Below are 114,339 nucleotides of genomic sequence, written 5' to 3' on the forward strand. Positions count from 1 at the left end.
GGTGGCGACCGACAAGCCGGCCGCCAGCTCAGAACGGGCCTTGACCATCCGGGCGCAGATCTCGTTGACCGCCTCGGGCAGGGGCGAGATCATCGCGAACCGTTCTGGATCGACGCCGGGCCGGTCGCCACCATAGGCGATCGCCCGCACCTCGGCGGCCATTTTGCAGATGCTCCGCATCACCAGAAAATCGATGATTTTCCAAGATACCATGAACAGAATCGCCGCACCGGCCAGCGATACCAACACCAGGGCATTGAAGGATTCGGGTGCAAGCGGCCCGTGCGAAAGCATCGCGCCTGCGGTAACAATCACCGCAACATTGGCGACGAACGCCGCAGCAAGCCAAGGAAATGGACCCCGCCATTTGACCGGCACGGACAGCGTCTCCTCGTAAGGATGGCGGTCGAAACGATCGACTCTATCTATCACGCCGATTGCGGGCGACGACGTCAACCCCGCTGATCAAACATCGCCGTACAGCAAAAACCCTTGATCGCTCCATATGCGCGGGAGCAATTGACGAAACGACCATGCCGCCTGCTGGTCGGGAGGGGAAACAATCACTCCCCCTCCCGACCGAACGGAGCGTTCGGTCTTACAAAGCCTGCCAAATCTGGCGGGCATATTCCGCGACGGTTCGATCCGAGGAGAATTTCCCCATTCGGGCGACGTTCAAAATCGCCTTGCGGGTCCATGTCTCGGGATCGGCGAAGGTGCGGTCGGCCCGCTCCTGTGCCGCGACATACTGGGCAAAATCGGCGGTCAGCAGATAGTGGTCGCCTCCCACCGTCAGGGTATCGATCAGAGCGCGATAGCGGTCGGGCTCATCGGGAGAGAAGAACCCGGTTCCGATCATGTCGAGCGCAGCCGACAATTCCTTATCGGCCCGCACCGCGGCGCAGGCGTCATAGCCATCAACACGATGACGGGCGACTTCCTGTGCGGTCAGGCCGAACAGGAACATGTTCTCCTCACCAACTTCCTCGCAGATCTCGACGTTGGCGCCATCCCAGGTGCCAATCGTCAAAGCCCCGTTCATCGCCATCTTCATATTGCCGGTACCCGATGCCTCGGTCCCGGCTGTTGAAATCTGCTCGGACAAATCGGCAGCAGGCATCACCAGTTCGGCAGTCGAAACATTGTAATTGGGCAGGAACACCAAACGGAGCCGCCGACCGACCAGAGGATCGTTGTTGACGACCTCGGAGATGTCGTTGACCAGCTTGATGATCAGCTTGGCGAGGTGATAGCCGGGGGCCGCCTTGCCCCCGATAATCACGGTGCGCGGCTGAGACTCCAGCAGCGGATTGGCGCGAATCCGGGCATAGCGCACCACGACATGCAGCAGGTTGAGAAGCTGACGCTTGTATTCGTGGATGCGCTTGACCTGAACGTCGAACAGCGAGGTCGGATCGACCTCGATCCCCAGGCGCTGGGCAATCATCACCGCGACATCGCGCTTGTTGGCGTTCTTGATCTCGACAAAAGCGGCGCAGAAAGCGGGATCGTCGACAAAAGCCTCAAGCTTGCGCAGTTGGTCGAGATCAGTGTACCAGCCGTCGCCGATACTTTGGGTAATCAGCGCCGACAGGCGTGGATTGGATGCCAGCATCCAGCGCCGGGGCGTGACGCCGTTGGTAAGGTTGATGATCTTTCCGGGCGATAAATGTTCGAAATCGGAAAAGATCGTGCTTTTCATCAGGCCGGTATGGATCGCCGCAACGCCGTTGACTTTATGGCTACCGATCACGGCGAGGTGAGCCATCCGCACCCGACGGTCCGCACCCTCAGCAATCAACGACACCCGATTCAACAATTCGGTATCGCCGGGATGGCGATAGCGGACGCCTTGCAGGAATTCGTGATTGAGCTGATAGACGATTTCGAGATGGCGTGGCAGAACCCGTGAGAACAGATCGACCGACCAAGTTTCCAGCGCCTCGGGCAACAAGGTGTGATTGGTATAGGCGCAGCAGCCTCGGGTAATCTCCCAGGCCCGATCCCATGCCAGTTCGTGCTCATCGACCAGAACCCGCATCAGCTCGGCCACCACCATCGCCGGATGGGTGTCGTTGAGCTGAATCGCGACCTTATCGGGCAGCTTTTCCCAATCGGAATGGCTCTTGCGGAAACGAGAGAGGATGTCCTGGATCGAAGCCGCGACGAAGAAATATTCCTGCTTGAAACGCAGTTCCTTACCGCGTTCGGTCATGTCAGAAGGATAGAGCACCTTAGACAGGGTCTCTGACTCGTTCTTATCGCGCACGGCCTCTATATAATTTCCGGCATTGAAGTATTTCAGGTCGAACTCTCGGGTTGACTTCGCCGACCACAGCCTGAGATTGTTGACCTTCTTTCCACCAAAGCCGGGAACCGGAACGTCATAGGCCATCGCCATGACTTCTTCGGCATCGACCCATTGGGAGCAGTTGAACCCCCGGCTGTCGCGGAAATGGATCACGCGGCCGCCAAAACGAACCGGGAAGATCACACCCGGACGGGGGAATTCCCATGGATTGCCATAGCGGAGCCAGTTTTCGGGGCTTTCGACCTGCCACCCATGCTCGATATGCTGGGTGAACATGCCGTAATCGTAGCGGATGCCATAGCCGAAACCAGCCACGCCGATCGTCGCCATCGAATCAAGCAGGCAGGCCGCCAGACGGCCCAGGCCGCCATTGCCGAGCGCCGCCTCGACCTCCCAGGCCGCGACTTCCTCGAAATCCTGCCCCAGTTCAGCCAGCGCTTCCCGCACCGCATCGTACAGACCGAGATTGATCAGGCTATTGACCAGAGTCCGGCCGATCAGGAACTCCATCGAAAGGTAATAAACCCGTTTGGAATCCTCACGGTAATAGCCATTCAGGGTTGGCATCCATCCCTGGGTAACGCGATCACGCACGGCATGGGCCGCCGCCAGAAACCAGTCGCGCGCGGTGGCGCTGACCGCCTCCTTGCCAACGGTATAGATAAGATGGCTGCGAATTGCCGTCTTCAGCTCTTCGACATCCTCGTGTGACGAATGCGCCGCCGCAGGCCCTGCTTTATTCATCGTTTTCTTCCCGCCCGCCATAAGATCCTCTTCTCTCGCCATTCCTTCACGAAACGGCGGCTTTGAGCAAGTATCGTTATACACTGCCGCCCCCCGGAAGGGACAGGTCGCGCCGTCCGTCACGCGCGGAGAAGCCCTCGGCCAGCGAACGGATGCGTTCGTCGGCGAGAATCTCGGCTATATCGCGCGGATAACGGCACCGCCAATTCGGATGTTCCGTTGTAGTTCCCGGCAGATTCATCTGGAGATCGAGCCCCAGGACGTCCTCGATCTGAACCATTGTCAACCGCGACCGCGACCGCCCGAGAAAGGCGTGAGCCGCGGCTGCAAGCTGAACCGCCCGATCGTCCGACACGTCATCCTCAGTCGAAAAATCGGCGGAAAGAAGCCCCTCGCCCGACAGGGTAGCAATCAGGGCAACACGGTCGCGGACACGCTGTCCGCGCTCCTCGTCGGCCTGCCCTGGACGAGGGTAAAGGTCAAGCTCCTCGCGCCGGTCAATATCATGTCCCAGCCACCACGACCGCGCCGACGGAAGATCATGGGTCGCGAAGATCGCCAAAGCCTGCGCGTCGAACTGATCCGAGGGACGGAACCGATCCGCGCTCTCTTTCTCGAACACCATCACCCGATAGGCGAAGATACCGGTTTTTTCCATCCGCTCGCGGAAGCCATCGGGAACCGTGCCTAGATCCTCGCCAATCACCAGGCAGCGGTTGCGGCGACTTTCCAGCGCCACCAGCCGGAACAGATCCTCGACCGGATAACGGACATAAGCGCCCTGATCGGCTGAAAAACCGGGCGGCACCCAATACAGGCGCTGCAACGCCATGGCATGGTCCAGCCGCAAGGCTCCGGCATGGCGCATGTTGGCCCGCATCACCGCGATAAACGGAGCGAACGCCCGTTCATACAGCGCCAGCGGGTTGAACGGCAGCAATCCCCAATCCTGGCCCTTGAGCGCCAACGGATCGGGCGGCGCGCCGACCGAGACCCCCAACGCCAGACTATCCTGCTCCAACCAGGAATCGCCTCCGTCCCCGGCGATGCCGACAGCCAGATCGCGATAAAGCCCGATCGGCGCACCGGCGTCGAGACCAGCGCGATGCGCCCGCGCCAATTGACTGTCCGCAACGAATTGCAGCCAGTGGAAAAAGTCGATCCGCTCGCTATTCTCGGCTGCGAACCGCGCCACTCCAGCCGCGTCAGGATGGCGCAAATCCTCGGGCCATGTCCGCCAATAAGGCGTCCCGGCCTCGATCATCCGCTCGTGCAGCGCCTCGAACAGAGCGAACTGGCGAGCGCGTTCGCCTCCCGCCTGCCGAAATGCCTCGAATGCGGCGAAATCACCCGATTGCCGGAATGCACGGAACAGCGCTTCCAGGATCGGCCGGGACAGCCGCGCCACGGTCTCGTAATCGACCAAAGCGGGTTCGCGCGCCCGCCCCAGCAACGCCTGGAACGCTGGGGCGGCAAACAGCCGCCGGGCCTCGCGGCAATCGGCGAACTCGGGAACCGCCTCGATATCGATATAGGCTGTGTTGAGGAACATCCGGCTCGACGGCGCATAGGGACTGAAGCGCTCGGGCTGAGTTGGGAACAGCGCGTGCAGCGGGTTGACCCCAATGCAGGACGCTCCCAGCTTCGCCGCGCCCTCGGCCAATTCAGCCAGCGCGTCATAACCGCCCAGTCCCCAGTCGCGCGACGAGCGCAGAGCATAGATCTGGGTCGCGATACCCCAGGCTCCCGGCTCCTGTGCCACGACCGGAGGCGTATAGGCCCGCGACGGCGCGACAATCAGAGATTGTTCAGCACTTACCCCATCCGGGCCAGTCAGAGTCAGACGGTGATACCCAATCGGCGGCAAGGCGGGCAGCAGCAACGAACGGCGGCGCAGGTCAACGCCATCGACGGAGCGGCCGTCCCCCTCCCCCAGATCAGCGGGGTAAAAGCTGCCTCGGTGAGCGATGCCGAGTTCCTCTTCGAGCGTCCAAGAGAAGAGGTTCCGGTCGGCGGCCACCGGCAGAGTCACCGTAATCGAAGGCGAACCAGACCCCTCCTCCAGCACCAGAACCGGCTCGATCCAACGGCGCCACGGCCGGGTTTCGAGCTCAGTCAGGCTGGCTGCCACCTCGGCCTCATCGGCGGCGGGAAACCCCATCGCCGCCAGGAACACCCGCTTCGTGTCGGGCGGAACCACCCGCCACTGACCGAAAAAGTCCCACCACCCGTCCTCAATGCCGGCAAGAGTCGCCAGCCGGTCGAGGGCTGAAATCCCGGTCATGGCCTAAATCCTTCCTGTATGTCGCGGACGAATCCCCGCCCTCCGCTGACGCTACGCAATACGGCAAGCGACCGCGACCTTAGCGCATAAGTAATTCCGGCGGCCCATGTCCCGGTCGGCAATCCAGGCTGAACCTCGGTCGTGTCGAACACAACTTCCCACGCATGCCCCAGCGTCGCGGGCGGCAAGACATAAGGAACCGCTTCGTGATAGGCGTTCATCAGGACCAGGAAGGTATCGCCCGCTTCTTCCAGCCCCTTAGGCTCGTCGATCCCTGCCACCCCTCCGCCCAGCACGAAACCCAGCGAGCGGGCATAGGGTAAGGTCCAATCGGCCTGGGTCATTTCGCGCCCTTCCGGCGTGACCCAGATGATGTCCTTCAGCACGAGATTGGGCAGACGCTTTCCTTCAAGGAAGCGGGCCCGACGGAACACCGGATTATCCCGCCGCAGCTTGATCAGAATGCGGAAGAAAGCCAGCATCTCTTCATCGACATTGCTCCAATCGACCCAGCCGATTGGATTATCCTGGCAATAGGCGTTGTTGTTGCCGCCCTGGGTGCGGCCCAGTTCGTCCCCGGCCAAAATCATCGGCACCCCCTGCGACAACAGCAGCGTGGCGATCAGATTGCGGGCCTGACGCTGGCGCAGGGCTGTGACCTCTGGATAGGGGGTCTCGCCGTCATGGCCGCAATTCCAGGAATAATTGGCGTCGGTACCATCGGCGTTGCCCTCGCCATTAGCTTCGTTGCGCTTGCGCTGATAAGTGACCAAATCGCGCAGGGTAAAACCATCATGGCAAGTGACGAAGTTCAGGCTGGCCGAGGGACGACGGCCACCCCACGAGAACAGATCGGCCGAGCCGGTCAGACGGCTGGCCAGATCGCCGATCATCCCGCCTTCGCCCGACCAGAAGCGACGCACGGTATCGCGATATCGCCCGTTCCATTCCGACCAACCGGGAGGGAAACGCCCCAGACGATAGCCGTCACCTCCCAGATCCCACGGTTCGGAAATCAGCTTCACCCGCGACAGCACTGGGTCCTGGCGCACAGCGTCGAGAAAGCTGGAACCGCCGGAATCGAACCCATTGCGTCCGCGAGCCAGGGCCGAGGCAAGATCGAAGCGAAACCCGTCAACCCGCATCTCCTCGGCCCAATAGCGCAAGGAATCCATCACCATCTGCAAAACGCGGGGGTGAGTAAGATTGAGTGTGTTGCCGCAACCGGAATAATTCTCGTACCAGCGCGGATTGCCCGGTCGCAGGACGTAATAGCTGGCATTGTCGATGCCACGGAATGACAGGGTCGGCCCCAGATGATTGCCTTCGGCGGTGTGGTTGTAAACCACGTCCAGGATCACCTCGATCCCCGCCTCGTGCAGGCGCTGCACCATGCTCTTGAAGTCACGATGAGCGCTGGTGACGTAAAAGCGCGGGTCGGTGGCAAAAAAGCCGATCGTGTTGTAGCCCCAGAAATTGCGCAGCCCTTTTTCGACGAGGTGGCGTTCGTCCACGATCGCCTGAACCGGCAACAATTCGATGCTGGTCACCCCCAGCGACTTCAGGTGATCGATCACGCCGGGCTGGGCCAACCCGAGGAAACTACCGCGATAGGCCGGGGGAACGCCGGGATGAGTCATCGTCAGGCCGCGCACGTGGGCCTCATAGATGACAGTCCGCGACCACGGCACCGAAGGACGACGATCGTCACCCCAGGTGAAGGCGGTATCCAGCACCCGGCATTTCGGCATGAAACGAGCGTTGTCGCGACGATCCGCCACCAGATCCTGCCGCGGGCCGCCGACGCGGAAACCGAAATGGGCGTCGGTCCATACCATTTCGCCACTCAATGCCTTGGCATAGGGATCGAGCAGCAGTTTGTGCGGGTTAAAGCGATGGCCGGCATTGGGATCATACGGCCCCCAGACACGATAGCCGTACAATTGCCCCGGCCGCACGTCCTGCAAATAGCCGTGCCAGATCTGATCGGTATATTCGGGCAGAACGATCCGTTCGGTCTCGCGCAGGCCGCGACTATCGAACAGGCACAGCTCGACCCGCTGGGCATTCGCGGAAAACAGCGCAAAATTAACGCCGTTGCCGTCCCAGGTAGCACCCAGCGGGTTAGGAGAGCCGGGTAAAAGGCGGCGGGCGTTCATTCAATCCTCGACAGGCGACTGGGTGGACAGACGGAAACCTCGATGCGGCACACATCGACTCAGGCGGCGATTGTCCTCTCAAACACGTCGAGCAGGGCTATCCTACCCTTATCCGTCGCGCTTGAACACCGAGACCGACAGCGGAGGCAGCCGAAGCAGAATCGACCAGCTATGGCCGTGCCACGGAATGTCCTCGGCTTCGACCCCACCATTGTTGTGGACATTCGAGCCGCCATACCATTCGGAATCGGTATTGAGAATCTCACGATAGAACCCGGACTCAGGCACACCAATCCGATACCCTTCGCGCACAACGGGGGTAAAGCTGCCGACCACCACGATGCAATCATGCGGATCGACGCCGAGGCGCAACCAACTCAGTACCGAATTGTCGCGATCGTTGCAATCAATCCAGGCAAATCCGCGCTGATCGTTGTCGAGTTGATACAGGGCCGCTTCGGTACGATACAGACGATTGAGGTCGGCAACAAGGCGACTCACCCCCCGATGGCGCGGCGAGTCAAGCAGGTGCCAGTCGAGGCTGCTATCGACATTCCACTCCCGTTCTTGGGCAAACTCGCCTCCCATGAACAGAAGCTTCTTACCCGGCTGCATCCACATGAAGCCGAAATAGGCGCGCAGATTAGCAAAACGCTGCCAGTCGTCGCCCGGCATCCGCCCGATTAGAGACCCCTTGCCGTGAACCACCTCGTCATGAGACAGCGGCAACACGAAATTCTCGTGATAGGCATAGAGCTGGGCAAAGGTCAGGTCGTCGTGGTGATAGCGGCGGTGAATCGGGTCTTTCGAGAAATAATCGAGGGTGTCATGCATCCACCCCATGTTCCATTTGAAGCCGAATCCCAGCCCACCCAGATGGACCGGCCGCGACACCATCGGCCACGCGGTTGATTCTTCGGCGATGGTGACGGCACCGGGATGCTCGGCATAGACCAGCTGATTCATCCGGCGCAGGAAGTCGATTGCTTCGAGATTCTCGTTGCCGCCAAAGCGGTTCGGCAGCCAGTCGCCAGGATCGCGCGAATAATCGAGATACAGCATCGACGCCACCGCATCGACCCGCAGCCCGTCAACGTGGAATTCCTCCAGCCAATACAGGGCGTTGGCGCACAGATAATTCATTACCTCGGTGCGGCCAAAATTATAGATCAGGGTGTTCCAGTCACGATGGACACCCAGGCGCGGGTCTTGATGTTCGTAAAGATGCGTCCCATCGAACCAGTGCAGACCATGCGGATCACTGGGGAAATGGGCCGAAACCCAATCGATGATGACACCGATACCACGCTGGTGCAGCCGCTCGATCAGAACGCGGAAATCATCGGGAGAGCCGTAACGCGAGGTCGGCGCGAACAACCCCACCGGCTGATAGCCCCACGATCCGCCAAACGGATGTTCGTGCACCGGCAGGAACTCGACATGGGTAAAGCCCATCTCGACAACGTAATCGACCAGTTCGTCAGCCATCTCCAGATAGGTCAACGGACGATTTCCGTCACCGGGATTGCGCCGCCACGAGCCCAGATGGACTTCGTAGATGCTAACCGGGGAATAACGGTCGTTGTGGCGCTGACGATTTTGCATCCAGTCGGCGTCCGACCATTGCCATTTCGGCTGGCTCCAGACCTTCGATGCGGTCTTCGGCGAGCGTTCGGCCCAGGTGCCGCAAGGATCCGCCTTCAACGGCAGCATCACGCCGCCGCGCGCAACGATCTCGTACTTATAGATCGTGCTGTGCCCCAGACCGGGCAGGAACAGTTCCCAGACCCCGGCATCGTGACGTAGCCGCATCGGGTGGCGGCGCCCGTCCCAGGAATTGAAGTCGCCCACCACCGAGACTCGCTCGGCATTAGGCGCCCACACCGAGAACAAAACGCCCTCGATGTCGTCGATGGTCCGAGGGTGCGCGCCCAGGATCTGATAGAGGCGCATATGTGTCCCCTCGACCAGCAAATGGATGTCGAGCGGGCCAAGTTGGGGCGGGAAACGGTAAGGATCGTCGATTTCCTCGATCATCCCATCGGGACAGATCACGCGCAGACGGTATCCGTCCGTTCCGCCCTCGGGCAGACGGGCGGCGAACACACCGTCGGGATGAACCCTGGTCATCGCGATCGGGGTGTCCCCGGTCAGAACAAAAACCTCGACAGCTTGAGGCTGGAAGCTGCGCAAGACCACTCCTCCATTCGCGGGATGAGGGCCAAGGACGGCGAACGGATCGCTATGCCGCCCTGCGGCAAGGGCATCGGCATCGCCGGGCTTGATCAGAATGGGGATCTCGCGCATGCGGACTCCTTTTAGGTCGGGCAAGGGAGGCGAAGGGAATACCGGACAGTGCCCTTGCGGCTCCACCGTCGAAGTGTCATCGCTTTTATCAGGATTGGCAAAAGCGGATTTCGCAGCCCGGCCTTTCCAATTAACAGCGAAGTCGCAAATGACAAAGGACTTCGAACGCCCCGCTGACGGATTGGTGAATCTGCCTGCGAATGCAGGCGAAAAATGCTCCGATAACGGTGCGAAACCGTTACCGCTCCGATTTTACGCCGTCGAGAGAAGAAAAAACCTGCTATCTTTTTTTCTGAGTCATCATCTGCCACTTATAAGGGCGACGGAAAGATGAGCGTACTTGCAAAAGTTTCCGGCCTGATCACCATCGGCCTTCTGCTGGTTTTCCTCTATCTGTCGGTCGCGACTTCCGGAGCGATCTTTGGAGCCGTGGCCGACCCCTCACCCGGCACCAGTCCGTTGGGGTTTGCCGTCTATATCGGCCTCCTCCTCACCGCGATCTGTGGTGCCCTGGTCATGCTCTTGGCCACATCGGGTGGATCGGGCAAGGACTGACGGAGTGACTTCGCGCCCGGTCAGGGCGTTGTCTTTGCTCCCCCCTCCCCCTTGCGGGCATCGGTTCCACTGCCATCGTCGAATATGTTGAATAATTTACGCAGGAACCCCGGAGTCAGGGCGGAGAGCGGATTGACCGTCACCGATGGATCTGCGGCAGCCCCCTTCATCGTGTAATTGAAGGCGATAACGCCGCCCCCCTTATCCCCCCCGGTGATCAGCCAACCCAGAATCGGAATTCGTCCCAACGCGCTGTTCAGGACATAGGCTGGAACCACGGTTCCCTCGATCGCCAGACGTGAACGGTCAAGATCGATCTGGCCCTTGGCGGTAATCCCCAACGCTGCCCCCCAGGCGCGAGCGTCCTTCAGTTCAAGCAATCCGTTGGAATAGATGAACGGCGCATCCAGCGACGAAAAGCCGACGCCTTCCCCCTGCAACACATCCAGGATGCCAGTCAGCGCCGCCACCGTCAGCAGACGGGCCAAAGCGGGGGCGTTACGGATATGATAATCCGCGACCTTGACGGAACCGATCAGCGGCTGCGCCGGGTTTTTGTCATCGATATATCCGTCAATGACCAAATCGCCTCCGACCAGATCGTCAAAAACGTCGAAGGTTCGGGCGACAGCGCCGGCATCCTCGGACGTGACGGTAAAGCTGCGCCGCCGCGCCGCGTCGCTGGTCAGGGTCGCCGATAGCGACTTCCCGCCGTCCAAAGTCCCTTTCAGCGACATCGCGCGCCAGTCCTGAGCATCGCGGTGTAGCGACAGGGCCGTCTGGTGAACCGCCCCCTTTTCCGAGACCCATAGGGATTGAACACTGGCGACAACGCCCATCGGCGGCGGCTTGGAATCCTTCGACGATTCTTCGTTCTGGGACAGGACCGGCTCGGCGTCAAAGCTGGGGCCGGTAAAAACGACGTCGAAGCCACCGCCTTGACGCAGGGTTACACTGCCCTCGCCATGGGTCCGACCATAGACCAGCCGTGACAGATCAACCCGCCGCAACGTGCTGTCGGGACCGAACGCGGCCGAGCCGCGTGCCTCCAAATCGCCGGACAAAACAGTAAAGCGGGGAATCGCCCCGACCTGACGATGGTCGAGCCGGATCGATGCCTCGGCCGTACCGGGTTTTCCTGGCTCTTTCGACCACCCCAACCCCGGCAGGCTCAAACGCGCCGGGCCAAGATCGAGTCGGCCGTCGATATCGCCTCGTCCGCCATCGGTGAAGGTAATGGTGACGTCGGCTCCGACCGGACCGGACAGGAATGCCCCGGCATCAAGGCCAAGGCGGCGGCGGTGTTCGTCGCCAACAGCAGCGGCCTTAAGATGATAACGGCTGCGGAAGGCCGTTCCCTTCGCCGAGAAATTCTCGCGCCAACTGAGTGTTGCCGGAAGTCCACCCAGAATCACCGTACCGGCGGCGTCCAATCCCTTGCCATCGACGGTAAGATCGAGCGCCCCGCCCTCCAGATCCTGCCCCATCGCAACCTTGGGCAGAGACAGCGACTTCACCGCCGCCTGGGCGCGAATATCAAGATCGTCGAGCCGTAAGGTCTTCAGAAGCGGGAATTTAAGCGAAAGCCGAGTGGTGGCTTCCCCCCCGGTCTTACTTGGCTCGATTCCAAGTGCCTGGGCATAGCGCAACGGTGGACTATCGAGCAGGCGCAGCGCGTCCGGGATCGGGCCAGAAATCGTCAAGGCGATATCGGCGAACTGATCGACCTGATCGAGGCCGGTGAACCCAACCAGCCCGTCCTTCAAACGCAAGCCGAACACTTCGCCCGAGACCAGGGCGATCTGCATCGAATGAGCGTCATAGGTGACGTTTGCCGCTACGGCTCGCGCTGGCGGCATCGGATTCAGATAATCGACGTTGACACCATCGACCCGGATCACACCGCCCGCATGGTCGATCACCAGATCCTCGGGTTTGCCGCTGGACGGCAGATGGGCGACCAGCGCCAGGGTTGCTTCGTGAACCATCCCTTTCGACAAGTTGGGAATAACCCAGTCGCGGGCGTTCTGTCCCACCCCCTGGGGCCACAATTCGTGCAACCGATCAACCGGCAGGTCGTGCACCACCGCATCGAGCCGGACCGGACCGCCGCCAACGGCCAAACCGTCGAGCGATCCTGTCGCGGCCAGGGTCGGGCCACCGAAATCAAGCTTTAGCCGGGCAAGATTGATCCGCCCGGCGGCCCGATCATAACCTCCCCGCGCTTCGATTCCGGCAATCCGGATTGCACCTTCGGCCAACGTCGGCGGCGGAGTTACGCTCCCGGCTCCGCCGGTGATGTCGAAATCGAGCTGTTCGACACTACCCTCTCGGTCAAATTTGGCGTGAACCGAGCCGGTCAGCGGTAAATCAACCGCCGTCATCGGCGTCAAGGCGCCACCAAAACGGGCCAGCAAGGCAGGCCGTAAGGCCGTGAAACGCGCCACGGCGTCCGCCGTCTCATTGTCCTTGCGGTAGGATGCCTCGATATCCAGCCCGATCGTGTCGCCGTCCAGTTCCAGTCTGGCCCGCCCGGTGACGACCAACCCGGTCTCGATTCGGCGGAATGTCAGGTCGGATTCGGGAATCCGCCATTGCCGCCCCAAAACCTGATCATCAACGATGATCTCGGCCGAACGAATTGTCAGGGATTGCAGAGTCCGGCCCGGCTTCGCCGGATCGGGATCACCCAACAGCGCATCGCGGATCGCGGCGGCGACCGCTTCGGATTCCGCGGTGGGTTCGGATGCTTCGGTACGGCTATTGACACCCATATGGACCCGGCCATCGGGATCGCGTTGCAGCTTCAGCCGCGGACCGTATAACTGGATCGTGTTGGGGGCGACGATTCCCGCCAGCAACGCCCGACCACTAAGATTGAACGACATATCGGGCGCGACGGCGATCTGCTGATCGCCGGGTCCAAAGGCGCGGACGTCAAAGGCATGAATTTCCAGAAGACGCCCATTGTCCCCGGCCATCAGCACAGTGCTGCCCAGCCGGACAGTCAGCGAACCGTCGCGGGCGGCCAGGGCCTCTTCGATCGCCGGAGTCAGGAAATCAAGCAAGATCGGCCCCTGCGACAACCGCCAAGCCAGCAGGGACGCACCAATCAGCAGACCGACCAGAAGCAACCCCAAGACCCGAAACAACACACTGACGGCTCCGTGGACCACACCTCCCCCCTTGCCTGTTGGAACATTGCCAGAAAACCACCGGCACGCTTGACCCTTGGTCAAGCATTCCGCAGTGTTGCAGGCAAGCATAACAACCGAGGTGGCACAAGGTGCGATTTCCCGCAATTCCCTCTTTGCTTCCCCGTGTTGCAGACCCATCCCGCGTCGAACTCGGTCTGGCCCGCTGGGCCGAGGCTGCTGAATCGATCGACGATCCCATCCTGGGCGACTTCATCCGCGCCCTGCCCGACGACAAAGATGGTGGTCCGCTGATACGGGCTGTGTTCGGCAATAGCCCGTTCCTTACCCATTGCCTTGAAACCGAACCCGCCTTCGTGAAGCGGATGCTCGATCAGGGGCCGGACGAGACGCTGGAGGAGCTTCTGGTCGGCCTTGACGCCGATCTGGCCACCGAAAGCGATCAGGTCCGGCTGATGCGGGTGTTACGGGTGGCCAAGCGCCGGGGGGCCTTGCTGGCCGGACTGGCCGACATGGCCGGAGCCTGGAGCCTGGAACAGGTTACCAGCGCCCTGTCCCGACTGGCTGATGCCACGATCTCGCTGGCACTGAACGCCCTGCTGCGACGCGCGGCGGAACGGGGCGACCTGTGCCTGACCAATCCGGAAAATCCCTCGACCGACTCGGGGATCGTCGTGTTGGGGATGGGCAAGCTGGGGGCGTTCGAGCTGAATTATTCCAGCGACATCGACCTGATCGTCCTCTACGACCACGAACGGCTGACCTATACCGGCCGCAAAAGCGTTCAGGAATGCGTGGTGGCGCTGACTCGCGATCTGGTGCGGGTTCTTGATGAGCGCACCGCCGACGGCTATGTCTTCCGTACCGACCTGCGTCTCCGCCCCGATCCCAGCTCGACCCCTGCGGCGGTTGTTCTGGCCGCCGCCGAAACCTATTATGAGAGCTTCGGTCAGAATTGGGAACGCGCCGCGATGATCAAGGCGCGCCAGGTCGCAGGCGATATCGAAACCGGAACAGCCTTCCTGAAATTCCTGCGCCCGTTCATCTGGCGCAAGTCGCTGGATTTCGCCGCGATCGCCGACATCCATTCAATCAAGCGGCAGATCAACGCCCACCGGGGCAGCCGGACGATCGCCGTTGCCGGTCATAACGTCAAATTGGGGCGGGGCGGTATCCGCGAGATCGAGTTCTTTGCCCAGACCCAGCAACTGATTTGGGGCGGACGCCAACCTGAATTGCGCCAATCCGGCACGGTAGCGGCGCTGGCGGCGCTGGCCGAGGCCGGACATGTCGGAGACGAGGTGGCGGCATCCCTGACCGAGGCATACCGCTATCTGCGCCGCCTGGAGCATCGGCTCCAGATGATCGACGACAAGCAAACCCAGACCCTGCCGACCGATCCGGCCCTGCTGGACGGGATCGCCGCCTTCATGGGCCATACCGATTTCGACGAATTCGCCGCCGCCCTGACCGTGCGGCTTCAGACCGTCGAGAGCCATTACGCCCACCTGTTCGAGGACGCTCCGGCTCTGTCCGCGCATGGCGATCTGGTTTTTACCGGCGGCGACAACGACCCCGAGACGGTGCGAACCCTCAATTCGATGGGCTTCCTCAATGCCGACGCGGTGTGTTCGACCTTACGCGGCTGGCATCACGGCCGCGTCCGCGCCACCCGTTCGACCCGCGCCCGCGAATTGCTGACCGAGTTGACGCCGACTCTGCTCGAAGCCCTGTCCAACACCGCCGCCCCCGACGACGCCTTCCTGCGGTTCGACGAGTTCCTGGGCGGACTACCGGCCGGAGTGCCGCTCTTCTCGCTGTTCCACGCCAACCCGACCCTGTTGGAACTGGTGGCGGAAATCATGGGCGACGCCCCGTTATTGTCGGCCCACCTCGCCCGTCACCCTTCGCTGCTGGATTCAGTCCTACAGGCCGGTTTTTTCGCTCCACTGCCCGATCTCGACACCCTGATCGCCGAGCTTGACCGGGCACTGGAGCAAGCCGACGATTTCCAGCAAGTGCTCGACGTGGTGCGGCGCTGGGCCAATGATCGCAAGTTCCAGGTCGGCGTATTGACCCTGCGCGCGGTCATCACACCGGCCGAAGCCGCCCGCGCCCTGTCCGACATCGCCGAGGCGGTGATCGATCGGATCGCGCCCCATGTCGAGGCTGAATTCGCCCACACCCACGGCCGGGTGCCGGGAGGAGCTTGGGTGGTTCTGGCGATGGGCAAAGCGGGTGGACGCGAGATGTCGGCCACGTCGGACCTTGACCTGATCCTGATCTACGATGCGCCGCCCGAAGCCGAAGAATCGGACGGTGGCCGACCGCTGGCGGTCGCGACTTGGTTTGCCCGTCTGACCCAGCGCCTCGTCAACGCTCTGACCGCCAAAACCGGCGAAGGAACCTTGTACGAAGTCGATATGCGGCTACGACCATCGGGCCATTCCGGTCCGATCGCCTCCAGTCTGGAAGCCTTTGCCCGTTATCAGGCCGAAGCGGCCTGGACCTGGGAGCATATGGCCCTGACGCGGGCGCGGGTGGTGGCGGGCGATCCCGCTCTGGCCGGGCGTATCGAGGCGGTTCTGCGCGAGACCCTGACCAAACGCCGCGACGCCGACCGGCTGGTGACCGACGTTGCCGAAATGCGCGAGCGGATTGCCAATGAGCACAAGGCCGTCAAGGGATGGGACGTCAAGCATCGGCGTGGCGGACTGGTCGATATCGAATTCATCGCCCAGACTCTGCAACTGGCACATGGGGCCGACCATCCCGAAATCTTGTCGCCCAACACCGCCGAAGCACTATCCCGCGCCCGTGCCGCCGGCCTGATCGGACTGGGCGACGCGGCGACCCTGGACGAGGCCCTGACGCTATGGTCGGCGGTCCAGACCGTGCTGCGCCAGACCCTGCCCGGCGGCTTCGACGAACGGACCGCTTCGCGCGGGTTAAAGGATTTGCTGGCTCGCGCCGCTGGTGTCGGCGATTTCAAGAGCCTCATCGACCGCATGGACGATTGCGCCCAGGCGGCGTTCGAGGTCTTCACCCGGCTGGTGGATAGCCCCGCCCGCCGCCTTCGTCCCCCCGCGTAAGGAAGTCCGACCATGACCTCGACCATCGGGCAGCCCGCCCCCGCCTTCACCCTCGAAACCGAGGACGGCCCCGTCACCCTGGCCGATTATTCGGGCCGGACCCTGGTTCTCTACTTCTACCCGAAAGACGACACCTCGGGATGCACCACCGAGGCCAAATCGTTCCGCGATTCCTTCGCCACATTCCAGGCTGCCGGAATCGATATCCTGGGCGTGTCGCGGGATTCCGTCGCCAGCCATGTCAAGTTCCGCACCAAACACGAACTGACCTTCCGCCTTGGCTCGGACTCGACCGGAGAGGTCACCGAAGCCTATGGGGTTTGGAAGGAAAAGAGTATGTACGGCCGGACCTATTTCGGCATCGAACGCTCAACCTTCTTGATCGGCCCAGATGGCACGCTGCGGGCCGAATGGCGCAAAGTCAAAGTCCCCGGCCATGCTGCGGCCGTCCTGAAAGCCGCAACCGCAGAGTAAGGATTATCTTTTAACGCCGTCTCGGATAACATTGACTATTTTCCGCCGTTTTCCGCTTTCTTCTTCATGTGGCGCATCAACTGGGCGCAAGGGTCTTCGCGCTCGGCCCGACCGGTGAACCACACGGCGTCGAAGGGAGCGGCATAGGCGGCGGGATCGGTCATTGCGTCGTCGGCTTCGATCAGCCCGAGCGAGAACACCCGCAAGCCGGGGGCGATCTGGCGTAAGCGTTCCGGCACGCCGCGATCGGTGCGAGCGTGACCGGCCCCGGCGATCAGCACCACCGGACCCGCAGATTGAGCCAGGGCGGCGACGGTATCGGCCATTTCCGCATCGCGGGCACGCTGAACCCGCACCATCGCGGGGATCGCACTTTCCGGCATCATATTGCAATGGCTACTGCGGATTTCTTCAACCAGGGCGGCAGCGATTTCGTCGGGGAGCGGGATATCGAGTCCCAAGCGTTCCGCCAGTTCGGCCGGTTCAACCCGGCGAGCGATTTGCCGGGTGGCGTCGGCGGGCAGATTGGCGGCGGACAAGGTTCCGCCGCCATCCAGTGCCGCCTCGGCGATGGGACGATACAGCCGCCAATCGGGCCAGCCGCGCTCTTTCCAGCTCAGAGCATCGCCCAGCTGATCGAGATCGCCAACATTGGACTCGAGATCGCCCTGACGGTCGCGGTCAATCATCTCGAACGCGATCCGGGGATGCGCCCCCGCCGCGACAAGCGCGCGAACTGCCCAAGCCTGTACCGCATGATGATCTGGATTGTCGTGGGTTTCGCCCAACACCACCACCTGAGCCGCACCGAACAGAGCCTCCAGCGCCTCTGATGTCAGAAAGTGGCCAGACTCGGGATGCCAGATTCGCCCGGCCAGCGGATGGTTGGAGGCCAGCACAGGGGTTGGTGGCGGAGAGGATGCCTGAACGGAAATGGCGGGCAGCAACATCAGCAGAACCATCAGAATTCGAAGCGCCATGGACGGGGACCAGCTCTGTCGGACGGTTGGCGGAAAATCAGTTTCTGAAGCCGAATTTTGCGGCTTCTTTGTAGAAGGTGTCGAGCATCTCCTTGCCGACCCGCCCCTCCATCTCGCGATGGACCGGCAGCAGGGCCATGCGCCAGACCTCCAGATCGTTGGGGGTCAGGGTATAGACCTCGACTTTCCCGGACAGCTTGATTGCCTCAAGCGCGGCATCGTTTTCGGATTGGGCGATAACATTGGCATACCGGGTTGCCTCGGCCATCGCGCCTTCAAGCGTGTCGCGAATATCGTCGGGCAGACTTTTCCAGAACTTGCGGTTGACGATAACCGCATAACCAAGATACCCATGATTGGAAACCGTGGCATATTTCTGCACGTCTTCCATTTGCTGGGTCAGCATGTTCGAGGGGGGATTCTCGGTACCGTCAACGACGCCGGTCAAGAGCGCTTGATAGACCTCGGAAAAGGCCATCACCTGAGGAAAAGCACCCAGCGCTCGGAACTGGGCGTCGATCACCTTAGACGATTGGATGCGCATCTTAAGGCCGCGAAAATCCTCGGGCGATCTCAGTGGGCGGTTGGCGCTCATGATTTTGAAGCCGTTATCCCAATAGGCCAGTCCGATGATACCCTTGGGTTCAAGCTTGTTCAGCAGATTGCGCCCGACCGGCCCCTCGGTAACGGCGCGCAACACATCTTTCGACGGAAAAATATAGGGAAGATCGAATATCTCGAATTCCTTAACCCCAAGCGGACCGAACTTCGCCAGTGAGGGAGCCAACATCTGGACGGCACCCAACTGAAGCGCCTCCATCTCTTCCTTGTCTTTGTAGAGTTGACTATTGGGATAGACCTCGATCAGGACGCGTCCTTTCGTCCGCTCTTCCGCCAATGCCTTAAAATAGGCAGCGGCCTTTCCTTTCGGCGCATCGGGGGCGACGACGTGGCTGAATTTGATGACGATCGGCTTGGACTCCGCCAACGCTGTCGTGGATGGAATCGCAAAGGCGGCCAGAACGACGGCGAACAGAGGCGATAACAGGCGATATCGCAGGCTGGAGTGACACATCCTTCGGCCTTCCCGGCATTTTGTATCGATTTTTTCCCTCACTCTATACCATTTTGCGCAAGAAATATCGGGATGCCCAGATGTGACGCCGACACGGCGTCGGACAGGAGATGAAGACTCTTATGCGGTTGGGAACGGGATGGCGCGGCGGACTGCCGATTCTGGCGATGGTGCTGGTGGTGGTGCTGCTTGGCATCCTGCTGTGGCTTTTACAACGCAACGAGGTTGAAGATAGGTCTCAGTCTTTAATCCAGGACGTTCTTTGGGTTGAGCAGGACCTGCACTTCCACATCACCACCAATGCCGAATCCCTGACCCGGCTGGCCGACCGGCTGGGGCGAGAGGGGCTGAATTCCGATCTGTTCTATGCCGAAACCCGCACCCTGACCGCTTCCAGCCCCGATCTGCGCCGCATCGTTCTACGCGATAGCGGAGAAAAAGTGCTGCGAACCGCTCCGCCCGCCGATCCCCTGCCCGAGACCGAGATCGCGCCGGACTGGCACACCGGGTTCATCCTGGCGCGATCGCTGGGGCAACCGGTCTATGGAGCGCCCTTCTGGCTGGGCGGCGAATCCGGGATCGCCTTTGATGTTTACGTTCCAGTGTTCCGACAGGGACAATTCGTCGGCATGCTGGTCGCAACCGTCTCGCTTAACGAATTGTTATCGCAGCAAGTCCCCTGGTGGTTTGCTCAAAAATACCGGCTGGAGATCGTCGATGGCGACGGCATGGTGCTGGCAACCAAATCGCAGGTCGAAGTGGCCGAACCAGGTCTGAGCCATCAGGTGCGATTCGAGCCGCCGGGGAAAGGGCTGTCAATTGTCGTCACCGCCTATCGGCGGGAAAACGATCTGGTCCGCAACCTCTTGTCGGCGGCAATCTTCGGGCTGGCACTGACCGCGATTCTCAGCCTGTGGGCGCTCCGCCGCCACATGCGCCGACGGCTGGAGGCCGAACAAGCGCTTCGGGCCGAGCATGCCTTCCGCAAGGCGATGGAGGAATCGCTGACCATCGGCATGCGGGCGCGCGATCTCGACGGGCGCGTCACCTATGTCAATTCCGCCTTCTGCCGGATGGTGGGATGGGAGGCGACAGACCTGATCGGCTCGGTGCCGCCGATGGTCTATTGGGCACCCGAGGAAGCCGAGAATTGCTACTCGATGTTTCGCGCGGTGCTGCGGGGCGACGCCCCTCCCGAAGGGTTCGAGTTGATCTTGTGCCGCAAATCCGGCGAGCGATTCAAGGCCCTGGTCTACGAGGCACCGCTGATCGACAGCGAAGGACAGCATTCGGGCTGGATGGCATCGATCCTTGACATCACCGAGCGCGAGCGGGCCGAGGATTTGTCCCGCCAGCAGCAGGAAAAGCTGCAACGCACCGCCCGTCTGATCACAATGGGCGAGATGGCCTCGACCCTGGCGCACGAGTTGAACCAGCCATTGTCGGCAATCGCCAGCTACGCAGCCGGCTGCCTCAATCGTTTGGATGCGGGCAATGTCCGCGCCGAAGAATTAGAGGCTCCGCTAACCAAGCTGGGAGCTCAGGCTCAACGCGCCGGTCAGATCATCCGCCGCATCCACGATTTCGTCCGCAAAAGCAAACCATCGGTCGCGCCCTGTGCGATCAACCGGGTGATCGAGGGGGCCATCGGATTCGTCGAAGCCGACGCCCGCAAGCACGGTATTCGGATGACCGTCACCCCCGACCCAACCGAACCATGGACCGATGCCGACCATATCCTGATTGAACAGGTGGTGCTCAACCTTGCCCGCAATGCAATCGAGGCAATGTGCGCCACCCCCTGGTTTCACCGCGAAATCGATATCTCGATCCGAACCGCTGAAGGCCAGTCGGTGGTGCGTGTCGCCGACCGGGGCACCGGCATCACCCCAGAAATGGCCGATGGTCTGTTCACACCTTTTTTCTCGACCAAGGAGGAAGGAATGGGGATGGGGCTGAATATCTGCCGCTCGATCGTCGAATGGCATCGGGGCCGATTGTGGTATGAACCCAATCCCGGCGGGGGCAGCGTGTTCCTGTTCACCTTGCCGGCAAAGGAGTGATAAGGACGATGAGCGGTTCGGTTGTGTTCATCGTCGATGATGACGAGGCAATCCGCGATGCCTTGTCCTGGTTGTTTCAGTCCCGCGGCGTCGCGGTCGAGACATTCGCCTCGGCCGAAGCTTTTCTGGCAATGTGGCATCCGGGCCGGTATGGCTGCGTTGTGCTCGATATCCGCATGGACGGAATGACCGGGATCGAGTTGTTCGACCGCCTGCGCGAGACAGGAACCGGGCTGCCGGTAATCTTCCTGACTGGCCATGGCGACGTGCCGATGGCCGTGGCGGCGGTCAAGAAGGGGGCCCGTGATTTCGTCGAGAAGCCGTTCAACGACAACGATCTGGTCGATCGCGTCATCGAGGCGCTGGACTGGGCCGATCAACAACGCGAGTCCGATGCCGCCGGAGCCTACCTCGCGGCCCGGCTCGACACCCTGACCCTGCGTGAACGCCAAGTGATGGAGCGGGTGCTGGCGGGCAAGCTGAACAAAGTGATCGCCGATGAATTGGGGATCACCATGCGGACCGTCGAAGTTCATCGCGCCCGGCTGTTCGAGAAAATGGGGGTCAAGACTGCTGTCGAATTGGCCCAGACCCTGGCCGCGCCGAAGCGTTCGCAACCATGACTTTTTTTCGCCAGCGGTGGCTGGCCATGGTCGGGTTGCTGCTTGGCTATATCGCTATTGAATGGATCGAGTACGGACGGGAGCAATTATTGGCTGGGATTGAGCCGCTCGACCCCTCGGTCGGCTTGGCCTTCGCCGCATTACTGCTCGGTGGGCCGTCGTTCCTGCCGGTCGTCGTTATCGGCGAGATCGGCGCGGCGATGTTCCGCTCGGGCGGACAGATTCCGGCGATGACGGCGCTTCTCCCCGCATTATCGGTGGGATTTAGTTGGGGGATTGCCGCCCTGGTTCTGCGCCGCTTCGCCAACCTACGACTGGCCGGGCAGCACAATCTGGTTCTGCTGATCGTGGCGGCGGCGGCGGCTTCGCTGGGGACCGCTGCCGGAGACGCCGCCTCGTTCTGGTTGGCCCCCGAACAGCACGACGGGGCAGTCACCCAGGTGCTGACCCGCGCCTGGATCGGCGACATGATCGGGGCGATGGTGGTCACACCGCTGCTGTTGGTGATGCGTCCGCCGCTCCCGCTGCCGAGCCGGGCCGCCGCGATCGAGGCGACGATTCAGGGAGCGGTGGCGCTGACAATGCTGTGGCTGCTGTTCACCCTGCCCGCCGCCGCCGAATGGCAATTGTACGATCTGCTGGTGCTGCCTTCGATCTGGGCGGCGGCACGGTTCGGCGTGCGCGGCGCGGTCGTGATCAATATCGTGCTTCAGATCGGGATGGTCGCAGCCTTTGTGATGGTGGTCAAAGATGCCGATGCCGTCACCGCGTATCAATTCCGTATGCTGATCCTGACATTATCGACTCTGTTCCTGGGGGTGGCGGTAACCGAGCGGCGCTCGGTCGAAGATACCTTACGGCGACGGCAGGACCAGCTTGATCGCTGCGCCCGATTGTCCATGGCGGGCGAAATGGCGGCAGCACTCGCGCACGAATTGAATCAACCGCTGTCGGCAGCGCTGACCTATTCGCGCACGGCACAGCGTCTGCTTGACTCCCCTGGCGGCGATCCGACCAAGCTACGAGCGGCGATGAATGGTGCCGCCACCCAGGCGGAGCGAGCCGGGATGATTATCCGTACTCTGCGAGAGTTCATCGGCCGGGGTGAACTGAACCGCCAACCGCAATCGCTGCCTACGCTGGTCAGAGATTCGCTGGCTTTGCTGGAACTGGATTATCAGCGCGCGGGCATCAGGGTCGAGGCGGTGCTGGACCGAACCTTGCCGCCGGTGCTAGTCGATGCGGTCCAGGTCCAACAGGTGCTGCTCAACCTTTTGCGCAATGCAATCGAAGCGATGGAACCGTCTTCTGTTCCTCGCCGTCTGGTCACCGTTGTCGCCCGCCCGATCGATCCTGGAACCGTAACGGTCGAGGTCGCCGATAGCGGTCCCGGCCTGGATCAAGATCTGGTGGCACGATTGTTCCAGCCCTTTTCTACGACCAAGGCCGCTGGCATGGGCTTGGGGCTGGCGATCTGCCGTACTATCATCGAAGCTCACGGTGGCCGATTATGGCTGGCTGGCAACAGTCCGGGCGGCTGCTCATTCCGGTTCACCCTGCCGGTCGTGTCAGGGACAAAGACAGGAGGACAGGCATGACTCGACCGCTGGTTCATATTGTTGACGACGATCCGGCGGTGCGGGACTCGTTGTCGATGTTGCTGGAATCCGCCGATCTGACTCCAGCGGCCTATCCCGATGCCGAGAGATTCCTGGCCGATGCTGCTCTGGACGCTCCCGGCTGTGTCATCGCCGATGTGCGGATGCCCGGAATGAGCGGACTCGACCTGCTGCGCCTGCTGAACCAGCGCCGTCTCGACCTGCCGCTGATCATCATCTCCGGGCACGCCGATGTCGCGATGGCGGTCGAGGCGCTGAAGGAAGGCGCCGCCGATTTCATCGAGAAGCCGTTCGACGACGAGACTTTCCTGCGCAGCACCCGCGAAGCGCTGGACCGAGGCGAACGCAGCTTTCGCCAGCGCTGCCGACGCGACGAGATCGAAACCCGTTTCCGGACCTTGACCCCGCGCGAGGGCGAGGTCATGGACCGGGTGGTGCGCGGAATGCCGAACAAGGCGGTCGCCGCAGATCTGACGATCAGCGTGCGCACCGTCGAGATTCACCGCGCCCGCGTGATGGAAAAGATGGACGCCGACAGCCTGTCGGCGTTGGTCAGAATGGCCTTGGCGCTTGAGGTATCGCCCGAGGTTCAGCCTGACTGACTCGTACTCCGTTTCCCCCGCGCGATCGCCGCCAGCCCATCGCGATAGCTGGGATAGGCAAGCTCGACTCCAAGCTCCTCCCGCATACGGCGGTTCGACACCCGCTTATTGTCGGCATAGAACCCTAGCGCCATCGGCGACAGGCTCGCCCGCGCCTCGTCCCAACTGATCTCGGCTGGTGGTTCGACCCCTAACAAAGAGCAGGCGTGCAAGATCACGTCCTGGGGCGGAGCGGGATCGTCATCGCAGAGATTGTAGATCGTCCCTGGCGCAGGCCGGTCGAGCGAGGCCAGCACCGACCGGGCGATATCCTCGACATGGATACGACTGAACATCTGACCGGGCTTGTTGATGCGCCGCGCCGTACCGGACAACACCTGTTCGATTGCCGAACGCCCAGGCCCATAGATTCCGGCAAGACGGAACATATGAAGCGGCATGCCGCTTTCTTGCCAGGATTGCTCGGCTTCCAATCGTCGGCGCGAGCGGTCCTGAGTCGGATCAGGCGGAGTGGTCTCGTCAACCCAGCCGCCGCCATGGTCACCGTACAGGCCGGTGGTCGAAAGATAGCCGACCCAGCGCGGTTGTCGCATCCGCAGAGCATGCCCCATTGTCGCGACGACCGGATCACCCTCGGCATCGGGAGGCACCGTGGACAGGATCGCGGACACCCCGTCCAGAGCGCTGTCAGGCACGGGATGATCGCGGTCGAAGGCGAAGGTCTCAACTCCCGGCAGATCGTCAACCCGACCCGACCGGGTGGTTCCCGCGACGATCCATCCTCGATCCAGCAGCGCCCGAGCCACCGTTTTTCCAGAATAACCCAGGCCGAACACGAAAATTTTCTCGCCCATCCCATGGCCTCCCTTGCATCGCGGACGCTTTTGACGACACTACCGTCTCATGACCCGTCCCACCATCGCCCTTGTTCTGCCCCTGCTGTTGCTGCCGTGCGCGGCGCGGGCGGAAATCATCGAACCGCAGCGCGAGTACCGCGCCTGCCTGTCCCTCGCCCAGACCAAACCCGACGAAGGGTGGGAAGAAGCGATCGCCTGGCAATCGTTGGGGGGCGGTGAGCCTGCCCGCCATTGCGCCGCTCTGGCGCTGATCGGACAGGGAAAATACGAGGAAGGAGCCAAGCGGCTCGAAGCCCTGGCCCAGCAGAGCCGACGCGAGGCCGGACTGCGCGCCGAGATGCTGGCCCAGGCCGCGCAAGCATGGCAATTGGCGACCAAGCCAGAACGGGCGTTGGCCGATCTCGACACCGCTCTGGGACTGGTGCCGGGCCAGCCGGACGTGCTGCTGGATAAGGCGGTTCTTCTCGCCGGTCAGGGCCACCACGCTGAAGTCACCGAACTGCTGACTGGATTGTTGAAGGCTCAACCCAACCGGGTCGAGGCATTGACACTGCGGGCCAGCGCCCGCCGCCTGCTCGATCACACTGCCGAGGCGGGCAAGGATATCGCCCGCGCCCTCGAATTGGACCCGGATTATCCTGACGCCCTGCTGGAACGTGGCATGATCCGTCGAAGCAGCGGCGACGAGGCGGGAGCGCGGGCCGATTGGATGCGGGCGATCGAAATTGCCCCTGAAGGCCCTGCCGCCGATACCGCCCGTCGCAATATCGAATTGATGGACGTCAAGGTGAAATAAAGCTGATGGCGGATCAGGCCGCGCGATCTTCCTGCGGAGTTAGGGCGGTCAGGGCTAGGGCATGGACACCGCCGACGACCAGTTCCTCGGCAAGCACGGAATGAACCATACGGTGGCGCTCGACCCGACTTTTACCGGTGAAGGCGTCGGAAACCACCACCAGGGCGAAATGAGTTTCTTTCCCGGCATGTGCCCCGTGACCAGCATGACGGGCGGATTCGTCCGTTACGTCAAGCCGAGACGGGGCAAAGCTCTGCTCAAGCTTTCGACGAAGAGTGGCGGCGATATGCATCGCGGAATTCCTTTCTGCCATTGGACATTAAGAGACAGATGGGGCCATGGTGGAACAGAATCAACCCAAGCTGACGCCTCTCGTTAAACGAGACGTTCACTGAACGGTAGCCATTAATAATATTAAATATAAGTAAAACCCTCTATAGACGAGGGCTCATTGAAGAGCAAAATCCGTTCTGCTAGTGTACCGCTTCGCCCCTGCCCAACCGGCAGCCGCCGATACCAAGGATTCCATCTGTTATGGCCCATTTCGGCTTTCCACTCGAAACGATTCTTATTTTCTTCTCTGTCATCTCCTTCTCGCTGTTCATTGACCTGTTTGCTCATCGACGGATGAAGGAAATCTCGATCCTCGACGCCAGCCTGTGGTCGGGGTTCTGGATCAGTCTGGCGCTTGGCTTCTACGGCTATCTGTGGGTCCGATTCGATAAGCAATGGGCCGACCTTTATCTTGCCGGCGTCGCTCTCGAAAAGTCGCTTTCGATCGACAATCTGATGGTTTTCATGGCCATCTTCGCCTCGTTCGGAATCAAGGGAGCGCTTCAGCACCGCATTCTCTATTGGGGAATTGCCGGAGCCTTGCTGTTCCGCGCGATCTTTGTCGCCATCGGCACCGGGCTTTTCAGTCTTGCGCCTTGGGTCGGCTTCATTTTCGCGGCAATTGTGGCCTGGTCCGGGATCAAGATGCTCACGGCACGAGGCGAAACCAAGGAAATCGCTGATTATTCAGAGCATTGGTCGGTGAAGATGACCCAAAAGGTGATGCCAATTCTTCCCCGACTGCATGCCGAGCGGTTCTTCGTCACCCGCGCCATCGCCAACGATCTCGCCAAGGCGGACCCTTCGCTAAAGCTTGCGAAGAATGCAGGACTGTTCGCCACTCCAGCGCTTCTTTGTCTGGTCGCGATCGAGACGTCGGACGTGATGTTCGCGTTCGATTCCGTCCCCGCCGTCATCGCGGTTACTCAGGAACCGCTGTTGGTCTATGCGGCCATGATCTTCGCGGTTCTGGGCCTGCGTTCGCTTTATTTCATCCTCGCCGCTCTGACCCGATACCTCGTCCACCTGGAGAAAGCGGTGATCGCGCTGTTGTTCTTCATCGCGTTCAAACTGACTTTGCAGGCGGGCCAGCACACCTTTGGCTGGGATTTCCTTCATATCGAGCCGAATGTCAGTCTGCTGATTGTCCTCGGGACATTGGGCGTCGGAATTCTGGCATCACTGATCTGGCGGGGCACCGCCGAAGACGACAACTCCAACATGTGAGTGATGAGGACATCTTCCCCCTCAGCCGGGGCTGGGGCTATGATCTGGCCCCGGCACCGGAGTCTCCCTCAGAATGACCATCGCGGTTAAATCCTGTCTCGACGTCGTATTCCGCCTGTCCGACATGGCGTTGAACGACCGTGAATACATCCAACCGCAGAAGCTGCACCGGCTGCTCTATCTGGCTCAGGCTTATTACGGGGTCGCTTACGATGGCCGCAAGCTGATGCCTGCGACCTTCGTGACGGATTCGTTCGGGCCGATCGAGCCGACGGTGTTTCACCTCTTCGCGTATGGCCGTCCACATATGATCGAGCCTTATCCGCTTTCGGATCAGGTGAAGCATTTTCTCGACAGCATCTGGCGGCGTTTCGGGGTGTTGTCCGCAGACAAGTTGACCGCCAAAGTCGCCGAGCACCCTCCGGTGGCCATGGCGATGGCAAAGGGTCTCAACGTCGAAATCACCTTCGCTGAAATGATGACGTTCTACACCGCCGAAGCGGCGGCGCGAAAAGCCGGATCGCGCATCGACCCGCTGGAGCAAGTGGTGCGACCGCGCGTGATGCGCTCGCAATCTGGCAAGCCGGTTAGCGTTGTTTCGTGGAAACCTAAGACCGTTCCCACTCCGAAAAAGGATTAGAAGCAGCGCAGATCTGACTCTGCCAACCCGCCTCCCGTTCCTCACGGAAAGGGAGGCGCGATTACAAGCTACAATCCGCGCTCGAAGTCGGCGGGGGCACGGAGATAGGCGTTAAAGATATCGGGCAATTTCCGGCGGAGATCGGCATCGGGATCGTCAAGATCTAGCTTCGAGAGCGATATCTTCTCGCAGAACATCTTGGTCAGCTTCTTATTGCCGGGAGAGCCGAAGATTTCAGCGAATTTCTCCTGGCCCAATTTCTCGGATCCGACCTCAAGAAAGATTGGAATCTGCGAGAATTGCAGGAAGCGAATGATGTGATTGATTGAATCGGCTGACAAGATGTGCAGATGGGAGGCCATCTGCTCAAGATCCTTGGCATTCTGTACCTCCATCGCTTCCAGACGGTCGCAATCGACGCACATTTCCCAGAATCTCTCGCCCATCTTGTCGTAGACGGCGCCATGAAGAAAGTCGTAGCGCTCCTTACCGAGGAACGCGATTCCCTTAGCCGCCAGCGGCTGAGTATCGAGCATCTCGCGCATCATCGCATCGGACATGATGCGCTTCGCCTGATCTATGCTGTGGCGGCCGATATCGGCAAGGGCGGCAATCCCTTCCGGCGTGCGCAAGGTGGTCAGGCCGCGCCCCAATTCACGAATCAGCTTAACCGGCAACTCTGCGAAATAGGGGATAAGAGGAACCTGCCAGTCGTAATCAAGGTAATCCTTGATCGCATTATAGAAATGATCGGCTTGGGTCGGCTTTTGCTTGGGGATTTCGGCCTCGCTCCACTTCCCCGACACCAGACTGCTTAATTTTTCAAGCAGAGTCTTAGGCTCGGTCTTGACCGGAGTCTTCGGAGCCTCGGTTGGAACGAAACGCGTGATCCCGTAAGCCTTGGCACCCGAACGCACCACCATGCTGATGATCTGGTCCAGGCTGCGCTCACACCGGAGCGGCCGATCGTCCTCGGTCACCGGAGCGCCCGAGGCATCGACCAGAAACTCCTGAAAGTGATCGCGCCGGGTCCGGATCAACTGCATACAGGCATGTAGCAATTCCGGGCTAGCCAAGACCGAGGCATAGGGGTCGGGAAAAGCCGCCAGAGCCGGAATCAAAGTGGTAAGGCGCTCGGTTATCGGGCCTTTGATGGTCGTGATGATCTCTCGACGATTGTGCGCGTCGGGATCGGGTTTTTTAGGCGGAATCGCAGTGGCAGTAGCCATCCCTTAAGTTCCTCGTCTGCCGCGACCGGAGTGTCACTGGCCCATCACGGAGGCGGGAAGACGGTTCAGCTTGGCCAGCAGATATTCAAGATCGTCATTCTCGAACTCAACACCAAGGTCGCCATACTGAGTCAAAATCCGCTCAATCATCCGGCGCGAAAACCTTTCGCGATCATGGGGCCTGCCGTCATACTCCATTTCAGAAGAAACATCGACCGCGGCGCGCATCGCGGCGAAAAACGGACGGGGCAACCCTGCCTTGTCGAACAGGGCTTCAAACCCGCGTTTTCCGGCGTCGTGGATCAGAGTGCGACAATTTTCGACCTTGATCCGGGCCAACTCGGCAAGAGCCGCTTCGAAAAACGGCATGTCGCCCATGCTAATCGCGCGCAGGATGATCGATGGCGTCAACCGCCCGACCTGATAAAGGTGATCGACGAGCGGTGCCGCTTCGGATGCAGAGTTGGATAGCCCCAACACTGCCAATTCTCGTGCCTGAATCATCACCGCCGCCACCGCCTCGGGCGACAAATCGCGGCGGGCCAGAAGATGATGACGCAGATTTTCGGAAACCTGGGTCAGGAGGCGTTCAGCGATCGAAACAGGGAGCGATTTACGCTCGACCAGAGATTTGCCGACGCTTTCGCTTTCGCCATAGCGATCAACGACATGGGATAGGGTGCTTTCGTTGAGATCGGCACCTTCATTCGAGACCAGGGTGGCGACCGCATCCTCATTCCCGGTTTCGACCAGGGCGTCGGCGACGCAGGACGACACGGTATGACGCGAAGCCACCGCCACCTGTTTGCTTTCTGCGCCCTGGCTGTGAATGATCTCGACCAAATCCTCATCAGTCAAAACCTCTGAGGATTGCAGCATCGGCAACGACACATCATCGACATCGTGGGCGAGCGCCAAGGCAACATCGTGAGGAACGGTTGGGTTGTCTTTGAGTTGACGAACCAGCGCCTCGCGGACTCTGACCTCGGCATCGCGGACCATAAGACGGAAGATATCCTCAGCCACTTTGCGCTCATGGCTGCTGAGTCCCTGATGCTGGGAAGCGATTTTACCAGCGATCTCGATCCGCGTCTCGCCATCAGGGTGAGACAGCAGGCGCGTGACGTCTTCCTCGTTGAGCATCTGGTCCAAGGTTACTGCCCCTCCGATCCTCACCGATCATACAATAGTTTGACTACACATAACAGACCGGACTAGGCCAAAAGTCCAATCCCGTCGAGAAACCGCGCAAGAAGCCGGGTGCCCTGCCGCTCCAAAAGGGCGGCATTGCGGGCGGTGGCCGCGCGCAGTTCGGGCACCGACAGACCGGCGACACCGATTTCGGCTGCGTGACCAATAAACCAACGCTCCATACCGCGGGCTGTCGCTTCGACATGAAATTGCAAACCCAGCGCGGCAGAACCGTGGAGAAACGCCTGATTCGGCGTGATCGAAGTCGATGCCAGAGCTTGCGATCCCGCGGGCAGATCGAAGATATCGCCATGCCAGTGCAGCACATCCACCCCCGCCAGCTCACCCAACGGCGATTCAATGCCAGCGGCGGTTAGGGACAACTGAGACCAACCGATTTCGCGCCCCGCCGGATTGGGACGAACACGAGCCCCCAGGGAGCGGGCCATCAACTGCGCACCAAGGCAGAGACCGATCAGGGGACGCCCAGCAGCCAGCCGCGCCTCCACCAACCGCAATTCGTCGCGAAGAAACGGGTAAAGCTCGTCGTCGTAAGCTCCGATCGGCCCGCCCAAAACAACCAAAAGGTCGGGGGCAAGCGGATCAAGCGCGGCCAGATCATCATATCCGGCTTCGTGGTAGACAATCTCATAGCCGGCCGCACGAAGGTACGGCTCGAACGAACCGAGATCCTCGAAGGCGACATGACGCAGGGCGACGCACGTTCTCATCAATTACAGATAGCCTGCCTGACAGGCTTCGTCGAGTCCCCACAACAAAGAAATTGAAACGATTTTTATCTTTTCCGCCGCATCCGCATCCAGGATGGCATTCGGCATCTTTGCACTTCTCGTTTGCATCCACACTCAACGCCAAGACCAAATCTTTGGCGTAATCGACCGATGCGAAAACTGACGAAGAGCAACTTCTGAACCGCCGCTATCGGCGATGTGCGACGAAAGCAAGCATGACGACGGAATCGTTATGGCATATAAATCAGACCCTGGTCCGATGATGGATCAGTCTCGCCGCTTTTTTCCGTCCGTTCGGAACGGGGCCGACATGCCGGGAAGCCGGAAGGTGGCGGGTGCCTCAAAGTCAAGTTCGGTCCCCCTCCAGAGGAAACGATGTCGCTCAAGATTAACCTGGCGCAGGGCGAATCCATTCTGATCGGTAAGGCCAAGGTTCAGAACGGAGGCAGCGGTCGCTGCGTTCTGATCGTCAGCGGTAGCGAGAACGTGCTGCGTGAAAAACGCATCATGCGCGAAAAGGACGCCATAACGCCGGTCAGACGGTTATATTTCTTAACTCAAAGCATCTATCTTGCCGATGACAAGCCGGTTTTGTTCGACCTGTATCATCAGATCGCACGAGAGGCGGTGGCGGCGTGGCCCATTCTCACCGGCCCCATCACCGACATCGGGGAGCTGATTCTGGTCGAGCGCTATTACGACGCTTTGATGGCCTGCCATGGCTTGGTCGATATCGAGCGTGAATTGATGGGCGAAACTGCGGAGGAGACACAGAAATGACAGTCAACGCATACGACCAGACCCAGCGGGAGATGTCCACAGGACGGGCCGCCGAAGCCCGCGCCCTGACCCGGTGTGCAATGGCCTTAAACGATGCGATCGCATCGAAAGACAACGACGCCCTTTATGAAGCGGTTCGCCTTAACTACCGGCTGTGGCTGCTCTTTTACTCCGAAATCGAAAACAATCAGGTAGATCTGCCGCTTCCGGTTCGGAACAACGTCCTCGCCCTGGCCTCGTATGTCGTCAACTCCGCCACTCGCGCCTTTAGCGGAGAACAAAAAGTCCTGGAGACCCTCATCAACATCAACCGCAACATTGCCGCCGGATTGATGGAGATGCCGCCCGACACCGCCAAAACCGCACCCAGCCCCGAGACAGCCCAACAAGTACCGTTTCAATCCACAGTGGCTTAAGCTCCACCACATCACTCTTCGTCTCGTTGCATTACCGTGGAACAAGGCGTATAATTTTATCTAATTGGTTTTTCAATGCGCCCGAAGCGGCGATTAAACCGATTGGCGGAACGCCCTCAGAAGAGGTTACGATCATGGCCGACAGCGTCAGCAGTACAACATCGTCCCCCACACTTGCCAGCACCCCAGGCGGGGTCAAGGCATGGCAAAAGCTGGTTGCACACCCAGAAAGCCAAACCAGTCTCTCCGCGACCGATATCGGCTGGGTCAAACGCAACGACAGCCGCCTTAATGTCGTCAGCAACATCAACAAAGACGACAAAGAGCAGGACCTGAAATTCAGAGTCATGACCTCGGGCAACCTGTCGTTCACCACGCAGTCGGACAAGGCGATTCGTGTCCAGTTGATGAACCAGAATGGCCAGATGATCGCTGACAGCGACAGCAAAAGCGGCAAGCTCTTCGACAATTACCAATCGCTTCTGACCAGCAACCTTACCGTCCAGGCTGGCACCTACATCATCAAGGTGACCCGCGACGCGTCGATTCCGCCCAAGGCCGACCTCAACTACGCCGTTCAGGTTAAAATGGGTGACACATTCAATAACGATTACGTCACCCGGATCGCTGCCAAGCAAAAGACGAGCGCTGTCAGCCAGACACTCAATCCTGTTACCGGGTTGATGCCAGCCGTTCTGTCAGCCCAAAACAACAAGGGGTACACTTTCGATCCGGCCGCCAATGCAGCCATCTTCGACGTCCTGTCAAACAAGGGCTGATCACGAGACAAGCCGCACGTCCGCATCTTATTGATCACGGATCGATTCGCACGAGGCGCAAGAGATACAGAGGCAGCGAATTGCACCCCCTCAATACAACTTGGGTGCGATAAATCCTCTTCTCTTGCCCGACACTGGATTTGCCCGTACCTTTGGTCGGATGATGCGTCCGATCGTTCGACTTATCGCCACCCTTGCCATCCTGCTGCCATTGCTGACGCAGACGGGGTGTACGCGCAGTTCGTCACCGACGAACAGCGGCGATCCTCAACTGGTCACCGATATCCCTCTTCCCAGCGGCGCGGGAATCGACCAGGACCGCTCACTGATCCTGTCCGACCGCGATCGGTGGACCGGGCGCGTGGTGATGGTTCTCACCAATTCCGCCAACGACATGACCAATTTCTACCAAACGCAGATGCCCAATTTCGGCTGGCAGCCCGTGATGAGCATCACCAGCGAGGCCAGCATCCTGACCTATCTACGCGGAGACCGCGCCGCCACGGTGCAGATCGAACGCCGCACGGTACTAGGCTCAGTCGTCACCATCACCGTTGCCCCGCGCCAATCAGATGGAGCCAGCACCGGAGGCGGCGATTACGCCGCCCCAGTCCCCCGCTCTGCCCCGGCCGAACGCATCCGTTCCGAACCACTGCCCGCACCAAGCGCACGCCGGTAAGGCAACCCGAAACCGGCAGCTTAAAAGCCTCATTGAGCTTTTCCATAAAGGGAACTGGCTCTATATACCGGCCAACAAGTCAAATCGAGAGTTGGCCGGTATTATCGCACCTTTCGCTTTGAATTCATCTGAACAGAAAACGCTCTAGAACTGTATTCGTTTTTTACGAAAACAGTTCTAAAAACCCATTGTCGCGACTGAAATCCGATCTATTTATCGGGTTTTATTTACCGCAAGCGAAGACGAACTTCGTCCAGCATCGACAACAGAGAATCGATGACAACGCCATCACGCTCCATCAGATGGCGAACCATCGGGTCACCGATTACTTCGTCGAGCGAGGGTTCGGCATTGCCGACATAGCAGGCCGGACGACGAGACCGATAATCGAACACCCGCGACACGATCCGGGTGGGCTGGCGAGGGCCGACGAGAGTCGGGACGGCTTTAGTCGCGCCTGACAGCATGGGAGCCTCCTCGTCTGAGAGCATATTAACGAAAAAACCATACAACATCGGACGGGAATAACCAATCTTAATTTGGTTTCATTTTAATCCGGACAGTCGTCTTCTTTATGTTTAAAAAATATGACTATCGGAGGATGTCGGGTATTATCCCTAGATATGCTGCATCACAGCAAAGACGGTATTTCCGGTAAGGGTATCGATCCCGGCGGACAAAAAAGAAATTCAGAATCAGGGTCGTGTTCAGAGAATCTCTTTCTGGCCAGTTCACGCGAACCGACTGCATAACAATAAGCACAGCCATGCGGGCAGGTATCGTATTCGCCAATATCCCGACTTTCGTGACACTGACAGCCAGGGCGGGTTCCGCGCGGCCGCGCCGATACAGAGCGGGGATTTCCCCACTCTGCCGCCACCCTCTCCAACCGCCTAGCATCGATGCAACGGCCAGGAGTCGCTTCGGGAACGACCAATCCTTGCTGGGCACAAAGAGACATCTTCATTCCCCGCGCTCGCGCCACCCCGGCCAGACGGGTCAGCAGAGCCTGCTTTTCCTCACGCGGCGGATCGACCCACTCAAACCCCTCCCCCAACGCCGCGGTCTGAGTCAGGTTTCGCTCGGTCTTGCGGTAGAGATGCGCAAACGAGACCACGACCTCATCGACCGCGCCCGCCAGGGCATCGGCCAGGGCGGCGAAGGTCTCCAGATGCCACGACGGCGGGGTCATCGAGGTAATCAGAACCGGATCATAACGCCAGACCACCGCGCCGGACCCATGCCGCGCCGCCAGATCGCGAATCACCGCGACGGCGCGAGCCGGATCGATCACCGAACGCTCCAATCGACGAGGATAGCCCGTCACGGTGTGATGCAGGATGAAAGGAAACCCGGCGGCGCGAACCTCGTCGAGTGCCGCCTGAAATGGGGCGGCGTTACGGCTCCAGAAGACATAGCCATCAACTCCCGCCCGCAGCGGGATGGTCGATATCTGCCGCCCATATGGATTGATCGCCTTAACCCATCCGGCGCGGAAACGGTTCAAAAACCAGCGACCGTAGAAGGCCGGTATATCAGTGCGATAGCTGGCGGAAACGATCATGCCGGAACAGAACACCTGGGATATTGCATCTGGGGAACCCGCCCCCGCACGAGACGACAGCCTCGGTGCGGGAACGGATGGCCCCTGTAAACACTCTCGACTATTTTATATCGGCCAAATCTCGATTTAACCCGTTGGCCGGTTGGCATCATAATCGAGACTATCCCTCCCGCACATTGGTCAGGAACTGACTGACCTCGCCGCGCAGGATCTCGCACTCGCGGCGCAGACGCCCGGCGGCGTTATGCACTCCACCGGAAATCTGGCGGGTCTGCGTCACCTCTTGAGTCACGTCGGCGATGGTGTTGCTGACCAGAGCCGTACCCGACGATGCCTGATGGACATTGCGGGTAATTTCCTGAGTAGCGGCGCCCTGCTGCTCGACGGCCGTGGCAATCGCCGTGGTCGAATCACGGATGGCGCCGATGATTCCGGCAATCGAATCGATCGCACTGACGGCAACCGTGGTCGCCTGCTGGATCGCTGAGATCTGCTCGCCGATTTCCTCGGTTGCCTTGGCCGTCTGATTGGCGAGATGCTTGACCTCGCCCGCAACGACGGCAAACCCCTTCCCCGCCTCGCCTGCCCGCGCGGCTTCGATTGTCGCATTCAAGGCCAGCAGGTTGGTCTGAGCGGCGATATCGTTGATCAGGCTGACCACAGCGCCGATCCGTTGCGCCGCGTCGGCCAGTCCGCGAACATGCTCGCTGGTCCGTCCGGCTTCGTCCGAGGCGTTGATCGCGATCCGAGCCGAATTGGTGACCTGACGGCCGATCTCGCTGATTGACGAGGTTAATTGTTCGGTAGCGGCCGCGACGGTCTGAACATTGACCGAAGCCTGCTCTGCCGCCGAGGCGACAGTAACCGAACGATCCGAAGTCATTTCAGCGGCCGAAGACATCTGGGCGGCGTTGCGCTCAAGATCGACCGCGGCAGCGGCGACGACATCCAGCGCCGATGTGGCGGCAGCGTCGAAGGTCCGGGCAAGACCGGCGATACGGTACGCCTCGTCGGCACGGCGAGCCTGCTCGGCTTCGCGAGCGGCGGACATCTCGCGATTCTCGATCATCCTCCGGCGGAACACCTCCAGAGCCTCGGCCATCCGGGTCAATTCGTCATTGCCCTGATCGGCCTTGATCGGAGTATCGAGGTCGCCATCGGCCAACGCCAGCATCCGTTCGGACTGGGCGCGAACCCGTCGGCCGATGCCATGTGCAACCAGCAGCCCGACCAGAACCGACAAAGCCAGGGCGATACCACCGGCGGCCGCGATCAAGCCTAATGCCCGACGGGTTTCAACCTCAACATCGTCAACATAGACGCCGGTGCCGACCATCCACCCCCACGGATCGAATCCAGCGGCATAGCCCAGCTTCGCGGTCGGAACCGTTTCACCAGGCTTAGCCCACTGGAACGGCAAAAAATCGCCGCCGCGCCGCGCCGCCTTGATCAAGGCGTCGATAGTGCGGACGCCGTTTGAGTCAACCGTATCTTTCAGCTTATAGGTCCCTTCCAGATCGCTCCGGATCGGATGAGACAGTAACTTGCCGTCATAATCGTAGACGTAGAAATATTCCTGACCGGAAAAGCGGATCGCCCGCATCGCGTCACGGGCCAGAGTCTTGGCCAGATCCTCATCCAGCCGACCGGCCTGCACCTGAGACTGAAACGACCCGACCACCCGGACGGCGGCTTCGGTGACGCTTTTGATCTGGAGGCGATGGGCTGCATCGATTTTATCGTGGACAATATTGGCGGCAAAAATGCCAACCATTAAAATTGCCACAGCCGAAAGGATGGGCATCAGGAGAATTTGCTGGCGAATACTAAGTGCCTTCATGAGGGTGCGCCCTTTAGTCGTCCTGTAGAAATCAAAACTAGTGCTGCTTTGCTCACATTGTGATAATGCGCCCTTAAAAAGGCAGCTTAGCATATCCAAACCACACAGATTTTCAAATTTACATTTGACTACTTACAAGTTTTACTAAAGACTTTTACCCTGAGTCTCCCGTAAGAATAACATGCTTGAAAACTATATCTTTCGGTCTGAGCGCCACCCCGCCGCAAGGATCCGCACAATAGTCGCCGCCACGCGAAGGCGGAAGTGGCGACGAGCCACCCCCTATCATGCTGAAATGAGGGGGGCCACATCGAAACCGCACATCGCTAACGATCCGGTCGTTATGACAGGATGGGATGGTTCCGCCACGCGCCTTGATAACGACAACCGATCCCTGTCTGGTGTTTGTGGTCGGCCCCACGACGATCATGACATCCCTCCTCACTCCGCCATTGAAACTCAAGCGCTGCGACACCAAGTCTTGAATCGTTATAGGACGCCTTCGCCGCCAATGGTGGACGAAAGGAGTGCTCTCAGTTTCGGGTCGGAAGGAAAGAACAATGTCCGTCGCTGCTATTCTGGATATCAAAGGTCGTAATATCTTCACAATCCGGCCAGATCACTCGATCGCCGACGCTGCTGGTCTGCTGACAAGCAAAAAAGTCGGTGTCGCTGTCGTATGCGACACGTCGGGAGCTCTTCTCGGCGTCCTGTCCGAACGCGACATCGTTCATGGCATCAGCCAGTTCGGCAAGGCAGCGATCGATATGCCGGTTCGTAACATCATGTCGAGCCCGGTGGTAACCTGTTCGCCCACCGATTCGGTCAAAGGCGTTCTGCTGGTGATGACCGAGCGGCGCATCCGTCACCTTCCTGTCGTCGCCGATGGTCAGTTGCTTGGCATCGTCTCGATTGGCGACGCGGTTAGCTACCGCCTGCGTGAAACCCAACTTGAAGTCGGCGTCCTGCGCGATTTTGCCGTGATCCGCTGACCCTTTCCCGGTTTTTGCTGCATTGCGGAAAAATCAAGTTGCACTGGGTCGCCAAAGGGCTAAAGTGACCCAATGCTGCACTGCACAATGACGTGTGTCGGCGACGACCCGCTTTGTGATATTTGGAAAGGATCTGTGATGAGCTTTAAAATCGACGGATTCGAGACATTCGTCTCGTTCAGCAAAGACAATGCCGACGCCTTGAGCAAAAGCAGCGCCGCCAGCGTCAAGGCAATTGAAGACATCGCCAAGGCGCAGCAGGCGGTTCTGGCTCGCTCAATCGACAAGGCCGACGCGGCCTTCAAGGCACTGTTCGCGGTAAAAAGTCCGGCCGAATTCGCCGAGCTTCAGACCCGTCTGGCCCGGCAGTCGGTCGAGGACGCTATCCTCGAATCGCGCAAGCTGGCAGAGGTCGCCACAACCGCCGTTTCCGCCGTGCTGGAACCGTTGAATACCCGCTTTGCCGAGGGGGCCAAGAAGGCCGCCTGATCCCTAACGACAAACGCCTCCCGGTTTCCTCTGGCCGAGCCGGGGGGAGTTTGTCTCATTCCCCCAGGCGCACCGGCTGACGCCGAGACCCCCAATCGCCGGGGCGGGGTTCAAACAATCCGGCCAATCGGGTACCGCAGGCGCAGCATCCCCCGCTCGCCGTCAAGGCCCATCCCGTAAGCCGGTACCAATCGCGTTCGATCAATCTGGCACCGCAGATTGCGCAACACGTACTGGCCCCTTCGACATCGTGAACATTCCCGGTATAGACGTGGTTCAGACCGTTGGCCAAGGCAATCCGGCGTGCACGAGCCAAAACCGCCGGATCGGTCGCGAGGTGGTCGCGCATTTTCCAGTCCGGGTGAAATGCCGACAAATGCAGCGGCACATCCGGCCCCAGCGCATTGGCGATCCAACTCGACAACGCCTCGATTTCAGCGGGAGAATCGTTCTCCCCCGGAATAACTAACGTCGTGATCTCGACCCAGGTTGGGGTGTCGTGAACCAGCCAGCGCAAGGTTTCCTTGACCGGCTCCAACCGCCCACCGCACAGGCGGCGGTAGAAATCGTCTGAAAATGCTTTCAGATCGACATTGGCCGCGTCTATTTCAGTAAAAAAATCGTTCCGGGCCACCGCATTGATATAGCCTGCCGTCACCGCCACGGTCTTCAGCCCGCGCTCGTGACAAGCCTGAGCGACATCGGTGGCGTATTCCAGAAACACAACGGGATCGTTGTAGGTGAAGGCGACCGACCGACAGCCCAACTGCACCGCCGCCTCGGCGATCGCCTCAGGCGAGGCGGAATCGTTCAGCCGGTCAACGGTGCTGGCCCTCGTAACGTCCCAATTCTGGCAGAACGTACACGTCAAGTTGCATCCAGCCGTGCCAAACGACAGAACCGGAGTGCCGGGCAGGAAGTGATTGAGCGGTTTCTTCTCGATCGGATCGATGCAAAACCCCGACGAACGGCCATAGGTGGTCAAAACCACCCCCGCCGTCGTCGCAGCCCGTACAAAGCATAGGCCGCGCTGCCCCTCTCGTAGAACGCAAAGACGGGGACAAACATTGCACTGCACCCGGCCGTCATCAAGGTGATGCCAATGGCGCGCCGGATGCGAAGAGCCGTGGATGGCATTATTCATGACTGAAGAGTACCATGAAAACGAGCAAAAAGCTCGAGAGAGGCAGAGCAAGTGACTGCAATTCGTCTCCCCGCTTTCGCCGGACAGTTTTACCCCTCCGATCCGATCGCAATCCGCCATCAGATTGCAACGATGCTCGCCACCGCGCCGCATGCCCGAGCGACCACTCCGAAGGCGATCATCGTCCCTCATGCCGGCTGGGTCTATTCCGGCCCGATCGCCGCTGCCGCGTATGCCCAGTTGGTTCCGGCACGAGGACGGGTGCGGCGAGTGGTGCTCTTGGGGCCGTCGCATCGGATCGCGTTGCGTGGGCTGGCTCTGTGCGACGCCGAAGCCTGGGCCTCGCCGCTGGGGCAGGTTCTCTTGGACCGGGACAGCGCTTTGCGGCTGACGACTCTCCCCGATCACAGCATCTCTGACCCGGCTCATGCCCAGGAACATGCATTGGAAGTTCAACTTCCCTTCCTCCAAGCGGTTCTGGGAGACGATTTCCGCTTGCTGCCGATCCTCGTCGGCGAAGCTTCAGCTGAAATCGTCGCGGCAACGCTCGACACCGTTTGGGGAGACTCCGAGACCTTGATCGTGGTCTCGACCGACCTGTCACATTATCTCGATTACGAGTCCTGCCGCCGGCAAGACAGCGGCACAGCCGCCGCAATCGAACGGTTCGATGGGACCGAACTGGCCCTCGACTCAGCCTGCGGACGAAACCCACTGGCCGGGCTGTTGCTGGCGGCGCAGCGGCGGGGAATGAAGATTGATCGCCTCGACCTGCGCAATTCCGGCGATACGGCCGGTTCCCGCGACCGCGTGGTCGGCTATGGTGCCTGGGCCTTATATGAAACAGGTGGCGACGTTGAGGCAATCCGGGCGATCGGCCCTACTCTGCTCGATCTGGCCTGGAGTTCGATCCGTCACGGACTAATTCATGGAACGCCCGCATCGGCACCATCCGAGCGTTCGGGACACCTCGATGCCGCCGGAGCCGCCTTTGTCACCTTGACGCGTCGGGGCTTGTTGCGCGGCTGCATCGGTTCACCAAACGCCTGGCGTTCGCTGGCAGAGGATATCACCGATAACGCCTTCAAAGCCGCCTTTCGCGACCCGCGCTTTCCGCCCCTGACTGAAGCCGAGTTGGAGGAATTGACCGTTTCGATATCGGTCTTAACCCCGCCGGTCGCGATGCACTTCACCAACGAAGCCGACTTGCTGGCCCAATTACGGCCGCGCCGAGACGGCCTCATCATTGAGGATGGCGGACGGCGGGCACTTTTTCTGCCCTCGGTATGGGAGCAATTGCCCGAGCGCCACGCCTTCCTCGCCCACCTGAAAGCGAAGGCGGGCCTGGATACGAAACACTGGTCGGCATCGTTCCACGCCAGCCGGTTCGAGGCGGTTGAGATCGGCAAGACGGCGGACGTCTGACGACGCCCGCCCGCCATCGCCGGATCAGAGGACCCGGATGTTGCGGAACTGCCAGGGATCGCTGGTGTCGATGTCCTCGGGGAACAAGGTGCCGCGCCCGTCGAGCGGGGTCCAGTCGGTATAGGCTCCGACCACTGGCCCAAGGTAAGGACGGCAGATTTCGAGAATGCGCCGGAAATCGATCTCGTCCGGCTCCACGATGCCGCGCTGGGGATTTTCCATCACCCACACCATCCCGGCCAGAACGGCAACGGTCACCTGTAGGCTGGTGGCATTATTGTGCGGCGCAAGCGAGCGGGCCTCACCGACGGAAAGCTGCGAGCCGTACCAATAGGCTCCCTTGGCGTGACCGGCCAGCAGAACGCCCAATTCATCGATACCGCCGGTAATCTCGGACATCATCAGCCGCTGACGTGGCTGCTGAACCCACTCCTTGCCCGCCAGTTCATGAACCGATTTCACCGCATCGTCGCACGGGTGATAGGCGTAGTGGCAGGTCGGACGATACGTCACCGTGTCGCCCTCGCGCACCGTCAGGTAATCCGAAATCGAGATCGCCTCGCTGTGGGTGATCAGGAAACCATGGAACGGCCCTTCGGTCGGGGTCCAGGTCCGCACCTGCTGACTGGCACCGGGACGCATCAGATAAATCGCGCTATCGCAGCCGAAATCGTGGCGGCGGCCATCGGCGGGCAGGGCCTTTTCATGCGATCCCCACCCCAGTTCGACAGGCTGGCAGCCTTCACCAACGAAGCCGTCGATCGACCAGGTATTAACGAACTCGCCCCTTTCCTTGGGCCGGTCGGCAACCTGGGTATCGCGCTCGGCGACATGGATGACCTTGACACCAAGGCGCTGCGCCAGCGCGGCCCACCCGGCGCGGTCGGCCGGAATGGCCTCCGTCACGCCGGTATCGGCGGCGACGTTCAACAGAGCCTGCTTGACGAAGTGCGACACCAGCCCCGGATTGGCACCGTGAGTGATCAACGCGGTCGAAGCCGGCCCGTCGCAGCGCTGCCTCATCATCGTCTCGCGCAGGGCATAGTTGGTGCGGTGGCTGGGGCTGAGAGAGGGATCGGTATAACCACCCGGCCACGGCTCGATGCAGGTATCGAGATACAGCACGCCGAGTTCGCGGCACAGCCCGACAAGAGCCACCGACGACACATCGACAGAAAGATTGAGCAGAAAGTCGCCTTTACCCAACATCGCCGACAGACGCGGGCGATAGTCTTCTTGCGTCAGAGCCTGATTGATGAAGCGCAGCTCATATTCGTTGGCGACGTCATGACCACGTTCGTCGGCCGTGATGATAGTGATCCGGGTAGGATCAATGTCAATATGGCGCAGGATCAGCGGCATAACCCCCTGTCCGATGCTGCCGAATCCTATCACCACCAATCGTCCGTCAAACGCGATATGCTTCATCTTATCTAGTCTCCACTGGGCAAGCGGTTCCCGTCCATTAAGGTTGCCGAACCAAACATGACATCAAAACCCGCTCCCCCGCGAAGGGGAGGGTTTGGGCGCGTAACGCGTCGGCGGCAGGCGACCGGATAGACCAGCCTTACCTGTCCGCCGTCACATACTTTTTTCAATTTTTGGGATACAGGCCCGTTGACGGGTCACAACCATGTCCACCTCCCTTTCGGGGACCGGCCCGAATTTAAGCCGGCTTCTCCAAAAAGGACGCGATCGTCGTTGCATAACCCCACTGGGCCATAGGCACGTGCGTGTGCGTCTCTCAACTACTGTATAGCTGCGCAGAGGCCGTCATGCAAGTGACAATCCCCACCTTCCGCAGAACGCGGTTTGCATACGGGCGATATCCGAGATAGGATCGAGCTTCCAGCTCATAAAGCTGTGATCGGAAAAGACGCCCGGATCGACGCTGACTTGGCATCACACCGCCAATGCCGCGACTTAACGGCACCGTTCCGCTGTTATTACAGAACAGAACCTCGACAAACTGCGGTAAGTCCCAATGAACGCTGTGTCTCCTTATCGTGTTTTAGTCGTTGACGACGATGCGGGGGACGTAGCCCTGGTCTCGCAGGCAATCGGGGAAGGTCCATTCCCTTGTATCGTCGAACGGGCGCGTGACGGCATCGAAGCGCTGGAGCGACTGCGCCCGCCTTTAAACGACGACGATATCGACATGCCACACTTGGTGCTGCTCGACATCAATATGCCGCGCAAGGGCGGCATCCAGGTGCTTGAGGAAATCCGCGCCGACCCCCTGCTGAACCACCTCCCTGTAGTGGTGATGTCAACCTCGACATCGGAATGGGACATCGCCACCGCCTATCGCGCCGGAGCCTGCGGCTACATCGCCAAGCCGATGGAGATTGACGATCTGTTCCGGGCGATTCACGGCGTCGAGGCTTATTGGTTTGGCGTGGTGCGGCGACCGGACTAACCCTCGCCCCCTCCCCCACCCAGACCACTTCTATACCCAAAGTTATGTTCACCAATATGTCACTTCGCTGTGACAGGGATGGGTGACGAAATTTTGTGGCGTTTTTCGCATCATTTTCGGTTAAACATGCCAGCCATGCGGCTGGGGTGCGTTGCACAATGGCTGAATTCGGGAGAATTCTGCCAATCTGTAATGGTTCATCCGATGGCGGTCAGGGGTAGGTAGGACTTGAACCGCGCTTTTGGGTAGCCTAGGATGCACCTAGACGCTTTTTTGGGCATGTTTGACAACGTGACTAAGATTTAAGCATATCCATCCATCCTGGAGCGGCGGCACCCGCCCTGGGACCAGGATGTTCGCTGGAGGAGGGCTGAGGTTCTATGACCGTCCGTATCAACCGCCGTCGTGCCATTACCGTGCTGGCCGCCGCCGCCGGTCTGCCGCTAATCTGGCAGGCGAGCCAGGCGCACGCCGCCCGACTGATCCGTTGGGAAGGCACCACTCTCGGCGCGCCCTCGACCATTCAGCTCTATCATACCGATGAGACCAAGGCCCGCGCCGCCATTGCCGCTGGCTTGGACGAGTTGGCCCGGCTGGAATCGATCTTCAGCGTCTATCGCGCTGATTCCGCGATCACTGCGCTGAACCGCGACGGTCGCCTGGACAATGCTCCGGTCGAGCTGATCGAGATGCTGACCCATGCCCGCGATCTGGCGAAGATCAGCGATGGCGTCTACGATCCGACGGTTCAGCCGGTGTGGCAGCTGTATTTCAGCCACTTCACGAGCAACAATCCCGACCCCGCCGGTCCCGCCGCCGCCGATATGGCCAAGGCGTTGGCTTTGGTCGATTGGCGCGGCATCGAGATCGATCCGATCAACCGCACCATCGTCCTGGCTCGTCCTGGCATGGCGGTAACGCTGAATTCCGGCGCCCAGGGCTACATCACCGACCGCGTTGCGGCCGTGCTGCGCAGCCACGGCTTCGTCAACATGCTGGTCGATATGGGCGAGCCCCGCGCGCTCTCGACCAAGCCGGATGGTTCGGCGTGGCGGATTGGCATTGCCAACCCGGCCGATCCCTCGCGCGCCATCACCGAAATCGATGTCGTTGACAAGGCTGTCTCGACCTCGGGCGGCTATGGCACCCTGTTCGACGATGCAGGTCAGTTTACCCACCTGATCGACACCCGTACCGGCAAGACCGCACCGGCTATGGTGGGTGTTTCGGTGATTGCGGACAACGCCACCACGGCCGACGGCTTATCGACCGCGCTTTTGCTGGCTCCGGTCGAACGGCGTCAAGAGATCCTGCGCGCCGCCGGTGGCCTGACGGCAATCTTTGTCACTCCCGATGGTGTCACCGCGACGGTGACGGCCTAAAAGGGACAGACTTATTTGAAAGGCGGCATGGAGACATGAGCCAGGGACTGGACCACACAGCGACGCCGAGAGGCGACAACACCATCGAGGCAATCGCCAAGGTGGTGGCCTTTGAACGCGGTCTGGCCGTTCTCGAACCGGAACCGACCGGCTCTTGTAACGGCTGTATGTCGGCGGCGCTGTGCGGCACCAAGACCGGCAACACCTCCCGGCTGCTGGCCAAGCGCTTTACCCTGGCCAACAGCGCCGGACTTAGTATCGGCGACCGGGTGGTGGTCGGCCTGGGCGGCGGCTCGCTGCTGCGGGCGTCGGTCACCGCCTACGCCATTCCGCTGCTGACCATGCTGGTGGCGATGGTGACCATCGACCAGATGGGTGGCGGAGAAACCCGGACCATGGTGGGGGCCGTCGCCGGATTGGGGCTGGGGATCGTGATCGCCCGGCTGTCCGCGACCCACCTTGCCAACCGGGGGGATTTGTCTCCCCGCTTTATCCGCCGCGCCTACGGCCCAGGCCCGGGCGAAAGCTGCCATACCGATCTCGGGTGAGGGATATTCGATGCACGATTTACTGCTGCTGATCGTCGGAGCGGCTCTGGTCAACAACGTTGTGCTGGCCCGCTTCCTGGGCCTGTGTTCGTTCATGGGTGTGACGACCAAGCAGGAAACCGCCGTAGGCATGAGTCTGGCGACCACCTTCGTCATCACCGTGTCTTGCATGGGCGACTGGGCGGTCGAAAAATATCTGCTTGAGCCTTATGATGTTGGCTTCCTGCGCACCGTTACCTTTATTCTGGTTATCGCCGCTGCGGTTCAGTTCACCGAACTGACCGTGCGCAAGGTGTCGCCGACATTGTTCAAGACGCTGGGCATCTATCTGCCGCTGATCACCACCAACTGCGCCGTGTTGGGCCTCGCGCTGTTGCTGGTCGAAGGCAAGATGAGCTTCGTCAACGCCACCCTGTTCGGGTTCGCCTCGGCCCTGGGCTATAGCTTGGTGATGGTCATCTTTGCCGGTCTGCGCGAACGTATCGCGCTCGCCTCGGTGCCCCGCCTGTTCGCCGGCCCGCCGGTCGGCTTTATCACCGCCAGCCTGCTTGCCCTTGCCTTCATGGGCTTTTCCGGCATGGCCACCAACTAGGGAGATGACGCCATGTTGATCGCAGTCGGAGGTCTGGCCGCCATGGGCGTCACCCTCGGTGCCCTCCTGGGAGTTGCCGCCCGTTATCTCGCAGTCGAGGCCGACCCGCTTGAAGCCGAGCTTCAGGCGATGCTGCCCGGCTCGCAGTGCGGACAGTGCGGCTTTGTCGGTTGTCAGCAGTTCGCCGCCGCCCTGGCCGAAGGTCACGCTTCGGTCGCCGCCTGCATCCCCGGCGGCCATGCCACCGCCGAAGCGCTGGCCAAGCGCCTGGGCGTAAGCCTGGACGCCTCGGATCATGTCGAGACCGGCCCGACCGTCGCTTTCGTGAACGAGGATCTGTGCATCGGCTGCCTGCGCTGCTTCAACGAGTGCGGAACCGATGCGATTGTGGGGGCCGCCAAGCAGGTTCACACCGTCATCGCCGATGTCTGCCACGCTTGCGGAAAATGCGTTAAGACCTGCCCGACCGAGGCGATCGAGATGCGTCCGGTGTTGCCGACCCTGGCGACGTGGCACTGGGACAAACCGGGTGCCCTCACCACGCATTAATCGGTACAGCCGATCCGATAAACCTTTGCGGCAAAAGAGTTCCGCGTTTGCCGCGCGGAAGTCCGTTGCCCCAGTCCGATTGTTTTGCAAGCTCTGTAGGAGCGACGGTTCATGAAGTTGTTTCCCATCAAGGGCGGCATTCATCCCGAATACCGCAAGGAACTGACCAGCGAGAAGCCGATCGTCGCGCTCCCGATCCCGTCGGTTCTTTATCTGCCGGTGCAGCAGCACATGGGGGCCGCCGCCAGCACGGTGGTCAAGGTCGGCGATCTGGTGCTGAAAGGTCAAATGCTGGCGCGCGGCCAGGGCGTCGTGTCGGCTCCGGTCCATGCGCCGACCTCGGGCCGGATCGTCGAAATCGCCGAGAGAACAGCGCCGCACCCGTCGGGTTTGCCGATGCTGACCATCGTGCTTGAAGCCGACAGCAAGGATCAGTGGGCCGACCTGCCTGCTCCGATCGCCGATCCCTTCGCCGAATCGACCCAGGTCATCCGCGCCCGCGTCGGCGAGTCCGGCATCGTCGGTCTGGGCGGAGCGACCTTCCCCTCGGCGGTTAAGCTGGGGCTCGGCGACAAGAACAAGCTGGAAATCCTCCTGCTGAACGGCGCCGAATGCGAACCTTATCTCACCTGTGACGACCGGGTGATGCGCGAATATGCCGCGGAAGTGATCGACGGGGCGCGGATCATGGCTCACGCCCTGGGGGCCCCCCAGGTCGTAATCGCGATTGAGGAAAACAAGCCGCAAGCGGCCGAGGCGATGCGCAGGGCCGCCACCGTCATGCTCGACGTCGCCATCGTCGATGTTCCGGTCCAATATCCGATGGGGGCCGAGCGCCACTTGACCCAGGCGGTGACCGGACGGGAAACTCCAGCACGCAAACTGACCGCCGATGTCGGTGTGGTGGTCCACAACGTCGCCACCGCCCGCGCGGTGCATCATGCCGTCCGGTTCGGTCGCCCGCTGCTGTCGCGAGTCGTCACCGTCAGCGGCAACGGCATCAGGGAGCCGAAGAACATCGAAGTGCCTTTGGGCACGCCGATCAACGATTTGCTTGGCTTCTGCGGCGGAATCAGCGGCCCGATCAAGCGTCTGGTCAGCGGCGGCCCGATGATGGGCCAGCCGATCGTCGATACTGCTGTTCCGGTGGTCAAGGGCACCTCGGGCGTGCTGGCTCTGACCGGCGAGGAAGTCAACGAACGACCGAGCCAGCCCTGCATCCGCTGCGGCACCTGCGTATCGATCTGTCCGTGCGGTCTGGTTCCCGTCGAGATGGCTGCGCTGATCCGCAACGAGCGGCTGGAAGAAGCCGCCGCGATCGGCCTACAGGATTGCGTGTCGTGCGGATCCTGCTCGTACATCTGCCCGTCCTATGTTCCGCTGGTCCATTACTTCAACTATGCCAAGGGCCGGCTGAACGCGCTTGATCGCGAGCGCCGCAAGAGCGAGCAAACCAAGGCTCTGGTCGAAGCCCGCAATGCCCGTCTGGAACGGATCGCCCAGGCCAAGCGCGACGCCGCAGCCCGCGCCAAGGCGCAATCGCAAAACTCTGACGTGAACAAGGCAGACGCATGAGAATCGCCGTCGATAAGAGCGGACCGTTCACCCACGCTCCCACAAGCGTCTCGCGCACCATGACCCTGGTGCTGGCGGCGCTGCTCCCCGCTACGCTGTATGATATCTGGCTGTTCGGTTGGCCGGCAGCGTTGATGTTCCTGGTCACCGTGCTGTCCTGCGTTGGGCTTGACGGCTTTGTGCCTTGCCTTGTCCAAGCGCCCCGTTGGCCCCACCCTTGCCGATGGTTCGGCGGTTCTGACCGGCTGGTTGCTGGCGATGAGCATGCCGCCGTGGGCTCCGTGGTGGGTGTGTTTCGTCGCTGCGGTTTTCGCGATCTGCCTCGCCAAGCATGCCTTTGGCGGTCTCGGTCAAAATGTGTTCAACCCGGCGATGGTCGGTCGTATCGCGGTGCTGGTGTCGTTTCCGCTCCAGATGACCACCTTCGTCAAGCCGGCGCCGCTGGGCAGCGCAGGTTCACCCGGACTGCTCGATAGCATCGGCATTATCTTCGGCCATTCGTCCGTGCTGGACTCGGTGAGCGCCGCCTCGGCTCTCGGCTACATCAAGACCGAGCTGTCGCGGGGTATTCCAGTCAGCCAGTCGATTCTGACCACCCCCGATATCACCAGTCTGGCGCTCGGCACTCATGCCGGAAGTTTCGGTGAGACGTCGGCGTTGCTGATCCTGCTGGGTGGCCTGTTCCTGATCGCCAAGCGGGTGATCTCCTGGCACATCCCGGTCGCGGTGATGGGAACCTTGTTCCTGCTCGGCACCGTGTTCAGCATGATCAATCCCGATCGCTTCACGCCGGGCATCTTCCAGTTGATGTCGGGTGCGACCATTCTGGGGGCATTCTTCATCGCCACCGATTACGTCACCTCTCCGGTGTCTAAATCGGGACAGCTGGTCTACGGCATCGGCATCGGCTTCCTGACATGGGTCATCCGCACTTTCGCCGGCTATCCCGAAGGCATGGCCTTCGCGGTTCTGCTGATGAACGCGCTGACCCCAATCATCGACCACCACATTCGCCCGCGCGCCTTTGGCCGTACCCGCAAGGGCGAGCCGCTGCCGTTGAACAGGGGGGATAAATGAGCCGCGCCACCTGGATTCACGCCTCGATCCTGGGGGCGTTCTGCCTGGGCTTCGGCGTCGTGCTGGCCGTCACCGACCAGCAGACCAACGACGACATCAAGCAGCGCATCCTTGAGGACAAGGAACGCTCGCTGGCCCAGGTGCTGCCGACCGCGATCCATGACAATTCGCCGGTCGCAGACACCATCACCTTGAAGGACGCGAAGGGCGAGGACATCACCGTCTATCGCGCCACCAAGGACGGACATGTCACCGGTGTCGCCTATACCATTGTCGGCACCGGCTATGCGGGTCCGATCCGCCTGATGCTGGGTGTCGATGCCGAGGGCAAGGTTCTCGGCGTCCGTGTCATCACCCACAAGGAAACCCCCGGTCTGGGCGACAAGATCCAGGTCGATAAAGGGGACTGGATCCTGCGCTTCAACGGCCTGTCATTCGCCAACACCCCGCTTGAGAAGTGGAAGGTGAAGAAGGACGGCGGTCAGTTCGACCAGTTCTCGGGCGCCACCATCACGCCACGCGGCGTCGTTGGCGCGATCCGCGAAGGTCTGCATTTCTTCGACGAACAGAAATCCAAGATGCTGGAGGCCGGTTGATGGCTACGCCCTACAAGACGATCATCAAGGACGGTCTGTGGGAAAATAACGGCGTCATCGCCATGCTGTTGGGCATGTGCCCGACCATGGCGGTAACGACCAGCGCCACCAACGGCCTTGGCCTCGGCCTTGCCACCGCCCTGGTGATGGCCGCGTCGAGCCTGCTGGTTGCGTTGTTCCGCAAGACGATCACCCAGGAAGTCCGCATCCCGGTCTTCATCCTCATCATCGCCTCGATGACCACCCTGGTCGATCTGTGCATGAATGCCTGGATGCACGAGATGTATAAGGTGTTGGGATTGTTCATCCCGCTGATCGTGTCGAACTGCCTTCCGCTGGCGCGCCTTGAAGCCTTTGCCGCCAAAGAACCGGTCAGCCGCTCCTTCGTTGACGGACTGTTCATGGGGATTGGCTTTACCCTGTCGCTGGTCGTGATCGGCGCCATCCGCGAGTTGATCGGCAACGGCACCATTTTCGCTGATGCCGCCCTGCTGCTGGGACCGGCCTTCCATTTCATGGAATTGCGGCTGTTGCCCGCCGATACCGGCGTGCTGCTCGCAATCCTGCCTCCGGGTGGGTTCCTGGTCACCGGTCTGGTTCTGGTCGCCAAGCGGATGATCGACCTTGCCGCCGGCAAGGAAATCCGCATGGCTGGCGCTCACAGCGTCTAAGGAGAAGAGCGATGAAGGTCGGAGTCGTCTACGCCACCCCGGCACGTCAGTCCTGGCTGACCATCGACGTGCCCGAAGGCAGCACCGTCAAGGACGCGATCGAGAAGTCCGGCATCCTGCGCCAGTTCCCCGAGATCGATCTGGAGGCTCAGAAGGTCGGTATCTACGGCAAAGCGACCACCCTTGAGGCCGTCATCGAGGACGGTGCCCGGATCGAGATCTATCGTCAGATCACCGCCGATCCCAAGACCGTGCGCCGTCGCCCGCGTGAGGGTGCGGCCCCGGCCAACGGGGGGGCGGAAGGATGAGCGTTGGCGACGACCTGACGATCACCCAATCGGTTGCTTTCGCGGTTCTGCATGCGCTGGACAATGAAAGCAACGCCGCTTGGGTCGCATGGGCCAAGGGCTGGCTGAATGGCGACGACCGTTCCGCCACCGCCGCGGCGGTGGCCGCCGAATCCGCGACGGTAGCGGCGGCACGCCACGCCGCCAATGCGGCTCGCCTGTTCGATCTGGCCCAATCCCTGCAAACCGAGGCGGCAATGCTGTCGGCCGAGGGACGCAACGCCGGTTGGACTTTGGATGCAGTCGAGAACCGTAACACCGAGTGCCTAGTCGAGGTCGCCGAGGCGATCCGGCTGGCCGATGGTAGCGGGTTGCAGGGCGGGTCGTCCCGCAGTGCCGAATTGCTGGCCCAGGTCGTTCGCGATCACTGATCGCGGCTCAGGTCTGGCCATCCTTATCTGAAAGCCGCCGGGTCAACAGATCGTCCCGGCGGCTTTTTCCTTTTCCCATCCGAATGTAATGCTGTCAGGCTTGAGAACCGCCCCAACAGGGCAAGCGGGAGCCGATACGGAGACGGGTCTTTTGAACGGAGCGGACTACGTCGCCGCTTTTTTGCGGCATCGAGGAGTCGGGCGGGTTCATTGCACGGCAGGCGCATCGTGTGCGCGGATGATCGACGCCATCGCCCGCCAGCCGGGCATCGATTACTTCACTCATTTCAACGAGCGTTCGGCAGCGCTGGCGGCCAACGCTGTATGGCATGCCGCCCGCCGGATCGGAGTAGCGATGGCAAGCGGTGGCCCCAGCGCCACCAACATGGTCACGGGGATCGCCTGCGCCTATCATGATTCAGTCCCGACGCTGTTCATCACCGGCCAGAGCGACGTCGGACGGACGCCAATCGCGGCAATCGTCGCTCCGATCGTCAAGGCCGCATTCGAGGTCGCGCAAGTCGCCGATCTACCCCGAATCCTGGACGAAGGCTGGGATCTTGCTCTCGCGGGGCGACCGGGGCCGGTCCTGATCGACATTCCCGTCGCAGTTCAGGCTGAACCGCTCGACCAGTCCATTATTATCCCACCCGAAGCGGTCCCGCACCTGCCGCCACCAGACACTGAAACGATCGGCGCAACCCTGACCGCCTTTCTGGCCGAAGCCGAACGCCCGCTGCTGTTGCTGGGCGGCGGCGTCGGGCGGGCGGGCTGTTCGGTCGCCCTGGCCGACTGGCTGCGCCGCGACCGGGTTCCGTTTGTCGCCAGCTGGAGCGCCCTCTCCTGCTTCGACCACGATCTGCCCAGCTATCTTGGTGCCATCGGTCGTCACGGCAACCGTGGTGCCAATTTCGCCCTATGGAACTGCGACCGTCTCCTGGTTTTGGGCAGCCACCTCGACGACAATCTGCGCAGCAGCGATCCCCGTTATTTTGCTCCCGCCGCACGCATTCACGTTATCGATATCGACGCGCATGAACTGACCCGTCTGGCCACAGACAGGTGTCAGGGAACTTGTCTCGACCTGCGCTTTTTGCCGCAGGTCCTCGACCATCTGACGCCACCGCTGCCAACCCGCGCTTGGCACGAGTATCTGGAACAGAGCCGGTCCCGCTATTTCGGCCGCGATATTTCGACTTTTGCCAGGACACACAGGGTGCTGTCGCCATATGCGGTAATGCAGCGTCTATCGAAATGTCTGGCCCTCGATGCGGTGGTGATCGGAGACACCGGAGCCAATTTGTGTTGGCTGTTCCAGATGTTCCACCGCCGCCGTCATTCCCTGTTCGCGGCGGGAAGCCATGCACCTGCTGGCTATGCCTTGCCGGCAGCCATCGGCGCGGTGCTGGAGCAACCCCGCCGACAGGTGGTGGCGATGATTGGCGATGGCGGGCTTCAGTCCACTCTTGAGGATTTGCAGACCCTAGCCTACCACCATCTGGGAATCGCCGTGGTGGTGTTCAACAACTCTGGCTACGGCCTCATCAAGTACGACCAAAATCAGACTTGCGGCGGCCGCCATGAGGCGACGGGACGGCTGTACAGCGTTCCCAATTTCGACCGGATCGCATCGGCTTTCGGTATTGAGTACCGTAAAATCGAGCATGTCGAGCAAATCGGGGCCGATCTGTTCCTGACGGGTGGACCGATCCTGGTCGAAATCAGTATCGCGGAGGAGATGCCGGTCGAGCCGCAGATCCCTCCCGATGGACAAATTTCGCGGCAAGTCCCGGATTTAAGCGACGAAGAGCGAGCCTTCGGCAGCCGTTTCGTTCCGTTCGGCCAGTCCCCCCCCTCCTAATCGTCATCATTTAATAACGATGATTGGTCCGCGGGCTGCGCTGCGCTATTGTCCGCCCACCCCCACATACGGCGATTCACCATGACGCATTTGCGCCTTGCCATGTTCGATGTCGATGGCACCCTGATCGATAGCCAGCACACCATCATCTCGGCGATGACAATCGCCTGGAGCCGACTCGATCTCGGCACCCCAAAGCCCGATCATGTGCGGCAAATCATCGGCCTGTCGCTGGTCGAGGCCTGCGCAATGCTGTTGCCCTGGGCAACACCAGCGACTCACCGTGCTGTCGCCGAAGCCTATAAAAGCGCCTTTCACACCCTTCGCCTGATGCCGGAGCACGACGACCCGCTGTTTCCCGGAGCGCTTGCCGCCCTTGATCAGTTAGAGACGGACGGCTGGCTGCTCGGGCTGGCCACCGGCAAGTCACGGCGAGGAGTCGAGGCGATGCTTGACACTCATGGACTGCACGGGCGTTTCGTCACCATCCAGACCGCCGACGAGAATCCCAGCAAGCCCGACCCGTCGATGCTGCACCGCGCCGCCGACGAATGCGGCGTTGCCATCGCCAATGTGGCGATGATCGGCGACACCTCTTATGACATGGCGATGGCCAACGCCGCTCGCGCCGCCGCTATTGGCGTTTCGTGGGGCTATCAGTCGCTGGAGGAGTTACGCGGAGCCGGAGCCAAAGTGGTTCTGGACAGTTTTGAAAACCTGACCCGAGTACTCGACTCGGTCATCGGAGAACGGTCATGCGTCCCGCCACAATCATAAAGATCGTCCTTGCCGCCGCCCTGATTTTGGCGGTAGCGGCGATTGCCGCCGCCAAATCGGTGAATACCGAGCGCTACAAGGCGGTTCTGGCCGATCGTGTCCGGGCCGCCACCGGCTTGAACATGGTTTTCAACGGCCCGGTCAAGCTGCGTCTGGGTCTGTCTCCCCGTCTCAGCATTACCGGGCTGGGCCTATCGGTTCCGGGATCGTCGGCACCGTTGTTGCAGGTTGACCGCATCGAGGCACGGGTCGGGCTGCTGCCGCTACTGTTCCGCCAGTTCCGTACCGAGCGGTTGCTGCTGATCCGCCCGACTTTGCGCCTGACCCCCGCCACCGCTCCGGCGGCAACCGCCGCAATCGCCGCCGCCGCCGGGATCGGACTCGACCGGGTTCACGATGACGTCGTACCCGCGACCAGCTTCGCCCTGGGCGAGGTCCAGCTTGAGGACGCGACCCTGTTGTGGGTGACCGACGCCTCCACCCCGGAAACCCGCATCCTGTTGTCGCAGGGTCGAATTCGCCCCGAAAGCATCGAAGGCGGACGATTGACGTTGGAAGGTCGCGGCCATTGGGCCGATACCGGCTTTGAACTGACCGGAATCGTCGGACCGGCCGATACCCGCAAGAGGCACCGCCCCTTCCCTGTCCAATTGAAGGGAACGATCAGCGGAACCGTTGTCGTGGCGCGCGGCAGCATCGCCGACCCTCTGACCGGCGAAGGACTCGACATCGTTCTTGATGCGCGCGGCGACGAGTTGAACGACCTGCTGCACCGCGCCGGTTTGCTGACAACCGCCGATGGACAGACTCCGCCGACGATCGGCCCCTACAAAATGGCGGCGCGGTTGGTCGGTTCCGTCCAGGCGCCCGCGCTTGAGAACATCGACGCCGTTCTGGGTAAGCACGACACTCTTTTGCTGGGCGCGCGCGGATCTTTTGCGTCACCACTGACCGGGCACGGACTCGATCTGGCCCTCACCGCCGAAGCCGACAGCCTGACCGGACCGGGACGGCTGTTCGGACTGGACATCGCCACCGGCGGCGCGCTACGGGCAGGCGGTAAGCTGACCGACAGCCCGACCGGTGGTTGGCGGCTGTCCGGGATAAAAGCGACCATCGGCGGCAACGACCTGACCGGCGATCTGGCTCTGACCGTCCAGCCCAAACTGACCGTGAACGGGAAAATAGCGGCGACATCCCTCAGCTTGTCTGATCTCGGCCTTGATCCGTTGCGCCTGCTGGAAACGGTCCAGACGTCACCGTCGCGCCCGGCGATCCCGATCGTCGATGAGCGACTGCTGACCAACGAACCGCTGGCACTGGACCGTCTCGGCAGTATCGATGTCGATCTTGGAATCACCGCGACCAGCTTCCCGGTGGGATCGATCTCGCTCACAGAGGCCGCTGCGACAGTCCGCCTCACCGGCGGACGGCTGAGAATCGAGGGCTTCACCGCCAAACTGGGCGACGGAGCCTTGTCCGGCGAAGCCATGCTTGACGCCTCGGATCACACCCCCATCGCTGCGATGAAACTGTCGGGCAGCGGACTTGATCTAAAACGGATCACGAGTGGCTTCCCCTTCGATGGCGGCCGCGCCGAGTTGATGGTTGATCTGCGAGCCCAAGGCGTCAGCCCCCGCATGCTGGCCGGTACGCTGGACGGCCATATCCTGGCTGGAGTCAACGATACCGGCCTGATGGCGAGCGCTGCCGGTGGGGTTCCGGCGCGTCTGTTAACCGCTCTTGACGGCGGAACCGGCGACGAAGACCCGATTCACCTGCGCTGTGCCGCGGTCCGCATCGGCGTAAAGAACGGCTTGGCGAACGCCGAACGTGGGCTTGCCGTCGAGACCCCGCGCGCCGCAATTCTGGGCAACGGGACTCTCGATCTCCGCACCGAAATGCTCGATCTCGTTTTCGCCGTCCGGGGCGGAAGTGCCGTCCGATTGCGGGGAGGATTGGCCGCTCCCTTGGTTGGTGGGGAAAACACCGCCCTACGCCCCTTCTCGCAACGCCCGGCAGCCACCCGGCCACCGGTCGATCCAGCCCCCTGCCGCGCCGTCATGGGGCGGCGTTAACATCAGAGGTCCGTTCCCGTGAGCCTGTCCACCCTTCGCCGCTTTTACGAAGCCGCCTCCGCCGCAGAGAGCGAGGGCGGCTTCGCTGTTCATCTTGACGGACGCCCGGTACGGACGCCCGGCGGGCGCTTCCTGCTGGTGCCCGCCCGCCCCCTGGCCGAGGCGGTCGCCGCCGAATGGGACGCCCAGGTCGAAACAATCCTGCCTTCGACGATGCCACTGACCCAATTGTCCAGCACCGCGCTCGACCGAGTTGCACCCGAGCGGGAGACGATCACCGGCTACCTGATGGCTTATGCCGGAACCGATCTGTTGTGCTACCGCGCCGAAGCCCCGGCCGATCTGGCCATGCGACAAAGCCGGGAGTGGCAGCCGTTGTTGGACTGGGCCGCGGAGACTTTGGCCGCTCCGCTGGCATCGACCGTTTCTGTCCTGGCGGTCTCACAGCCGGATCACGCACTGGCGGCGCTGGCGACCCATCTCGACGCCCAGGATTCGTGGCGGTTGACAGCAATCCAGGCTGCCGCCGCCGCCACCGGCTCGCTGATCCTGGCCCTGGCTCTGGCCGAAGAACGGATCGATGCCGAAGCCGCCTGGAGCCTGTCCCAACTTGACGAGACCTACCAGATCGAGCAATGGGGAGAGGACGCCGAGGCCACCAGCCGCCGGGCCGCCCTTAAACGCGACATCGCCGCGGCGGAACGGCTGCTGTCGCTGCTGAAAGCCTGATCCGCCAGGGTATTTCCATCTCTATCGGCCGGCGGCATTGCGGTAGGCGTCGTCTTTTGCGATGATCCGGCCCCGGCCGCCGGGCCATCGTTTCATCGCGTCGAGGAGAATAGGTCATGGGAAGCTGGAGCATCGGGCATTGGCTGATCGTTCTGGTTATCGTGCTGCTGCTGTTCGGCGCCAACAAGATTCCCAAGCTGATGGGCGATATGGCCAAAGGGGTCAAGGCGTTCAAGCAGGGGTTGAAGGACGGTGACGACGAGGCTGCGGCCGCTCCACAACCTGCGCCGCAACAGCCCCAGGCCAGCGTCCAGGCACAGCCTGCGGCCCCCACCACCACCGCGACGCACGCGGCTCCGCAGCACGATCCGCTCCACAAGGGCTGAGATCCTTTAACTGCACGGGAGAGTCCTGATGTTCGATATCGGCTGGGACGAGATGGCGCTGATCGCCGCCGTCAGCCTGATCGTGATCGGGCCAAAGGACTTGCCCGTGGTCCTGCGTCAGGTCGGTCGCTGGACCCGTAAGGCTCGCCTGATGGCCACCGATTTCCAGCGCGGATTCGATGACATGGTGCGCGAATCCGAACTGGAAGAGGTCAAGCAACAAATCGTCAAGGCGACCGACCCATCCTTGCTGCGTCAGGAGATCGACAGAACGGTCGATCCTGATGGCGAGCTGGCTCGGGCGATGACCTTGCCACCACCGGACACGCTTCATTCTGCGGCCCCCGCCCCTGTGCCCGAGCCGATTCCCGCCGACGCGCCGCCCTCGCGGCCGCCCGCACCCTGACCTGGGCGATCCCGACGTGACAGATACCCCCGATGACAAAACCATGCCGCTGCTTGACCACCTGATCGAGTTGCGCCGTCGGCTGATCTGGTCGGCGCTGGCCTTCATCGTTGCCTTCGGGGTTTGCTACTATTTCTCCGGTACGATCTACGATTTCCTGCTGGAGCCCTATTCGGCTGCGGCGCTGGCCAAGGGGGGCAGCCGTCGTCTGATCTATACCGCCCCCACCGAAGCGTTCTTTACCTTCATGAAGGTTGCCGGATTCTCTGCCGCCGCAATCTGTTTCCCCATCTGGGCAGGTCAATTATGGGCCTTCATCGCCCCTGGCCTCTACAAGCACGAGAAGCGCGCCTTTTTGCCTTTCATGCTGGCCACGCCAATCCTATTCGGACTTGGTGCGGCCCTGGTTTATTTCATCGTCCTGCCGGGTCTTTACACCTATCTGCTCAGTTTCGAATCGCTAGTGGCAACACCGGGATCGCTCCCGATCCAGCTTGAAGCCAAGGTCAACGAATCGCTGTCGCTGATCATGACCCTGATCTTCGCCTTCGGACTGGCCTTCCAGATGCCGGTTCTGCTGACTCTGCTGGCCAGAGTTGGGGTGATCACCGCAAAGGGCATGGCGGAAAAGCGCCGTTTTGCCATCGTTGGAAATTTCGTCTTCGCCGCGATTGTGACCCCCCCCGACGTCGTGAGCCAATGCTCGTTGGCGATCCCGATGGTCCTGCTGTACGAACTATCGATTCTGGCCGCCCGCGCGATGGAAAAGAGGCGCGCCAAGACTGAAGAAGCCGCTGAGGACTCAGACGCGATCGAAGAAACCGACTTCAACGGATAGGGAGAATTCCCTTTCCGGCGGGAGGCGGGATGTTCGCGCCGTGTCTCGACAAGAGTCCTGTGCAGGCTTATAAGCAACGGCTTAACAGAATTTCCCGGATGCCGTTCCATGCACGATCTGAAGTCGATTCGCGACAATCCCGAAGCGTTCGATGCCGGCCTCGCCCGGCGCGGATTGCCGCCCCAATCGGCGGCGATCCTAGAGCTTGACGCGCGCCGTCGCTCGGCTCAGACCACCGTTCAGGACTTGCAAGCGCGGCGCAACGAAGCGTCGAAACAGATCGGCCAGATCAAGCGCCAGGGCGGCGATTGCGACGCTCTGATGGCCGAGGTCGCGGCCCTTAAGGAACGCATCCCGGCGATTGAAGACGAAGAGCGGGAATTGGGGGCCGAGATCGAAACGGCCCTTGCGTCGTTGCCCAACCTGCCCGACGATTCGATTCCCGATGGCCCGGACGAAAGCGCCAATGTCGAGATTCGCCGCTGGGGCACGCCTCGCGCCTTCGACTTCACCCCGCTCGACCACGACGTTCTAGGCGAGAAACTGGGGATGGATTTCGACGGAGCCGCGAAACTGTCCGGTGCCCGTTTCGTGGTGTTGAAGGGAAGCCTGGCCCGATTGCAGCGAGCAATCGGCCAGTTCATGATTGACATTCAGACCACCGAACACGGCTATACCGAAATCGATCCGCCGTTGATGATCAAGGACGCCGCTGCCTTTGGCACCGGCCAACTGCCCAAATTCAGCGAGGATTTGTTCAAAACCAACACGGGCCACTGGCTGATCCCCACCGCAGAGGTGCCGCTGACCAATCTGGTCGCGGATTCGATCCTGGACGAAAAGGATTTGCCGCTGCGGATGACCGCACTGACCCCCTGCTTCCGCTCCGAAGCCGGGTCGGCGGGCAAGGATACCCGCGGTATGATCCGCCAGCACCAGTTCCACAAGGTCGAGATGGTCGCTGTCGTTCATCCCGACCGCTCGGACGAAGAGCACGAGCGGATGACGAAGTGTGCGGAAACGGTCCTGCAACGGCTGGGGCTGCCCTATCGCGTCGTAGTCTTGTGCGCAGGCGACACCGGCTTTTCCTCCCGCAAGACCTATGACATCGAAGTGTGGCTGCCGGGTCAGCAACGCTACCGCGAAATCTCGTCCTGCTCGAATTGCGGCGAGTTCCAGGCACGACGGATGAAGGCCCGCTTCCGGCCCGAAGGCGAAAAGGGCACCCGCCCCGTCCACACCCTGAACGGATCGGGGCTGGCGGTGGGGCGCACTCTGATCGCCGTGCTGGAGAACTACCAGCAGGCCGATGGCAGCATCACCGTGCCCGAGGCGTTGCGGCCGTATCTGGGCGGTCTGGAGCAGATCGGCTAATGTTTGCTCCCGTCGCCGACCTATCGGGCCTGCGCATCCTGATCTCCAACGACGATGGCATTGCCGCGCCGGGAATCAAGGTGCTGGAGCGCATCGCCCGTACTCTGTCGGACGATGTTTGGGTGGTTGCCCCCGAACACGAGCAGAGTGCCGCCGGGCACTCGCTGACGATCCGCCGTCCGCTTCGGGTGCGCGAGTTATCCCCCCGCCATTATGCCGTCGATGGCACCCCCACCGACGCGGTTCTGCTCGGCATCAACCATATCATCAAGGACAAGCGCCCCGACCTGATGCTGTCGGGGATTAATCGCGGTTCGAATCTGGGCGAGGACGTCACCTATTCCGGAACAGTGGCGGCGGCGATGGAAGCGACAATCCTGGGCGTTCCCGCCATTGCGCTGTCACAATTCGTCACACCGCCCGAGCCAGTGAAATGGGACACCGCCGAAGATTGGGCGGTAGGCGTGATCCGACGGCTGCTATCCCTGGGCTGGCCCCGCAACGTGCTGATGAACGTCAATTTCCCCGACGTTGCCACCGCCGATGTCAGCGGAATCGAGGTCACCGGTCAGGGAAAGCGTAAGTTGGGCGATGCGATCGTCGAACGCGCCGATCCGCGTGGCGATCCCTACGTTTGGATCGGCGCCCAGCGTGCCGAAGATCGCGGCATCCCCGGCACGGATATCGAAGCGGTGTGTAGAGGAGCGGTTTCGGTAACGCCGCTGTGCTTTGACCTGACAGATCGCCCTACCATGCAGGCCTTATCCGCCATCTTCCCATGAGTCCGGCCGAATCCCGCGTTCATCGCCTGTTGGCCGAGTTGCGACGACATGGTGTCGGCGATGCGAGGGTTCTGGCGGCGATTGGGCGGGTGCCGCGCCACCACTTCATCGCACCTCCTTTTCTCGATCAGGCATACGAGAACGTCGCGTTGCCAATCGGTCGCGGCCAGACCGTCAGCCAGCCGATGGTGGTCGGGCTGATGACCCAGGCTCTGGCGGTCGGCGAACGGATGAAGGTATTAGAGATCGGCACCGGATCGGGCTATCAAGCGGCCGTGCTGGCTCCGCTGTGCCGACGACTCTATTCGGTCGAACGCCATCGCCCTCTGCTGAGTGAGGCCGAAGCGCGTTTACGTCACCTTCGCATCCACAATGTTACCTGCCGCCTGGGCGATGGCTCACGCGGCTGGCCGGAACAAGCACCATTCGACCGCATCATCGTCACTGCCGCCGCGCCGGATGTCCCGCCCGCCCTACTCGAACAATTGAAGCCAGACGGCCTTATGGTGCTGCCCTTGGGTGATGTCGGCGGGATAGACCAAGAACTGGTGCTGATCGCCAAAACTCCAGAGGGACTCGATATCCGTCCTTTTCTTGCAGTCCGTTTCGTCCCTCTGGTCGAAGGACTGCCTGAGGAATAGGCTTAGACTTGGGTATTCAGTAGATGATTATGTGTAGAACGTCCAATCCCCCCTAGCCAAGCGATTGAAAAAAGAACGATTCATCACTTCCGTATTAATCCTGAGGCCGTTACTCTTTGTTCCTCTGGAATGTGAAAATTCCGCCGCCTACGATAGGGGCCATATCGTTGTGCCAGTCAGACGCCCACTTCAAAAGTCACGGTCAGTGAATGAGTGACGATTTCGAACTGTTCGACGACGCACCGGCCTCCCCCGCTCCCCCTACGCCACAGGGTAGCGGAGGGAACAGCGACCTGTTTTTCGATATTGACGACAAACCCACCGCCGTCGCCGGCATTCCGGCTGCGCTCAGCGTGCGCGAACGAGTCGCCCAAACCAAGGCTTTGTTCGCCGTCGAGGATGAAGACAGCCAAACCTTGCGTACCGCCTCCGCCCCGGTGGTCGAGGCGATGGGAGCGCTGGTTGGTGACAGTCTGACCTGGGTCAGCCGCTTCCCTCCCTTTGGCGACAAGCTGACCGGCGATGCCCGCACCACCCTTGCGGGCGTGTTAGAAGAACATTGGTGTCACCTCTATCGCGGCGAGTTCACCGCCGATTACAACGCCACCGCCCAGCAACTGGGGTTCATGCTGGCCTATATGGATTTGGGGGCAAACTGGTATCAGGCGATGGCCAGCGCCGGAGCCTCGCGGGCACTGGAGCAGATTGCCAGGACCAAGCGAGGGTCGATTCCGCTCGCCGGTATCGTCATGCGGGTGGTGATGCTGGATGTCTCGGTGGTTACCCACGATTATTTCGCCGCCGAGACCCAAAACCGCGCCAAGATGGTCCAGGATTTGGCCGGTAACTTTGAACGCTCGATCAAGCAGGTGGTCGAGGAAGTCGGTGCCATGGCTCTTTCGCTGAAAAGCCACTCCGACGAAATGCTCAGTCGGTTGTCACACATGGACTTCGAGACGGTCAATATGGCCGCCGCCGCCGAGGAAGCCGCCTACAGCGTAGACAACATCTCCAGCAACACGTCTCAGCTTGCCCAATCGATCAGCAACATCCGCGACAATGTGGTCCGCACCTCGAACGCGGCGGAACAAGCCGCTCAGACCGCCCAGGCCACCGATGCGGCGATGCGTCATCTGCTGGAAGTCGCCGGCCGGATCGGTCGGATCGGCCAGACCATCGAAGGGATCGCCCGTCAGACCCGGATGCTGGCTCTGAACGCCACCATTGAATCGGCACGGGCCGGAGAGGCCGGACGCGGCTTCGCCGTCGTCGCCGATGAAATCAAGAAACTGTCTGAACAGACCCGCCGCGCCACCAAGGAGATCGCCACCTCGGTCGATGAGGCGATCCGCGCCACCAACGATGCGGTCAACACCATCACCAGCACCGTCACCTCGGTCGCCGGTATCAATGTTGTCGCGACCGAGGTTCGCGATGCGGTTGAAGCTCAGACCAGCGCCACCGCGATTATCGCCAATCACGTCGGCGAAGCCGCTTCGGGAGCCAAATCGGTCACCGCCTCGGTCAACAGCGCGATCGAAGCCCTGACCGTTTCCAGCTCTGCCGCCGGTGAGCTGAACCGCTCGGCCGACGCTCTGTCGATCAAAGCGTCGATCATGCGCACAGAGGTCGACCAGTATCTCGACCGGCTGCGCCATATGGGCTAAAGCTTGGTGCGTTCCGCATCCAGCCTTGGGAGTCCTTGGGGCACGGTTCCAGATTTGACCGCCAGCCCCCCGACCGCCCAGCCCTCGGAGAGAGTTGCCCGCCTCATGAATGAATCCGTTATTCGCCGCCGCGAGATGCTGTCTCTGACCCCACTGTTTTCGGCGGTACCAGCCTCCCTACTTGACGAACTAGCGGCCAAGGCCAGAACAATCCGCGTCTCCGCACGCGAACAATTATTCAGCAAGGGCGATCCCGGCGACAGGCTCTACTTAGTTATTGCAGGCGTGATCCGCATCAGCACGCTGTCCCCCGAGGGACGCGAGGTCACCTACGGACTGATCAAGGCGGGAGAATTGTTCGGTGAAATCGCGGTCTTGGACGGAGGACGCCGCTCCGCCGATGCTACCGCACTGGAGCCCAGCGAGCTTCTGACGCTCGACCGGCGCGACGTGATCGATTTTCTCGACCGCCACCCTGCCCTGGCGCTTCACCTTCTCCGTGTTTTGTGCGAGCGGCTGCGCCGGGCCGACGACCTGCTCGAAGACGTGGTGTTCCTGTCGCTGCCGGGTCGTCTGGCCAAACACCTGCTGGTACTGGCGGGCACGCTGTCGAGCCGCGAGGTTCCCGAGGCCGCCCCGACAATCCGCCTATCGCAACAGGAACTCGCCGATCATCTTGGCATCAGTCGCGAGAGCGTTAACAAGGTTCTGTCGAAATGGGAACAGGCCGAAATGGTCACCCTGGGACGGAGCCAGATCACCCTGAACTGCCTCGACGCACTGGGAAACCTCGCCCAGCCTTCGTCATAGGCCGGGCGGCTTCGGCCGGAACCGAGGGAAGACAAATCCTCTGATCAGAGCGGGCGCGGCGCGGGATCTGAACCGTAAAGCTGACGGGCACGACGTTCGAACGCTGAAACCATCAGCCGCACCGCTTCGTTGAACAACGCGCCGATCAGGGTTTGGAGCAGCTTCGAGCGGAACTCGAAATCGACATAAAAATCGATTTCGGTGGTGCCGTCGGGCATCGGGTTGAACACCCAATGATTGTTCAGATAGTGGAACGGGCCTTCGGTATAAGTGACATCGACCCGGCGATTTGGGTCCAAGGTGACTTTCGAGGTAAAACGCTCGCGTACCATCTTAAAACCGATCACCAGATCGGCGAAAAATACATCGCCGTCGCGCCGACGGATGCGTGACGCCACACACCACGGTAGAAAATCTGGATAGCGCTCGACATCGGCGACCATCGCATACAGCTTTTCGGGGGCGTATGGCAGAATACGCTTTTCGGCATGAGTGGGCATGAAGTCCTCTAGGATGCGGCCTGCCCGCGCAGAGCGCGCAGGACCTCGAAGTCACGGTCGGCATGATGGGAAGAACGGGTCAGCGGCGTCGAGGCCACCATCGCAAAGCCCTTGGCCCGAGCCTGGGCAGCGTAATCGTCGAACTCCTCTGGGGTGACATAGCGCTCGATCGGCGCATGTTTCGGCGTCGGCTGAAGATACTGTCCGATCGTCAGCGCGGCAACTCCGGCTGCGCGCAGATCATCCATAACCTGAAGGACTTCCTCGCGCGTTTCGCCCAAGCCGACCATCAAACCGGATTTGGTGACGATACCGGGGGAAGCTTCCACGGCGCGCTGCAACAGCCGAAGCGAAATGAAATAGCGGGCACCGGGACGAATCGAGGGATACAAGCGCGGCACCGTCTCCAGATTATGGTTGAAGACGTCGGGTCCAGCGGCGGCGACTCGTTCAACCGCGTCGCCTTTATCACGAAAGTCGGGAGTCAGAACCTCGATGGTGCAGTCGGGACTGGCGGCACGAATCCGCTCGATGCAAGCAACGAAATGACCGGCCCCACCGTCAGGCAGATCGTCACGATCGACCGAGGTGACAACGACATGGCGCAATCCCATCGCTACCACCGAAGCGGCCAACCGCTCGGGCTCGTCGGCATCGACCGCGCCGGGACGGCCAGTACGGACGTTACAAAAGGCGCAGGCACGGGTGCAGATATCGCCCAGAATCAGGAAGGCGGCGTGATGACGGCCCCAGCATTCGCCCACATTCGGGCAGGCGGCTTCCTCGCACACGGTGTGCAGCCGGTTCTCCCGCATCAACCGGGCGACATCGACCGCCTGGGTCGAAACGGGGGCGCGAACGCGTATCCAGGCCGGCTTCGGGGGGCTGGGACGATCCGGTCGATGGACCTTCTCGGGATGACGAGGAAGAAGAGGGCTGCTCATTCTCTCGATATCATCCTTGACCGGCCGAAGGTCAAGAGAAAGAGTTCATCCACAGCCCCTGTATCGCAGACACCCTATCCTGTAGATGTTCGAGCGGATTGACCGCCTCGGTGCCGCGCCGAATCTCGAAATGCAATTGCGGCTGTGCCGCGTTACCAGAACTGCCCACGGTTGCAATTATCTGACCCCGCCGCACTCTGTCGCCACGGCGAACCTTCATCTGCTCGGTATGAGCGTAGGCGGTCATCCAACCATCCGCATGCTTGATGAGCAAAAGATTCCCAAAGCCTTTCAACTCATTCCCGACATAGACCACCACTCCGTTCTCTGCCGCTTTGACCTGGGTGCCACGAGGAACGGCAATATTGATGCCGTCATTATGTTGGCCCTTGCCCGGCAGCGGGCCGAATTCGGCAACCACCTCTCCCTTCACAGGCCATAGAAACGCCCCCGAAGATCGGGCGGGTGGAGTAGCCTCCACCGGCGCAACGGCGGCAGTCTGGGCTGGAGTTGGTGTTGAGGCCGGAGTAGGAGCCGAAAGCGGCGGCTGAAGCGGCACTTGAGCGGACGATGACGATGACGATGGCGCTGACGCCCCCCCCGCCGAAGACGAAGAGGGGACATTGGCCAGGGTATCACGTGGTGGTGGCGGCAAAACCGCCGGAGAGCCGCCCTCGGCATGCGGCGAAGCGATCACCAGCCGCCCCGGCGACGATGACGGCGACGGTGGCGGCGAAGACGTGGGCACAACCTGGGACGACTGAGTCTGGACCTGCTGGGCCGGAGCCTGCGGAGACGTGGAGGCCGTCGAAACGGACGGCGAAGGGTCACCGCCACGATCGCCGCCGGGCAGGGTCAAATGTTCGCCAACCCGCACGACATAAGGCGGCGTCTTGTTGTTGGTTGCCGCCAGACTGTTGAAATCAACCTTAAAGCGGCGAGCCAGTCCCAGTAGGGTATCCCCCTTCTGCACCACGTAATCCGTGCCGCCGCCGGGCAGGCGCAGCACTTGCCCTGGATTCAGCTGATAAGGCGGTTCAAGCCGGTTCGCGTCGAGCAGATCGCGTACCGACAGGTTATAGCGGCGCGCAATCGAATAGACAGTATCCCCAGCCACAACCGTCACTGAAAGCGGTCGCTGAGATTGAGCGGAGCCAGACGGCCCCTTCGTCACCGGAGCGCGGGCGTTCCAACTTGGCTCGCACGCAGCCACCAGCCCGGCCAGGGCCACAAGCACGACCAGCCGCACGGGGAAATGGGCAGGGAAACCGTTCATGCCGCCACTATAAACGCGCCCGACCGACCGGGGCAATCGCCGCTGCTTAAAGGGCACCCTCTGCGGCAACGGATGACAGGGGAGACGTTACCGCATAAAATCAACTTAACGTCGCTAAAGGTGGTGGGCATGCAAAAGAGACGGATTTGGGAACGAACGGTTTTTTATACCGGGGCCGAAATCCGTAAGAAGGAGGATAAAGGGAATCGTACCTTACGGCCTATTCCTTCATCCGAGAGTAACTCGGCATATTTTCCCGTCACCAAGCCGACCGACCCACAATGACGCCCCCCCTCGCCGGACAATGGAGTCTCGATTTCCCCACTCACTCGTGTGAGCAGCTATTCAACATCGCGGTCGATATCGAATCGTATCCGCGCTTCTTGCCGTTCTGCCGCACCGCCCGCATCCGCCATCGCCACGGCAATGTGCTCGACGTCGATAACGCCTTTGGAGCCGGGCCTATCCAGGCTCACTTCCAGACCAGAGCCGTGTTCGATCCCCCGCATCGGCTTGAGATTACCTCACGTCAGGCACCGTTTACCCTGTTCCGCCTGATCTGGAGCTTTACCCCACTGCCCGGCGGCGGCTGCCGGGTCAACGCAGCCTATCACGTCGCGCTGCGTTCATCGCTGCTGCAATCACTGGCGCGGCTGTCGCTGCCTGAATTCGAACGCCGCGTCCTGTCGGGCTTTCGCCATCAGGTCAGCGTGGTCTCGGGGGGATAGACGAAAATCCAAGCCGTTTTGACAAAAAAGAGCGGGGCTTGCCCCGCTCTCTTTCTTCATAAGATAGATTCTGGTCGCGAAAGAGCGATCAGATCATCTTGTCGAGTTCGCGAACCACCGCCTCGCCCATCACCGTGGTCGAGACCTTGGCCTTGCCGACTTGCATGATATCGCCGGTACGCAGGCCACCCTTCAGCACGGCTTTCACCGCGGCTTCGATCATGTCCGCCTCTTCGGCCAGATCGAAGGAGTAGCGCAGACACATCGCGAAGGACAGGATGGTGGCCAACGGATTGGCCATGTCTTTCCCGGCGATATCCGGAGCGGACCCATGCACCGGCTCGTACAGAGCACGGCGACGGCCGGTCGCGTCGGGGGCACCGAGCGAAGCCGACGGCAGCATCCCCAGAGATCCGGTCAGCATTGCCGCACAATCCGACAGGATATCGCCGAACATGTTTTCGGTGACCATCACATCGAACTGCTTGGGGTTACGAACTAGCTGCATCGCCGCATTATCGACATACATATGCGACAGCTCGACGTCCTGGAATTCTTCCTGCTGTAGCTTGATCATTTCTTCACGCCACAGAACGGTACATTCCAGAACATTGGCCTTATCGACCGAACAGACCCGCTTGTTGCGCTTGCGGGCCAGTTCGAAGGCGATACGGCCAATACGACGAACTTCCTCGGTGGTGTAGACCAGAGTATTGACGCCCTTGCGCGAACCATCGGGCAGGGTCTCGATCCCGCGCGGCTCGCCGAAATACAGACCGCCGGTCAATTCGCGCAAGATCATGATGTCAAGGCCAGACACGACCTCGGCCTTCAGCGTCGAGGCCTCAGCCAGGGCGTCAAACACGGTCGCCGGGCGCAGATTGGCGAACAGGCCCATTTCCTTACGGATCTTGAGCAGACCGCGCTCGGGCTTGAACTGGAACGGCAGATTGTCCCACTTCGGCCCACCGACCGCGCCGAGTAGAACCGCGTCGGCGGCCAGCGCCTCGGCCAAGGTGCCATCCGACAACGGGGTTCCGTGGACATCGTAGGAGGCCCCGCCGATCAACCCTTCGGACAGATCGAACTCAATCTTCCGACGCTTGCCCAGCCAGTCGATAATACGACGCACCTGCGCCATCACTTCAACGCCGATACCGTCGCCGGGAAGGATCAGAAGTTTCTTGGCGGCCATGCTAGACTCCCAAATTATACCGTAAGATTGCTGCCTAGCCCCTTCGTGGGGTGGCGTCAACCTCTGTCATGAAATTGCAGGATTGCTTACAGCCACGGATAAGATTGCCGCCGCTTCTCTTCGAACGAAGCGATATGGGCATCGCGCTGCAACGTCAATCCGATGTCATCGAGTCCGTTCAGCAAACAGTGCTTGCGGAACGGATCTATGTCAAAGTGGATAGAACCACCATCGGGACCAGTAATGACCTGCTTATTCAGATCGACAGTCACCACCGCATTGGCACCGCGGTTGGCGTCGTCCATCAGCTTGTCAACTTGTTCCTGCGGCAACTTGATCGGCAGAATGCCGTTCTTGAAGCAGTTGTTATAGAAAATGTCGGCGAAGCTGGGGGCAATGACGCAGCGGATGCCGAAATCCAAAATCGCCCATGGCGCGTGTTCGCGCGACGATCCACAGCCGAAATTAGCACCCGAAACCAAGATCGAGGCCGAGCGATACGCTGCCTTGTTCAACACGAAATCGGCAACTTCCTTGCCGTCCGGGGTATAGCGCATCTCGTCGAACAGGTTCTTGCCAAGACCCGTCCGCTTGATCGTCTTCAGAAACTGCTTGGGGATGATCATGTCGGTATCGACATTGATCATCGGCAACGGCGCCGCGACGCCGGTAAGAACAGTGAATTTGTCCATGGCGTTAGAGCCCTCTCACGTCCGTCAGCCTGCCGGTGATCGCCGCTGCCGCCGCCATCGCCGGAGAAACGAGATGGGTGCGGCCGCCACGTCCCTGGCGCCCCTCGAAATTACGGTTGGAGGTCGAGGCAGAGCGCTGGCCCGGCTTCAACTGGTCGGCATTCATCGCCAGACACATCGAACAGCCAGGTTCACGCCATTCCGCACCGGCCTCCAGGAAAATCTTGTCGAGGCCTTCGGCTTCCGCCTGTTCCTTGACCAGACCCGAGCCGGGCACGACCAGAACCTGGACACCCTGGGCAACCGTGCGGCCCTTGAACACCTCGGCGGCAGCGCGGAAATCCTCGATGCGGCCATTGGTGCAAGAGCCGATGAACACCACGTCGATCGGAATGTCGGTAGCCTTCATCCCGGCGGTCAGGCCCATGTAAGCGATCGAGCGTTCAACCGCCTTGCGCTTGCCCTCATCGGCGATCTCGGCCGGGTTCGGCACAGTGCCGGTGATCGGAATCACGTCCTCGGGGCTGGTCCCCCACGTCACCTGAGGCACCAGAGTCGAAGCGTCGATCTCGATCTCGGCATCGAACTGCGCGCCCTCATCGGTGTGCAGGGTCTTCCAGTAGGCCACGGCGGCTTCGAACGCGGCGCCCTTGGGAGCGCGCGGCTTGCCCGCGACGTAGGCGAAGGTTTTTTCGTCCGCAGCGATCAGACCGGCGCGTGCGCCCGCCTCGATCGTCATGTTGCAGACGGTCATCCGCCCTTCCATCGACAGGTCGGTGATCGCCTCGCCAGCATATTCGATCACATAGCCGGTACCGCCAGCGGTACCGATGCGGCCGACGATCGCCAGCACGATGTCCTTAGCGGTCACACCAGCGGGAGCCTTGCCCTTCACCGTGATCCGCATGTTCTTGGCGGGCTTCTGCACCAGGGTCTGGGTAGCCAGCACATGCTCGACTTCCGAGGTGCCGATGCCGAACGCCAGCGAGCCGAATGCGCCGTGAGTGGACGTGTGGGAATCGCCGCAGACAATCGTGGTGCCCGGCAGGGTAAAGCCCTGTTCCGGCCCGACGATGTGGACCACACCCTGACGAATATCGTCCATCGGGTAATAGTCGATGCCGAAGCGGGCGGCATTGGCGGCCAGGGTTTCGACCTGGAGGCGGCTCTCGGGGTTTTCAATCCCGCGCGAGCGATCGGTGGTCGGCACGTTATGGTCGGCCACCGCCAACGTCTGGGCGGGATGCCGAACGCGACGACCCGCCAGTTCCAGCCCTTCGAAAGCCTGCGGAGAGGTGACTTCGTGGACCAGATGACGGTCGATATAGATCAGACAGGTACCATCATCCTGGACGTCCACCAGATGGGCGTCCCAGATTTTGTCGAACAGCGTGCGAGGCTTGGCCATATCGATTTCCTGAAATACGGCACGGCCTCGACATCGCGTCCGGGACCTCCGGGCAACGAGGCCGCACCCGACCATCGGGCATCCCGACCCCGTCCGCATCTTCTCCAAAGAAAAGAGGCGGACGGGACGGACGAGGGCCCGATCAGGTCAAGTTTATTCCTTCGCCTTCGCCTTGGCGGCGGCGGCATCGGCACGTTCGGCGGCGGCCACCTTGCCGGAATGACCGGTGGTCTGTTCGGCGATACGGGCGGACTTGCCGCGACGATCACGCAAATAGTACAGCTTGGCACGCCGCACGTCGCCACGACGCACCACTTCGATCGAAGCAATGTTCGGGGAGTAGAGCGGGAAGATACGCTCGACGCCTTCGCCGTAAGAAATCTTCCGCACGATGAAGGAGGAATTGATCCCGTCGTTCTTGCGGGCGATGCACACGCCTTCATAGGCCTGGACACGCTCGCGATTGCCTTCGATGACCTTCACGTTCACCTTCAGCGTGTCGCCGGGCGCGAAGCTGGGGACGCCGCGTTCGGCGGTCAGCTTCTCGATCTGCTCCTTTTCGAGCTGCTCAATGATGTTCACCATGGCTCAACCCTCGCTCACGTCAATGGCGGCAACATACCGATCCCACAGATCGGGCCGGCGCCGCCGGGTTATCTCCTCCGCCTGACGCCGCCGCCAGACGCGAATCTTCTCGTGGTGACCGGACAGCAAAACCTCCGGCACCGCCCGCCCGTCCCAAATCTGGGGGCGGGTATAATGGGGATATTCCAGCAATCCCCACTCGAAGCTCTCTTCCGCCAGCGATTCGGCCGCACCCACGATTCCGGGCAACAACCGCACCACCGCGTCCAACATCACCAGCGCCGCCAGTTCTCCGCCCGACAGGACGAAATCTCCCGCGCTGATTTCCAGCGCCCCGTGAGCCTCCAGCACCCGCTGGTCGACGCCCTCGAAGCGCCCGCACAACACTCTGACCCCCGGCCCNGCCGCCAGCTCGTGCACCAAAGGCTGGTCGAGCCGTCGGCCACGCGGGGACATATAGATCAGTGGTCCCGTGCCGCCCGCGCCGCGAATAGCGGCATCGAGCACATCGGGACGCATCACCATGCCGGCACCGCCGCCGAACGGGGTGTCGTCAACCGACCGATGACGATCGGTGGCAAACCCCCGAATATCGACGGCATCCAACGCCCAGATCCCCTCCTCCAGCCCGCGACCGGCCAGGGACATCCCCAGCGGCCCCGGAAACATTTCGGGGAAGATCGACAGCATTGTTGCCCGCCAGGGCCGCTTAGTCTCGGCGTCCACTGGCTTCTTTATCCTCGTTCTCGTCGATGGCATAGACCGGCGGCACCACCACCAGTCGTCTACCCGCGACATCGACCACAGGAACATCAGCCCGAGAGAAGGGAACCATCATCGCCCCCCCATCCGCGAGCGTGATTTCCAGCACGTCGCCAGCACCAAAATCACCGACCGACGCGATTGTCCCCAGACGGGTTCCGTCTGGAGCCTCGGCCACCATCCCGATCAGGTCGGAATAGAGGAACTCGTCCTCATCCGTACCGGGCAGGCGGTCGCGATCGACATACAGCCGGGTACCGCGCAAAGCCTCGGCGGCATTACGATCAGAGATTCCATCAAGAGTGGCAATGACCACGCCCTTGGCTTCTCCAACCACCACCATCCGCAACTTGCGGCTGCCGCCTTCGTCCTCCACCGGGGAGTACCGGCCGATATCGACCGGATCCTCGGTGAAGCTTTTGACGCGGACGGCACCCCGCACCCCCTGTGCGCCTACCACAATTCCGACGCAGACACGGGACGACATCGGCACGGATTACTCGGCGGACGCGGCAGCGGCGGCACGCTCGGCCTGATCCTTGGCGCGCTGCTGCGCCTTGGCCTTCGGCTGCGGCTGCTTGGTCTGCTCGGCGCGTTCGGCCTTAGCGATCAGGCCAAGGTCGGCAAAGAAACGAACCAGACGATCGGTGGGCTGGGCGCCGACCGACAGCCAATGCTTCACCCGCTCCTGGTCCAGGATCAGACGCTGGCCGTTCTCGTTCGGCAGCATCGGGTTGTAGGTGCCCACCTTCTCGATGAAGCGGCCATCGCGGGGCGAACGCGCGTCGGCGACCACGATCTTGTAGAACGGGCGCTTCTTGGCGCCGCCGCGGGAAAGGCGAATCTTCAGAGCCATCCTTGGGTCTTCCTCTCGTTCGAACCAATAATACGGGCGGAGATCACCGCCCCATTCTCGCACCGGGGGGCAGAAGCCCGGCAATGCCGTGGCGCTTCAGCCCTTTTTGACCCAGCTTGGATACTTTTTTCATTACGTCGGACATCATCATGTACTGCTTGAGCAGCCGATTGACTTCCTGCACGTCGACACCGGAGCCTGCGGCGATACGCTTTTTGCGCGAAGCCTTGATCAGGTCGGGATTGCGGCGTTCGGCCATCGTCATCGACAGGATGATCGCTTCCTGACGTGCCAACAGCTTCTCGTCCACACTGGCGTCTTTCATCGCGGCGGCCATCTTGCCGACACCCGGCAACATACCGATCACGCCTTTCAGATCGCCCATCTTCCGCACCTGACCGAATTGCTTGCGCATGTCGTCCAGGTCGAATTTTCCTTTTTCGATACGCTTGGCGAGACGCTCGGCCTCTTCCTTCTCGATGGTCTCCATCGCCTTCTCGACCAGGCTGACGATGTCGCCCATGCCGAGGATACGACCGGCGATGCGGTCGGGATGGAACACTTCGAGCGCGTCCAGCTTTTCGCCAGCGCCAAGGAATTTGATCGGGCGGCCCGTGACGGCGCGCATCGACAGAGCGGCACCACCTCGGGCATCGCCGTCGATACGGGTCAGCACGATACCGGTCACGCCGACCTTTTCGTTGAATTCGCGCGCCAGGGTCACCGCGTCCTGACCCGTCATCGCATCGGAGACCAGCAGGGTTTCGGTCGGCTGGGCGACGTCGCGCACCTCGGCGACCTCAGCCATCAGCTCCTGATCGATGTGCAGGCGGCCAGCGGTGTCGAGGATGACGACATCGTAGCCTTCCTTACGGCCGACATCGAGGGCGCGGCGGGTGATCGCCACCGGCATCTCGCCCATCACGATCGGCAGCGAACCGACCTCGGCCTGACCGGCCAGAATCTCCAACTGACGCTGCGCGGCGGGACGATAAACGTCGAGCGAGGCGAGCAGAACCTTCTTCCGGTCCTTCTTCAGCCGCACCGCCAGCTTCGCCGAGGTGGTGGTCTTGCCCGACCCCTGAAGGCCGACCATCAGAATCACCACCGGCGCGGCGGCGCTGAGGTTCAACTCAACGCCTTTGGTCCCCAGGGTGTCGATCAGTTCATCATGAACGATCTTGACGACCATCTGCCCAGGACTAACCGACTTAATAACATCGGTGCCGACGGCACGGGCCTTGACCCGACCGATGAATTCCTTAACCACCGGCAGGGCGACATCGGCTTCGAGCAGAGCAACGCGAACTTCGCGCAGCGCCTCGGTGACGTCGGCCTCGGTCAGCGTGCCCCGCCCCGTCAGGCGTTCGAACACACCGCCCAGTTTCGAGCTCAGGCTTTCGAACATGTGACCCCCACTTTGGACACCAAACCCGCGACCCCAAAAAATATTGCACGCCGGTGCGCGAAACTCGCGGGCCGACGGACCCCCTTAGGGGCGGTGGTCTTCAGCGAACCGAAGAGAGGCGCTTGTATCCCGCCGCTCCCCCGTCGTCAAGCGAATTACAGAGCAAAACCGAATGACCGGCGAGAACAGCGTGCCGCGATTTAGGGGGGAGCCGAAGCCCCTCCCCTACCCTTTCAGCCGGGCGGCGATGCTGTCATAGGACTCGACCCGTGCCAGCGGACCGATCGCGGCAACAGTAGGAACGCCCGAGAACAGACGACGGGCCACGCGGGCACAATCCTCCGGCGTTACAGCCTCAATCCGCTCGACCACCTCGGCCACCGTCACCGGACGGCCATAGACCGCGACCTGACGCGCCAACTGTTCGCAGCGTGACGAGGTGCTTTCGAGACTCATCAGAATCGACGCCTTGAGCTGGGCACGGGCGCGCTGAACCTCGATATCGCGCACGCCCGACCCGACCTTGACGATTTCGTCGCACATCACCGGAATCAGCTCGGCAACCTCGTCCTCGCCAGTCCCGGCATAGACCCCGAACAATCCGCCATCATCGTAGGACGACGCGAACGAATAGATCGAATAGACCAGACCACGCTTTTCCCGAACCTCCTGAAACAGGCGGCTCGACATCCCGCCGCCGAGCAATGTCGATAGGACGGACGAGGTGTAATAGTCGGGGTCTTCATAGGTGACGCCATCGAACCCGACGACGACATGAACCTGCTCCAGGTCACGTTCCTCGCGGTAATCACCGCCGCGATAGCGTGCCGCTTCGGTCGTTGCCGTGCGCGGCGCGGGCAAGGCGCTGAAGGCGCGGTCGGCTGCCGCGACCAGCTTGTCGTGGTCGATTCGGCCCGAGGCAGACAGCACCATCGCCGGAGCCGAGTAATGATCGCGCATGTAGCCCAGAACCGTCTCGCGGCTCATCCCACGGACCACAGCCTCGGTACCGAGAACGGCGCGGCCAAGAGACTGATCGGGATAGGCGGTGGCCTGGAAGTGATCGAAGATAATATCATCGGGCGTGTCGATCGCCTGATTGATCTCCTGCACCACCACCGCCTGCTCGCGGGCCAGTTCCTCGGGATCGAGAGTCGAGTGCTGGAGGATATCGGCGATGATGTCGAGCGCCAGCCCGGCATCTTCTTTCAGCACCTTGGCATAATAAGCGGTATGGTCGCGGGCGGTATAGGCGTTGAGATGGCCGCCAACCGCGTCCATCTCCTCGGCGATGTCGAGCGCGGTACGGCGCTCCGTGCCCTTAAAGGCCATGTGTTCGAGCAGATGCGACACACCGTTGACCGCCGCCGGTTCGTGACGGGTTCCGGCTTCGACCCAGACCCCGAGTGATACCGTCTCGACCGTATCCATCGGATCGGTCACGACCCGCAGCCCAGACGGCAGAAGGGTCTCGCGAATTTCGGCGCTCATGCTCTGCCCCGACCGACAAAAGTCCGCACCGCGTCCTTCACGGCCCCGGCATCGTTGGCGACAGTCTCCATCCGCTCCGGCCGCTCGAACAGATTGGCCAGATGCGGCGGCAAACCAGGACGGGTCCCGGTGGCTTGTTCCACCGCGTCGGGGAACTTGGCGGGATGCGCGGTCGCCAGCGCGACCATCGGCAAGCCCGGTTCAAGCACCGCCCGGAACCCGGCGGCAATTCCGATCGCGGAATGTGGATCGAGCGTTTCCCCGGTCTCGCGTTTGAGCCACCGCATCGTCGCCAGCGTCTCCGCATCGTCGAAGCGATAGGCTGAAAACAGGGGCCGCATCGATTCCCACGCCCCTTGAGGCAGGGCCATCGTGCCGGTCTGGCGGAAGCCGGTCATCAAATCGGTGACCAGCGCGCCGTCGCCGTTGAGAACCAGCGACATCAGCCGCTCGAAATTACTGGAAACCTGAATATCCATGCTAGGGGACAAGGTGGGAACGACCACGCCACTCTGCATCACCCCGCTTTCAAAAAAGCGGGTCAGGATATCGTTGGTGTTCGAGCCGACCACCAACCGCTGGATCGGCAGCCCCATCAACCGGGCACAATAGCCCGCGAAGATATTGCCGAAATTGCCGGTAGGAACCGAGAAGCCGACTGGACGATCGGGAGCGCCCAGAGACAATGCCGCCGAGAAATAATAGACGATCTGGGCCATCACCCGCGCCCAGTTGATCGAATTGACCGCCGACAGGCGCACTTCGTCACGGAAAGCGGAATCGGCGAACAGGGACTTCACCAGATCCTGGCAATCGTCGAAAGTCCCCTCGACCGCCAGATTGCTGACGTTGCTGGACAGCACCGTCGTCATCTGGCGGCGTTGCACCTCGGACACCCGCCCCTTGGGATGAAGGATCAGGATATCGACGGCGGAACGATCACGGCAGGATTCGATCGCGGCAGAGCCGGTATCGCCCGACGTGGCGCCGACGATGGTCACCCGTTCGCCCCGGTGAGTCAGCACATGGTCGAACAAGCGCCCGACCAGTTGCAGGGCATAGTCCTTGAAAGCGAGCGTTGGGCCGTGAAACAGCTCTAACACCCACTGATCCGCCCCGATCTGGCGCAACGGCGCCACCGCCGGATGCGTAAATCCGGCATAAGATTCAGCGCATAAGCGGGACAGTTCAGGCTCGGCGACGCTGCCGGCCATAAACGGGCGCATCACCCGAGCCGCCAGTTCGGGGTAAGACAGGCCCCGCATCGCGCGAATCTCTGCTGGCGAGAAATGCGGCCATTCGCGCGGCAGATATAATCCACCATCGCGAGCCAGACCCGCCAGCAACACGTCGTCGAAACCAAGAACAGGCGCGGAACCGCGCGTACTCACATAGTCCAAGGGGCAGCTCTCCGGGGAGGCATCGTAAGGGGCGGTACACTAGCCAAGTTTTTCGGCAGTGTCACGAGGAGGGCGCAGACGGGATCAGCCGATCAGGCCGGTGGTCGGCGAGGACGGAGCGGCATAGCTCTTTTTCGGCATCCGTCCGGCCAGGAAAGACAACCGTCCGGCCTCAACCGCCAGCTTCATCGCCCGAGCCATCCGTATCGGGTCCTGAGCATGGGCGATCGCCGTATTGAGCAGCACGCCATCACAACCGAGTTCCATCGCCACCGCCGCGTCCGAGGCGGCACCGACTCCGGCATCGACCAGGACCGGAACCGACACGCTGTCCTTGATGATCCGCAGGGTGGTGGGATTGAGAATCCCCAGACCCGAGCCGATCAGCGAGCCCAGCGGCATGATCGCAACGCAGCCGAGATCGGCCAGCATCCGCGCCTGGATCGGATCGTCGGAACAGTAGACCATCACCTCGAACCCGTCCTTGACCAGGGCCTCGGCTGCCTTCAACGTTTCCGGCATGTTGGGGTAAAGCGTGGTCTGGTCACCCAGCACCTCAAGCTTGACGAGGTTCCAGCCTCCGGCCTCACGGGCCAGACGCAGCGTCCGCACTGCTTCGTCGGCGGTATAACAGCCCGCGGTATTCGGCAGAAACGTGTATCGCTCCGGGCTGACGTAATCGACCAGCATCGGCTTGGTCGGGTCGGTCAGGTTAACCCGCCGCACCGCCACGGTGACAATTTCGGCACCACTGGCGTCGATCGCCCGCGCAGTCTCCTCGAAATCCTTGTACTTGCCGGTGCCGACCAAAAGCCGCGAGGTAAAGCGTCGCCCGGCAACCAAAAACGAATCGTCCGGCTCCACCGCCGTGTGGTTGCCGCCGCCGATGAAGGCGACGATCTCGACCCGATCACCCTCGGCCAGCGCAGTTTCGCCATAGGCCGATTTCGGCACGATTTCGAGATTACGCTCGACCGCGACCTTGCGGGGATCGATGCCGAGCTGAGACAGGATATCGGTGACAGTGGCCGGACCGGAAAGCTCACGCGGCTCGCCGTTGATGGTCAGTTTCATGGGGGGACCCGATAGCAGGCAATGAAGACAAGGAAGTAGTATGGAACGGCCCGCGTCGGCTTTCAACCCGCCGAAAGCCGGTCGCCGACACCAGGGCCGCGTTCATCCCTGACGAAGACGGTCGGCGACGCGAGCATCGATTTCGGACATCGAGGCGAGATAGGGAGCGGATTGATCGCGAATTTTGGCGACCAAAGCCGGATCGGCCACCGACGGATGCCCTCCGCCGAACGGCGGTTCGGGATGATATTCCAGTTGAAGCGAAATCCGCCGCGCCACATCCTCGCCACGCAACAGCGCCGTCAGGGAAAGGGCGAAGTCGATCCCGGCGGTAACTCCGCTGCCGGTAACGCGGTCGCGGTCATGCACCACTCGCTGATCAGCAACGGCATCGACGCCGAAACGGGTCAGCCGTTCCAGCGACAGCCAGTGCGTGGTGGCGCGATAGCCGGTTAGAAGCCCCGCCGCCGCCAGTACCAACGCCCCGGTGCAGACCGATGTGACATAACGACATTCCGGGGCGCGGCGGCGCAGGAAGCCGAGCAGCGCCTCGTCCTCCATTGCGGCCAGATGGCCCGGTCCACCAGGAACGCACAGCAGGTCGAGGGGCGGACAGGCGTCATACGTGGCGGTGGGAAACAGGGTCAGGCCGCACCCGGAGGATTCGACCGGCATCGGGCTGGCGGCGATCAGCAGGCAGAGGCAATTGGGCAGGCGGGTCAGCACCTCCCACGGACCGGCGAGATCAAGATGGGTCTGGTCGGGAAACAGCATGAAACCGGCCACCAGCGGAGCCGGAACGTTGTCTTGGGCGTCCATCCAGTTCCTCCTGTTTACGAAAGCCGACGATAGCGTCCAGCGACATCGGATTCAGCGAGTCCCAGCGCCACCAGACGCTCTAACCGCTCAAGATGGGTATGGGTCCAGGCGGCGGGATCGGCCGCCTGGGCGCGACGGGCCAGGGACGCGACCTCCTCGAACACGCTATCCAGCAATTCGTACAGCCGCAGATCCTTCTCGGTCGGCAGAGACGGCGGATTAGCTTCAACCCGTTGGCGGGCGATGGCGATCAGCCCCAGATCAAGCGGCGGATCGGGCGGCAGCGGCACCGGCGGGCGGGGAAGATTCAGCCCAAGCAGCCCGCGCAAATCGTGCACCATATTCAAAAGCGCTCGATGGTCCGATGGCGAACCGGGCAAAGTGTAGCTGAATTGCCGCCCGGCGTGACCGAATACCAGCCGGGGATGCTTACCGCCCCTCTCAACTTTATAGTCATCGACGCCAGCCGCCCTCAACTCTCGGGCGATAGCCGCATCGAAATCCTTGCCGAGCCTCATTGCCTCTCCATTGCGCTCATCCGCTGGATGGGTCGAGTATCCGCCCAAGCTGGAACAAGTCCAAGCACGTTCGTTATCCAAGATCGTTGCACCGAGCGGTCCCCGTGCTATAAATCCGGCCATGGCGAACGAGCGGGAGAAGGGGGACGTGAAATGAACGCCACCCCTGGCATCAGCATCTTCAATGGTCCGAACCTCAACATGCTGGGAACCCGCCAGCCTGAGCTGTACGGTCGCGAGACCCTCTCCGACATCGAGACCCTGTGCCGCAGCCATGCCGCGACGTTGGGGGTGACGGTTGAATTCCGTCAAAGCAACCACGAGGGCGAACTGGTCACCTGGATTCAGGAGACGCGGGGACGGGCAGCTGGCCTGATCCTCAATGCCGGCGCCTATACTCATACTTCGGTCGCAATTCTCGACGCGCTTCTGGCCGCCGAGGTTCCGACCGTCGAAGTACACCTGTCCAACATTCACCAGCGGGATTCGTTCCGCCACCACTCCTACGTGGCCCAGGCGGCCAGGGGGATGATCTGTGGCTTCGGCAGTCACGGCTACATCCTCGCACTCGACGCCCTGGCCCGGCTGATCAAGGGAAATCCGGAAAGATAATGGGCACCAACACCCCCATCGACAACGAATCGGTGCGCGCCCTCGCCGCCCTGCTCGACGAGACCAACCTCACCGAGATCGAATACGCCGTCGGCGATGTTCGCATCCGGGTGGCGAGAACCGCCCAGGCGGTGGCGTACCATCCCGCCCCGAGCTATAGCGCTCTCCCGCAGGCAGCCCAGGCCGTGGCTCCGTCCGCCTCGGATGCCGATCACCCCGGCGCGGTGACGTCGCCGATGGTCGGCGTCACGTATCTGGCCCCCGAACCCGGCGCGCCGAAGTTCGTCAATGCGGGCGACATCGTTTCCGAAGGTCAGACCGTGATGCTGATCGAAGCGATGAAGACCTTCAATCCGATCCGCGCCCCCCGCGCCGGCAAGGTCACCCGTATCCTGGTGACCGACGGCCAGCCGGTGGAATTCGGCGAACCTCTTCTGATCATCGAATAACGCGATGTTTGAAAAGGTCCTCATCGCCAATCGGGGCGAGATCGCGTTACGCATCCATCGCGCCTGCCGCGAGATGGGCATCCGTACCGTAGCCGTTCATTCCACCGCTGACACCGACGCCATGCACGTCCGCCTCGCCGACGAGGCGGTCTGCATCGGCCCGCCTCAGGCGCGGGATTCCTACCTCAACAAGGCCGCGATCCTGTCGGCCGCAACCATCACCGGGGCCGACGCCATCCATCCCGGCTATGGCTTCCTGTCGGAAAATGCCGATTTCGCCCAGATGGTCGAAGAACACGGCATGGTCTTCATCGGCCCGTCGCCGGATCACATCCGGCTGATGGGCGACAAGATCACCGCCAAACAGGCAGCCAAGGCCGCCGGTCTGCCGGTGGTCCCAGGCTCCGAAGGCTCGATCGACACGATCGAACAGGCGCTGGAAAACGGCGAGGCGATCGGCTATCCCGTGCTGATCAAGGCGACCGCCGGCGGCGGCGGCAAGGGCATGAAGGTCGCCCGCAACGCCGAGGAAATGGTCGAAGCGTGGAAGATGGCCCGGAACGAAGCCAAAGCCGCGTTCGGCAACGGCGACGTCTACATGGAAAAGTATCTCGGGCGGCCCCGCCACATCGAGATTCAGATTCTGGCCGACAATTATGGCAGCGTCGTTCATCTGGGCGAACGCGACTGCTCGCTGCAACGCAAGCATCAGAAGGTGCTGGAGGAGGCTCCCTCCCCCGCCCTCAACGCCGACCAGCGGGAAAAGATCGGTAACACCGCCTGCTCTGCCATCGCCAAATTAGGCTATCGCAATGCCGGTACGATCGAGTTCCTCTACGAGAATGGCGAGTTCTACTTCATCGAGATGAACACCCGCCTTCAGGTCGAACACCCGATCACCGAAGCGATCACCGGAATCGATCTGGTCCGGGAGCAGATCCGCATCGCGGCTGGCGCTCCGCTTGGCTATACCCAGTCAGAGGTTCGCTTCGCCGGTCAGGCGATCGAATGCCGGATCAATGCCGAAGATCCGCAAACCTTCGTGCCGTGTCCGGGCCGGATCGAGGGGTACCATGCCCCCGGTGGTCTGGGCGTCCGGGTCGATTCCGGCCTGTATTCCGGCTATCGTATTCCGCCGCATTACGACAGCATGATCGCCAAGCTGATCGTCCACGGCAATTCCCGCAACGAGGCGCTGATGCGTCTGCGTCGGGCGCTGGGGGAATACGTAATCGAAGGGGTTAAGACGACCCTGCCGCTGCACAACCGATTGGTTCAGGATTCGGATTTCGTTAACGGCGATTACGATATCCACTGGCTGGAAAGATTTGTGGAGCGGAATAATTAGCAAAAACAGTTAGTTATCTGATTTTGTATCACTTCCGCTCTCGCTTTGTTATCGCGGCCTCGACCATCTGATCCGATTGTCCCGTGACAGTGTGATCAGATGGTCGGACGCCCGGTAAAAATCACATATTCGGGTAATTCGGCCCACCGCCGCCTTCGGGAACCGTCCAGGTGATGTTCTGGGTCGGGTCCTTGATGTCGCAGGTCTTGCAATGCAGGCAATTGGCCGCATTGATTTGCAACCGAATCTGCGGCTCCTCCCCCACGACCTCATAAACCCCAGCGGGGCAATAACGCTGCTCGGGCGAATCGAAGCGACGATGGTTGACCGTGATCGGCACCTGCGGGTCGGCCAGCTTGATGTGCGACGGCTGGTTCTCTTCGTGATGGGTGTTGGAGATGAATACGCTCGAAAGCCGGTCGAAGCGGAGCGTCCCGTCTGGCCGGGGATAGTCGATGCGACGACTGGACGGAGCCTCTTTCAGGCGGGGATGGTCGGCGTGGTTGCCCAGCGTCCACGGCACACGACCGCGCAGAGCGCCGGATTCAACCGCGCTGTAAGCTAAACCGAGCCACAATCCGCGATGGAAGGCCGGGCGAATATTGCGCACCGCCCGCAATTCCTCCCACAACCAACTCTCTTTGAACACCTGAGGATAGCCCAGCGCTTCCCGTCCCTCGCCCTTCAACAGAACGGCGACCGATTCGGCAGCAAGCATCCCCGATTTCATCGCGGCATGGCTCCCCTTGACCTTGGCGACATTGAGGAACCCGGCGGCATCGCCGACCAGAACCGCACCGGGAACCGTCAGGCGCGGCAGCGATTGCAACCCACCCTCGGACACGGCACGGGCACCATAGGCGATGCGGCGGGCTCCGGCAAAAACCGGGGCGATGGCGGGATGAGACTTGAAGCGCTGGAATTCCTCGAACGGCGACAGATACGGGTTGCGATAATCGAGACCGATGACGAAGCCAACCGAGACTTGATTCTGATCGAGATGATAGAGGAACGATCCGCCATAGGTGCCTGCATCCAGCGGCCAGCCAATCGTGTGGGTGATGCTGCCGGGCTGGTGAAGAGCCGGATCGATCTCCCACAATTCCTTGATACCCAAACCATACGTCTGCGGATCGGCCTCGGCGTGCAGATCGTAACGCTCCGACAGAACCTTCGACAGCGAGCCGCGACACCCCTCGGCCAGGATGGTCTGACGGGCATGCAGTTCGATACCGGGGGTGAAATTCGGTCCGGGCACGCAATCCTTACCGACCCCCATATCGCCGGTGGCGACCCCCTTCACCGCGCCATCCGCATCGAACAGTAGGTCGGACGCGGCAAATCCGGCAAAGATCTCGACACCCAGCGCTTCGGCCTGACCGGCCAGCCAGCGGCACAACGCCGCCAACGAGATGATGTAATTGCCGTGATTGCGCAGCGAGGGCGGAGTCGGCAACCGCCGCGCCCGCTTCTCCGATAACAGCAGAAAGCGGTCGTCTCCCGCCGGAACGGTCAGCGGCGCACCACGTTCGCGCCAGTCGGGAAACAGCTCTTCCAGCGCCCTCGGCTCGAATACCGCGCCCGAAAGAATATGGGCGCCAACCTCAGATCCCTTGTCGATTACGCAAACCGACAAAGCAGGGTCAAGTTGCTTGAGACGGATGGCGGTGGAGAGGCCAGACGGCCCGGCTCCCACCACCACGACGTCGAACGCCATTGATTCACGGTCGCTCATCACCCAAGTCTCCGCACAAGAGCATCGTGCATCACGCAAGATGCACGATGCGATTGCGGCCGTTGTGGCCGCGGCCAAGTGCCCGGAGGGCACGCCCGGCGAGGGGCTATATCAATCGGCTAAAGCGTGATGCCTTTAATTGGCATCACGCTTTAGCCTTAGGACAAACCCTGCCGAAGTTCCGGCAATGCCTTGAACAGATCGGCGACGAGACCGTAATCGGCGACCTGGAAGATCGGGGCCTCTTCGTCCTTGTTGATGGCGACGATGACCTTCGAGTCCTTCATTCCGGCAAGATGCTGGATCGCACCCGAGATCCCGACGGCGATATACAGGTCGGGGGCGACGATCTTTCCGGTCTGGCCGACCTGGAAATCGTTGGGAACGAACCCGGCATCGACGGCGGCGCGTGATGCCCCGACGGCGGCCCCCAGTTTGTCGGCGATGCTTTCCAGCAGATGGAAATTATCGCCCGACTGCATGCCGCGACCGCCGGAAATCACGATCCGGGCGCTGGTCAGTTCGGGACGCTCCGACTTCGACAATTGCGCCTCGACGAAACGCGACAGGCCGGGCAGGCCCGGCACCGCGATTGCCTCGATGGAGGCCGCGCCGCCGCTGGCGACAGCCGGCTCGAAGCCGGTGGCGCGGACGGTGATGACCTTGATCGCGTCAATCGAACGCACCGTCGCCAGCGCGTTGCCGGCATAAATCGGGCGGATGAAGGTATCGGGCGCGACCACCGCGACGATTTCCGACACCTGGGCGACGTCGAGCAGCGCCGCGACACGGGGCAGCACATTCTTGCCGGTGGTGGTGGCGGGGGCCAGGATGTGGCCATAAGCCGGAGCCAGTGCCACGATCAGCGCCGCCAGCGGCTCGGCCAGCGGATGGGCCAACGCCTCGGACTCGGCCACCAGCACCTTGGCGACGCCCACGACTTGGGCGGCGACCTGGGCCACGGCGGCAACACCCGCTCCGGCGACCAGAAGATGGACATCGCCCCCCAGCCGGACGGCGGCGGCGACGGTGTTGAGGGTCGCGGGCTTCAGCGCCCCGGCTTCGTGTTCGGCGAGGACAAGAACGCTCATCTCAGATCACCTTCGCTTCGGACTTCAGCTTCTCGACCAGGGTGGCGACATCGGCCACCTTGATCCCGGCCTGACGCTTCGCCGGTTCCTCGACCGACAGCGTGATCAGACGCGGTGCCACATCGACGCCCAGCGCCTCGGGCGTGACCGTCTCAATCGGCTTTTTCTTCGCCTTCATGATGTTGGGCAGGCTGGCATAACGCGGCTCGTTCAGACGCAGATCGGCGGTCACCACCGCCGGAAGTTCCAGCGCCACCGTCTCCAAACCGCCATCGACCTCGCGCGTGACCGCGACCGAGCCATCGGCCACCGCCAGCTTCGAGGCGAAGGTGCCCTGCGGGCGCCCCAGCAACGCCGCCAGCATCTGCCCGGTCTGGTTCGAATCGTCGTCGATCGCCTGCTTGCCCAGCAGGACCAGACCCGGCTGTTCCTTCTCGGCAAGACATTTCAGGATCTTCGCGACCGCCAGGGGCTGGATCTCGGCTTCGGTCTGAACCAGGATGCCACGGTCGGCCCCCATCGCCAGAGCCGTCCGCAACGTCTCCGTCGCCGCCTGCGGGCCGACCGAAACCGCGACGATCTCGGTTGCCGTGCCCGCTTCTTTCAGCCGCACCGCCTCCTCGACCGCGATCTCGTCAAACGGATTCATGCTGAACTTGATATTGGCGGTCTCGACACCGCTCTTGTCCGACTTAACCCGGACCTTCACGTTGTAATCGACCACCCGTTTGACCGCGACCAGGATCTTCATATTCGATACGACCTCGCAGTACCGGCCGGGCAGCCGTGATCCGGTGTCGCCCGGCGGAAATTGGTATTGCGATGCACAATAAAGGCGGGCGGTGGCGATGTCAACGCCACCCCAAGCGGCAGATGAAGTTGGGTCAAGTACCCATATAGCGCTTTTCGACGTCTCGGATAAGTTCGATCCCCTGGATCATTTCAGTCATGATGAAGTCCGCGCGTTTGATTGGACCGCCTGAATTGGGGCGGGGGAACATCTTGGCGAATGAACTCATAATGACCGTCAGGCCGCAAAGGGCCGCGCCGATGGTGATGTGGTATCTCTCGACCATAGTCCTGATCGCGCGAAATTCTTCCTGACTTATGTTTTCCCACATCTCTCCGGTGCGTTTCTCGAAAACTTCAAGTCGTCCGGTGATCGTCGCACTCATCGAGTTGATGACTTCTTCGACCATATCGCAGGTCTTCATCAGATTGATGTTTTGTCTCAACTGGAAGTGGCTGCGAATTGGAGCAAGCGCACGCAAACAGGCGGTGAAGTAGGGTTCCAGCCGGTCAAGGCAGTGGCGGAAGTAGCTGAGCGACATGAATGTGTCGCCGTAATCCTCAAGGAAGCGCGGCACGTCGAACACCTCGATATTGAGGCTTTGCGCCATCGATTCGAGCCGGACCCGTGCCTTTTTGACGTCGGGATCGCGGAACAGCCGCAACAAGTCGTCGTAGTTTTCGAAATTCACGTCCTCGCCCGAATAAATCATCTTCATCAGCGGGCGGGTGAACATCACCATATAACGGGTCAGCTCGGTCGCTTTTTCCGGCGACAGCTTCAACGCGGCATAATCGTTGACCATGATGCCGTGTTCACGCAGCGAAATGCGGAGCGAATAGACGTCATAACTGGGCAGCAGGGCGAGGCGGCGCAGAACCATCAGGTCGGGGTGGACCTGATCGGCGGGCCAGTTGAACATCGCTGGCAACGCTTCGACCTCGACCTGTCCTGAACCGGTCTGGGCATCGGAGAAGATTTCGACGACGCTGCGCAAGCGGACGTTCTTGATCAGCCGCGCGGCCTGAAGAGCCGGAGTTTGCAGAGGGATGATCGACAGCGGCAGCACGAACAGGGAATCCATGTCGCTGTCATTGATCGCCTTCAGGCCGTCGTCGTCATTCATGTCAGACGGCGTCCCCTTTCGGGTTGGCGGCACTTGCCTCGGCCGCGCTGGCGGCGGTGACGATGATGTCGCCGAATTCCCGCAGGAATACGGATCCTTTGACGGTGCGTTGGATCAGAACCGAGCGTCGGTCATGATCGTCAACCTTGCGCTTGATCAGACCGTATTCGGTCAGTCGGTCGAGCGCGCGGGTGATCGCCGGTTTTGAGACGTTGAGATGGGTTGCCAGCCCCCGCACCGTATGCGGCGGCGGGATCAGATAAACGGTTAACAACAGCGCCATCTGCCGCGCCGACAAATCCGGGGCGTCGCGGCGAACGCTCTCGACGATGGCGCCGCGCCACAGATCAAGAGCTTGAACGGCCTTGAGTTCTACACTCACTTCATTGGCCCAGTAATCGTTGCGACCACGAAATATTCTAGCCGAGCCGTTTCAGCACGGCAATGACCGAATTCATTTTGCCCCCTTTGCGGCTCGACGGAAACAAATAGTCGCTATGTCGCGACAGGATACGCGTCGGGGATGGGAAAACGGGCGGCGATCACAGCGAACAAAGCCCGCAGCGCCAGAGCCTCGCCACCTTCGGGGCGGCCGGGCCGGGTCGCGCCGTTCCAGGCCATCACGTCGAGATGGGCCCAGGCGATGTCGGGTCCGACGAATTCCTGGAGGAAAAGCGCGGCGGTGATCGCTCCGGCGTAGGGGCCGTCCGAGACGCTGGCGATATCGGCGACCTTGCTGTCGAGCAGGCGGCGATAGGGTGCGTATAGCGGTAACCGCCACAGCGGGTCCGCTTCGGCCCGACCGGCCGCCAGAATGGCGTCGGCCAGCTTTTCGTCATTGCAGAACAGCGCGGGCAGGTCCGGCCCCAGAGCCGTGCGTGCCGCTCCGGTCAGGGTGGCGATGTCGATCAGCAGGTCGGGGGCTTCGCTTGCCGCCTCGCACAGCGCGTCGGCCAGGATCAGCCGTCCCTCGGCGTCGGTATTGCCGATCTCGACCGTCAGCCCTTTGCGGGTGGTCAGCACGTCGAGCGGACGCATCGCTTCGGCCGAGACGGCGTTCTCGACCGCCGGTATCAGCACCCGCAGCCGCACCGGGAGGTCGGATGCCATGATCATCAGCGCCAGACCGAGGACATGGGCCGCTCCGCCCATGTCTTTTTTCATCAGTTTCATCGACGAGGACGGCTTCAGGTCGAGTCCGCCGCTGTCGAAGCAAACCCCCTTTCCGACCAGGGTAACCCGCGGAGCCTGCTCATCGCCCCAGGACAAGTCGATCAGGCGGGGACGCCGGGCGGTGGTGGCGGCGCGACCGACGGTGTGGATGGCGGGGTAGTTTTCGACCAGCAATCCGTCGCCGACCACGGTGCGGCAATTGGCGCCAAATCGCGCCGCCAGGGCTTCCGCCGCTCCGGCCAGCTCTGCGGGGCCAAGATCGGCGGCGGGGGTATTGACCAGATCGCGGACCAATCGGGTTGCTTCGGCGCAGTGCGAAACCCAGGCGCGATTGGCCAGGCCCGGCCACACCAGATCCGGCCCGTCGCGCCGGGGGGCGCTTTTTTTGTAGCGATCGAAGCTATAGCCCGCCAGCGTCCAACTTAGCGCGGCCCAGGATGCGGAGCGGGGGGTCGCCGGTTCGGGGGTAAGCCGATAACGTCCCGGCGGCAGGCGGCTGGGCAGGGCGGCCAGACCCCACGGATCTTCGGTGGGATCTGCCACGCCAGCCAGCGCGATGGCCAGTCGCCCGTCCGGGCCGGGGATCAGGCACAGCGATCCCGATTCGGCGGCGAACCCGACCGAATCGACCCAGGTTCGCGCCGCGTCATGGTCGGCCAGCCAGGTTTCCAGCCCCGCCTTGGTCAAAGGAACCAGCGCCACCACTTCGGTCTCCGCGCCCTGCTCGATCAGGTGTTCCGTCACCATGCCTCTCCCGCAACAATCTGTCTGTGCCTAAGGATGGCCGAGTCGTCGCCCGCTGAAAAGAGGGCTGGATGTGCTGATGGGGCAATGCGACATTTGGAGCGCACGATTCTGCTGGATGGGGGAAAGCATGTCACTGATCCTGGTGGTCGGAACCAAGCGGTTTTCATCCTGGTCGCTACGCCCCTGGTTAGCGCTGAAGGCGACTGATGCGCCGTTCGAAGAGGTCGAGATCGCTTTGCGTCAGCCCGATAGCAAGGCCGAGATTCTGAAATGGTCGGCGGCGGGAAAGGTGCCGGTGCTGATCGATGACGGGCTGCTGGTCTGGGATTCTCTGGCGATCTGCGAATATTTGGCCGAGCGCTTTCCTGCCGCCAAGTTGTGGCCTGACGATCCCGCCGCCCGCGCCGTTGCCCGCTCGGTTTCAGCCGAGATGCATTCGGGCTTTGCCGTTCTGCGTCAGCAATGCTCGATGGACCTGTTGCTCGATTCGCCGCTGACCGATCCGGCCCCTGACCTGTTGATCGAAATCAATCGCCTTGACGCGCTGGTGAACGATTGCCGCACCCGCTTTGGCAGTGACGGCCCGTTCCTGTTCGGCCACTTCACCATTGCCGATGCGATGTATGCCCCAGTGATGACACGTTTCGCGACCTATCATCTACCACTCGGGCCGGTTGCCGCCGCTTATCGCGATACCGTGCTGGCGTTGCCCGCACTGGCTGAATGGAAAGCAAACATCCGGATATAAAGCATTATTTTCGGCTGGGTGATTGACAGTCACGCCTTCAGGCGAAAAGATAAAGAGAGTGCTGACCGCGTGGGGACGTGGTGAAATGGTAAACACTGACGACTTAAAATCGTCCGGCTTCGGCCTTGCGGGTTCAAGTCCCGCCGTCCCCACCAAAATTTATCTCCGTTCTGTGTCGAACGGGGCAGGGTGAAGGCGACTGATCGGAACAATTTCGTCATTCAACGGAGGGGAAATGAGCTTTCATCGTCATTTTGGGCTGCCGAAAGGAAACCGGAATCAGACAGACAAAAGGACGCTCTCCCCCATCTTGGTTTTTGGTGTAACCTTCATCGCCGTTATTATTTCGTTTTATGTGATCCTCGCGAAGTTCTGATCCCTGTTCGGGGCTGAGGGCCGCCTCATATGCCAGGAGCCTTTGGCTCCTGGACGAAAACCGATCCGATATGAGATCGAAGGAGGTTTGTCCCTTTCCTGGGATGAACTCCGTCGCAACCACGCCGAAGCTTTATATGTGAGCCTGTGGGGGGATTTTCCTCCACTCGATGCCGGAGCGCCGCCAATGCCAAGGTTTCGTGGGGCCGTTCAAAAAGCACGGGAGATGGTTGCCGAATCAACCAAGATGGTGGTGGACTCAACTCGGATGGCCGAGGATTCGGTCCGGCAGGCCGAAACCTCTTTCGCCAAAGAGATTGCTGCCAGCCGTAAGGCGGTTGCCGACAGTCGTATCCTGTTGCAGCGCAGCCGCGTGAGGTGATTTGCCCCCTCACGCCGACACTAGAGTGCCTCTATCCGTTTTCGGCCAGAACGGTTCCTGCCAGATAGAGCGAGCCGCAGATCAGGATGCGGGCCGGACCGGGTAGGCCGGCGGCAAGATCGTCGAGGGCGGCGATGACGGAAGGGGCGGTTTCTGAATCCCCGAACCCGGCGTGCCGGGCAGCGGCCAGGGTATCCTCGGCGGAAAGGGAAAGCGGCTCGCCGGGAATGGAGACGGTGCGCAGCGCCGCGATGTGAGCAGAGAGCGGGCGAAGAACGCCATCGGCATCTTTGGTCGAGAGCAGACCCATCACCGCGCCGATCGGCCGGTCGTGCCATTGGTCGAGATGCTGCGCCAGGGCCTGGGCGGCGTGAGGGTTGTGTCCACCGTCGAGCCAGATCTCCCAGCCGGGAGGCAGGCGCTCGACCAGCCTTCCCGTGTGCAGGCGTTGCAGCCGTGCGGGCCATTCCACTGCACCGAGGCCGACGGCAAGCCGGTCGCGCGTGAAGGCGGGCAGAATTTGAGGTCGGGCGGCCAGGGCGAGATGTTCGGCGGCGGCCAGGGCCACGGCCGCGTTCTGGCGCTGGAACGATCCGGGCAGAACCGGGGCGGGCAGGGACAGGCGGCCGAACCGGCCGTGGAACAGAAGCGATCCGTCCGGGGCGGTCTCGGCGGAGAAGTCGCGGCCTTCGACGATCAGCGGAACCCCCAATGCGGCGGCACGCGCTTCGATCACGGTGCGCGCCTCGTCGGCTTGGGCGGCCAGAATGCACGGGGTCTCAGGCTTCAGGATGCCTGCTTTTTCCCCGGCGATCGCCGCCAGGGTGTCGCCCAGATAGCTTTGGTGGTCAAGCGCGACCGGGGTGATGATGGTCAGGGCCGGGTGGGCGACGACATTGGTGGCGTCGAGCCGTCCGCCCATTCCGGTTTCCAGCACGCACAGATCGGCCGGAGCGCGGGCGAAAGCCAGCAAGGCGGCGATGGTGGTGGCTTCGAAAAAAGTGATGCTGCCATCCGCATTGGCGGCTTCGACGTCTTCGAGCAATGCCTCCAACGTCGAATCGTCGGGCAGCGTTCCGGCAATGCGGATGCGCTCAGCGAATCGGACCAGATGCGGCGAGGTATAGACGTGAACCCGTAATCCGGCGGCTTCGACCAAGGCGCGCAGGGTCGCGATGGTCGAGCCTTTCCCATTGGTTCCGGCGACGTGAACCACCGGCGGCAGCCGGTCGTGGGGATCGCCCACCACCGCCAGCAGCCGCCGCACCCGGTCGAGCGAAAGATCGATGACCGTGGGATGCAGACGGCTGAGACGGTCGAGGACCGCTGAAATCACGCTCCGGCGACCTCGGGGTCGGGGGCGTCGATCGGCAGCGGAACCACCGGGGCGGCGGGGGTGCGGTTGCGCAACAGCGAGATCACCCGGATCATCGTGTCACGCAGGTCGCGCCGGGGTACCACCATGTCAACCATGCCGTGTTCCAGCAGGTATTCAGCCTTTTGGAAGCCTTCTGGCAGCTTTTCGCGGATGGTGGTTTCGATCACGCGGGCGCCGGCAAAGCCGATTACCGCGCCCGGTTCGGCGATGGCGATGTCGCCCAGCATCGCGAAGCTGGCCGAGACGCCGCCGGTGGTGGGATCGGTCAGCAGCACGATATAAGGTAGCCGCTTTTCTTTGACTTTATCGACCGCGACGGTCGAGCGGGCCATCTGCATCAGGGACAGGATGCCTTCCTGCATGCGGGCCCCGCCCGAGGCGGGTACGACGATCAGGGCGGCATCCTGGACCACCGCCAATTCAGCGGCGGCAACCAGACCTTCGCCGACGGCAACGCCCATCGACCCGCCCTGGAAATCGAAGTTGAATCCGGCGACGACGACCGCCTGCCCACCCATACGGCCATGAGCGACGATGATCGCGTCGGTCTCGCCGGTCTTGGCCCGTGCGTCCTTCAGCCGGTCGATATATTTCTTCTGATCCTTGAACTTCAGAGGATCGTCGGCGACCTTGGGCAACTCGATGCGCTGGAAAAGACCGTCGTCGAACAGCATCTGAAGCCGCGCCTTGACCTTGAGGCGGAGGTGGTGGCCGCAATGCGGGCATACGTTCAACGCCGCTTCAAGATCGCGATGGAACACCATGTGGCCGCAGATCGTGCAGCGGTGCCACAGGTTTTCCGGGACTTCGCGCGGCGCGACCAGCCGCTGGAATTTGGGGCGGACGAAGTTGGTCAGCCAGTTCATCGACAGAACCCTTCTCTAGTGCGTTACCGCCGTGCGGCGCGGACGCCGGCGGCAAGTTCCTCGACCAGCGCCAGCGGCGCGGTTATCGTTGCGGGAGTTCCGATCGTGTCGGCGATCGTCTGGACAATGGCCGAACCCACCACCGCGCCTTCGGCCAGCCGGGCGACACCGGCGGCTTGGGCGGGCGTGCGGATGCCAAAGCCGACGCAGATCGGAAGGTTGGTATGGCGGCGGATGCGCTGCACCGCGTCTTCAATGGCACTTTCCGAAGCCGAAGCCGTGCCGGTCACACCCGCGATCGAGACGTAATACACAAAGCCCGAGGCATTGGCGAGCACGGCGGGCAAGCGAACATCGTCGGTGGTCGGCGTGGTCAGAACGATGAAATCCAGTCCGACGGCGCGCAGATGCGGCACCAGTTCGTTGGCTTCCTCGGGCGGAAGATCAACGATGATCAGCCCATCCACTCCGGCCTGCGCCGCGTCGGCGGCAAAGCGTTCCGGTCCCCAGGTGTGGATCGGATTGTAATATCCCATCAACACGATCGGGGTCTCGGTGTCGGTCTTGCGGAAGGCGGCGACCATATCGAGGGTGCTGGTCATCGTTGCGCCCGCAGCCAAAGCCCGTTGCGCCGCCAACTGGATCGACGGGCCATCGGCCATGGGATCGGTGAAGGGCATCCCCAGCTCGATCAGATCGACCCCGGCGGCGGGGAGCCGGTCGAGGATTTTCTGACAGGTTCCGATATCGGGATCGCCCGCGGTGATGAATGTGACCAGGGCGGCGCGGCCCTCGGCCTTCAGGGTCTGGAAGCGTTTCTCGATACGGCTCATCACACCAATCCCCCCAGATGGATGTCACCCAGTGCGCGGGCGATGGTGGCGACGTCCTTGTCGCCGCGCCCGGACAGGCTGATGACCATCAGATGGTCGGCGGGCAGAGATCCGGCGATTTTACCGGCATAGGCGATAGCGTGACTGGATTCCAGCGCCGGGATAATGCCTTCCAGCCGGGTGCAGCGCTGGAACGCTTCGACCGCTTCGGTATCGGTGACCGAGACGTATTCGACCCGGCCGCTTTCGTGCAGCCAGGCGTGTTCGGGACCGATGCCGGGGTAATCCAGACCGGCCGAGATCGAATGGGCTTCGGCGATCTGGCCGTCCCCATCCTGGAGCAGATAGGTGCGGTTGCCGTGGAGGACGCCGGGGCGGCCGCCGCTCAGACTGGCGGCATGGGCCTTGTCGAGGCCGTGACCGGCGGCTTCGACGCCGATGATCCGCAGGTCGGGTTCGTCGAGGAAGGGGTGGAACAGCCCCATCGCGTTCGAGCCGCCTCCGATGCATGCGACCAGCGAATCCGGCAACCGTCCTTCCTGCGCCAAAATCTGGTTGCGCACTTCCTCGCCGATCACCGCCTGGAAATCACGGACCATCGCCGGATAGGGATGCGGCCCGGCCACGGTGCCGATCAGATAATATGTGTCGTGGACGTTGGTAACCCAGTCGCGAAGCGCGTCGTTCATCGCGTCCTTCAACGTCGCCGCGCCGGACTGCACCGGCCGGACCTCGGCCCCCAGCAGCTTCATGCGGTAGACGTTGGGCTGCTGCCGCTCGATATCGGTCGCGCCCATATAGATGACGCAATCCATACCGAACAAAGCGCAGACGGTGGCGGTGGCGACGCCGTGCTGCCCGGCGCCGGTTTCGGCGATAATCCGCTTCTTTCCCATCCGCCGCGCCAGTAGGATCTGGCCGATACAGTTGTTGATCTTGTGCGCGCCGGTATGGTTGAGGTCTTCGCGCTTCAGGAAGATCTTGGCACCGCCGAACGCTTCGGTCAGCCGCTTGGCGTGATAAAGCGGGTTGGGGCGCCCAACATACTGGGCCAGCAACTGGCGAAATTCCGCCTGGAAGGCCGGGTCGGCCTTGGCGGCGGCATAAGAACGTTCGACGTCGAGGATCAACGGCATCAGCGTCTCGGCGACATAGCGGCCGCCGAAAATGCCGAAATGACCACGCTCGTCCGGTCCGGCGCGGTAGGTGTTCAAGCTCTGCATCAGTTTCCCATGGGCCTGGGCGGTGAAAGGGTGCCAATAAAGCACGAAGTCCCCCCACCTGGGGAGTGGTTTTGTGGGCTTTTCTGCGCGGGATGTACAGAAGCCTCTTCGCCTCTTGCTCTATGTCGCGGCATGATGGAGCGATGTTACCGCCAGACCCGTCAGGAGCCGCAGGAGACGGCCCATCCCGTCATCTCGACCTGATCGCCGAGATGATGGCCGCGTTCGCCCGTTCCCAGGATGTCGAGGCGACGTTGCGGCTGGGGCTGGTCCGGGCGGTCGAACGGCTGGAGGCCGAGGCTGGGTCTCTGTTCCTGCTTGAACCCGATGGATCGCTCCGCTGTCGCGCTTCGGTCGGTCCCGTCGATGTCACCGGGTTGCGGCTGGCTCCCGGCACCGGCATCGTTTGGCGTACCGTCGAGGCCAATTGTCCGCAACGGGTCGGCGATACCGGACGTGATCCCGATTTCGCTCCTACCATCGATGACGCCACTGGATTCATCACCCGCTCAATCCTGTGCGCGCCGGTGGCGGCGGGGCCGGAACGGCTGGGTGCGATAGAATTATTCAACAAGCGGGGTGGCCACCCCTTCTCTGACGCCGATCTCGGGTTGCTGCAAGCGCTGACCGCTTCCGCCGCGCTGGCGATGATCAACGCCCGCCTGCTGGCCAGTCTGGCCGAACAGGAAATGATGCAGCGCGATCTGGAGCTTGCCGCCGAGATCCAGCGGGCGATGCTGCCGCCGCTGCAAGGCGAGGACTCGCCAGTCCATGGGGTCAATCTGCCCGCGCGTGGCGTATCGGGAGATTTTTACGAGATTGTGCCGCTTCCCGACGGGCGGATCGCCTTTGCCATTGGCGACGTGGCGGGGAAGGGGATGAAGGCGGCGCTGTTGATGGCTCGCACCGCCAGTCTGTTCCGCTGTCTGGTCAAGCGCGAGGACGGTCCCGGACGGGTGTTGGCGGCAATCGAGTCTGAACTGCACGAGACCCGGCTGGCCGGGACGTTCGTCACGATGGTTGCTGGACTGCTTGATGTCGATACGGGGCGGGTGGTGCTGGCCAATGCCGGTCACGAGCCGCCGGTTCTTTACGCCAAGGGCCGCTTTGTCGAAATCGAAGGGGGGATGCCGCCGCTTGGAATCGATCCCCGGCTGTTCGCCGATGGTGTCCCGGAAACCGTCGTCGATCTCGATGGGGGGGCGCTATACCTGTTCACCGATGGCCTGACCGAGGCGCGCGGAGTGGTGGGTGGCGTGATGTTGGGTGCGGCCGGGGTGCTGGGGCTGCTCGATGCCTTTACCGCGATGTCTGCGGCGGAACGGCTTCAGACTGTGCTGCACGCGCTGGGAGGGGCGGTCACGTTGCGCGACGACGTGACTCTGATGGTGGTCGAGGATCGGACCCGCCCGCCGTCTTCGGCGGTGCAGCGACTGTTCCCCGCCCGGCCCGAGGTGCTGGCCGAGATCCGCGCCACCGTCGCGGCCGCATTGGCCGGGATAGGAGGCGGGGCGGAGGTGGTCGAGGCGTGTGTTCTGGCAACCGACGAGGCGTGCCAGAATATCATCCGTCATGCGTATAAAGGAGGGGAAGGCGACATCGTTCTGCACGTCTCTCGTGAAGACGATTCGGTTGTAATTCGATTGATGGATTTCGCTCCGCCGGTCGATCCGTCTAAAATTGTTTCCCGCCCGCTCGACGATGTGCGTCCGGGAGGGCTGGGTACCCACCTGATGCGTTCCGTTATGGACACGGTTGGGTTCCGTCCGCCGCCGATGGGAATCGGCAATCTGTTGGAAATGGTCAAACGGATCGAATCGCCATGAACATCACGTCCACGCAACGGAACGGATTCGCCGCAATCGTCCTGGAGGGCGACGTCGATCTTAGTTGCAGTTCGGCCTTGCGCAAGGAACTGCTGGAACGGACGTTCGAGCGGTGCGACATCGTGGTCGATCTGTCGAGAGTAGGGTATATCGATAGTTCGGGGATCGCCGGGCTGGTCGAGGCTTATCAGGGCGCGCGCGCCAACGGTACCCGCTTCATCCTGGCTGCGCCCAGCGTTCCGGTTCTGCGTGTGCTGCGGCTGGCCCGGCTGGACCGTGTGTTCACGATTGTCGAAAGCGTCGAGCCAGTTCCGGCCGTCGCCGCCACTCCTGGAGAGTCTTTGCTTTGAGAAAACCTGTTCGCCGTCCCCGTGCCGCCGCCAAACGGCAAGTGTCGTCTCGCCTGATCGAACTGGAGATCGAGCAAGTCGGTGCCCAGGGCGATGGCGTTGCCCGGCTGGACGGTAATGTCGTGTTCGTGCCCTTCACCGTCGCGGGCGACCGTGTTCTGGCCCGGATCGAAGGGCAACGTGGTGACGGTCTGACCGCCGCTTTGGTCGAGGTTCAACGTCCGGGGCCGGGACGGGCCGATCCTGTCTGTCCGCATTTCGGACGGTGCGGCGGTTGTACCCTCCAGCATCTCGATCAGGCGGCGCATGCGTCCTGGAAATCGGGGGTGTTGTCGCTGCATCTTGCCCGAGCCGGGATCGGCGATGAGATGCTGGCGCCGTTGGTCTCGGTGCCGCCCGGCACCCGCCGCCGCGCCGTGTTTGCCTGGACCAGTCGTCGGGGTGAGGTGACGCTGGGCTTCAATGCGCGCGCCAGCCACGCGGTGATCAATCTCGAAGCCTGTCCGTTGCTTGACCCGGCGCTGGTTGCGCTGCTGGAGCCGTTGCGGGTCCTGTTGGGTGCGATGGTTCGGGACGGTAGCGGCGATGCGACCGTGACCCTGACCGAAGGTGGCCCCGATCTGTTGATCGAGGGTGAGGCCCGGCTCGACCTGTTCGGGCGCGAGACGCTGGCCCGCTTTGCCGAAACTGCCGATCTGGCCCGGCTGCACTGGCGCCGTCCCGGAACCGGCTTTGCCGAACCGATCGCCCGCCGTCGTCCCGCCCTGGTCCGCTTTGGCGGGGTGGCTGTCGAACCCCCGCCCGGCGCGTTCCTGCAACCCAGCCCCGAGGGCGAGCGGGCCATCGCCGACCGGGTGGTCGCGGCGTTGGCCGAAACCAGCGGTCCGATCGCCGATCTTTACGCCGGATGCGGCAGCTTCTCGCTGCCACTGGTCCGGCTGGGCGCGGTTCATGCGGTTGAGGGCGAGGTCGCGCCGCTTGACTCGCTGGGGGCTGCGGCCCGTGCCGCCGGTCTGGCGATAACCACTGAAATCCGCGATCTGGCCCGTCGTCCGTTGACCGCGGTGGATTTGGCACCGTATCGCGCCGTGGTGCTTGATCCGCCCCGTGCCGGAGCCGCCGCCCAGGTTGCCGAGCTGGCCCGTCGTCCCGATGCCCGCAAGGGACCTGATCTGGCGGCGATGGTCTCATGTAATCCGGCTACGCTCGCACGTGATTTGCGCGTTCTGATTGATGGCGGATGGACTCTTATCCAAATTATGCCTATTGACCAGTTCCCTTGGTCTGCCCATCTTGAGGCTGTGGCGATTCTTCGCCGCTGATTAGGTGAGGGACGGGGTGGACGGAAACGATCTCGATCTAGCCGAATTGTTGTGTGCCCGACTCTGTCACGATCTGGCCGGTCCCTTGGGGGCGGTCGGGTCGGGTGCCGAGCTGCTCGGTGACGATGCCGACCCCGAAATGGCCCGTCTGGTCGCGTCCACCGCCGCCGGTGCGGTTTCCCGATTGCGCTTGTTGCGTGCGGCATTGGGGACGGCGGGGGGAGTTCGGCCTGAAGGTGAACTGCATAGCTTGGTCCGGGCCTATCTCGATGCCGGGGCATCGGCTGCGGCCCGGCCGGAATTGGCTTGGCATTCCGACCGGCCCGAGATCTCGGGCGACGTGGGACGGTTGCTGTTATCGCTGGTGATCGTGGCAAAAGATTCCCTGCCGCGCGGAGGTCGGGTATCGGTTGAAATTGGCTCACCATCTTCTGTCGGAAAGATAGGTCTGGCCGTCGGGTTCAATGGCCCTTCGGCTCGCCTCGACCCGGATAGTCGGGCGGCTTTCTGCAAGGCGGATCAGGCATATGGACCACGTGCCGCAGTGGCGTGTTGGATATCAAGGCTGGCAGCGCGGGCCGATACTGCCGTCGTTGTCGAGGATTTGGTCGATGGTGGATGGATAAAGGCATGAAACCGCCTTCATCGACTTCGTTGCGCAAACGGTTTTATTGCCGTCAGTGGGTCGAGACGGTTCTTCCAGAGCCATCCTGACCGTGTTATGACTAATCCGAGCTGCCTTTCGCGATTCCATCCGGGAGGCGGGAGGATTCGGTGCCCTTGAGGCCAGTGCCCGCGAGGACCCTACTGGAGTCGACCATGGATGATCTCCTCAGCGAATTCCTGACCGAGACATCGGAAAGCCTTTCCGTACTCGATGTCGCCCTGGTGACCTTGGAGCAAAACCCGAACGATCCCAAGATCCTCGGCAACATCTTCCGTCTGGTTCATACGATTAAGGGAACCTGTGGCTTTCTCGGGCTGCCCCGTCTGGAGCACGTCGCTCACGCCGGCGAAAACGTGTTGGGAAAGTTTCGCGATGGAGAGTTGGAAGTCACGCCCGATGCCGTGACCCTGATTTTGCAATCAATCGATTGCATCAAATCGATCCTTTCGCATCTTGAGCAGAATGAAGTCGAACCCGAAGGTGACGACAGCGCGCTGATCGCCCGACTGAATGACATGGCCGAAGGTCGCACGGTGTCGTCGTCCGCTTCCGCCGCGCCGCCGCCGCCGCCGCCGCCGCCTCCACCGCCCGCGCCAGAGCCGGTGTTCGAGGCCGCGCCTCAACCCGAGCCGGAACCGATCCCCGCTGCGGCTCCCGCTGCTCCGGCTGCGGCACCCGCTCCCGCTCCCTCTCCTGTCGCGGCTCCGGCCCCTGCTCCGGTTGTTCATCATCCCGAACCCGAACCCGTTCACGCCAATTTGCCCGCTACCGCCGCGCAGCCTTCCGTTGCCGCCGCCGCGCCGGTTCCGCTGGGCGAGGCCAAGGAATCCGCTGTCGCGGCCCAAACCATCCGCGTCAATGTCGATCTGCTTGAAAACCTGATGACCCTGGTGTCCGAGCTGGTGCTGACCCGCAACCAGCTCCTCCAGATGGTGCGCGGCAAGGATGACAGCGAGTTTGCCACTCCCTTGCAGCGTCTGTCGCACATCACCACCGATCTTCAGGAAGGGGTGATGAAGACCCGGATGCAGCCGATCGGCAACGCCTGGGCTAAGCTGCCGCGTATCGTCCGCGATCTCGCGGTCGAAATGAACAAGAAGATCGACCTTCAGATGCTTGGCGCCGAGACCGAACTCGACCGTCAGGTGCTGGAGCTGATCAAGGACCCGCTGACCCACATGGTCCGCAACTCGGCCGATCACGGGCTGGAGGGACCGGACGAACGCAAGCGGGGCGGTAAGTCCGAGGTCGGCAAGATCGTTCTGAACGCCTTCCATGAGGGTGGCCACATCATCATCGAGATTTCCGATGACGGTCGCGGCCTTAATCTCGACCGCATCAAGCAAAAAGCGGTGCAGAACGGAATCGCCACCGAGTCCGAACTGGAGACGATGACCTCTCAGCAGATTTACCAGTATATCTTCAAGGCTGGCTTCTCAACCGCTGAGAAGGTTACCAGCGTGTCGGGCCGTGGCGTCGGCATGGATGTCGTCCGTACCAATATCGAGCGGATTGGCGGTACCGTCGAACTCAAGAGCCAGCCCGGCAAGGGCTCAACCTTCATCATCAAGATCCCGTTGACGCTGGCGATCGTCTCGGCTCTGATCGTCGAATGCGCAGCCGAGCGGTTCGCCATTCCCCAGATCAGCGTCTTGGAACTGGTCCGCGTTACCGCCAATTCCGAGCACGGGATCGAGATGATCAACAGCGCGCCGGTTCTGCGGCTGCGCGATCGCTTGCTTCCGCTGGTGTCGCTGAAGCGTCTGTTGTGCCTCGCCGACGATACCGAAGAGCGGCAAGAGACCTTCATCGTCGTTACCCAGGTCGGCACCTATACCTTCGGCATTATCGTCGATCGGGTGTTCGACACCGAAGAAATCGTCGTCAAGCCGGTCGCCCCGATCCTGCGCAACATCACGATGTTCTCGGGCAACACCATCCTGGGTGACGGCTCGGTGATCATGATCCTCGATCCCAACGGCATCGCGGGCAGCGCCACCGGAGAGTCCGGGATGGTCAATAATGCCCAGAACGCCGAGGCTCAGTTGCCGCGCGAAGCTCATGCCGACGCCAAGACCTCGTTGTTGGTGTTCCGTGCCGGTGGCGACGACCTTAAGGCCGTGCCGTTGGCTCTGGTCGCCCGGCTCGAAGAACTGGACGTCAAGGAGATCGAGCATAGCCACGGCAAGCCGATGGTTCAGTACCGCGGCCAGTTGATGCCGTTGGTCTCGATCGACGGATCGACCAGCTTCCGCGATGAAGGCCGCCAGCCGGTTCTGGTCTTCTCCGATCGCGAACACACGATGGGGCTGGTGGTCGATGAGATTGTCGATATCGTCGAGGATCGCCTCAAGGTCGAACTCAGCGCTGGTTCGATTGGCATCATCGGCACCGCCGTGATTGCCGGAAAAGCGACCACGATCATCGATGCCGGCTATTACCTGCCTCAGGCTTTCGGCGATTGGTTCGGTCGCAACGAGAAAGAGTTCGGTAGTCTTGACGTCCGCCAGCCTCGTGTTCTGCTGGTTGATGACTCGCCGTTCTTCCGCAATCTGCTGACCCCGCTGCTCTCGGTTGCCGGATACGAGGTGATTGCAGTGGATGGGGCCGATCGTGCTCTGACGCTTCGCGAGCAGGGCAACGAATTCGACGCGATCATCAGCGATATCGAGATGCCGGGGATGAGCGGCTTTGACTTCGCCGACGCGGTGCGCTCCGACCCACGCTGGGCACAGGTGCCGCTGGTGGCGTTGTCGTCGCACGCGACCGAAAAGGATTTCGAACGGGGACGGCAGGTCGGCTTTAACGATTACATCGCCAAATTCGACCGCGATGCCCTGTTGCAGTCCCTGGCTTCGACCATCGCCACCGCTAAAGGTGCCGTATGACCCAGCAGATTGTCCCCGCGGGGAAACGCCAGTCCACGGATCTCGTCGCTCCCGAGACCCAGGATTTCGTCACCATGTTCATCGAGGGGCAACTGTTCGGCATTCCGGTGCTGACGGTACAGGATGTTCTGGGGGCGCAGAAGATCACCCGCATCCCCCTCGCCCCGCGCGAGATCGCGGGCAGCCTCAATCTGCGCGGTCGCATCGTGACCGCCATCGACGTCCGCCTCCGTCTGGGCCTGCCCCGGCGGGTCGAGGACAAAAAGGGGATGAGCGTCGTCGTCGATATGGGCGGCGAGCTATACTCTTTGATGGTGGACTCGGTCGGAGAAGTGCTGTCGTTGCCGGCGGCTAAGTTCGAGCGCAATCCGCCGACGCTCGATCAGCACTGGCGCGAATTCTCGATCGGAATATATCGGTTGGAGGATAAGCTGCTGGTGGTGCTCGACGTCGCCAAGCTGCTGGACTTTACCCGTAACGAATAGATCGGGCGCTTTTGCCCGGAATGAAGCGTTCGTGTGACCATCGAGACAACCCGGTTTGTGTATCGGGGGCGTGGTTCGCCATCGGAGGAAAGCTTGGGCATGAAGTCCTGTCTGATCGTCGATGATTCCAAGGTCATCCGTATGGTGGCCCGGAAAATCCTGCACGAGATGAGCTTCTCCACCGAAGAGGCCGAAGACGGCTTGGTGGCGCTCGAAGCCTGCAAGCGCGCGATGCCCGATGCAGTGCTGCTCGATTGGAATATGCCGGTTATGAACGGTATCGACTTCCTTCGTGAGTTGCGAAGGCTGCCTGGCGGCGATCATCCGGTGGTTGTGTTTTGCACAACCGAAAACGATATAGAGCACATCCAAGAAGCCATCACCGCAGGGGCGAACGAATACATCATGAAGCCATTTGACAGCGAGATTCTTCAGGCAAAATTCTCTCAGGTCGGTCTCCTCTAGGCCGTTGGCAGAATAACAATGCCTCCCGCCCCCCCCATGCCCGCATCCGCAGCAGACCCGATCCGGGTTATGCTCGTCGATGATTCGGCGGTGGTGCGTGGTCTGGTGACCCGGATCCTTGAATCCGAACCGGACATTGAAATCGCCGCGTCGGTCGGAAACGGTCAGATGGCGCTATCGACGCTTGAACGCGTCTCTATTGATGTCGTCCTGCTCGATATCGAAATGCCGGTGATGGACGGCCTGACAGCGCTGCCCAAGCTGCTTCAGGCGGACCCCGGCCTCAAAATAATCATGCAATCGACCCTGACGATGAAGGGGGCTAACGTATCGTTGCGGGCGCTCGAAATGGGGGCCGCCGATTATATCCCCAAGCCGACGGCAACGCGCGAACTGGCCGGCGGTGCCGATTTCCGTACCGAGCTTCTTGGCAAGATTCGGGCGCTGGGCCAGGCTCGGCGGCGCAATGCCAACCGCCCCCCTCGTCCCGCTGCCGCCGTGTCGTCGCCCCGGCCCGCAGGCGCTCCGGCGCGGGTTCAGATTCATCCCTCGACAACGGTGACGTTGCGAACGGCTCCGGTCGAATCGTTTGACGTGATCGCGATCGGATCGTCAACCGGCGGTCCACAGGCGCTGTTTACCTTGTTGGGTACGATGCGCGCCGGAACGGTGGCTCAACCGATCTTGATCACCCAGCACATGCCCGCGACCTTCACCACGATTCTGGCCGAGCATATCTCGCGCGTGTCGGGGTGGGAGGCCCGCGAGGGCCAGGATGGCGAGGTGGTGCGCTCCGGTCGAGTCTATATTGCTCCCGGCGACTTCCATATGGTGGTCGAGGTGCGTGGGGCTGAAAAGATTCTGCGGCTGAATAAAAACCCGCCTGAAAATTTCTGTCGTCCTTCGGTCGATCCGATGTTGCGCAGTATTGCCGCCGCCTATGGTCGGCGCGTGATGACCTGCATCCTGACCGGAATGGGCTCGGACGGATTGAAGGGCGGTCAGGCTGTCGTGGCCTGCGGCGGCACGGTGATCGCTCAGGACGAACCCAGTTCGGTGGTGTGGGGGATGCCGGGATCGGTGGCGACGGCGGGCGTATGCTCGGCGGTGCTGCCTTTGCCTGAAATCGCTCCGTGGATCATGAAGCAGGCGGCGAGGCGCTAGAACGATGCGGCCCGATGAATTCGAATACGTCGCCAAATTGCTGAAGGATCGGTCGGGACTGATCATTACGCCCGACAAATCCTATCTGCTCGAAAGTCGTCTGACTCCGGTTGCGCGCAAGCGTGGCCTGAAGGGGCTGGACGATCTGATGAGTGGCTTGCGCTCGGCGGGAGAAGATCTCCTGCGCGAGATCACCGAGGCGATGACGACCAATGAGTCGTTTTTCTTCCGTGATATCAAGCCGTTCGAGCAGTTCCGCACTATGGTTCTGCCGCGGATGCTGGAGGTTCGGGCTGCCCGAAAATCTTTCCGTATCTGGTCGGCGGCCTGCTCGTCGGGGCAGGAAGCCTATAGTCTGGCGATGATCCTGAAGGAAGAAGGGGCCAGACTGGCGGGTTGGAAGATCGAAATCGTCGGTACTGACCTCTCGAACGAGATGCTTGAGAAGGCCAAGGCCGGGCTTTACTCCCAGTTCGAAGTCCAGCGCGGCCTGCCGATCCAGCTTCTGGTCAAATACTTCAAGAAGACGACAGATATGTGGCAGATCGACCCGGCGATCCGGGCGATGGTGCAGTTCCGCGAGTACAATCTGCTCCACGACCTGAAACCTCTCGGCCAGTTCGACGTCGTGTTCTGCCGCAATGTGTTGATCTATTTCGACCAGCCGACCAAGACCCGAGTCCTCGACAATATCGACCGGGTGATCGCCGACGACGGCTTCCTTTATCTCGGTGGCGCCGAGACCGTGTTAGGCATTTCCGACAAGTTTAAGCCGGTGCCGGAACAGCGCGGCGTTTACGCCACGAGCCGCGCTCAGGGCAAATAGCCGAACGGGACCGGGGGGAGGAAGCCCCCGGTCCCGTTCTTTTGTCTTCCCAAACGCCCGATTCAGCTCTCCCGACCGAACATCTGGTTCAGGGTCTTGTGCCCGGCCAACTGGTGAATAATGGCCAGCGTCGGGTGGATCGCCAGATATCCCCACATCAGCGGGCCAAAGGCTTCGTGAAGCTCTTTGATGTCATGCAAGGTCGGAGACAGTGCGATACCGGGGGTAATGGTGAGGGCCAGCACCATTCCGGTTCCGGCGAGGAACAAACCGACCAGTAAGCCGAGTCCTTGAATAGCTGCGGGCAACGGCCGGACCGTTTCTCCATCGTTGGGGAGGCGGAAACGGAGCGCATCGCTGAGGGTCGCGCCGATATCCCGGCCCAGGGCACCTAAACGGGCGGCCGAGAACCATGGGAACAGCATCAGCGGTTCGCCGCCCCGGATGGTTTTCAGCACGGCCCGCAGCCAATAGACCAGCAGAACCGCGAGGAGGACGATGCCAAGGACTTCATGCACCGAATACCAACTGTTGGCAATTCGGCCGGGCTTGGGGGTGATCATCACCAGACTGACGAACATCTGAGTGGTAATACCTACGGCCAGAGACAAATGGAGAAAGCGTGTTAGGGAATCGTATTTCTTCATGACGAAAGTCCATTCTCATGCGTGAACATGGTGGACAGTGTCGCCCTCCGATGATGAACCAGAGGTGAATCCCTGCGTCACTTCTGGTTCAGAAACGGTTAAATAGGTATAGTCCCTATTTAAATAGGGCGGACAGGTCGGGTGTGACCGACGGGTCGTTGTTGCTGAGGTAAGAGGCGAGGGTGTTCTGCGTCGCCGTTCCGCTGGCCGCATTGCCGCCGTTGAGCAGAGCAGCTAATCCTCCCTGCGTGGTGGACTGGGTTTGGCTCGGGGCATTGCCGTTCAGATAATCGAGCAGGCTGGGGCCGCCGCGTGTCGCCAGGGTTCCCAACAGCGTGACTTGGGATTTGAGGCTGCCGGAAGAGCCGGTATAGGGCTTGATCGCGTCGTCGATCGTGCTGGCGATCTGGTTGACCAGAGATTGCACCCCACCGGCATCGGTTCTGATGGCGGCGTCCAGCTTGGTCGGGTCGATTTTCAGGGTTCCGTCGGACTGAAGCGTCACCCCGATATCGGCCAAGGATTTGAACGTGCCGGTTGTATCGACGGTTGCGGTGGCGGCGTCGCCGAGATTCTTGAACAGACCGGCGGCCAGATTGGCGTCCGCCTCTAGCCCGCCCCCCTTCGATGTCAGGGTGATGATCGCTTTCTGCATCGCGTTGAAGGTATTGGCAAGCGACTGGACCTGATCAGCGGTATTCGACGTTTGCACGGTTTGGGTGCCGGTTACGGTGAAGTCGGTACGGGCGCCGATCGCGACCGGAACATTGGTGTTGGAGGCCGAGGTGTAATCCTTGCCGTCGATCGAGAACACGGCATCCTTGGCCTCGGCACCCGTCACCATCTGCGAAGCGTTTGGTGCCGAGGGGTCGTAGGTCAGATCGGACAGGCCGGAGATTCTGAAGGCATTACTCGCACCCGTCGCGGTGGAGGTGAGGTGCAGCGAATAGCCGCCGCCTTCCTCGACCACCGAGGCAGTAACACCGGCTTTGGCGGCATTGACGGCACTGGCGATCTCGTTGAGCGACCCGCCGGTGATCGGAATCGAAACGGCAGGGATGGTGCTGGCGGTAAAGGCGTTGGTGTCGGCGTTGAGCGTGCCGGTCTGGATCGTCAGCGTGCCGGTGCCCAGAGAGGCCTTGTCCGGGGTGCCGATCGGGCTGGTGGAGATGCTTTGGGCCTGGGCGAGTTGGGAAACGGTCACCGTCAGGGCCGTGCCCTGAGCCTCCGACGGCGTTTCCAACTTGGCGACCTCTGTCTCGAATTTGTCGCCGATCTGGGCCAGTCGGTTATAGCCGACCAGGGCCGAGCCGGTATCTTGGATTCCCAGCGACAGAGTAAAGGCCGGATCGGCACCCAATCGCTCGCCGGCAGGCTTGGCGGCGCGGTGAGGCTGCGACTCCGCGGTGGTGTTGCCGTACTTGTTCAGCAAAGTTGCAAGCGAGGAGGGGAGGGCGGCAGTTCCGGTCGTGCTCATGTCAGGATCTCCGATGGAGCGACTCATCGGATAGACAATGCAATCTGTGCGCCAGCACAAGCCGGTATATATTCTTTTGATTTATAACGGATTATCTGGGGCGGGGCGCAGATGCGGGCGGCACCAACTGCCACCCGCTCCGCCAGTCCGGCAAGAAATGCCGATTTAAAACACGGACTCTAGAGCCGATTTCGAGCGGATACTCTAAATCCGCTCCAGTGCCTGGGCGATGTCGGCAATCAGGTCGGCCTCGTCCTCAATCCCCACCGACAGCCGCACCAATTGGGGGGTGATGCCAAGAGCGGCGCGCCGCTCGGTCGGGATCGAGCCGTGGCTCATGCTGGTGGGGTGGCCGACCAGACTTTCGACGCCGCCGAGACTTTCGGCTAGAGTGAACAGCGTCAGGCCGGTGAGGAAGCGGGTTACGCCCGCCTCGTCGCTGTTAATCTCCAGCGTCAGCATGCCGCCGAAGCCGTTCATCTGCCGTGCCGCGATAGCGTGCTGGGGATGACTGGGCAAGCCGGGATAGATCAGCCGGGTGAGTTTGGGATGGGCGGCGAAGGCATGGGCGATCGCCAGGGCGTTCGAGGAGTGCCGCTCGACTCGCAAAGCCAGAGTCTTCAATCCGCGAAGCGCCAGGAAGGCGGCGAACGGGTCGAGAATCGCTCCGGTGGCGTTCTGGAGAAACGCCAGACGCGATGCGAGATCTGGATCGCGGACCACCACGATTCCGGCGATGATGTCGGAATGGCCGTTCAGGTATTTGGTGGCCGAATGAACAACGATGTCGAAGCCCAGGTCGAGCGGCCGCTGAACCACTGGCGAGGCGAAGGTCGAATCCGCGACCGTCAGCACCCCAGCCTTGCGGCCGATTTCGGCGATGGCGGCCAGATCGGCGACTTTCAGCAGCGGGTTGCTGGGGGTCTCGATCCAGATCAGCCGGGTCTCGGGACGGATCGCCGCCGCGATGGCGGCCAGATCGGTCGGATCGACAAAGGTTACCGTCAGCCCTGAGGTGCGGCTGCGTACCCGCTGGAACAGCCGCCAGGAGCCGCCATAGAGGTCGTCGCCAGCGATGATATGCCCGCCCTGGTCAAGCAGGTCGAGAATCGTCGTCTCGGCAGCCAGCCCCGAGGCGAAGGCAAAACCAAAGCCGCCGCCTTCCAACTGAGCCACCGCCTGCTCGAAAGCGGCACGGGTGGGGTTGCCGGACCGGGCGTATTCCCAGCCGGTATGAACGCCGGGCGCGCTTTGGGCAAAGGTCGAAGACGCGTAGATCGGCACCATTACCGCGCCGGTGGCCGGATCAGGGCCGGGACCGGCATGAACGGAGAGAGTGGAAAAGCCGTGTTGGGTCATGCTGCTACTTTCCGCCGCAAATGGTTGAGCAGGTCGATACGGGTGATGAGGCCCAGGAAGCGTTTGCCATCGACGACAATCGCGACCCATCCCCGGTCGAATAGAGGGAGAAGCCGTTCCGGCGGGGTGTCGATGCCGACTGTTTCGATATTGCCGGTCATCGCGACCCGGACGGGCAGATCGAAACCGGCCGACCATTCGCCGAGCGCGATCAAGACGTCGGATTCGTCCAGCATGCCGACGCATTGATCGTCAGCCAGTACTGGAACCTGCGAGACGTCGTGCAGCTTCATACGCTGATAGGCGACCAACAACGAATCATCGGGTGCCACCGTCACCACGGCGCCTTCGTCGTGGCGGCGCGAAATGATGTCGCGCAGGTCGCCGTGGCGTGGCCGCGACAGCAAGCCCTGATCGGCCATCCAGAAATCGTTGTACATTTTCGACAGGTACTTGTTGCCCGAGTCGCAGACAAAGCTGACCACTCGCTTAGGCTCGGTCTGTTCGCGGCAATAGCGCAGCGCTGCCGCCAGCAGGGTTCCCGAGGACGAGCCGATCAGCAATCCCTCGTCGCGCAGAACCTGCCGTGCCACCGCAAAGCTTTCGCCATCGGTGATGGTGTAGGCGTGGCGGACCCGCGAAAGATCCGAGACCGGCGGAATGAAATCCTCGCCGATCCCTTCGACCAGCCACGATCCGGCGGTGCCGACCTGACCCGAACGGGTGTATTCAGCCAGGATCGACCCCTTGGGATCGGCCAGAACGATGTCGGTCGCGGGGGAAACGCGCGAGAAGAAGCGTGACAATCCGGTCAGCGTGCCGCCAGATCCGACACCCGCGACAACAGCATCGACTTGGCCGCCCATCTGCTCCCAGATTTCGGGGCCGGTGGTGGTTTCGTGCGCGGCCGGGTTGGCCGGATTGTTGAACTGGTCGGCGAAGAACGCCCCGTTTTCGTGGGCCAGACGCTCGGCCAGATCCTGGTAATATTCAGGATGACCCTTTGCCACATCCGAACGGGTCAGAACCACTTCGACGCCCATCGCCCGCAGATGGGCGATTTTCTCGCGGCTCATCTTGTCGGGAATCACCAGGGTCAGGCTATAGCCCCGCCGGATCGCGAGCAGAGCCAGGGCTAGGCCGGTGTTGCCTGCGGTGGCTTCGACGATTCGTCCGCCCGGAGTCAGTCGTCCGTCCGCCTCGGCCGCCTCGATCATCGACAGGGCAACGCGGTCCTTGATCGAACCGGACGGGTTTTGGTTTTCCAGTTTGACGAACAATTGGCACGGCCCGGCATCGAGCCGCGTAAGCTCGATCAACGGGGTGTTGCCGATGTGATTCAACGGGTCGGCATCGCGAGACATGGGAAGACTCCAGAACTCTATAAACTGATCGAGTTGGTAGATAGTGCCGAATCCCGGCGCGCGTCAAGCCCAACAGGTTATAAGAGAACTAGATTTATGGTTTTTGTTGAATCGGGAGACGGGAAGAGGCTCCATCGTGGCCTCTCCCCACCCCATCGAATCATGATATCCGATCCTAAATCGTTCGCCGGGCTCCATGGTTGCGCCGCAGGACATCGACCAGGGCGTCGATATCCTCGCGGGTGTTGTAAAGTGCCAATGACGGCCGCACCGTTGCCTCGACCCCGAACCGGCGCAGGATCGGCTGGGCGCAGTGATGTCCCGCCCGCACCGCGATTCCTTCGCGGTCGAGGGCTTTGCCGATCTCGATCGGTGGGCAGCCGTCGATGACAAAGGATAGAACCCCGGCTTTTTCCGCCGCCGTGCCGATCAGGCGCAAGCCAGGGATCGACAACAGTCCGGCGCTGGCATAGCCCAGCAACTCGTGTTCCCAGGCGGCGATATTCGCCATCCCGATCCCGTCGAGATAATCGATGGCCGCCCCCAGCCCCACCGCGTCTGCGATGTTGCCGGTTCCGGCTTCGAACCGGGATGGCGCGGGTTGATAGACCGTCTTCTCGAAGGTGACGTCGGCAATCATGTTGCCGCCGCCCTGCCATGGCGGCATGACGTCAAGGACGTCCTTGCGGCCGTACAGGACGCCAATTCCCGTCGGGCCGAATACCTTGTGCCCCGAGAACACATAAAAGTCGCACCCCAGCACCTGGACATCGACCGGCATATGCGAAACGGCCTGAGCGCCATCGACCAGGGCCAGCGCGCCGTGACGATGGGCAATCGCCACCATCTCGGCCGCTGGGGTCACGGTGCCGAGCGCGTTCGACACCTGGGTGAACGAAGCGATCCGGGTTCGGTCGGTGAACAGCCGTTCGTATTCCTCCAGGATCACCTGTCCGTGGTCGTCAACCGGGGCGACTTTCAGTTTGGCTCCCGTGCGGGCGCACAATTGTTGCCAGGGGACGATATTGGCGTGGTGCTCCAACCAGGAGACGACAATTTCATCGCCTGCCCGGATATTGCGTCCGCCCCATGCCTGGGCCACCAGATTGATTGCTTCGGTCGCGCCACGGACGAAGACGATTTCCTCGACCGAACCGGCACCGAGAAAACGCCGCACTTTCTCGCGCGCCGCTTCATAGGCATCGGTCGAACGCGCCGCCAGAGCATGGGCGGCACGGTGGATGTTCGAGTTTTCGTGTTCGTAATAGCGGTCCAGCCGTTCGATCACCGCGCGCGGCTTTTGTGTCGTGGCGGCATTGTCGAGCCAGATCAGCCGCTTGCCGTGAACGTGCTCGGACAGAATCGGGAAGTCGCGGCGGATCGCGGCGGCGTCAAAAGCCCGCACCCCGCTGGAGGGGGCCAGATCGACTCCCAAGGGATGGGTGTCGGTACGGGACGGCAGCGGTGCGGTGGGTGCCTCGCGCAGGCTTACCCCATCGGCTTCGTCGATGAAGTAATACCCTTCGACTCCTGGTGCCGCTGGCGGGGATGTCGGTGCCGATGGAACGCCGGGCAGGTCTGGAGCCGAACTTTCGGGCAGATTCGGACTGCCGCTAGGGACGTCTGGGCCGGCTGCGTGATCGGGCGGGACCAGGGACAGAACCGACCCGAGCAGCGCGGGCAGGGTCCGGAGATCGCCGTCGCCCGGCACGGGGGCGGGAGGGGCCGAGGTGGGGTTGACCGGCGGCGGTTTGGGGGCCGCCGCCAGTGGCCCCAGGCCCGGAAGGGTCGGGGTGGTGGTGAGATGTCCGACCGAGGGCGGGGTTGGTGCTCCTGGGGGCACGAAGCCCCCGCTCGGCCCCGTCTCGACCAACGGTATCGAGGGCGGAGCCACTCCCAGCGACGGCGCCGTTTGTCCCGGAAAGGCCGCGAAGAAGGCATTTGCCATCTGCGCGATCAAAGCCGGGTCAGGCGCCCCCGCGAAGAGAGGGTTTGGAACGGGGTCGCTCATGCGAACTTCTTGTCGTAATCGAAGTAATGATCGACTTCGACGCCTTCCAGAACGGCGATGGCGTCCTCGGTCAGCACCGCCGCCGAGCAATAAAGCGAGATCAGGTATGAGGCGATGGCCTTACGGTTGATACCCATGAAGCGAACCGACAGCGACGGCGCGACTTCGCCCGGAACCCCCGGCTGGAACAGGCCGACCACGCCCTGCTTCTTCTCGCCGGTGCGCAGCAGCAGGATATTGGTCTTGTCGTCCTCGCCGATGGTCAGCTTGTCGCTGGGAACGATCGGCAGGCCGCGCCAAGTGATGAACGGATTGCCGAACAGGTTCAAGGTCGCGGGCGGCACGCCACGCTTGGTGCATTCCCGCCCGAACGCGGCGATGGCGCGGGGGTGGGCGATGAAAAAGGCCGGTTCCTTCCACACGCGGGCGATCAATTCGTCTAAATCGTCGGGGGTGGGCGCGCCGGTGCGGGTCTGAATTCGCTGTTGCGGTGCGATGTTGTTGAGCAGGCCGTACTCGCTGTTATTGATCAGCTCGTGTTCCTGCTTCTCCTTCACCTTTTCGATCAGCAGGCGAAGCTGTTCCTGAATCTGGTCGATCGGGTGAGAATACAGGTCGGAGACGCGAGTCTGAACGTCAAGGACCGAGGTTACGGCGTTCAGCGAATATTCGCGCGGATGTTCTTCGTAGGGGACATAGCTTTCCGGGAGATCGGCATCGTTGCGCGGGCTGCACGTGACGTCGGATGCTCCGGCGATGGCGGCTTCCTTGACGCGGTTCAGGCGATAGATGCCAGCCTCGACCGGGGTCCAGGGCAAAAACGATACCAGCCAGCGTGGGGTGATTCCCGACCACTGCGCCCGAGTTTTGGTGGCGTTGGCAAGCTGGCGCGCCGCCTGCTCGTTCAATGTGCGGCGAACCTCATTGTCCTCGGACATGCACACGTCTCCCCTTGGAATGATGACAAGAACGACCGTCCTCTGAAGGTCATTCTCTTTTACACTTAATTAACGTCAAATAGACCCACGCTCCGGTCCCAGGGGTGGCGCTCCCGGTCGGTTTCCTCCGTTATAGTGGAGGCGTTTTCTCAGATAACGGAGGCGGTTCGTGCCGTGACCGAGTCCAACGCCGCGATGATGGCGGCGATGCCGGTGCTGCGCAGCGGGCGGAACGGCTTGTCGAGACGGCGGCACAGACTTTTGACGCGATCTTGGGCGGCGTGGCTGACGCACCCGACCGGGAACAGCACGGCGTCGGCGCGTTCAAGTTGGGCCGATAGCTTGCTCAGGCTCTGCTCGACGCCGCCGTCGTGATGAACGAAGGCGCCGTTATGCGCCTCGACGATGCGGCGAAGGTGGCTGACATGCTGATGGCGGCCACCGACATAGAGAATCAGGCGACCGGACAGATCGGGTCCGGTGGCGGATAAATTGTCTAAGGGGGGGTGCATCGATGTCTCCCAGTGTGTCAGATGGAATAATCGAACGATTCGTAGGCCAGCGCGCCGAGGATCTCCCCCGGCGGGCGGGTGTCTACAGACAGGTTGGAACGGATCACCTTTGCCGGAATCCCGGCGACGGTGGCGTTGGGCTCGACCTCGCGCAGCACCACCGATCCGGCGGCGATGCGCGAATTGGCTCCGATCTCGATGTTGCCGAGGATCTTGGCCCCGGCACCGATCATCACGCCGTGGCGAACCTTGGGGTGGCGGTCTCCGCTGTCCTTGCCGGTGCCGCCCAAGGTGACGTTCTGCAACAACGACACGTTGTCATCGACTTGCGCGGTCTCACCGACCACCAGCCCGGTGGCGTGGTCGAGGAAGATACCGCGCCCAAAGCGGGCGGCGGGGTGGATGTCGGTCTGGAACACGTCTGACGAGCGGCTTTGCAGATACAGCGCGAAATCGCGCTCGCCTCTCCGCCATAGCCAATGGGCCAGCCGGTGAGTCTGGACTGCGTGAAAGCCCTTGAAATAGAGGAATGGCTCGATCAGCCGCTCGCAGGCGGGATCGCGATCCAGCACGGCGGCGATGTCGGCGCGTAAGGCCGTGCCGATGGTGGAATCGTGGGCCAGGGCGCGGCCGAAGGTTTCGGTCAGCAGCCCCTGCGGAACCTGATCGTTCTTTAGGCGTCCGGCGATGCGGTGGAACACTGCCGTTTCGAACGTGGTCTGGTCGAGGATCGAGCCGACGAACAGCCCGGCCAGCATCGGCGCGCGCGCCAGGGCGTCTATCGCCTCGGCTCGCAGCCGGACCCACAGCGCGTCTACATCCCCCCGCAGGATCTCAAGAGTGTCGGGCAGGCCCCGGACTTTGCTTGCTTCGGTCATTCCGCGTGTTCCGGATAGGTCATAACCAGATAGAACAAAGCCTCGATCGGCCCGGCATTGCGGTACGAATGGGGGCGGTCGGCGACGAAATGGATTGCGTCGCCATACTCCAGCCGGAACCGCTCGTCGGCGATGCAGATCTCCAGGCAACCCTGAGCCAGCACCAAATTCTCGGTCGTACCGGGCGAATGGGCGTCGGCTTCCTCAATGGTCTGGGGGGCCAGACGCATTTCGTAGAACTCGACCCGGCGGGGGCCGCTGAACGGGAACAGTGCGCGGGATGAAAACCGGCCGCTGCGTGACGTCAGTAACTTGGCCCGGTGGGCGCGGAGCACGCTGACCTCGCCGCTGCCGGTCGCGGCCGTGAAGGCCGAGAACGGGACCTCCAGCGCTCGGGCGACCTTCCACAGAACCGCGACGCTGGGAACCGAACGTCCCAATTCGATCTGTGACAGCATCGCCCGACTCACTCCCGAGGCTCGCGCCAGACGCTCCAGCGACAGCCCGTTGCGGGTCCGCAGTCGCCGCAGATTCTCGCCGACGAGAGCGGTGAAGTCGCTGGTCGAGGAATCCTCCGCTATCGGTTCCGGTGTCAGGTTGGAGACCGATTCGTTCATCGGACTGGCCGCCTTCAACCGATCTGCCACACGGGCAGCATCACCCAGACGGGAACCCACACCACCTCGGGAACGGACGGGGTGGGGGCGGCGGCCAACTGACGGCGGCGGCGGATTTCGGTGAAATCGATGATTGTGGCGGAGTGGTTCATGGACATACCCCTTCCTTACAGTCTGTCAAGGCGGGGAGCCCGGTTTTCGGGCCTTCCGCCGCAGCAATCCGGCTGGGCGGGCCAACCTCTTTAGCTGCATTTGTTGAGCGCCCGCAAGCTGAAACCTCAAATCGGCGCTGTAGTAAAAAATACTATCCACAATGATCTGTGTCAATCCATAAGATCACTAGATTTAAGAGTTTACAT

General features: G+C 61.7%; 109 protein-coding genes and 1 tRNA gene. 56 read left to right on the plus strand and 54 right to left on the minus strand.

Annotated elements, in window-relative coordinates; translation table 11 throughout:
- From PHAMO_RS06835 to glgB, 5 genes are all read right to left on the minus strand, one after another.
- A partial coding sequence (locus PHAMO_RS06835; protein ID WP_155801596.1) for a hypothetical protein occupies positions 1–432 on the minus strand: 432 nt, incomplete at its 3' end.
- 166 nt (positions 433–598) lie between these two features.
- Positions 599–3,055, minus strand: coding sequence for a glycogen/starch/alpha-glucan phosphorylase (locus PHAMO_RS06840; RefSeq protein WP_051002394.1), 2,457 nt, complete (start codon positions 3,053–3,055; stop codon positions 599–601).
- A 76-nt stretch (positions 3,056–3,131) separates the two neighbouring features.
- A complete protein-coding gene (gene malQ / locus PHAMO_RS06845; protein WP_002727748.1) occupies positions 3,132–5,339 on the minus strand; it encodes a 4-alpha-glucanotransferase in 2,208 nt (735 codons plus the stop codon).
- Positions 5,336–7,498: a glycogen debranching protein GlgX gene (glgX, locus tag PHAMO_RS06850; protein ID WP_002727750.1), complete on the minus strand. Its 2,163-nt coding sequence runs from the start codon at positions 7,496–7,498 to the stop codon at positions 5,336–5,338. The genes malQ and glgX overlap by 4 nt, the downstream gene beginning before the upstream one ends.
- Positions 7,499–7,606: 108 nt before the next feature.
- The gene (gene glgB / locus PHAMO_RS06855; protein WP_002727752.1) at positions 7,607–9,805 is read right to left on the minus strand and encodes a 1,4-alpha-glucan branching protein GlgB; all 2,199 of its coding nucleotides are present in this window, start codon (positions 9,803–9,805) and stop codon (positions 7,607–7,609) included.
- A 330-nt stretch (positions 9,806–10,135) separates the two neighbouring features.
- Between glgB and PHAMO_RS06860 the strand changes: the two genes are divergently transcribed.
- Complete coding sequence (locus PHAMO_RS06860; protein ID WP_002727753.1) at positions 10,136–10,360, plus strand: hypothetical protein; 225 nt, start codon at positions 10,136–10,138, stop codon at positions 10,358–10,360.
- Positions 10,361–10,380: 20 nt separating this feature from the next.
- Here PHAMO_RS06860 and PHAMO_RS06865 read toward each other — a convergent pair whose 3' ends face one another.
- Positions 10,381–13,515 (minus strand): YhdP family protein, encoded by a 3,135-nt coding sequence (locus PHAMO_RS06865; protein WP_235720808.1) that lies wholly within the window; start codon positions 13,513–13,515, stop codon positions 10,381–10,383.
- Between the two features lie 131 nt (positions 13,516–13,646).
- On the opposite strand from PHAMO_RS06865, the gene PHAMO_RS06870 reads away from it, so the two are divergent.
- Together PHAMO_RS06870 and PHAMO_RS06875 are read left to right on the plus strand one after the other, a co-directional pair.
- The gene (locus PHAMO_RS06870; RefSeq protein ID WP_002727755.1) at positions 13,647–16,607 is read left to right on the plus strand and encodes a bifunctional [glutamine synthetase] adenylyltransferase/[glutamine synthetase]-adenylyl-L-tyrosine phosphorylase; all 2,961 of its coding nucleotides are present in this window, start codon (positions 13,647–13,649) and stop codon (positions 16,605–16,607) included.
- Between the two features lie 12 nt (positions 16,608–16,619).
- Positions 16,620–17,081, plus strand: coding sequence for a peroxiredoxin (locus tag PHAMO_RS06875; RefSeq protein WP_002727756.1), 462 nt, complete (start codon positions 16,620–16,622; stop codon positions 17,079–17,081).
- A gap of 35 nt (positions 17,082–17,116) precedes the next feature.
- Here the strand turns inward: PHAMO_RS06875 and PHAMO_RS06880 are convergent, their stop codons facing one another.
- Together PHAMO_RS06880 and PHAMO_RS06885 are read right to left on the minus strand one after the other, a co-directional pair.
- Complete coding sequence (locus tag PHAMO_RS06880; protein WP_002727757.1) at positions 17,117–18,061, minus strand: ChaN family lipoprotein; 945 nt, start codon at positions 18,059–18,061, stop codon at positions 17,117–17,119.
- Positions 18,062–18,098: 37 nt separating this feature from the next.
- Positions 18,099–19,136 (minus strand): TRAP transporter substrate-binding protein, encoded by a 1,038-nt coding sequence (locus PHAMO_RS06885; RefSeq protein ID WP_002727758.1) that lies wholly within the window; start codon positions 19,134–19,136, stop codon positions 18,099–18,101.
- Between the two features lie 110 nt (positions 19,137–19,246).
- On the opposite strand from PHAMO_RS06885, the gene PHAMO_RS06890 reads away from it, so the two are divergent.
- Genes PHAMO_RS06890 through PHAMO_RS06905 form a run of 4 tightly spaced genes read left to right on the plus strand, consistent with a single transcriptional unit; the run spans position 19,247 to position 24,043 of the window.
- Complete coding sequence (locus PHAMO_RS06890; RefSeq protein ID WP_193372219.1) at positions 19,247–21,199, plus strand: ATP-binding protein; 1,953 nt, start codon at positions 19,247–19,249, stop codon at positions 21,197–21,199.
- 8 nt (positions 21,200–21,207) lie between these two features.
- Entirely contained in the window at positions 21,208–21,822 is a 615-nt protein-coding gene (locus tag PHAMO_RS06895) for a response regulator transcription factor (RefSeq protein ID WP_002727762.1), read from the plus strand.
- Positions 21,819–23,420 carry an ATP-binding protein gene (locus PHAMO_RS18430; RefSeq protein ID WP_002727764.1) on the plus strand — a complete coding sequence of 534 codons (1,602 nt, stop codon included), beginning with the start codon at positions 21,819–21,821 and terminating at the stop codon, positions 23,418–23,420. The genes PHAMO_RS06895 and PHAMO_RS18430 overlap by 4 nt, the downstream gene beginning before the upstream one ends.
- Positions 23,417–24,043: a response regulator transcription factor gene (locus tag PHAMO_RS06905; RefSeq protein ID WP_002727766.1), complete on the plus strand. Its 627-nt coding sequence runs from the start codon at positions 23,417–23,419 to the stop codon at positions 24,041–24,043. The genes PHAMO_RS18430 and PHAMO_RS06905 overlap by 4 nt, the downstream gene beginning before the upstream one ends.
- Here PHAMO_RS06905 and PHAMO_RS06910 read toward each other — a convergent pair.
- Positions 24,031–24,897 carry an SDR family oxidoreductase gene (locus PHAMO_RS06910; RefSeq protein ID WP_002727768.1) on the minus strand — a complete coding sequence of 289 codons (867 nt, stop codon included), beginning with the start codon at positions 24,895–24,897 and terminating at the stop codon, positions 24,031–24,033. The two genes, PHAMO_RS06905 and PHAMO_RS06910, sit on opposite strands and share 13 nt — an antisense overlap.
- Before the next feature lie 49 nt (positions 24,898–24,946).
- Here PHAMO_RS06910 and PHAMO_RS06915 point away from each other — a divergent pair, with 49 nt between their 5' ends.
- Positions 24,947–25,696 carry a tetratricopeptide repeat protein gene (locus PHAMO_RS06915; RefSeq protein WP_002727770.1) on the plus strand — a complete coding sequence of 250 codons (750 nt, stop codon included), beginning with the start codon at positions 24,947–24,949 and terminating at the stop codon, positions 25,694–25,696.
- 13 nt (positions 25,697–25,709) lie between these two features.
- Here the strand turns inward: PHAMO_RS06915 and PHAMO_RS06920 are convergent, their stop codons facing one another.
- On the minus strand, positions 25,710–25,988 hold the full coding sequence (locus PHAMO_RS06920; RefSeq protein ID WP_002727772.1) for a BolA family protein: 279 nt from the start codon (positions 25,986–25,988) through the stop codon (positions 25,710–25,712).
- 242 nt (positions 25,989–26,230) lie between these two features.
- Here PHAMO_RS06920 and PHAMO_RS06925 point away from each other — a divergent pair, with 242 nt between their 5' ends.
- Positions 26,231–27,256 carry a TerC/Alx family metal homeostasis membrane protein gene (locus tag PHAMO_RS06925; protein WP_002727774.1) on the plus strand — a complete coding sequence of 342 codons (1,026 nt, stop codon included), beginning with the start codon at positions 26,231–26,233 and terminating at the stop codon, positions 27,254–27,256.
- A gap of 73 nt (positions 27,257–27,329) precedes the next feature.
- Positions 27,330–27,896 carry a Panacea domain-containing protein gene (locus PHAMO_RS06930; protein WP_002727777.1) on the plus strand — a complete coding sequence of 189 codons (567 nt, stop codon included), beginning with the start codon at positions 27,330–27,332 and terminating at the stop codon, positions 27,894–27,896.
- A gap of 68 nt (positions 27,897–27,964) precedes the next feature.
- Here PHAMO_RS06930 and PHAMO_RS06935 read toward each other — a convergent pair whose 3' ends face one another.
- The 3 genes from PHAMO_RS06935 to PHAMO_RS06945 form a co-directional block, all read right to left on the minus strand.
- A complete protein-coding gene (locus PHAMO_RS06935) occupies positions 27,965–29,125 on the minus strand; it encodes a hypothetical protein (protein ID WP_002727779.1) in 1,161 nt (386 codons plus the stop codon).
- Positions 29,126–29,158: 33 nt separating this feature from the next.
- On the minus strand, positions 29,159–30,277 hold the full coding sequence (locus PHAMO_RS06940; protein WP_002727781.1) for a DUF2336 domain-containing protein: 1,119 nt from the start codon (positions 30,275–30,277) through the stop codon (positions 29,159–29,161).
- Positions 30,278–30,339: 62 nt separating this feature from the next.
- Entirely contained in the window at positions 30,340–31,047 is a 708-nt protein-coding gene (locus tag PHAMO_RS06945) for a glutamine amidotransferase (RefSeq protein WP_002727783.1), read from the minus strand.
- Between the two features lie 396 nt (positions 31,048–31,443).
- Here PHAMO_RS06945 and PHAMO_RS18435 point away from each other — a divergent pair, with 396 nt between their 5' ends.
- The 4 genes from PHAMO_RS18435 to PHAMO_RS06965 all read left to right on the plus strand — a co-directional run bounded on the left by PHAMO_RS18435 (position 31,444) and on the right by PHAMO_RS06965 (position 33,722).
- Positions 31,444–31,848, plus strand: a complete 405-nt coding sequence (locus PHAMO_RS18435; RefSeq protein WP_002727785.1) for a Flagellar FlbT family protein — start codon at positions 31,444–31,446, stop codon at positions 31,846–31,848.
- Positions 31,845–32,264 carry a Flagellar FlaF family protein gene (locus PHAMO_RS06955; RefSeq protein ID WP_002727787.1) on the plus strand — a complete coding sequence of 140 codons (420 nt, stop codon included), beginning with the start codon at positions 31,845–31,847 and terminating at the stop codon, positions 32,262–32,264. Before PHAMO_RS18435 ends, PHAMO_RS06955 begins: the two co-directional genes overlap by 4 nt.
- Before the next feature lie 134 nt (positions 32,265–32,398).
- On the plus strand, positions 32,399–33,043 hold the full coding sequence (locus tag PHAMO_RS06960; protein ID WP_002727788.1) for a hypothetical protein: 645 nt from the start codon (positions 32,399–32,401) through the stop codon (positions 33,041–33,043).
- Positions 33,044–33,167: 124 nt separating this feature from the next.
- Positions 33,168–33,722 carry a hypothetical protein gene (locus PHAMO_RS06965; RefSeq protein WP_193372220.1) on the plus strand — a complete coding sequence of 185 codons (555 nt, stop codon included), beginning with the start codon at positions 33,168–33,170 and terminating at the stop codon, positions 33,720–33,722.
- A 227-nt stretch (positions 33,723–33,949) separates the two neighbouring features.
- Here the strand turns inward: PHAMO_RS06965 and PHAMO_RS06970 are convergent, their stop codons facing one another.
- The 3 genes from PHAMO_RS06970 to PHAMO_RS06980 all read right to left on the minus strand — a co-directional run bounded on the left by PHAMO_RS06970 (position 33,950) and on the right by PHAMO_RS06980 (position 37,126).
- On the minus strand, positions 33,950–34,189 hold the full coding sequence (locus PHAMO_RS06970; RefSeq protein ID WP_002727790.1) for a hypothetical protein: 240 nt from the start codon (positions 34,187–34,189) through the stop codon (positions 33,950–33,952).
- A gap of 164 nt (positions 34,190–34,353) precedes the next feature.
- The gene (locus PHAMO_RS06975) at positions 34,354–35,286 is read right to left on the minus strand and encodes a DUF1848 domain-containing protein (RefSeq protein WP_002727791.1); all 933 of its coding nucleotides are present in this window, start codon (positions 35,284–35,286) and stop codon (positions 34,354–34,356) included.
- Positions 35,287–35,446: 160 nt separating this feature from the next.
- The gene (locus PHAMO_RS06980; protein WP_002727792.1) at positions 35,447–37,126 is read right to left on the minus strand and encodes a methyl-accepting chemotaxis protein; all 1,680 of its coding nucleotides are present in this window, start codon (positions 37,124–37,126) and stop codon (positions 35,447–35,449) included.
- 560 nt (positions 37,127–37,686) lie between these two features.
- On the opposite strand from PHAMO_RS06980, the gene PHAMO_RS06985 reads away from it, so the two are divergent.
- Together PHAMO_RS06985 and PHAMO_RS06990 are read left to right on the plus strand one after the other, a co-directional pair.
- On the plus strand, positions 37,687–38,118 hold the full coding sequence (locus PHAMO_RS06985; protein ID WP_002727793.1) for a CBS domain-containing protein: 432 nt from the start codon (positions 37,687–37,689) through the stop codon (positions 38,116–38,118).
- A gap of 138 nt (positions 38,119–38,256) precedes the next feature.
- Positions 38,257–38,607, plus strand: a complete 351-nt coding sequence (locus PHAMO_RS06990) for a phasin family protein (RefSeq protein WP_002727794.1) — start codon at positions 38,257–38,259, stop codon at positions 38,605–38,607.
- 55 nt (positions 38,608–38,662) lie between these two features.
- Here the strand turns inward: PHAMO_RS06990 and amrS are convergent, their stop codons facing one another.
- On the minus strand, positions 38,663–39,751 hold the full coding sequence (gene amrS, locus PHAMO_RS06995; protein ID WP_002727795.1) for an AmmeMemoRadiSam system radical SAM enzyme: 1,089 nt from the start codon (positions 39,749–39,751) through the stop codon (positions 38,663–38,665).
- Between the two features lie 51 nt (positions 39,752–39,802).
- On the opposite strand from amrS, the gene amrB reads away from it, so the two are divergent.
- Positions 39,803–41,176, plus strand: a complete 1,374-nt coding sequence (amrB, locus tag PHAMO_RS07000; RefSeq protein ID WP_002727797.1) for an AmmeMemoRadiSam system protein B — start codon at positions 39,803–39,805, stop codon at positions 41,174–41,176.
- A gap of 24 nt (positions 41,177–41,200) precedes the next feature.
- Here amrB and PHAMO_RS07005 read toward each other — a convergent pair whose 3' ends face one another.
- Entirely contained in the window at positions 41,201–42,604 is a 1,404-nt protein-coding gene (locus PHAMO_RS07005) for a homospermidine synthase (RefSeq protein ID WP_002727798.1), read from the minus strand.
- Between the two features lie 556 nt (positions 42,605–43,160).
- Between PHAMO_RS07005 and PHAMO_RS07010 the strand changes: the two genes are divergently transcribed.
- From PHAMO_RS07010 to PHAMO_RS07120, 23 genes are all read left to right on the plus strand, one after another.
- Positions 43,161–43,595: a response regulator gene (locus PHAMO_RS07010; protein WP_002727802.1), complete on the plus strand. Its 435-nt coding sequence runs from the start codon at positions 43,161–43,163 to the stop codon at positions 43,593–43,595.
- Between the two features lie 380 nt (positions 43,596–43,975).
- A complete protein-coding gene (locus PHAMO_RS07015) occupies positions 43,976–44,977 on the plus strand; it encodes an FAD:protein FMN transferase (protein ID WP_002727804.1) in 1,002 nt (333 codons plus the stop codon).
- A 35-nt stretch (positions 44,978–45,012) separates the two neighbouring features.
- On the plus strand, positions 45,013–45,525 hold the full coding sequence (locus PHAMO_RS07020) for a SoxR reducing system RseC family protein (protein WP_002727806.1): 513 nt from the start codon (positions 45,013–45,015) through the stop codon (positions 45,523–45,525).
- 10 nt (positions 45,526–45,535) lie between these two features.
- Positions 45,536–46,117, plus strand: coding sequence for an electron transport complex subunit RsxA (gene rsxA / locus PHAMO_RS07025; protein ID WP_002727808.1), 582 nt, complete (start codon positions 45,536–45,538; stop codon positions 46,115–46,117).
- Positions 46,118–46,129: 12 nt separating this feature from the next.
- Positions 46,130–46,666 (plus strand): RnfABCDGE type electron transport complex subunit B, encoded by a 537-nt coding sequence (locus PHAMO_RS07030; RefSeq protein ID WP_002727810.1) that lies wholly within the window; start codon positions 46,130–46,132, stop codon positions 46,664–46,666.
- A gap of 111 nt (positions 46,667–46,777) precedes the next feature.
- A complete protein-coding gene (gene rsxC, locus PHAMO_RS07035) occupies positions 46,778–48,241 on the plus strand; it encodes an electron transport complex subunit RsxC (RefSeq protein WP_002727812.1) in 1,464 nt (487 codons plus the stop codon).
- A 189-nt stretch (positions 48,242–48,430) separates the two neighbouring features.
- Positions 48,431–49,318 (plus strand): RnfABCDGE type electron transport complex subunit D, encoded by an 888-nt coding sequence (locus PHAMO_RS07040; protein ID WP_268869798.1) that lies wholly within the window; start codon positions 48,431–48,433, stop codon positions 49,316–49,318.
- Positions 49,315–49,914: an electron transport complex subunit RsxG gene (gene rsxG / locus PHAMO_RS07045; protein WP_002727817.1), complete on the plus strand. Its 600-nt coding sequence runs from the start codon at positions 49,315–49,317 to the stop codon at positions 49,912–49,914. The genes PHAMO_RS07040 and rsxG overlap by 4 nt, the downstream gene beginning before the upstream one ends.
- Positions 49,914–50,585 carry an electron transport complex subunit E gene (locus PHAMO_RS07050; RefSeq protein WP_040566380.1) on the plus strand — a complete coding sequence of 224 codons (672 nt, stop codon included), beginning with the start codon at positions 49,914–49,916 and terminating at the stop codon, positions 50,583–50,585. The genes rsxG and PHAMO_RS07050 overlap by 1 nt, the downstream gene beginning before the upstream one ends.
- Before the next feature lie 11 nt (positions 50,586–50,596).
- Positions 50,597–50,893 carry an RnfH family protein gene (locus PHAMO_RS07055; protein ID WP_002727821.1) on the plus strand — a complete coding sequence of 99 codons (297 nt, stop codon included), beginning with the start codon at positions 50,597–50,599 and terminating at the stop codon, positions 50,891–50,893.
- A complete protein-coding gene (locus PHAMO_RS07060) occupies positions 50,890–51,303 on the plus strand; it encodes a hypothetical protein (RefSeq protein ID WP_002727822.1) in 414 nt (137 codons plus the stop codon). Before PHAMO_RS07055 ends, PHAMO_RS07060 begins: the two co-directional genes overlap by 4 nt.
- Before the next feature lie 151 nt (positions 51,304–51,454).
- Positions 51,455–53,164: a thiamine pyrophosphate-binding protein gene (locus PHAMO_RS07065; protein ID WP_040566382.1), complete on the plus strand. Its 1,710-nt coding sequence runs from the start codon at positions 51,455–51,457 to the stop codon at positions 53,162–53,164.
- Positions 53,165–53,245: 81 nt separating this feature from the next.
- The gene (locus PHAMO_RS07070) at positions 53,246–53,941 is read left to right on the plus strand and encodes an HAD family hydrolase (protein WP_002727826.1); all 696 of its coding nucleotides are present in this window, start codon (positions 53,246–53,248) and stop codon (positions 53,939–53,941) included.
- Positions 53,920–56,019 carry an AsmA family protein gene (locus PHAMO_RS07075; protein WP_002727828.1) on the plus strand — a complete coding sequence of 700 codons (2,100 nt, stop codon included), beginning with the start codon at positions 53,920–53,922 and terminating at the stop codon, positions 56,017–56,019. The genes PHAMO_RS07070 and PHAMO_RS07075 overlap by 22 nt, the downstream gene beginning before the upstream one ends.
- 18 nt (positions 56,020–56,037) lie before the next feature.
- Positions 56,038–56,748: an ATP12 family chaperone protein gene (locus PHAMO_RS07080; protein WP_002727830.1), complete on the plus strand. Its 711-nt coding sequence runs from the start codon at positions 56,038–56,040 to the stop codon at positions 56,746–56,748.
- Positions 56,749–56,864: 116 nt separating this feature from the next.
- Positions 56,865–57,134, plus strand: coding sequence for a twin-arginine translocase TatA/TatE family subunit (locus PHAMO_RS07085; protein WP_002727832.1), 270 nt, complete (start codon positions 56,865–56,867; stop codon positions 57,132–57,134).
- A gap of 28 nt (positions 57,135–57,162) precedes the next feature.
- Complete coding sequence (gene tatB, locus PHAMO_RS07090) at positions 57,163–57,540, plus strand: Sec-independent protein translocase protein TatB (RefSeq protein WP_002727833.1); 378 nt, start codon at positions 57,163–57,165, stop codon at positions 57,538–57,540.
- A gap of 16 nt (positions 57,541–57,556) precedes the next feature.
- Positions 57,557–58,378, plus strand: coding sequence for a twin-arginine translocase subunit TatC (gene tatC, locus PHAMO_RS07095; protein ID WP_040566383.1), 822 nt, complete (start codon positions 57,557–57,559; stop codon positions 58,376–58,378).
- Positions 58,379–58,486: 108 nt separating this feature from the next.
- Positions 58,487–59,752 (plus strand): serine--tRNA ligase, encoded by a 1,266-nt coding sequence (gene serS, locus PHAMO_RS07100; RefSeq protein WP_002727835.1) that lies wholly within the window; start codon positions 58,487–58,489, stop codon positions 59,750–59,752.
- Complete coding sequence (gene surE / locus PHAMO_RS07105) at positions 59,752–60,534, plus strand: 5'/3'-nucleotidase SurE (RefSeq protein WP_002727836.1); 783 nt, start codon at positions 59,752–59,754, stop codon at positions 60,532–60,534. Before serS ends, surE begins: the two co-directional genes overlap by 1 nt.
- On the plus strand, positions 60,531–61,175 hold the full coding sequence (locus tag PHAMO_RS07110; protein ID WP_002727837.1) for a protein-L-isoaspartate(D-aspartate) O-methyltransferase: 645 nt from the start codon (positions 60,531–60,533) through the stop codon (positions 61,173–61,175). The genes surE and PHAMO_RS07110 overlap by 4 nt, the downstream gene beginning before the upstream one ends.
- 209 nt (positions 61,176–61,384) lie before the next feature.
- A complete protein-coding gene (locus PHAMO_RS07115) occupies positions 61,385–62,842 on the plus strand; it encodes a methyl-accepting chemotaxis protein (protein WP_002727838.1) in 1,458 nt (485 codons plus the stop codon).
- Positions 62,843–62,947: 105 nt separating this feature from the next.
- Positions 62,948–63,652 (plus strand): Crp/Fnr family transcriptional regulator, encoded by a 705-nt coding sequence (locus PHAMO_RS07120; protein WP_002727839.1) that lies wholly within the window; start codon positions 62,948–62,950, stop codon positions 63,650–63,652.
- Positions 63,653–63,696: 44 nt separating this feature from the next.
- Here PHAMO_RS07120 and PHAMO_RS07125 read toward each other — a convergent pair whose 3' ends face one another.
- The 3 genes from PHAMO_RS07125 to PHAMO_RS07135 are packed head-to-tail and all read right to left on the minus strand — an operon-like array spanning position 63,697 to position 66,372.
- Entirely contained in the window at positions 63,697–64,152 is a 456-nt protein-coding gene (locus PHAMO_RS07125; RefSeq protein ID WP_002727840.1) for a type II toxin-antitoxin system RatA family toxin, read from the minus strand.
- An 8-nt stretch (positions 64,153–64,160) separates the two neighbouring features.
- Positions 64,161–65,096 carry a lipoyl synthase gene (gene lipA, locus PHAMO_RS07130; RefSeq protein ID WP_002727841.1) on the minus strand — a complete coding sequence of 312 codons (936 nt, stop codon included), beginning with the start codon at positions 65,094–65,096 and terminating at the stop codon, positions 64,161–64,163.
- Between the two features lie 31 nt (positions 65,097–65,127).
- On the minus strand, positions 65,128–66,372 hold the full coding sequence (locus PHAMO_RS07135; protein ID WP_002727843.1) for a peptidoglycan DD-metalloendopeptidase family protein: 1,245 nt from the start codon (positions 66,370–66,372) through the stop codon (positions 65,128–65,130).
- 281 nt (positions 66,373–66,653) lie between these two features.
- Between PHAMO_RS07135 and PHAMO_RS07140 the strand changes: the two genes are divergently transcribed.
- Positions 66,654–67,100, plus strand: coding sequence for a type II toxin-antitoxin system RatA family toxin (locus PHAMO_RS07140; protein ID WP_002727845.1), 447 nt, complete (start codon positions 66,654–66,656; stop codon positions 67,098–67,100).
- 88 nt (positions 67,101–67,188) lie between these two features.
- Here the strand turns inward: PHAMO_RS07140 and leuB are convergent, their stop codons facing one another.
- The 13 genes from leuB to PHAMO_RS07205 all read right to left on the minus strand — a co-directional run bounded on the left by leuB (position 67,189) and on the right by PHAMO_RS07205 (position 79,308).
- Positions 67,189–68,295 carry a 3-isopropylmalate dehydrogenase gene (leuB, locus tag PHAMO_RS07145; RefSeq protein ID WP_002727847.1) on the minus strand — a complete coding sequence of 369 codons (1,107 nt, stop codon included), beginning with the start codon at positions 68,293–68,295 and terminating at the stop codon, positions 67,189–67,191.
- An 86-nt stretch (positions 68,296–68,381) separates the two neighbouring features.
- A complete protein-coding gene (leuD, locus tag PHAMO_RS07150; RefSeq protein ID WP_002727849.1) occupies positions 68,382–68,987 on the minus strand; it encodes a 3-isopropylmalate dehydratase small subunit in 606 nt (201 codons plus the stop codon).
- 4 nt (positions 68,988–68,991) lie between these two features.
- Complete coding sequence (gene leuC / locus PHAMO_RS07155) at positions 68,992–70,395, minus strand: 3-isopropylmalate dehydratase large subunit (protein WP_002727851.1); 1,404 nt, start codon at positions 70,393–70,395, stop codon at positions 68,992–68,994.
- A 153-nt stretch (positions 70,396–70,548) separates the two neighbouring features.
- Positions 70,549–70,977, minus strand: coding sequence for a 50S ribosomal protein L19 (gene rplS / locus PHAMO_RS07160; protein WP_081504484.1), 429 nt, complete (start codon positions 70,975–70,977; stop codon positions 70,549–70,551).
- Positions 70,978–70,983: 6 nt separating this feature from the next.
- Positions 70,984–71,739, minus strand: a complete 756-nt coding sequence (trmD, locus tag PHAMO_RS07165; protein WP_051002390.1) for a tRNA (guanosine(37)-N1)-methyltransferase TrmD — start codon at positions 71,737–71,739, stop codon at positions 70,984–70,986.
- Positions 71,690–72,229 carry a ribosome maturation factor RimM gene (rimM, locus tag PHAMO_RS07170; protein ID WP_002727857.1) on the minus strand — a complete coding sequence of 180 codons (540 nt, stop codon included), beginning with the start codon at positions 72,227–72,229 and terminating at the stop codon, positions 71,690–71,692. Before rimM ends, trmD begins: the two co-directional genes overlap by 50 nt.
- Positions 72,230–72,238: 9 nt before the next feature.
- Positions 72,239–72,598, minus strand: a complete 360-nt coding sequence (gene rpsP / locus PHAMO_RS07175; protein WP_002727859.1) for a 30S ribosomal protein S16 — start codon at positions 72,596–72,598, stop codon at positions 72,239–72,241.
- 43 nt (positions 72,599–72,641) lie between these two features.
- Positions 72,642–74,006: a signal recognition particle protein gene (ffh, locus tag PHAMO_RS07180; protein WP_002727862.1), complete on the minus strand. Its 1,365-nt coding sequence runs from the start codon at positions 74,004–74,006 to the stop codon at positions 72,642–72,644.
- A gap of 225 nt (positions 74,007–74,231) precedes the next feature.
- Positions 74,232–75,497, minus strand: coding sequence for a M16 family metallopeptidase (locus PHAMO_RS07185; RefSeq protein WP_002727864.1), 1,266 nt, complete (start codon positions 75,495–75,497; stop codon positions 74,232–74,234).
- Positions 75,494–76,897, minus strand: coding sequence for a threonine synthase (gene thrC / locus PHAMO_RS07190; RefSeq protein WP_002727866.1), 1,404 nt, complete (start codon positions 76,895–76,897; stop codon positions 75,494–75,496). Before thrC ends, PHAMO_RS07185 begins: the two co-directional genes overlap by 4 nt.
- Before the next feature lie 84 nt (positions 76,898–76,981).
- Positions 76,982–77,971 (minus strand): sulfur carrier protein ThiS, encoded by a 990-nt coding sequence (gene thiS / locus PHAMO_RS07195; protein ID WP_002727868.1) that lies wholly within the window; start codon positions 77,969–77,971, stop codon positions 76,982–76,984.
- A gap of 102 nt (positions 77,972–78,073) precedes the next feature.
- Positions 78,074–78,790 carry a DJ-1/PfpI family protein gene (locus PHAMO_RS07200; RefSeq protein ID WP_002727871.1) on the minus strand — a complete coding sequence of 239 codons (717 nt, stop codon included), beginning with the start codon at positions 78,788–78,790 and terminating at the stop codon, positions 78,074–78,076.
- A gap of 14 nt (positions 78,791–78,804) precedes the next feature.
- The gene (locus PHAMO_RS07205) at positions 78,805–79,308 is read right to left on the minus strand and encodes a hypothetical protein (RefSeq protein WP_002727872.1); all 504 of its coding nucleotides are present in this window, start codon (positions 79,306–79,308) and stop codon (positions 78,805–78,807) included.
- A 153-nt stretch (positions 79,309–79,461) separates the two neighbouring features.
- Between PHAMO_RS07205 and aroQ the strand changes: the two genes are divergently transcribed.
- From aroQ to accC, 3 genes are read left to right on the plus strand one after another with little or no spacing between them, the layout of a single operon-like run.
- The gene (gene aroQ, locus PHAMO_RS07210) at positions 79,462–79,920 is read left to right on the plus strand and encodes a type II 3-dehydroquinate dehydratase (protein WP_002727874.1); all 459 of its coding nucleotides are present in this window, start codon (positions 79,462–79,464) and stop codon (positions 79,918–79,920) included.
- Positions 79,920–80,369 carry an acetyl-CoA carboxylase biotin carboxyl carrier protein gene (locus PHAMO_RS07215; RefSeq protein ID WP_002727877.1) on the plus strand — a complete coding sequence of 150 codons (450 nt, stop codon included), beginning with the start codon at positions 79,920–79,922 and terminating at the stop codon, positions 80,367–80,369. Before aroQ ends, PHAMO_RS07215 begins: the two co-directional genes overlap by 1 nt.
- A 4-nt stretch (positions 80,370–80,373) precedes the next feature.
- A complete protein-coding gene (accC, locus tag PHAMO_RS07220; RefSeq protein WP_002727878.1) occupies positions 80,374–81,717 on the plus strand; it encodes an acetyl-CoA carboxylase biotin carboxylase subunit in 1,344 nt (447 codons plus the stop codon).
- A gap of 121 nt (positions 81,718–81,838) precedes the next feature.
- On the opposite strand, the gene PHAMO_RS07225 is transcribed toward accC, so the two are convergent.
- The 6 genes from PHAMO_RS07225 to PHAMO_RS07250 form a co-directional block, all read right to left on the minus strand.
- Positions 81,839–83,452, minus strand: a complete 1,614-nt coding sequence (locus PHAMO_RS07225; RefSeq protein WP_002727880.1) for an electron transfer flavoprotein-ubiquinone oxidoreductase — start codon at positions 83,450–83,452, stop codon at positions 81,839–81,841.
- Positions 83,453–83,610: 158 nt separating this feature from the next.
- The gene (locus tag PHAMO_RS07230) at positions 83,611–84,543 is read right to left on the minus strand and encodes an electron transfer flavoprotein subunit alpha/FixB family protein (protein WP_002727883.1); all 933 of its coding nucleotides are present in this window, start codon (positions 84,541–84,543) and stop codon (positions 83,611–83,613) included.
- Between the two features lies 1 nt (position 84,544).
- Positions 84,545–85,294, minus strand: coding sequence for an electron transfer flavoprotein subunit beta/FixA family protein (locus tag PHAMO_RS07235; RefSeq protein WP_002727885.1), 750 nt, complete (start codon positions 85,292–85,294; stop codon positions 84,545–84,547).
- A gap of 133 nt (positions 85,295–85,427) precedes the next feature.
- Positions 85,428–86,459 (minus strand): hypothetical protein, encoded by a 1,032-nt coding sequence (locus PHAMO_RS07240; protein ID WP_002727887.1) that lies wholly within the window; start codon positions 86,457–86,459, stop codon positions 85,428–85,430.
- Position 86,460: 1 nt separating this feature from the next.
- Positions 86,461–86,841, minus strand: coding sequence for a MarR family transcriptional regulator (locus tag PHAMO_RS07245; RefSeq protein ID WP_002727889.1), 381 nt, complete (start codon positions 86,839–86,841; stop codon positions 86,461–86,463).
- Positions 86,842–86,954: 113 nt separating this feature from the next.
- On the minus strand, positions 86,955–88,379 hold the full coding sequence (locus PHAMO_RS07250) for a leucyl aminopeptidase family protein (RefSeq protein WP_002727891.1): 1,425 nt from the start codon (positions 88,377–88,379) through the stop codon (positions 86,955–86,957).
- 127 nt (positions 88,380–88,506) lie between these two features.
- Between PHAMO_RS07250 and PHAMO_RS07255 the strand changes: the two genes are divergently transcribed.
- The 3 genes from PHAMO_RS07255 to PHAMO_RS19335 all read left to right on the plus strand — a co-directional run bounded on the left by PHAMO_RS07255 (position 88,507) and on the right by PHAMO_RS19335 (position 89,884).
- Positions 88,507–89,127: a glutathione S-transferase family protein gene (locus PHAMO_RS07255; RefSeq protein ID WP_002727893.1), complete on the plus strand. Its 621-nt coding sequence runs from the start codon at positions 88,507–88,509 to the stop codon at positions 89,125–89,127.
- A gap of 71 nt (positions 89,128–89,198) precedes the next feature.
- Positions 89,199–89,282 (plus strand) — tRNA-Leu (locus PHAMO_RS07260).
- A 446-nt stretch (positions 89,283–89,728) separates the two neighbouring features.
- Entirely contained in the window at positions 89,729–89,884 is a 156-nt protein-coding gene (locus tag PHAMO_RS19335) for a hypothetical protein (RefSeq protein ID WP_155801598.1), read from the plus strand.
- Positions 89,885–89,915: 31 nt separating this feature from the next.
- On the opposite strand, the gene PHAMO_RS07265 is transcribed toward PHAMO_RS19335, so the two are convergent.
- The 4 genes from PHAMO_RS07265 to trpB are packed head-to-tail and all read right to left on the minus strand — an operon-like array spanning position 89,916 to position 94,184.
- A complete protein-coding gene (locus PHAMO_RS07265) occupies positions 89,916–91,220 on the minus strand; it encodes a bifunctional folylpolyglutamate synthase/dihydrofolate synthase (RefSeq protein ID WP_002727897.1) in 1,305 nt (434 codons plus the stop codon).
- A complete protein-coding gene (gene accD / locus PHAMO_RS07270) occupies positions 91,217–92,128 on the minus strand; it encodes an acetyl-CoA carboxylase, carboxyltransferase subunit beta (protein WP_002727899.1) in 912 nt (303 codons plus the stop codon). The genes PHAMO_RS07265 and accD overlap by 4 nt, the downstream gene beginning before the upstream one ends.
- Positions 92,129–92,151: 23 nt before the next feature.
- On the minus strand, positions 92,152–92,961 hold the full coding sequence (gene trpA, locus PHAMO_RS07275; RefSeq protein ID WP_002727901.1) for a tryptophan synthase subunit alpha: 810 nt from the start codon (positions 92,959–92,961) through the stop codon (positions 92,152–92,154).
- Entirely contained in the window at positions 92,961–94,184 is a 1,224-nt protein-coding gene (trpB, locus tag PHAMO_RS07280; protein WP_040566386.1) for a tryptophan synthase subunit beta, read from the minus strand. Before trpB ends, trpA begins: the two co-directional genes overlap by 1 nt.
- Before the next feature lie 143 nt (positions 94,185–94,327).
- Here trpB and PHAMO_RS07285 point away from each other — a divergent pair, with 143 nt between their 5' ends.
- The 9 genes from PHAMO_RS07285 to PHAMO_RS07325 all read left to right on the plus strand — a co-directional run bounded on the left by PHAMO_RS07285 (position 94,328) and on the right by PHAMO_RS07325 (position 104,177).
- Positions 94,328–96,010 (plus strand): ATP-binding SpoIIE family protein phosphatase, encoded by a 1,683-nt coding sequence (locus PHAMO_RS07285; RefSeq protein WP_040566388.1) that lies wholly within the window; start codon positions 94,328–94,330, stop codon positions 96,008–96,010.
- Entirely contained in the window at positions 96,007–96,360 is a 354-nt protein-coding gene (locus tag PHAMO_RS07290; protein ID WP_002727907.1) for an STAS domain-containing protein, read from the plus strand. The genes PHAMO_RS07285 and PHAMO_RS07290 overlap by 4 nt, the downstream gene beginning before the upstream one ends.
- Positions 96,357–97,682 (plus strand): class I SAM-dependent RNA methyltransferase, encoded by a 1,326-nt coding sequence (locus tag PHAMO_RS07295; RefSeq protein ID WP_002727908.1) that lies wholly within the window; start codon positions 96,357–96,359, stop codon positions 97,680–97,682. Before PHAMO_RS07290 ends, PHAMO_RS07295 begins: the two co-directional genes overlap by 4 nt.
- A 16-nt stretch (positions 97,683–97,698) precedes the next feature.
- Positions 97,699–98,316 carry a histidine phosphotransferase family protein gene (locus PHAMO_RS18440; RefSeq protein ID WP_002727909.1) on the plus strand — a complete coding sequence of 206 codons (618 nt, stop codon included), beginning with the start codon at positions 97,699–97,701 and terminating at the stop codon, positions 98,314–98,316.
- A 185-nt stretch (positions 98,317–98,501) separates the two neighbouring features.
- Positions 98,502–101,237, plus strand: a complete 2,736-nt coding sequence (locus tag PHAMO_RS07305; protein WP_040566389.1) for a hybrid sensor histidine kinase/response regulator — start codon at positions 98,502–98,504, stop codon at positions 101,235–101,237.
- A complete protein-coding gene (locus tag PHAMO_RS07310) occupies positions 101,234–101,722 on the plus strand; it encodes a chemotaxis protein CheW (RefSeq protein WP_002727912.1) in 489 nt (162 codons plus the stop codon). Before PHAMO_RS07305 ends, PHAMO_RS07310 begins: the two co-directional genes overlap by 4 nt.
- 99 nt (positions 101,723–101,821) lie before the next feature.
- The gene (locus PHAMO_RS07315) at positions 101,822–102,187 is read left to right on the plus strand and encodes a response regulator (RefSeq protein ID WP_002727914.1); all 366 of its coding nucleotides are present in this window, start codon (positions 101,822–101,824) and stop codon (positions 102,185–102,187) included.
- Positions 102,188–102,199: 12 nt separating this feature from the next.
- Complete coding sequence (locus PHAMO_RS07320) at positions 102,200–103,351, plus strand: protein-glutamate methylesterase/protein-glutamine glutaminase (RefSeq protein WP_407635474.1); 1,152 nt, start codon at positions 102,200–102,202, stop codon at positions 103,349–103,351.
- Positions 103,352–103,355: 4 nt separating this feature from the next.
- Positions 103,356–104,177: a CheR family methyltransferase gene (locus PHAMO_RS07325; RefSeq protein ID WP_002727918.1), complete on the plus strand. Its 822-nt coding sequence runs from the start codon at positions 103,356–103,358 to the stop codon at positions 104,175–104,177.
- Positions 104,178–104,239: 62 nt separating this feature from the next.
- Here the strand turns inward: PHAMO_RS07325 and PHAMO_RS07330 are convergent, their stop codons facing one another.
- From PHAMO_RS07330 to PHAMO_RS19340, 10 genes are all read right to left on the minus strand, one after another.
- On the minus strand, positions 104,240–104,824 hold the full coding sequence (locus PHAMO_RS07330; RefSeq protein ID WP_002727920.1) for a cytochrome b/b6 domain-containing protein: 585 nt from the start codon (positions 104,822–104,824) through the stop codon (positions 104,240–104,242).
- Positions 104,825–104,939: 115 nt separating this feature from the next.
- Positions 104,940–106,301, minus strand: a complete 1,362-nt coding sequence (fliD, locus tag PHAMO_RS07335) for a flagellar filament capping protein FliD (RefSeq protein ID WP_002727922.1) — start codon at positions 106,299–106,301, stop codon at positions 104,940–104,942.
- A 204-nt stretch (positions 106,302–106,505) separates the two neighbouring features.
- Positions 106,506–107,660 (minus strand): trans-sulfuration enzyme family protein, encoded by a 1,155-nt coding sequence (locus PHAMO_RS07340; RefSeq protein WP_002727924.1) that lies wholly within the window; start codon positions 107,658–107,660, stop codon positions 106,506–106,508.
- Entirely contained in the window at positions 107,657–109,024 is a 1,368-nt protein-coding gene (locus tag PHAMO_RS07345) for a pyridoxal-phosphate dependent enzyme (protein ID WP_002727926.1), read from the minus strand. The genes PHAMO_RS07340 and PHAMO_RS07345 overlap by 4 nt, the downstream gene beginning before the upstream one ends.
- A 175-nt stretch (positions 109,025–109,199) precedes the next feature.
- Positions 109,200–111,035 (minus strand): family 2A encapsulin nanocompartment cargo protein cysteine desulfurase, encoded by a 1,836-nt coding sequence (locus PHAMO_RS07350; RefSeq protein ID WP_002727928.1) that lies wholly within the window; start codon positions 111,033–111,035, stop codon positions 109,200–109,202.
- Positions 111,032–111,973: a family 2A encapsulin nanocompartment shell protein gene (locus PHAMO_RS07355; RefSeq protein WP_002727929.1), complete on the minus strand. Its 942-nt coding sequence runs from the start codon at positions 111,971–111,973 to the stop codon at positions 111,032–111,034. Before PHAMO_RS07355 ends, PHAMO_RS07350 begins: the two co-directional genes overlap by 4 nt.
- A gap of 149 nt (positions 111,974–112,122) precedes the next feature.
- The gene (locus tag PHAMO_RS07360) at positions 112,123–112,485 is read right to left on the minus strand and encodes a DUF2325 domain-containing protein (protein WP_002727931.1); all 363 of its coding nucleotides are present in this window, start codon (positions 112,483–112,485) and stop codon (positions 112,123–112,125) included.
- Between the two features lie 17 nt (positions 112,486–112,502).
- Positions 112,503–113,363 carry a serine O-acetyltransferase gene (cysE, locus tag PHAMO_RS07365; protein ID WP_002727933.1) on the minus strand — a complete coding sequence of 287 codons (861 nt, stop codon included), beginning with the start codon at positions 113,361–113,363 and terminating at the stop codon, positions 112,503–112,505.
- Complete coding sequence (locus tag PHAMO_RS07370) at positions 113,360–113,980, minus strand: helix-turn-helix domain-containing protein (RefSeq protein ID WP_051002392.1); 621 nt, start codon at positions 113,978–113,980, stop codon at positions 113,360–113,362. The genes cysE and PHAMO_RS07370 overlap by 4 nt, the downstream gene beginning before the upstream one ends.
- 14 nt (positions 113,981–113,994) lie before the next feature.
- Complete coding sequence (locus PHAMO_RS19340) at positions 113,995–114,132, minus strand: hypothetical protein (RefSeq protein WP_155801600.1); 138 nt, start codon at positions 114,130–114,132, stop codon at positions 113,995–113,997.
- Positions 114,133–114,339: the final 207 nt, after the last annotated feature.

The organism is Magnetospirillum molischianum DSM 120 (genome assembly GCF_000294655.1).
GTDB lineage: Bacteria > Pseudomonadota > Alphaproteobacteria > Rhodospirillales > Magnetospirillaceae > Phaeospirillum > Phaeospirillum molischianum.

Bases quoted from the DNA above. Each gene is read 5' to 3' on its own strand.
- PHAMO_RS07355 (WP_002727929.1), bottom strand. From the start codon at position 111,973: ATGTCCGAGGACAATGAGGTTCGCCGCACATTGAACGAGCAGGCGGCG.
- PHAMO_RS07240 (WP_002727887.1), bottom strand. From the start codon at position 86,459: ATGAATGACGACGACGGCCTGAAGGCGATCAATGACAGCGACATGGAT.
- tatB (WP_002727833.1), top strand. From the start codon at position 57,163: ATGTTCGATATCGGCTGGGACGAGATGGCGCTGATCGCCGCCGTCAGC.
- PHAMO_RS18435 (WP_002727785.1), top strand. From the start codon at position 31,444: ATGTCGCTCAAGATTAACCTGGCGCAGGGCGAATCCATTCTGATCGGT.
- PHAMO_RS07115 (WP_002727838.1), top strand. From the start codon at position 61,385: ATGAGTGACGATTTCGAACTGTTCGACGACGCACCGGCCTCCCCCGCT.
- trpB (WP_040566386.1), bottom strand. From the start codon at position 94,184: ATGCAGAGCTTGAACACCTACCGCGCCGGACCGGACGAGCGTGGTCAT.
- PHAMO_RS07005 (WP_002727798.1), bottom strand. From the start codon at position 42,604: ATGAAGCATATCGCGTTTGACGGACGATTGGTGGTGATAGGATTCGGC.
- PHAMO_RS06925 (WP_002727774.1), top strand. From the start codon at position 26,231: ATGGCCCATTTCGGCTTTCCACTCGAAACGATTCTTATTTTCTTCTCT.
- rsxC (WP_002727812.1), top strand. From the start codon at position 46,778: ATGAAGTTGTTTCCCATCAAGGGCGGCATTCATCCCGAATACCGCAAG.
- PHAMO_RS07020 (WP_002727806.1), top strand. From the start codon at position 45,013: ATGAGCCAGGGACTGGACCACACAGCGACGCCGAGAGGCGACAACACC.
- PHAMO_RS06985 (WP_002727793.1), top strand. From the start codon at position 37,687: ATGTCCGTCGCTGCTATTCTGGATATCAAAGGTCGTAATATCTTCACA.
- PHAMO_RS07085 (WP_002727832.1), top strand. From the start codon at position 56,865: ATGGGAAGCTGGAGCATCGGGCATTGGCTGATCGTTCTGGTTATCGTG.
- leuD (WP_002727849.1), bottom strand. From the start codon at position 68,987: ATGGACAAATTCACTGTTCTTACCGGCGTCGCGGCGCCGTTGCCGATG.
- PHAMO_RS19340 (WP_155801600.1), bottom strand. From the start codon at position 114,132: ATGAACCACTCCGCCACAATCATCGATTTCACCGAAATCCGCCGCCGC.
- glgB (WP_002727752.1), bottom strand. From the start codon at position 9,805: ATGCGCGAGATCCCCATTCTGATCAAGCCCGGCGATGCCGATGCCCTT.
- PHAMO_RS07230 (WP_002727883.1), bottom strand. From the start codon at position 84,543: ATGAGCGTTCTTGTCCTCGCCGAACACGAAGCCGGGGCGCTGAAGCCC.
- cysE (WP_002727933.1), bottom strand. From the start codon at position 113,363: ATGACCGAAGCAAGCAAAGTCCGGGGCCTGCCCGACACTCTTGAGATC.
- PHAMO_RS07345 (WP_002727926.1), bottom strand. From the start codon at position 109,024: ATGTCTCGCGATGCCGACCCGTTGAATCACATCGGCAACACCCCGTTG.
- PHAMO_RS06885 (WP_002727758.1), bottom strand. From the start codon at position 19,136: ATGTGTCACTCCAGCCTGCGATATCGCCTGTTATCGCCTCTGTTCGCC.
- PHAMO_RS07255 (WP_002727893.1), top strand. From the start codon at position 88,507: ATGTCACTGATCCTGGTGGTCGGAACCAAGCGGTTTTCATCCTGGTCG.
- leuB (WP_002727847.1), bottom strand. From the start codon at position 68,295: ATGGCCGCCAAGAAACTTCTGATCCTTCCCGGCGACGGTATCGGCGTT.
- PHAMO_RS07285 (WP_040566388.1), top strand. From the start codon at position 94,328: ATGTTACCGCCAGACCCGTCAGGAGCCGCAGGAGACGGCCCATCCCGT.
- PHAMO_RS06875 (WP_002727756.1), top strand. From the start codon at position 16,620: ATGACCTCGACCATCGGGCAGCCCGCCCCCGCCTTCACCCTCGAAACC.
- PHAMO_RS07290 (WP_002727907.1), top strand. From the start codon at position 96,007: ATGAACATCACGTCCACGCAACGGAACGGATTCGCCGCAATCGTCCTG.
- surE (WP_002727836.1), top strand. From the start codon at position 59,752: ATGTTTGCTCCCGTCGCCGACCTATCGGGCCTGCGCATCCTGATCTCC.
- rpsP (WP_002727859.1), bottom strand. From the start codon at position 72,598: ATGGCTCTGAAGATTCGCCTTTCCCGCGGCGGCGCCAAGAAGCGCCCG.
- PHAMO_RS07310 (WP_002727912.1), top strand. From the start codon at position 101,234: ATGACCCAGCAGATTGTCCCCGCGGGGAAACGCCAGTCCACGGATCTC.
- ffh (WP_002727862.1), bottom strand. From the start codon at position 74,006: ATGTTCGAAAGCCTGAGCTCGAAACTGGGCGGTGTGTTCGAACGCCTG.
- PHAMO_RS06880 (WP_002727757.1), bottom strand. From the start codon at position 18,061: ATGGCGCTTCGAATTCTGATGGTTCTGCTGATGTTGCTGCCCGCCATT.
- PHAMO_RS18430 (WP_002727764.1), top strand. From the start codon at position 21,819: ATGACTTTTTTTCGCCAGCGGTGGCTGGCCATGGTCGGGTTGCTGCTT.
- PHAMO_RS06955 (WP_002727787.1), top strand. From the start codon at position 31,845: ATGACAGTCAACGCATACGACCAGACCCAGCGGGAGATGTCCACAGGA.
- thiS (WP_002727868.1), bottom strand. From the start codon at position 77,971: ATGAAACTGACCATCAACGGCGAGCCGCGTGAGCTTTCCGGTCCGGCC.
- PHAMO_RS06905 (WP_002727766.1), top strand. From the start codon at position 23,417: ATGACTCGACCGCTGGTTCATATTGTTGACGACGATCCGGCGGTGCGG.
- PHAMO_RS06970 (WP_002727790.1), bottom strand. From the start codon at position 34,189: ATGCTGTCAGGCGCGACTAAAGCCGTCCCGACTCTCGTCGGCCCTCGC.
- PHAMO_RS06930 (WP_002727777.1), top strand. From the start codon at position 27,330: ATGACCATCGCGGTTAAATCCTGTCTCGACGTCGTATTCCGCCTGTCC.
- PHAMO_RS06840 (WP_051002394.1), bottom strand. From the start codon at position 3,055: ATGAATAAAGCAGGGCCTGCGGCGGCGCATTCGTCACACGAGGATGTC.
- PHAMO_RS06890 (WP_193372219.1), top strand. From the start codon at position 19,247: ATGAAGACTCTTATGCGGTTGGGAACGGGATGGCGCGGCGGACTGCCG.
- PHAMO_RS07050 (WP_040566380.1), top strand. From the start codon at position 49,914: ATGGCTACGCCCTACAAGACGATCATCAAGGACGGTCTGTGGGAAAAT.
- PHAMO_RS07325 (WP_002727918.1), top strand. From the start codon at position 103,356: ATGCGGCCCGATGAATTCGAATACGTCGCCAAATTGCTGAAGGATCGG.
- amrS (WP_002727795.1), bottom strand. From the start codon at position 39,751: ATGAATAATGCCATCCACGGCTCTTCGCATCCGGCGCGCCATTGGCAT.
- PHAMO_RS07070 (WP_002727826.1), top strand. From the start codon at position 53,246: ATGACGCATTTGCGCCTTGCCATGTTCGATGTCGATGGCACCCTGATC.
- PHAMO_RS07135 (WP_002727843.1), bottom strand. From the start codon at position 66,372: ATGAACGGTTTCCCTGCCCATTTCCCCGTGCGGCTGGTCGTGCTTGTG.
- malQ (WP_002727748.1), bottom strand. From the start codon at position 5,339: ATGACCGGGATTTCAGCCCTCGACCGGCTGGCGACTCTTGCCGGCATT.
- PHAMO_RS07200 (WP_002727871.1), bottom strand. From the start codon at position 78,790: ATGGACGCCCAAGACAACGTTCCGGCTCCGCTGGTGGCCGGTTTCATG.
- PHAMO_RS07125 (WP_002727840.1), bottom strand. From the start codon at position 64,152: ATGCCCACTCATGCCGAAAAGCGTATTCTGCCATACGCCCCCGAAAAG.
- PHAMO_RS06915 (WP_002727770.1), top strand. From the start codon at position 24,947: ATGACCCGTCCCACCATCGCCCTTGTTCTGCCCCTGCTGTTGCTGCCG.
- serS (WP_002727835.1), top strand. From the start codon at position 58,487: ATGCACGATCTGAAGTCGATTCGCGACAATCCCGAAGCGTTCGATGCC.
- leuC (WP_002727851.1), bottom strand. From the start codon at position 70,395: ATGGCCAAGCCTCGCACGCTGTTCGACAAAATCTGGGACGCCCATCTG.
- PHAMO_RS07030 (WP_002727810.1), top strand. From the start codon at position 46,130: ATGTTGATCGCAGTCGGAGGTCTGGCCGCCATGGGCGTCACCCTCGGT.
- PHAMO_RS07235 (WP_002727885.1), bottom strand. From the start codon at position 85,294: ATGAAGATCCTGGTCGCGGTCAAACGGGTGGTCGATTACAACGTGAAG.
- aroQ (WP_002727874.1), top strand. From the start codon at position 79,462: ATGAACGCCACCCCTGGCATCAGCATCTTCAATGGTCCGAACCTCAAC.
- PHAMO_RS06975 (WP_002727791.1), bottom strand. From the start codon at position 35,286: ATGATCGTTTCCGCCAGCTATCGCACTGATATACCGGCCTTCTACGGT.
- glgX (WP_002727750.1), bottom strand. From the start codon at position 7,498: ATGAACGCCCGCCGCCTTTTACCCGGCTCTCCTAACCCGCTGGGTGCT.
- PHAMO_RS06960 (WP_002727788.1), top strand. From the start codon at position 32,399: ATGGCCGACAGCGTCAGCAGTACAACATCGTCCCCCACACTTGCCAGC.
- PHAMO_RS07305 (WP_040566389.1), top strand. From the start codon at position 98,502: ATGGATGATCTCCTCAGCGAATTCCTGACCGAGACATCGGAAAGCCTT.
- fliD (WP_002727922.1), bottom strand. From the start codon at position 106,301: ATGAGCACGACCGGAACTGCCGCCCTCCCCTCCTCGCTTGCAACTTTG.
- lipA (WP_002727841.1), bottom strand. From the start codon at position 65,096: ATGAGCAGCCCTCTTCTTCCTCGTCATCCCGAGAAGGTCCATCGACCG.
- PHAMO_RS07010 (WP_002727802.1), top strand. From the start codon at position 43,161: ATGAACGCTGTGTCTCCTTATCGTGTTTTAGTCGTTGACGACGATGCG.
- PHAMO_RS06990 (WP_002727794.1), top strand. From the start codon at position 38,257: ATGAGCTTTAAAATCGACGGATTCGAGACATTCGTCTCGTTCAGCAAA.
- PHAMO_RS07225 (WP_002727880.1), bottom strand. From the start codon at position 83,452: ATGAGCGACCGTGAATCAATGGCGTTCGACGTCGTGGTGGTGGGAGCC.
- PHAMO_RS07250 (WP_002727891.1), bottom strand. From the start codon at position 88,379: ATGGTGACGGAACACCTGATCGAGCAGGGCGCGGAGACCGAAGTGGTG.
- PHAMO_RS07015 (WP_002727804.1), top strand. From the start codon at position 43,976: ATGACCGTCCGTATCAACCGCCGTCGTGCCATTACCGTGCTGGCCGCC.
- PHAMO_RS06945 (WP_002727783.1), bottom strand. From the start codon at position 31,047: ATGAGAACGTGCGTCGCCCTGCGTCATGTCGCCTTCGAGGATCTCGGT.
- rimM (WP_002727857.1), bottom strand. From the start codon at position 72,229: ATGTCGTCCCGTGTCTGCGTCGGAATTGTGGTAGGCGCACAGGGGGTG.
- accD (WP_002727899.1), bottom strand. From the start codon at position 92,128: ATGAACTGGCTGACCAACTTCGTCCGCCCCAAATTCCAGCGGCTGGTC.
- PHAMO_RS07110 (WP_002727837.1), top strand. From the start codon at position 60,531: ATGAGTCCGGCCGAATCCCGCGTTCATCGCCTGTTGGCCGAGTTGCGA.
- PHAMO_RS07120 (WP_002727839.1), top strand. From the start codon at position 62,948: ATGAATGAATCCGTTATTCGCCGCCGCGAGATGCTGTCTCTGACCCCA.
- PHAMO_RS07185 (WP_002727864.1), bottom strand. From the start codon at position 75,497: ATGAGCGCCGAAATTCGCGAGACCCTTCTGCCGTCTGGGCTGCGGGTC.
- PHAMO_RS07205 (WP_002727872.1), bottom strand. From the start codon at position 79,308: ATGAGGCTCGGCAAGGATTTCGATGCGGCTATCGCCCGAGAGTTGAGG.
- rsxA (WP_002727808.1), top strand. From the start codon at position 45,536: ATGCACGATTTACTGCTGCTGATCGTCGGAGCGGCTCTGGTCAACAAC.
- PHAMO_RS07215 (WP_002727877.1), top strand. From the start codon at position 79,920: ATGGGCACCAACACCCCCATCGACAACGAATCGGTGCGCGCCCTCGCC.
- PHAMO_RS06980 (WP_002727792.1), bottom strand. From the start codon at position 37,126: ATGAAGGCACTTAGTATTCGCCAGCAAATTCTCCTGATGCCCATCCTT.
- PHAMO_RS06895 (WP_002727762.1), top strand. From the start codon at position 21,208: ATGAGCGGTTCGGTTGTGTTCATCGTCGATGATGACGAGGCAATCCGC.
- PHAMO_RS07055 (WP_002727821.1), top strand. From the start codon at position 50,597: ATGAAGGTCGGAGTCGTCTACGCCACCCCGGCACGTCAGTCCTGGCTG.
- PHAMO_RS07340 (WP_002727924.1), bottom strand. From the start codon at position 107,660: ATGACCCAACACGGCTTTTCCACTCTCTCCGTTCATGCCGGTCCCGGC.
- PHAMO_RS19335 (WP_155801598.1), top strand. From the start codon at position 89,729: ATGGTTGCCGAATCAACCAAGATGGTGGTGGACTCAACTCGGATGGCC.
- PHAMO_RS07060 (WP_002727822.1), top strand. From the start codon at position 50,890: ATGAGCGTTGGCGACGACCTGACGATCACCCAATCGGTTGCTTTCGCG.
- PHAMO_RS07360 (WP_002727931.1), bottom strand. From the start codon at position 112,485: ATGCACCCCCCCTTAGACAATTTATCCGCCACCGGACCCGATCTGTCC.
- accC (WP_002727878.1), top strand. From the start codon at position 80,374: ATGTTTGAAAAGGTCCTCATCGCCAATCGGGGCGAGATCGCGTTACGC.
- PHAMO_RS06920 (WP_002727772.1), bottom strand. From the start codon at position 25,988: ATGCATATCGCCGCCACTCTTCGTCGAAAGCTTGAGCAGAGCTTTGCC.
- rsxG (WP_002727817.1), top strand. From the start codon at position 49,315: ATGAGCCGCGCCACCTGGATTCACGCCTCGATCCTGGGGGCGTTCTGC.
- PHAMO_RS06935 (WP_002727779.1), bottom strand. From the start codon at position 29,125: ATGGCTACTGCCACTGCGATTCCGCCTAAAAAACCCGATCCCGACGCG.
- PHAMO_RS07075 (WP_002727828.1), top strand. From the start codon at position 53,920: ATGCGTCCCGCCACAATCATAAAGATCGTCCTTGCCGCCGCCCTGATT.
- PHAMO_RS07315 (WP_002727914.1), top strand. From the start codon at position 101,822: ATGAAGTCCTGTCTGATCGTCGATGATTCCAAGGTCATCCGTATGGTG.
- PHAMO_RS06860 (WP_002727753.1), top strand. From the start codon at position 10,136: ATGAGCGTACTTGCAAAAGTTTCCGGCCTGATCACCATCGGCCTTCTG.
- PHAMO_RS07330 (WP_002727920.1), bottom strand. From the start codon at position 104,824: ATGAAGAAATACGATTCCCTAACACGCTTTCTCCATTTGTCTCTGGCC.
- PHAMO_RS07370 (WP_051002392.1), bottom strand. From the start codon at position 113,980: ATGAACGAATCGGTCTCCAACCTGACACCGGAACCGATAGCGGAGGAT.
- trpA (WP_002727901.1), bottom strand. From the start codon at position 92,961: ATGAGCCGTATCGAGAAACGCTTCCAGACCCTGAAGGCCGAGGGCCGC.
- PHAMO_RS07140 (WP_002727845.1), top strand. From the start codon at position 66,654: ATGACGCCCCCCCTCGCCGGACAATGGAGTCTCGATTTCCCCACTCAC.
- PHAMO_RS06910 (WP_002727768.1), bottom strand. From the start codon at position 24,897: ATGGGCGAGAAAATTTTCGTGTTCGGCCTGGGTTATTCTGGAAAAACG.
- PHAMO_RS07350 (WP_002727928.1), bottom strand. From the start codon at position 111,035: ATGAGCGACCCCGTTCCAAACCCTCTCTTCGCGGGGGCGCCTGACCCG.